Source organism: Planomicrobium soli (genome assembly GCF_003014655.1).
GTDB lineage: Bacteria > Bacillota > Bacilli > Bacillales_A > Planococcaceae > Planococcus > Planococcus soli_B.
In genome coordinates this window covers 1-115343 of the sequence record NZ_PYAT01000004.1, presented here as the reverse complement: position 1 = coordinate 115343, position 115343 = coordinate 1, and the positions used below count along the sequence as shown (strand labels likewise).

115 protein-coding genes and 1 riboswitch (1 of these 116 running past the window's edge) are annotated in these 115343 nt (G+C 45.0%); of the genes, 21 read left to right on the top strand and 94 right to left on the bottom strand.

Annotated features, from left to right (window positions below):
• The 7 genes from B0H99_RS06650 to B0H99_RS06620 all read right to left on the bottom strand — a co-directional run.
• Positions 1–1116, bottom strand: the 5' portion of a protein-coding gene (locus B0H99_RS06650) for an aminotransferase class I/II-fold pyridoxal phosphate-dependent enzyme (protein WP_106532872.1). Its footprint begins 45 nt before the window's first position; 1116 of the gene's 1161 nt are visible here — the first part of the coding sequence; it begins with the start codon at positions 1114–1116; its stop codon lies beyond the left edge, outside the window.
• 92 nt (positions 1117–1208) lie between these two features.
• On the bottom strand, positions 1209–2123 hold the full coding sequence (locus tag B0H99_RS06645; RefSeq protein ID WP_106532871.1) for a DMT family transporter: 915 nt from the start codon (positions 2121–2123) through the stop codon (positions 1209–1211).
• Positions 2124–2399: 276 nt separating this feature from the next.
• A complete protein-coding gene (locus B0H99_RS06640) occupies positions 2400–3680 on the bottom strand; it encodes an efflux RND transporter periplasmic adaptor subunit (RefSeq protein WP_106532870.1) in 1281 nt (426 codons plus the stop codon).
• On the bottom strand, positions 3673–4383 hold the full coding sequence (locus B0H99_RS06635; protein WP_245894423.1) for a hypothetical protein: 711 nt from the start codon (positions 4381–4383) through the stop codon (positions 3673–3675). Before B0H99_RS06635 ends, B0H99_RS06640 begins: the two co-directional genes overlap by 8 nt.
• Before the next feature lie 596 nt (positions 4384–4979).
• On the bottom strand, positions 4980–5207 hold the full coding sequence (locus B0H99_RS06630) for a DUF2187 family protein (protein ID WP_106532869.1): 228 nt from the start codon (positions 5205–5207) through the stop codon (positions 4980–4982).
• 158 nt (positions 5208–5365) lie between these two features.
• Positions 5366–6289, bottom strand: a complete 924-nt coding sequence (locus B0H99_RS06625) for a S66 peptidase family protein (RefSeq protein WP_106532868.1) — start codon at positions 6287–6289, stop codon at positions 5366–5368.
• Positions 6290–6849: 560 nt separating this feature from the next.
• Complete coding sequence (locus tag B0H99_RS06620) at positions 6850–7305, bottom strand: transcriptional regulator (protein ID WP_106532867.1); 456 nt, start codon at positions 7303–7305, stop codon at positions 6850–6852.
• Between the two features lie 518 nt (positions 7306–7823).
• Between B0H99_RS06620 and B0H99_RS06615 the strand changes: the two genes are divergently transcribed.
• Together B0H99_RS06615 and B0H99_RS06610 are read left to right on the top strand one after the other, a co-directional pair.
• Positions 7824–9356, top strand: a complete 1533-nt coding sequence (locus B0H99_RS06615) for a hypothetical protein (protein ID WP_106532866.1) — start codon at positions 7824–7826, stop codon at positions 9354–9356.
• Positions 9353–12076, top strand: a complete 2724-nt coding sequence (locus B0H99_RS06610) for a DEAD/DEAH box helicase (RefSeq protein ID WP_106532865.1) — start codon at positions 9353–9355, stop codon at positions 12074–12076. Before B0H99_RS06615 ends, B0H99_RS06610 begins: the two co-directional genes overlap by 4 nt.
• Positions 12077–12130: 54 nt before the next feature.
• Here the strand turns inward: B0H99_RS06610 and B0H99_RS17800 are convergent, their stop codons facing one another.
• Both B0H99_RS17800 and B0H99_RS06605 read right to left on the bottom strand, forming a co-directional pair.
• The gene (locus B0H99_RS17800) at positions 12131–12274 is read right to left on the bottom strand and encodes a hypothetical protein (protein ID WP_181313590.1); all 144 of its coding nucleotides are present in this window, start codon (positions 12272–12274) and stop codon (positions 12131–12133) included.
• A 25-nt stretch (positions 12275–12299) separates the two neighbouring features.
• Complete coding sequence (locus B0H99_RS06605; RefSeq protein WP_106532864.1) at positions 12300–12710, bottom strand: single-stranded DNA-binding protein; 411 nt, start codon at positions 12708–12710, stop codon at positions 12300–12302.
• A gap of 288 nt (positions 12711–12998) precedes the next feature.
• Here B0H99_RS06605 and B0H99_RS06600 point away from each other — a divergent pair, with 288 nt between their 5' ends.
• Complete coding sequence (locus B0H99_RS06600) at positions 12999–13436, top strand: YwpF family protein (protein ID WP_106532863.1); 438 nt, start codon at positions 12999–13001, stop codon at positions 13434–13436.
• Positions 13437–13936: 500 nt separating this feature from the next.
• On the opposite strand, the gene fabZ is transcribed toward B0H99_RS06600, so the two are convergent.
• The 32 genes from fabZ to B0H99_RS06440 form a co-directional block, all read right to left on the bottom strand.
• Complete coding sequence (fabZ, locus tag B0H99_RS06595; protein ID WP_106532862.1) at positions 13937–14374, bottom strand: 3-hydroxyacyl-ACP dehydratase FabZ; 438 nt, start codon at positions 14372–14374, stop codon at positions 13937–13939.
• 43 nt (positions 14375–14417) lie between these two features.
• A complete protein-coding gene (locus B0H99_RS06590; protein WP_106532861.1) occupies positions 14418–14699 on the bottom strand; it encodes a DNA-directed RNA polymerase subunit beta in 282 nt (93 codons plus the stop codon).
• A 162-nt stretch (positions 14700–14861) separates the two neighbouring features.
• Positions 14862–15869: a rod shape-determining protein MreB gene (gene mreB / locus B0H99_RS06585; protein WP_106532860.1), complete on the bottom strand. Its 1008-nt coding sequence runs from the start codon at positions 15867–15869 to the stop codon at positions 14862–14864.
• Between the two features lie 242 nt (positions 15870–16111).
• Positions 16112–17404 (bottom strand): UDP-N-acetylglucosamine 1-carboxyvinyltransferase, encoded by a 1293-nt coding sequence (gene murA, locus B0H99_RS06580; RefSeq protein WP_106532859.1) that lies wholly within the window; start codon positions 17402–17404, stop codon positions 16112–16114.
• 363 nt (positions 17405–17767) lie between these two features.
• Complete coding sequence (locus tag B0H99_RS06575; RefSeq protein ID WP_106532858.1) at positions 17768–18001, bottom strand: DUF1146 family protein; 234 nt, start codon at positions 17999–18001, stop codon at positions 17768–17770.
• A 137-nt stretch (positions 18002–18138) separates the two neighbouring features.
• Entirely contained in the window at positions 18139–18543 is a 405-nt protein-coding gene (locus B0H99_RS06570) for a F0F1 ATP synthase subunit epsilon (RefSeq protein WP_106532857.1), read from the bottom strand.
• A gap of 24 nt (positions 18544–18567) precedes the next feature.
• Entirely contained in the window at positions 18568–19983 is a 1416-nt protein-coding gene (gene atpD, locus B0H99_RS06565) for a F0F1 ATP synthase subunit beta (protein ID WP_106532856.1), read from the bottom strand.
• A 219-nt stretch (positions 19984–20202) separates the two neighbouring features.
• Positions 20203–21060, bottom strand: a complete 858-nt coding sequence (gene atpG, locus B0H99_RS06560) for an ATP synthase F1 subunit gamma (RefSeq protein ID WP_106532855.1) — start codon at positions 21058–21060, stop codon at positions 20203–20205.
• Between the two features lie 180 nt (positions 21061–21240).
• Positions 21241–22740, bottom strand: coding sequence for a F0F1 ATP synthase subunit alpha (gene atpA, locus B0H99_RS06555; protein WP_106532854.1), 1500 nt, complete (start codon positions 22738–22740; stop codon positions 21241–21243).
• Between the two features lie 28 nt (positions 22741–22768).
• The gene (locus B0H99_RS06550) at positions 22769–23299 is read right to left on the bottom strand and encodes a F0F1 ATP synthase subunit delta (RefSeq protein ID WP_106532853.1); all 531 of its coding nucleotides are present in this window, start codon (positions 23297–23299) and stop codon (positions 22769–22771) included.
• A complete protein-coding gene (gene atpF / locus B0H99_RS06545) occupies positions 23296–23817 on the bottom strand; it encodes a F0F1 ATP synthase subunit B (RefSeq protein ID WP_106532852.1) in 522 nt (173 codons plus the stop codon). The genes B0H99_RS06550 and atpF overlap by 4 nt, the downstream gene beginning before the upstream one ends.
• Before the next feature lie 162 nt (positions 23818–23979).
• A complete protein-coding gene (gene atpE / locus B0H99_RS06540; RefSeq protein WP_006829234.1) occupies positions 23980–24204 on the bottom strand; it encodes a F0F1 ATP synthase subunit C in 225 nt (74 codons plus the stop codon).
• A 59-nt stretch (positions 24205–24263) separates the two neighbouring features.
• Positions 24264–24974 (bottom strand): F0F1 ATP synthase subunit A, encoded by a 711-nt coding sequence (gene atpB / locus B0H99_RS06535; protein ID WP_106532851.1) that lies wholly within the window; start codon positions 24972–24974, stop codon positions 24264–24266.
• Positions 24975–25001: 27 nt separating this feature from the next.
• The gene (locus B0H99_RS06530) at positions 25002–25373 is read right to left on the bottom strand and encodes an ATP synthase subunit I (RefSeq protein WP_106532850.1); all 372 of its coding nucleotides are present in this window, start codon (positions 25371–25373) and stop codon (positions 25002–25004) included.
• A gap of 4 nt (positions 25374–25377) precedes the next feature.
• Positions 25378–25599 carry an AtpZ/AtpI family protein gene (locus B0H99_RS06525; protein WP_106533014.1) on the bottom strand — a complete coding sequence of 74 codons (222 nt, stop codon included), beginning with the start codon at positions 25597–25599 and terminating at the stop codon, positions 25378–25380.
• A 233-nt stretch (positions 25600–25832) separates the two neighbouring features.
• On the bottom strand, positions 25833–26957 hold the full coding sequence (wecB, locus tag B0H99_RS06520) for a non-hydrolyzing UDP-N-acetylglucosamine 2-epimerase (protein ID WP_106533013.1): 1125 nt from the start codon (positions 26955–26957) through the stop codon (positions 25833–25835).
• A gap of 115 nt (positions 26958–27072) precedes the next feature.
• Entirely contained in the window at positions 27073–27702 is a 630-nt protein-coding gene (upp, locus tag B0H99_RS06515) for a uracil phosphoribosyltransferase (protein WP_106532849.1), read from the bottom strand.
• Positions 27703–27857: 155 nt separating this feature from the next.
• A complete protein-coding gene (locus tag B0H99_RS06510; protein ID WP_106532848.1) occupies positions 27858–30032 on the bottom strand; it encodes a bifunctional diguanylate cyclase/phosphodiesterase in 2175 nt (724 codons plus the stop codon).
• Between the two features lie 91 nt (positions 30033–30123).
• Positions 30124–31359: a serine hydroxymethyltransferase gene (gene glyA, locus B0H99_RS06505; protein WP_106532847.1), complete on the bottom strand. Its 1236-nt coding sequence runs from the start codon at positions 31357–31359 to the stop codon at positions 30124–30126.
• A complete protein-coding gene (locus tag B0H99_RS06500) occupies positions 31346–31930 on the bottom strand; it encodes a TIGR01440 family protein (protein WP_106532846.1) in 585 nt (194 codons plus the stop codon). The genes glyA and B0H99_RS06500 overlap by 14 nt, the downstream gene beginning before the upstream one ends.
• 14 nt (positions 31931–31944) lie before the next feature.
• Positions 31945–32382 (bottom strand): ribose 5-phosphate isomerase B, encoded by a 438-nt coding sequence (gene rpiB / locus B0H99_RS06495; RefSeq protein ID WP_106532845.1) that lies wholly within the window; start codon positions 32380–32382, stop codon positions 31945–31947.
• Positions 32383–32575: 193 nt separating this feature from the next.
• Positions 32576–33010 carry a low molecular weight protein arginine phosphatase gene (locus tag B0H99_RS06490; RefSeq protein WP_181313589.1) on the bottom strand — a complete coding sequence of 145 codons (435 nt, stop codon included), beginning with the start codon at positions 33008–33010 and terminating at the stop codon, positions 32576–32578.
• A 23-nt stretch (positions 33011–33033) separates the two neighbouring features.
• Positions 33034–34026: an L-threonylcarbamoyladenylate synthase gene (locus tag B0H99_RS06485; RefSeq protein ID WP_106532844.1), complete on the bottom strand. Its 993-nt coding sequence runs from the start codon at positions 34024–34026 to the stop codon at positions 33034–33036.
• A gap of 87 nt (positions 34027–34113) precedes the next feature.
• Positions 34114–34971, bottom strand: a complete 858-nt coding sequence (gene prmC / locus B0H99_RS06480) for a peptide chain release factor N(5)-glutamine methyltransferase (RefSeq protein ID WP_106532843.1) — start codon at positions 34969–34971, stop codon at positions 34114–34116.
• Positions 34964–36037, bottom strand: coding sequence for a peptide chain release factor 1 (gene prfA / locus B0H99_RS06475; protein WP_106532842.1), 1074 nt, complete (start codon positions 36035–36037; stop codon positions 34964–34966). Before prfA ends, prmC begins: the two co-directional genes overlap by 8 nt.
• 378 nt (positions 36038–36415) lie before the next feature.
• Complete coding sequence (locus tag B0H99_RS06470) at positions 36416–37009, bottom strand: thymidine kinase (protein ID WP_106532841.1); 594 nt, start codon at positions 37007–37009, stop codon at positions 36416–36418.
• A 269-nt stretch (positions 37010–37278) separates the two neighbouring features.
• Positions 37279–37494 carry a 50S ribosomal protein L31 gene (rpmE, locus tag B0H99_RS06465; protein ID WP_106532840.1) on the bottom strand — a complete coding sequence of 72 codons (216 nt, stop codon included), beginning with the start codon at positions 37492–37494 and terminating at the stop codon, positions 37279–37281.
• A 154-nt stretch (positions 37495–37648) separates the two neighbouring features.
• Positions 37649–38932 (bottom strand): transcription termination factor Rho, encoded by a 1284-nt coding sequence (gene rho / locus B0H99_RS06460; protein ID WP_106532839.1) that lies wholly within the window; start codon positions 38930–38932, stop codon positions 37649–37651.
• Positions 38933–39222: 290 nt separating this feature from the next.
• Positions 39223–40521 (bottom strand): UDP-N-acetylglucosamine 1-carboxyvinyltransferase, encoded by a 1299-nt coding sequence (locus tag B0H99_RS06455; protein ID WP_106532838.1) that lies wholly within the window; start codon positions 40519–40521, stop codon positions 39223–39225.
• A 116-nt stretch (positions 40522–40637) separates the two neighbouring features.
• Entirely contained in the window at positions 40638–41288 is a 651-nt protein-coding gene (gene fsa, locus B0H99_RS06450; protein ID WP_106532837.1) for a fructose-6-phosphate aldolase, read from the bottom strand.
• A gap of 106 nt (positions 41289–41394) precedes the next feature.
• On the bottom strand, positions 41395–42252 hold the full coding sequence (locus B0H99_RS06445) for a class II fructose-bisphosphate aldolase (RefSeq protein WP_106532836.1): 858 nt from the start codon (positions 42250–42252) through the stop codon (positions 41395–41397).
• 85 nt (positions 42253–42337) lie between these two features.
• Positions 42338–42697 (bottom strand): response regulator, encoded by a 360-nt coding sequence (locus B0H99_RS06440; protein ID WP_106532835.1) that lies wholly within the window; start codon positions 42695–42697, stop codon positions 42338–42340.
• 116 nt (positions 42698–42813) lie between these two features.
• On the opposite strand from B0H99_RS06440, the gene B0H99_RS06435 reads away from it, so the two are divergent.
• Entirely contained in the window at positions 42814–43299 is a 486-nt protein-coding gene (locus B0H99_RS06435; protein WP_106532834.1) for a DUF2529 family protein, read from the top strand.
• 52 nt (positions 43300–43351) lie between these two features.
• Here the strand turns inward: B0H99_RS06435 and B0H99_RS06430 are convergent, their stop codons facing one another.
• The 31 genes from B0H99_RS06430 to B0H99_RS06285 form a co-directional block, all read right to left on the bottom strand.
• Positions 43352–44950, bottom strand: a complete 1599-nt coding sequence (locus tag B0H99_RS06430) for a CTP synthase (RefSeq protein ID WP_106532833.1) — start codon at positions 44948–44950, stop codon at positions 43352–43354.
• 155 nt (positions 44951–45105) lie between these two features.
• A complete protein-coding gene (gene rpoE / locus B0H99_RS06425) occupies positions 45106–45753 on the bottom strand; it encodes a DNA-directed RNA polymerase subunit delta (protein ID WP_106532832.1) in 648 nt (215 codons plus the stop codon).
• A 61-nt stretch (positions 45754–45814) separates the two neighbouring features.
• The gene (locus B0H99_RS17795) at positions 45815–45976 is read right to left on the bottom strand and encodes a hypothetical protein (protein ID WP_181313588.1); all 162 of its coding nucleotides are present in this window, start codon (positions 45974–45976) and stop codon (positions 45815–45817) included.
• Positions 45977–46554: 578 nt separating this feature from the next.
• Positions 46555–49806 (bottom strand): fused isobutyryl-CoA mutase/GTPase IcmF, encoded by a 3252-nt coding sequence (icmF, locus tag B0H99_RS06415; RefSeq protein WP_106532830.1) that lies wholly within the window; start codon positions 49804–49806, stop codon positions 46555–46557.
• Between the two features lie 3 nt (positions 49807–49809).
• Positions 49810–50454, bottom strand: a complete 645-nt coding sequence (locus tag B0H99_RS06410; protein WP_106532829.1) for a TetR/AcrR family transcriptional regulator — start codon at positions 50452–50454, stop codon at positions 49810–49812.
• Positions 50455–50469: 15 nt separating this feature from the next.
• A complete protein-coding gene (locus B0H99_RS06405) occupies positions 50470–51609 on the bottom strand; it encodes an acyl-CoA dehydrogenase (RefSeq protein ID WP_106532828.1) in 1140 nt (379 codons plus the stop codon).
• Between the two features lie 270 nt (positions 51610–51879).
• Entirely contained in the window at positions 51880–53016 is a 1137-nt protein-coding gene (locus tag B0H99_RS06400) for an acyl-CoA dehydrogenase (RefSeq protein ID WP_106532827.1), read from the bottom strand.
• A gap of 16 nt (positions 53017–53032) precedes the next feature.
• Positions 53033–53884 (bottom strand): 3-hydroxybutyryl-CoA dehydrogenase, encoded by an 852-nt coding sequence (locus tag B0H99_RS06395; RefSeq protein ID WP_106532826.1) that lies wholly within the window; start codon positions 53882–53884, stop codon positions 53033–53035.
• Between the two features lie 2 nt (positions 53885–53886).
• Positions 53887–55083 carry an acetyl-CoA C-acetyltransferase gene (locus tag B0H99_RS06390; protein ID WP_106532825.1) on the bottom strand — a complete coding sequence of 399 codons (1197 nt, stop codon included), beginning with the start codon at positions 55081–55083 and terminating at the stop codon, positions 53887–53889.
• Between the two features lie 207 nt (positions 55084–55290).
• Positions 55291–55443: a hypothetical protein gene (locus B0H99_RS17790; protein ID WP_181313587.1), complete on the bottom strand. Its 153-nt coding sequence runs from the start codon at positions 55441–55443 to the stop codon at positions 55291–55293.
• A gap of 156 nt (positions 55444–55599) precedes the next feature.
• A complete protein-coding gene (locus B0H99_RS06385; RefSeq protein WP_106532824.1) occupies positions 55600–57738 on the bottom strand; it encodes a (Fe-S)-binding protein in 2139 nt (712 codons plus the stop codon).
• Positions 57739–58008: 270 nt separating this feature from the next.
• Complete coding sequence (locus tag B0H99_RS06380) at positions 58009–58680, bottom strand: alpha-ribazole-5-phosphate synthase (RefSeq protein WP_106532823.1); 672 nt, start codon at positions 58678–58680, stop codon at positions 58009–58011.
• A complete protein-coding gene (locus B0H99_RS06375; RefSeq protein ID WP_106532822.1) occupies positions 58680–59156 on the bottom strand; it encodes an ECF transporter S component in 477 nt (158 codons plus the stop codon). Before B0H99_RS06375 ends, B0H99_RS06380 begins: the two co-directional genes overlap by 1 nt.
• Positions 59156–59743 (bottom strand): cob(I)yrinic acid a,c-diamide adenosyltransferase, encoded by a 588-nt coding sequence (locus tag B0H99_RS06370; protein WP_106532821.1) that lies wholly within the window; start codon positions 59741–59743, stop codon positions 59156–59158. The genes B0H99_RS06375 and B0H99_RS06370 overlap by 1 nt, the downstream gene beginning before the upstream one ends.
• The gene (locus B0H99_RS06365) at positions 59718–60143 is read right to left on the bottom strand and encodes a bifunctional adenosylcobinamide kinase/adenosylcobinamide-phosphate guanylyltransferase (RefSeq protein WP_106533012.1); all 426 of its coding nucleotides are present in this window, start codon (positions 60141–60143) and stop codon (positions 59718–59720) included. Before B0H99_RS06365 ends, B0H99_RS06370 begins: the two co-directional genes overlap by 26 nt.
• Positions 60095–60679, bottom strand: a complete 585-nt coding sequence (locus tag B0H99_RS06360; protein WP_106532820.1) for a histidine phosphatase family protein — start codon at positions 60677–60679, stop codon at positions 60095–60097. The genes B0H99_RS06365 and B0H99_RS06360 overlap by 49 nt, the downstream gene beginning before the upstream one ends.
• Positions 60652–61419 carry an adenosylcobinamide-GDP ribazoletransferase gene (cobS, locus tag B0H99_RS06355; RefSeq protein ID WP_106532819.1) on the bottom strand — a complete coding sequence of 256 codons (768 nt, stop codon included), beginning with the start codon at positions 61417–61419 and terminating at the stop codon, positions 60652–60654. Before cobS ends, B0H99_RS06360 begins: the two co-directional genes overlap by 28 nt.
• The gene (locus B0H99_RS06350) at positions 61416–62870 is read right to left on the bottom strand and encodes a cobyric acid synthase (protein ID WP_106532818.1); all 1455 of its coding nucleotides are present in this window, start codon (positions 62868–62870) and stop codon (positions 61416–61418) included. The genes cobS and B0H99_RS06350 overlap by 4 nt, the downstream gene beginning before the upstream one ends.
• Before the next feature lies 1 nt (position 62871).
• The gene (locus B0H99_RS06345) at positions 62872–63423 is read right to left on the bottom strand and encodes a bifunctional adenosylcobinamide kinase/adenosylcobinamide-phosphate guanylyltransferase (RefSeq protein WP_106532817.1); all 552 of its coding nucleotides are present in this window, start codon (positions 63421–63423) and stop codon (positions 62872–62874) included.
• Positions 63405–64484: a threonine-phosphate decarboxylase CobD gene (cobD, locus tag B0H99_RS06340; RefSeq protein ID WP_106532816.1), complete on the bottom strand. Its 1080-nt coding sequence runs from the start codon at positions 64482–64484 to the stop codon at positions 63405–63407. Before cobD ends, B0H99_RS06345 begins: the two co-directional genes overlap by 19 nt.
• Positions 64471–65424: an adenosylcobinamide-phosphate synthase CbiB gene (cbiB, locus tag B0H99_RS06335; protein ID WP_106532815.1), complete on the bottom strand. Its 954-nt coding sequence runs from the start codon at positions 65422–65424 to the stop codon at positions 64471–64473. Before cbiB ends, cobD begins: the two co-directional genes overlap by 14 nt.
• A complete protein-coding gene (locus B0H99_RS06330) occupies positions 65421–66881 on the bottom strand; it encodes an adenosylcobinamide amidohydrolase (RefSeq protein ID WP_106532814.1) in 1461 nt (486 codons plus the stop codon). Before B0H99_RS06330 ends, cbiB begins: the two co-directional genes overlap by 4 nt.
• Before the next feature lies 1 nt (position 66882).
• The gene (locus tag B0H99_RS06325; protein ID WP_106532813.1) at positions 66883–67875 is read right to left on the bottom strand and encodes a FecCD family ABC transporter permease; all 993 of its coding nucleotides are present in this window, start codon (positions 67873–67875) and stop codon (positions 66883–66885) included.
• Entirely contained in the window at positions 67868–68842 is a 975-nt protein-coding gene (locus B0H99_RS06320) for an ABC transporter substrate-binding protein (protein WP_106532812.1), read from the bottom strand. Before B0H99_RS06320 ends, B0H99_RS06325 begins: the two co-directional genes overlap by 8 nt.
• A gap of 103 nt (positions 68843–68945) precedes the next feature.
• Positions 68946–69131: riboswitch (cobalamin riboswitch) on the bottom strand.
• Between the two features lie 45 nt (positions 69132–69176).
• Complete coding sequence (gene argS, locus B0H99_RS06315; protein WP_106532811.1) at positions 69177–70838, bottom strand: arginine--tRNA ligase; 1662 nt, start codon at positions 70836–70838, stop codon at positions 69177–69179.
• A complete protein-coding gene (locus tag B0H99_RS06310; protein WP_106532810.1) occupies positions 70838–71245 on the bottom strand; it encodes a YwiB family protein in 408 nt (135 codons plus the stop codon). The genes argS and B0H99_RS06310 overlap by 1 nt, the downstream gene beginning before the upstream one ends.
• Before the next feature lie 162 nt (positions 71246–71407).
• Positions 71408–71905, bottom strand: a complete 498-nt coding sequence (locus tag B0H99_RS06305) for an antibiotic biosynthesis monooxygenase family protein (protein ID WP_106532809.1) — start codon at positions 71903–71905, stop codon at positions 71408–71410.
• Between the two features lie 105 nt (positions 71906–72010).
• Entirely contained in the window at positions 72011–73234 is a 1224-nt protein-coding gene (locus B0H99_RS06300) for a cation:proton antiporter (protein WP_106532808.1), read from the bottom strand.
• A gap of 136 nt (positions 73235–73370) precedes the next feature.
• On the bottom strand, positions 73371–74243 hold the full coding sequence (speB, locus tag B0H99_RS06295; RefSeq protein ID WP_106532807.1) for an agmatinase: 873 nt from the start codon (positions 74241–74243) through the stop codon (positions 73371–73373).
• A gap of 3 nt (positions 74244–74246) precedes the next feature.
• Positions 74247–75080 (bottom strand): spermidine synthase, encoded by an 834-nt coding sequence (gene speE, locus B0H99_RS06290; protein ID WP_106532806.1) that lies wholly within the window; start codon positions 75078–75080, stop codon positions 74247–74249.
• A gap of 397 nt (positions 75081–75477) precedes the next feature.
• Positions 75478–75993, bottom strand: a complete 516-nt coding sequence (locus B0H99_RS06285; RefSeq protein WP_106532805.1) for a YwhD family protein — start codon at positions 75991–75993, stop codon at positions 75478–75480.
• A gap of 61 nt (positions 75994–76054) precedes the next feature.
• Between B0H99_RS06285 and B0H99_RS06280 the strand changes: the two genes are divergently transcribed.
• The gene (locus B0H99_RS06280) at positions 76055–76240 is read left to right on the top strand and encodes a 2-hydroxymuconate tautomerase (RefSeq protein WP_106532804.1); all 186 of its coding nucleotides are present in this window, start codon (positions 76055–76057) and stop codon (positions 76238–76240) included.
• Between the two features lie 317 nt (positions 76241–76557).
• Here B0H99_RS06280 and B0H99_RS06275 read toward each other — a convergent pair whose 3' ends face one another.
• From B0H99_RS06275 to B0H99_RS06265, 3 genes are read right to left on the bottom strand one after another with little or no spacing between them, the layout of a single operon-like run.
• Positions 76558–77058: a YwgA family protein gene (locus tag B0H99_RS06275; RefSeq protein WP_106532803.1), complete on the bottom strand. Its 501-nt coding sequence runs from the start codon at positions 77056–77058 to the stop codon at positions 76558–76560.
• Positions 77059–78363, bottom strand: a complete 1305-nt coding sequence (locus B0H99_RS06270) for an HD domain-containing protein (protein ID WP_106532802.1) — start codon at positions 78361–78363, stop codon at positions 77059–77061.
• A 53-nt stretch (positions 78364–78416) separates the two neighbouring features.
• Positions 78417–79238, bottom strand: coding sequence for a lipoate--protein ligase family protein (locus B0H99_RS06265; RefSeq protein ID WP_106533011.1), 822 nt, complete (start codon positions 79236–79238; stop codon positions 78417–78419).
• Positions 79239–79411: 173 nt separating this feature from the next.
• On the opposite strand from B0H99_RS06265, the gene hemQ reads away from it, so the two are divergent.
• The gene (gene hemQ, locus B0H99_RS06260; RefSeq protein ID WP_106532801.1) at positions 79412–80161 is read left to right on the top strand and encodes a hydrogen peroxide-dependent heme synthase; all 750 of its coding nucleotides are present in this window, start codon (positions 79412–79414) and stop codon (positions 80159–80161) included.
• A 221-nt stretch (positions 80162–80382) separates the two neighbouring features.
• On the opposite strand, the gene B0H99_RS06255 is transcribed toward hemQ, so the two are convergent.
• The 4 genes from B0H99_RS06255 to B0H99_RS06240 all read right to left on the bottom strand — a co-directional run bounded on the left by B0H99_RS06255 (position 80383) and on the right by B0H99_RS06240 (position 82563).
• Positions 80383–80760 (bottom strand): DUF423 domain-containing protein, encoded by a 378-nt coding sequence (locus B0H99_RS06255; RefSeq protein ID WP_106532800.1) that lies wholly within the window; start codon positions 80758–80760, stop codon positions 80383–80385.
• An 18-nt stretch (positions 80761–80778) separates the two neighbouring features.
• Positions 80779–81048, bottom strand: a complete 270-nt coding sequence (locus B0H99_RS06250) for a YwdI family protein (RefSeq protein ID WP_106532799.1) — start codon at positions 81046–81048, stop codon at positions 80779–80781.
• 109 nt (positions 81049–81157) lie between these two features.
• Positions 81158–81832, bottom strand: a complete 675-nt coding sequence (locus B0H99_RS06245; protein ID WP_106532798.1) for a uracil-DNA glycosylase — start codon at positions 81830–81832, stop codon at positions 81158–81160.
• 11 nt (positions 81833–81843) lie between these two features.
• The gene (locus B0H99_RS06240; protein ID WP_106532797.1) at positions 81844–82563 is read right to left on the bottom strand and encodes a DUF4230 domain-containing protein; all 720 of its coding nucleotides are present in this window, start codon (positions 82561–82563) and stop codon (positions 81844–81846) included.
• A 67-nt stretch (positions 82564–82630) separates the two neighbouring features.
• Between B0H99_RS06240 and B0H99_RS06235 the strand changes: the two genes are divergently transcribed.
• The 5 genes from B0H99_RS06235 (at position 82631) to B0H99_RS06215 (ending at position 86507) form a co-directional block, all read left to right on the top strand.
• Positions 82631–82885 (top strand): hypothetical protein, encoded by a 255-nt coding sequence (locus B0H99_RS06235; protein WP_106532796.1) that lies wholly within the window; start codon positions 82631–82633, stop codon positions 82883–82885.
• A 61-nt stretch (positions 82886–82946) separates the two neighbouring features.
• Positions 82947–83780, top strand: coding sequence for a pyridoxine/pyridoxal/pyridoxamine kinase (pdxK, locus tag B0H99_RS06230; protein WP_106532795.1), 834 nt, complete (start codon positions 82947–82949; stop codon positions 83778–83780).
• A gap of 172 nt (positions 83781–83952) precedes the next feature.
• The gene (locus B0H99_RS06225) at positions 83953–84303 is read left to right on the top strand and encodes a YojF family protein (RefSeq protein WP_106532794.1); all 351 of its coding nucleotides are present in this window, start codon (positions 83953–83955) and stop codon (positions 84301–84303) included.
• Between the two features lie 14 nt (positions 84304–84317).
• Positions 84318–85007, top strand: a complete 690-nt coding sequence (gene bshB2, locus B0H99_RS06220; protein ID WP_106532793.1) for a bacillithiol biosynthesis deacetylase BshB2 — start codon at positions 84318–84320, stop codon at positions 85005–85007.
• A 147-nt stretch (positions 85008–85154) separates the two neighbouring features.
• Positions 85155–86507, top strand: coding sequence for a YjiH family protein (locus B0H99_RS06215; protein WP_106532792.1), 1353 nt, complete (start codon positions 85155–85157; stop codon positions 86505–86507).
• A gap of 114 nt (positions 86508–86621) precedes the next feature.
• Here the strand turns inward: B0H99_RS06215 and B0H99_RS06210 are convergent, their stop codons facing one another.
• Positions 86622–87566, bottom strand: a complete 945-nt coding sequence (locus B0H99_RS06210; RefSeq protein ID WP_106532791.1) for an L-threonine 3-dehydrogenase — start codon at positions 87564–87566, stop codon at positions 86622–86624.
• A gap of 554 nt (positions 87567–88120) precedes the next feature.
• Here B0H99_RS06210 and B0H99_RS06205 point away from each other — a divergent pair.
• From B0H99_RS06205 to B0H99_RS06190, 4 genes are all read left to right on the top strand, one after another.
• Positions 88121–88951 (top strand): amino acid ABC transporter substrate-binding protein, encoded by an 831-nt coding sequence (locus tag B0H99_RS06205; protein WP_106532790.1) that lies wholly within the window; start codon positions 88121–88123, stop codon positions 88949–88951.
• Complete coding sequence (locus B0H99_RS06200) at positions 88938–89639, top strand: amino acid ABC transporter permease (protein ID WP_106532789.1); 702 nt, start codon at positions 88938–88940, stop codon at positions 89637–89639. Before B0H99_RS06205 ends, B0H99_RS06200 begins: the two co-directional genes overlap by 14 nt.
• Before the next feature lie 153 nt (positions 89640–89792).
• Positions 89793–90542, top strand: a complete 750-nt coding sequence (locus B0H99_RS06195) for an amino acid ABC transporter ATP-binding protein (protein ID WP_106532788.1) — start codon at positions 89793–89795, stop codon at positions 90540–90542.
• A gap of 124 nt (positions 90543–90666) precedes the next feature.
• Entirely contained in the window at positions 90667–91839 is a 1173-nt protein-coding gene (locus B0H99_RS06190) for a M20 metallopeptidase family protein (protein WP_106532787.1), read from the top strand.
• 179 nt (positions 91840–92018) lie between these two features.
• On the opposite strand, the gene B0H99_RS06185 is transcribed toward B0H99_RS06190, so the two are convergent.
• The 11 genes from B0H99_RS06185 to B0H99_RS06135 all read right to left on the bottom strand — a co-directional run bounded on the left by B0H99_RS06185 (position 92019) and on the right by B0H99_RS06135 (position 105202).
• The gene (locus tag B0H99_RS06185; protein ID WP_106532786.1) at positions 92019–93209 is read right to left on the bottom strand and encodes a glycine C-acetyltransferase; all 1191 of its coding nucleotides are present in this window, start codon (positions 93207–93209) and stop codon (positions 92019–92021) included.
• A gap of 93 nt (positions 93210–93302) precedes the next feature.
• Entirely contained in the window at positions 93303–95396 is a 2094-nt protein-coding gene (locus B0H99_RS06180; RefSeq protein WP_106532785.1) for an immune inhibitor A domain-containing protein, read from the bottom strand.
• Positions 95397–95604: 208 nt separating this feature from the next.
• Positions 95605–96738 (bottom strand): bifunctional cystathionine gamma-lyase/homocysteine desulfhydrase, encoded by a 1134-nt coding sequence (locus B0H99_RS06175; RefSeq protein WP_106532784.1) that lies wholly within the window; start codon positions 96736–96738, stop codon positions 95605–95607.
• Positions 96722–97669, bottom strand: coding sequence for a PLP-dependent cysteine synthase family protein (locus tag B0H99_RS06170; RefSeq protein WP_106532783.1), 948 nt, complete (start codon positions 97667–97669; stop codon positions 96722–96724). The genes B0H99_RS06175 and B0H99_RS06170 overlap by 17 nt, the downstream gene beginning before the upstream one ends.
• 11 nt (positions 97670–97680) lie before the next feature.
• Positions 97681–98154 carry an S-ribosylhomocysteine lyase gene (locus tag B0H99_RS06165; protein WP_181313586.1) on the bottom strand — a complete coding sequence of 158 codons (474 nt, stop codon included), beginning with the start codon at positions 98152–98154 and terminating at the stop codon, positions 97681–97683.
• 151 nt (positions 98155–98305) lie between these two features.
• Positions 98306–98956 carry a class I SAM-dependent DNA methyltransferase gene (locus B0H99_RS06160; RefSeq protein WP_106532782.1) on the bottom strand — a complete coding sequence of 217 codons (651 nt, stop codon included), beginning with the start codon at positions 98954–98956 and terminating at the stop codon, positions 98306–98308.
• Between the two features lie 102 nt (positions 98957–99058).
• The gene (locus B0H99_RS06155) at positions 99059–99700 is read right to left on the bottom strand and encodes a YczE/YyaS/YitT family protein (RefSeq protein ID WP_106532781.1); all 642 of its coding nucleotides are present in this window, start codon (positions 99698–99700) and stop codon (positions 99059–99061) included.
• A gap of 65 nt (positions 99701–99765) precedes the next feature.
• The gene (gene ybaK / locus B0H99_RS06150) at positions 99766–100257 is read right to left on the bottom strand and encodes a Cys-tRNA(Pro) deacylase (protein WP_106532780.1); all 492 of its coding nucleotides are present in this window, start codon (positions 100255–100257) and stop codon (positions 99766–99768) included.
• A 55-nt stretch (positions 100258–100312) separates the two neighbouring features.
• Entirely contained in the window at positions 100313–102472 is a 2160-nt protein-coding gene (locus B0H99_RS06145; RefSeq protein ID WP_106532779.1) for a DNA topoisomerase III, read from the bottom strand.
• Positions 102473–102681: 209 nt separating this feature from the next.
• Positions 102682–103245, bottom strand: coding sequence for an NADPH-dependent FMN reductase (locus B0H99_RS06140; RefSeq protein WP_106532778.1), 564 nt, complete (start codon positions 103243–103245; stop codon positions 102682–102684).
• Positions 103246–103378: 133 nt separating this feature from the next.
• Positions 103379–105202 (bottom strand): cation:proton antiporter, encoded by a 1824-nt coding sequence (locus B0H99_RS06135; RefSeq protein ID WP_106532777.1) that lies wholly within the window; start codon positions 105200–105202, stop codon positions 103379–103381.
• A gap of 182 nt (positions 105203–105384) precedes the next feature.
• On the opposite strand from B0H99_RS06135, the gene B0H99_RS06130 reads away from it, so the two are divergent.
• Both B0H99_RS06130 and B0H99_RS06125 read left to right on the top strand, forming a co-directional pair.
• Positions 105385–105567 (top strand): SE1832 family protein, encoded by a 183-nt coding sequence (locus tag B0H99_RS06130; RefSeq protein WP_106532776.1) that lies wholly within the window; start codon positions 105385–105387, stop codon positions 105565–105567.
• A 70-nt stretch (positions 105568–105637) separates the two neighbouring features.
• Complete coding sequence (locus B0H99_RS06125; protein ID WP_106532775.1) at positions 105638–107209, top strand: ABC-F family ATP-binding cassette domain-containing protein; 1572 nt, start codon at positions 105638–105640, stop codon at positions 107207–107209.
• Between the two features lie 42 nt (positions 107210–107251).
• Here the strand turns inward: B0H99_RS06125 and B0H99_RS06120 are convergent, their stop codons facing one another.
• The 3 genes from B0H99_RS06120 to B0H99_RS06110 all read right to left on the bottom strand — a co-directional run bounded on the left by B0H99_RS06120 (position 107252) and on the right by B0H99_RS06110 (position 110761).
• Positions 107252–108697, bottom strand: coding sequence for a phospholipase D-like domain-containing protein (locus B0H99_RS06120; RefSeq protein ID WP_106532774.1), 1446 nt, complete (start codon positions 108695–108697; stop codon positions 107252–107254).
• A gap of 155 nt (positions 108698–108852) precedes the next feature.
• Positions 108853–109386, bottom strand: a complete 534-nt coding sequence (locus B0H99_RS06115; RefSeq protein ID WP_106532773.1) for an RNA polymerase sigma factor — start codon at positions 109384–109386, stop codon at positions 108853–108855.
• Between the two features lie 133 nt (positions 109387–109519).
• Positions 109520–110761 carry a CNNM domain-containing protein gene (locus tag B0H99_RS06110; protein WP_106532772.1) on the bottom strand — a complete coding sequence of 414 codons (1242 nt, stop codon included), beginning with the start codon at positions 110759–110761 and terminating at the stop codon, positions 109520–109522.
• A 148-nt stretch (positions 110762–110909) separates the two neighbouring features.
• On the opposite strand from B0H99_RS06110, the gene B0H99_RS06105 reads away from it, so the two are divergent.
• From B0H99_RS06105 to B0H99_RS06090, 4 genes are all read left to right on the top strand, one after another.
• Positions 110910–112283: a dipeptidase gene (locus B0H99_RS06105; protein ID WP_106532771.1), complete on the top strand. Its 1374-nt coding sequence runs from the start codon at positions 110910–110912 to the stop codon at positions 112281–112283.
• Between the two features lie 206 nt (positions 112284–112489).
• Positions 112490–113056, top strand: a complete 567-nt coding sequence (locus B0H99_RS06100) for a glycerol-3-phosphate acyltransferase (protein WP_106532770.1) — start codon at positions 112490–112492, stop codon at positions 113054–113056.
• Positions 113057–113188: 132 nt separating this feature from the next.
• Positions 113189–114043 (top strand): DegV family protein, encoded by an 855-nt coding sequence (locus tag B0H99_RS06095; protein ID WP_106532769.1) that lies wholly within the window; start codon positions 113189–113191, stop codon positions 114041–114043.
• A 172-nt stretch (positions 114044–114215) separates the two neighbouring features.
• On the top strand, positions 114216–115235 hold the full coding sequence (locus B0H99_RS06090; RefSeq protein WP_106532768.1) for a DUF2804 domain-containing protein: 1020 nt from the start codon (positions 114216–114218) through the stop codon (positions 115233–115235).
• Positions 115236–115343 lie beyond the last annotated feature (108 nt).

Below are 115343 nucleotides of genomic sequence, written 5' to 3'. Positions count from 1 at the left end.
CTGCTCGAGCGTCGGCATCGAATACGCATAGGAAATGCGGAGAAAGCCCTCCCCAAATTCAGTGAATGCCGAACCCGGTACAGCTGCAACGCCTCCTTCTTTCAATAAACGCGTTGCAAACTCGAATGAGGTCATGCCGTATTTGGCGACCGAAGGAAAAATGTAGAACGCTCCCTTAGGTTTTACAACATCCAGTCCCATTTCGACCAGCTTGCCATATACAAAATCCCGGCGCTCTTTGTATGCGCGGTTCATTTCTTCAGGGGCGTCACGGTTGTTCTTTAACGCTTCGATGGCCGCATGCTGGCTAGGCAGCGAAGCACATACGGAGTTGTACATATGGACTTTCAAAACTTGCGCCATGTATTGTTCAGGCCCCAGCAAAAAACCCATTCGCCATCCCGTCATCGAGTGGGACTTGGATAAACCTTGCACTAGGAATGTACGGTCTTTGATTTCAGGATAGCTTGCAAACGATTCATGTTTGTTTTCGAAGGAGTTTTCGCTGTAAATTTCATCGGAGATGATGAAAATTTCATGCTGCTTTAATTCTTCAACAAGCGGCTCCATTTGTTCTTTTGAAATGGTGACGCCGGTCGGATTGGATGGAAAGTTCAATAAGATCGCTTTGGTTTTATCCGTAATCAGCGTTTTCAACCGATCAGCGGTCGGTACAAGCCCGGTATCCGATGTATTGAGAAGTACTGGCTTACCTCCATTCAAACCAACAATCGGCACATAACCGGTATAGCAAGGAGCGGGAATGATCACTTCGTCGCCCTCATCCAAGATGGTGCGAAAAACTGAATCTAGCGCTTCGCTGGCGCCGTTTGTTACGATTATTTCCGATTTCGCTTCATATGTAAGCCCATAGCGGTCATTGAAAAAAGCTGCGATTTCTTGCCGCAATTCAATCAATCCCGCATTATGGGAATAACTTGTCAAGTCTGCCGCAATGGCATCCATACCCGCTCTTTTCACTTTTTCCGGAGTCGGGAAATCCGGCTGTCCGATCGTTAAATTGATGGCGTCTGGATAATCGACCAGCTGGTTGAAGAATTGGCGAATCCCCGATACAGCAAGCCCTTCGGCCCGCGGGTTTAATGTCAATGGCATAAATGGTCCCCGTTTCATATTGTGACTTTCTTCTATTATATTCATATTTTTGATAAAAGGAACAACCCTGCATTATATAAATAAAAAACGGCTCATGCGCTGAGCCGTTTTTTTCGTTTTCTGATCAAATCTTCTGCCGCGCCTGAACCAAAAAGCACACCGATGACGATCAATATAAGACCAAAAAGATGGCGCGATGTGATTTCCTCCCCAAGGATGACACTAGCACCCACCAGTGAGAAAAAGGTATTCAGGTTCATGAAAATAGCGGCTTTCGTTGGTCCCGCCTGACCGATCGAATAGTTGTAGAGCATGTGCCCGACCGCTGTTCCAAGCATGGCCGAAAAAAAGAACGCCAGCCAGAATGTTGGCGGCACACCAATAAATGCCCGGATTTCGCCAGGTTCTTGCACGAGCGAAATGGCAAAAAGGATTACCGAGCCGATCAAAAACATATAACCGGTCATCAGGCGAGGGTCAAGCGTCCTTGCCATCTTAGCGATGATTAAATAGCTGAACACCTGAGACAGGATCGAAACGAAGACGAAAATATCTCCAAGGTTCATGCCGCTCGTCCCGCCGTTGCCGACCAGTACCGTTGCCGATACTCCAATTATGCCGACTACTACGCCCATCCATTGCAATTTCGACGGATAATTGCGCAAAATGAGAGACACCAGTACCGCCGTCAGCATCGGACCGGTGCCGAGCACCAATCCGGCATTCGTTCCGCTCGTCAGTGCTAACCCGCTCGACAAGAAATAATGGTGGCCCACCACATTGAGCAACGAAGCAAACACAATAAACTTCCACTCTCTTTTTGTCGGCCAGCGAAGCAGTTTAAACACTGCAAGCAAAATGAACACCGAGATTCCCGCCGCCAAAATGCGGAACGCTGTCAGCGTCACCGGCTCCACAAAACTGACCAAATATTTTACCGAAGGCAAATTAAACCCCCATATAAGCATAACCAACGTTAAAATTCCATATACCTTCATTTGACTCAAAGTGCCAAGCCTTCTTTCGACTTTCGAATTAGTTTCTTATTCTACTCCGTTAAAGTAGAAAAGTAAACGGTAGAAAGGCGGGATTTATGGGTTAAAGGAATCGAACTTCATATAGAGAGCTTGTCTTGTCATGATAGAGCTTAAAGAGTTCATGTAAGGACGCGATTTATTCATGTATAAACACAAAAACTTCATGAAGCAAATTTTTCCAAACGTCTTTTTCCTTCCTCCATATAAAAACCCCCGAAAAGCCGGAGCTTTCGGGGGCAAAGCTTTTTACTGTCTGGCCAGCAAATATTCCACGTATTTGCGCCAATTGGTCGTTTTCGCCAATTCGTAGTTTGGCTGTTCGCTCAGGAACGGGACAAAGGCTTTAGGAGCCGTCCGATAGTGCCTTAAAGATTTTTCATTAGCGACAATGGTGCCGGGTGCAATGCCTTCTGCTAAAACAGCTTTCCCATCCACATCAAAGTTGATGGTGACCGGAATTGTTGCCGCGCGTCCATCCGTTTGCAGCTGGATTACAGAAGCGGTATTGCCTGCTTGATTGAAAACCCAAGGTTCCGGAAGCGCCACTGCATCTATCGCTTCATTTGTAATGATCTCCGCATTCGCTGTTGCACCGAATGGAATGATGCTGTCAACCGTAGAATCCGCCGCAATCTGGACTTCATAGATGGCAATCGGGTTTTTCTGATCGACTGGATCAAGGGCGTTGTATGCTTCTAGCCACTTGGAGTCGGTCGCCGGCAATTTAGAAACGCTCATCACCATTCCGCTTGCTGCTTGTTCCATTCCTTTTACATGGACCATTGCACGGTCTTGGACTGTTACATCCGGCCATTCATCCTCCAAAATATAGGTCACAAAAACTTTATCATTCGAGTAAATCTCAATGCTCATCGGTTCAGAATCACGGTTGATGGAAGCAACAACGCCTTCCTCTGGACTGATAAGCGCCGGACTGGCCAAGCTTTGATTGAGCTGCGCTTCCACTACTGCGAGTTGGGAACCGATTGCAGCAACTCTTTGTTCAGCTGCTGCAATCGCCGCCGCATATGGTGCATCTTGGGGAACATCAATATTGATGTTCACATCCGTGCTGTTGCCATTGGCGTCAGTGATCGAGTCGTTATACGCTCCGGTGTCTGTACTGCCTATCGGACGTTCGAGCACTAAATTGCTCAGCGAGAGCTCAACTTCCGCCAGCTCAGCTTGGAGCGCATCCCGTTCAGCCTCCCAAAGTGCGCGCTGTTCTTCAGTTTCCGCTTCGTTTAGTGAAGCAAGTTCACTTCCCGCTTGGACCTCGTCGCCTTCTTTGACAAGCCACTGGTCAATCGCTTCTCTATCCTGCACATAAATTTGTGTGGATTTGTTCGGCGCTATGACCGCTTCTTTTGGCAGTTTTTCCAGATAGGTATGAGCATAAGCCCGGTCGGTTTCACCGATGTAGACAGTTTTCGGAATGACGCTTTTCTCATCGAACAGCAAGATGAAGTTCGCTGCTATGAAGGCAGTGACAGAGATAGATAATCCGACAAAAAAGAATTTATTCAAGGATAGTTCCTCCTTCCGTAAACCCTCTCAACATATCCGTAAGCGGCAAAAGACTGAACGATGCCACAAAAAGCGCCACCAGGATATGAAGCGTAAGCAGGATGAATAAAATCCATCTCGGTGAAAACTCGGTAAAGCTCCGCACATAACGGTATTGAAACGCAATAATAAGTGCTGTGAAAATGGTCAGCTGATTGAAGAAATAAGTTAAAAAGTGATTAACCGATTGATTTGGTAATTCAATAAACGTAGCAGCCATCGGACCGAACGAAAACATCGATAATGTGGTTGTGAAACCGAAAACCACGAACAGCAAGAAAACCAATGCTTTTTCGATCACCAATACTGCTACCACATAACTTTGCATGACAATGGCCGCGCGCCACGTCATTTTAGTCCACTTGCTAAACAAAAATGCCGTGATATACGAATGAAACGTCAAGTAAAGGCCTGCCCAAAGCAGGGTACCGACAAGCGACGTCCAACGCGCAAGCGTGTATTCATCCCACATTCCTGCCGCAAAAAGCGGCGTTAGTGAAGCAGTATTCATCCCCCAGATTTCGCGCAAGGCAAAAACCAGCACCCCTAAAGCTAAAATCCAGGCGAGCCGACGATTGAAGTTTCGCACTTCGGTGTTTTGCAGATTATGGATTAATTCTCCCTGTCTGCCAAAGTAATGCCAAAATCTAAAGTCAAATATCATACTATGTAGTCCTTTCAATGCTATCGGATGTCCCGCTTTTCTTTACTTTACCAAAAAACAGGAGCCAATGAAACGCAGGGGAAGAAGCAATTGACGATATTTTCACTTTTGAGCCAAATGGCACAGCAGAAGCACCATACTTTATTTGTTTAAGCGGAATTGAAGAAGTGACTAGGAGTTTAGCGCTTTACGGCACGTATTATAAATTTTGTTGAGGCGATCTTGATTCATGGTAGAAATGAAGAAAGCTTGTGTAAGAAAAGCAGTTTTTCATGTTAAAGCTTTATGAGTTCATGTAAAAGTTATGGTACTTCATGTAGAAACCTACAAAGCTCATGAAGAAAATTCTTTTTCACGTATTCCAGTAGTGAACAAAAGAACTCTTACCTTTTGAGACGTTCTTACTTAAAAATAGAGTTTCATGAAGCAGGTTCATTTTTTTTATGTTAAAGCTTTATGAGTTTAGGTAGAAGTTGCCATACTTCACGTAAAACGCCCGATACTTCATGTAAAAACCCAAAAACTTCATGAAGCAAATTTTTCCAGCTCCATTTAAACAAAAAAACGCCCGCTAGTATGACTAGCGGGCGTTTGAATTATGCTTCGACAATTTTGTATTTCTTATGGGAAATCACGGTCATATTAGATGCCGCGCCTATTTCTTTTGCGTCTTCTGGAGATATCTCGACGATTACCGAGTTATCCATGATTTTGAAGATGGTGCCGTTAACTTCCACGCCATTTCGAGTGAAGGAAATCCATTCACCAATTCTGCGTGCTGCAACAAATTCTGATACTTCTTTTTCATGTGGTTGAAATGCCATCGTTAATCAACGCCTCTCTTTTGTTAACCATATCAGCTTATTATAACACATTTTCCACTGGATTTCATTATAAAAGTTTCATCAACTCTACTATCTTACAGTTTTATTCATAGAGTTTTTTTGTATAAAAAGGCAGATTCCAAATAGCTGTTGGTTTGTTATTCCACGCCCGGCAAAATCGTCAAGGTTTTCCCATCTCCATCCAAGCGAGCTTTAGCGCCAAGCGGAACTGAGAAATGCGGTTCGCAATGGCCTATTTTAAAGCCTTTTACAACAGGTACTTTCAGGTCGCTGAAATAATCATCAAAAACTTGGTCGAGCGTCAATGATTTTTCCGGTTTCTTCGGTTCGGGATTTTTGAAATCCCCGATAACAATGCCTGCCACTTCATCAAATTTTCGAGCCATACGCAATTGATTGAGCATTTCGTCGACACGGAACGGCTCTTCGTCAATATCTTCAATTAATAAAATTTTGCCTTTCACGTCGATTTCAAATCTTGTTCCGATACTTGAGCGCAACAATGACAAGTTGCCGCCAACCAGTTCCCCTTCTGCGATACCGCCAGTGATTGACGTAAGCAGTGAAATTTCTTCGCTGTAATGCAATTCGAACGGGCCGAACATTTGGCCGAACATCCGCGCGCTCCGTTCATGGAATTCTTCTTTCCCGACATCGGACGCCAGCATCGGCCCATGAAACGTTACAAGTTCCGCGTATTGGCCAATTGCGGTATGCAAGAACGTGATATCCGAATAGCCCCAGAATACTTTCGGATTTTCTTTGATCATGCTGTAATCGATGCGGTCGGCGTAGCGGGCCGCCCCGTAGCCGCCCCCCGCGCAAATAATGCCTGCTACTTCTGGATCTTCGAACATTGCGTGCAAATCCGCAAGCCGGGCGTCATCATCTCCTGCCAGATAGCCACGTTTTTCTTTTAATGATTTACCCAATTTCACTTTTAGCCCTAGCCCTTCAAGAAAAGGCAACGCTTTTTGGAGATTCTCCAAGTTTGGCGGACTCGAAGGTGCGATGATTCCAACCGTATCCCCTTTTTTCAATCGTTTCGGCAACGTTCTCAAAAAACCACTCCTATTCTTTTTCATTCGTACTTAATCTACTTTTAGCACTGAAATACATTATGGTTGCCAAAAATTTGAATAAAACTTATTGATAACGTAACAAGATTGGGCAAATACTTCAATGAAAACGGCAATTTTAAATTATAGAGGCGTTAAATTATTTAATATATTTATATATTTAGAATTTTTAGTAATTTAGACACATGCTTTTCTTTTATTTACTAATTTATAATAAAGGCAAGTTACAAAAAAGGCCTATTCTGTAACTTGCTAAGATCTTCTTAAATAAGAAACATGTCATGAAGGGATGGATGGAGATGAATTTTGATAAAGTACTTGAATTGGGATGGGAAGATCTTGCATTAGGAGTGGCCGGTTCTACAGCTTTGATGCTGGTCCTTAATTTTTTCACATTAATGTAGAGGTGACTTATGTTGAATTTGATTTTATAAAACCCTTTTCCCATGTCGCGGAAAAGGGTTTTAAGCTGTTTAAGCCCATACAAAAACGCCTGCTCCTTTTTTTAATGGGCAGACGTTTATCCATAGGCTACATTCACTTTACAAACCTCCAGTGTTTTGGCGTTCCAACAAGTCATGAAACATTGCTTCATCTCGTATCGACAAGGCATAGTCAATCATTCTCTCAAAATTTTCATGCTCCAAAAATTCGATGGCATCCATTGCTTCTGTTCTTATTTGATCGTTCACTTCCGTCACTCCAGACTTCTCTTCCTGCAAAATTGTTTGAAGATGCGTGTGAATATCAGAAACGAGCAATAATTGATATAGAGGCAAACGGATAAAGCGATTGCCTTTTTGGAACACAAATACTTCCGATAAGTTTTCCACTTGGAATGTGTTCAAGTTTACGACAATCTCTTTTCCTTCAACTGGGATAAAATGAAACAGCTCATCATCTTTTAGTATCGAAAAGTACTGATAGGCAAAAACGAATTTCACCAGATGCCCTTCTCTTTTCGTATAAAATGGTTTCAGCAACTTTATCTGCAGCATAACTTTTCCCCCTTTCCCCAGTTTTTTGAATATTCTAACTACATAAACTATAACACATTCCTCATAATTTTAACATAAAAAAGCACAACGATTCTTTCAATCTGCATTGCTCTTATCCTTCTAAAAATTCCGGAAAACCTCAATCCGATAAATGCTTGAAAAGCCTTCTAAAGAGCTTATAATCCGCTGTTTTTCATGGGAATCCTTTAGATCTGCGATTCTATTATTAAAGAATTTATCTTAACTTTGGCACCTTCTTTTACCGCTTTTAAGGTCTAGGGGAAAAATTAAAATAAGTACAAAAAGAAAACTTTTCAAGAAATTTTCTCGTAGTTGTTTTCCTTTCTATTACTTTATCGAGCTTATTTGATAAACATTTTATCGAAACGGGCAAGAAAAATTCGGTAAGTTTTTAACGGCGCCTCACGAGAAAGAAAGCGATTAACTTTTCTTCAACGTTTACGGAGCCGCTTAGAAGCCGTATAATAGAAGGAAAGTTTTATTTTGGGGCGATGCATATGGCTACGGTTCAATCCTTGGCACAACGATTCGATGATACTATTCACAATTATATGGCTGCTATCGATAAATCGCTTCATCCGACGCGCGAACTGGACGAAGAAATGGTTCGAAAAGCAGTCTTTTTAGTTCGCCATGATGGCGTACAGATTCAGTCTTTCAATGAAGAAAAGTTGATTTTGGAAGCAATTGTCAAAGACGCCCATACAGTCAAAGTTTTTCTTAATTTCGATAAACTCACCGCAATTTGCGCATGTCCGCAAGAAGAAACTTGCCGGCACAAATTGGCGGTTATTTTTGCTCTTTACCAAAAAATCGGTTCACTGTCCCAGTGGGTTGCCGACTGGCGCTCCCGGCCGAATGATCAATTGGCGATGCTCTCGAACAAGCGCTCTCCGGCCCAGTGGACAGCCATTATCCGGAATGCCTGGCGGGAAGCTATTCCAGATTACACCACCCGCAACTATTTCTATTTTGAGCAAATGTATGAAGGGCGCTTGAAAAACGCATTGTCCTTTGTTCCGCTTGAACGGGAGTGGAAAGTGCTGTACCGAACTTATGCTCATTTCATTTCCTTGACGGAAGTATGGGACTCTTACATCAGTGGAACAAAAGAAGTTCACCATTCATTTTTCAAAACCTGGTTTGAAGATGAACTGCATGAGTTGCATGATTTGCTCGAGCAATTGCGGACGCAGCACCGTACATTTGAATCGGACGCTTTTTTCGAACACCTTAGAGTGATGGTCCACTCTTTTGTAACTGTAAAAGACAGATCATTTTCTCAGCGATTTGCGCTGTACCAGCTTTTTTGGACGAACTTGTTCAGCTCTAACAAAATGAGGATAGAAGAAGCCGCCGCTTTTTCAAGACCGGATGATCGAATCAGTGCATTTTTTGCAATTTTATTGAAAGATGCAGTGAAGGAGTCGAAAATATCGCCGGATGAAGCATCCGATTGGATCGGGCTTGCGACTCTTGCGGAAAGTGAAGGCCATGAGCAGGCCCTTACGGCTATTCTGATGGCCGTCAAACCGCATGTGAAGACATTTTTGTTTGATGGACTTTACTCGCAATACCGCCAGCAATACGTACGGACTCTAAGCCGCCTATTTTCACTCGTTCAGTTGAGCGAGGAAGATTGGGAAGATTTGTTCAAGCAGTTTGGCCATTACGGTTTGCCTGCCTATTCTGTTTACCTGATCGAAAAACAACTCTATAAACAATGGGCGGAGCTGCATCATCTGCATAACTCCCCCCTTTATTTCGCGGAAGAATGCGGATTGAAAGAAGTGCAAAATGCTGCGCCCGATTATGTTTTGCCGCTTTACCACCGCTATGCGTTTATGCATCTTGAAGAACGCAACCGTTCCAGCTATAAACAGGCAGTGCGAATCTGGAAAAAGATGAAAGCGGCTTGTAAAAAAAGCGGCCAGATGGCTTTCTGGACAGCATATATGAATGAAATACAAACCCAAAACAAACGCCTTCGTGCGCTTCAGGAAGAAATTGAGAAAGGAAACCTTTTATGAATCAATTCCAAACAGAAGGAAGCCGCACTTATTATTTGAGAATCAACCGCAGCGAAGAATTTCGTATCCAAGCAGTCAACGAAGCCGGAAATCGCATACCGCCGGAAGTTTGGAAACCTTATTTATACTTTCTTGATAAGGAAAGCTTTTTCGGCTTAATCTCTGTCACTGATGGGCTCGATCTTGTATTGACGCCAGCGGATTTTGTCCGGCTGTTCCAGCGGGAGCCGCACCACTACGTGGCGTTTTCAGGACAGCGTGCGGAAGACGAAGCATGGCTTAGCTTAGCAGGCAAAGTTGCCGACTCTTTAAATGATGCTTCACTTTGGGATCATGTTTCTGTAGACGGAGAAGATATCACCATCAGCAGCGCTTATGGCGACGATGATATCCGAAGTTTCCTAAGCGATACCATCCGCCATCAACTGCGCCAAAAAGGCCTGGCTCCTGCCCAGTTGCCGTACCTCCAACATTTTGTGCAACAAGCCGGATGGGATGGGCTGCCTGCTGCAGACGATTACGTCATAGCTGTCCAACTGAACGAACCGGATAGTACGGATTTTTGGTCGCTGAAAGTGGCGCTTCGCACGAAACGTGGCGCCTCCTATTGGACGCCGTCCAAACGCCGCGCTGACGAACCGATTGATAAGGTGCTGCCGGAAAAATGGCGCATCCATGCCAAAGAGATTGCTGAACAGCAGGCGCTGATATTAAGCCTCTGCCCTTCCGTCGACCGCTTTGACGAAGAACGGTTATTCCATACGGAATGGAACGATGCCGAAGTACTCCAGTTTCTGCGCAGTGATGCTGAAATTCTCCAAGCTTTCGGTATTGAAGTATCCATACCGTCTTGGCTGAAAGCCGTCCAGGACGCTAAAGTACGTGTTAAAGCGAATGTCCATTCTCCAGCCAAAAAGGCATCGGTGGTCGGCCTTGACCAAATCATCCGTTTTGATTGGCAGTTTTCCTTGAACGGTCATGAACTCAGCATGCAGGATTTTCAGCAACTGGTTTCAGAAAACAAGGAATTTATCCGAGTCGGCAACGAATGGGTGCGGATTGACTCCAATTTGCTTTTGCATCTCCGGAAACTTATTGAGGAGGCGGAAGATGCCGATTGGACGATAAAAGATATGCTGTTCCAGAATGTGCCGGAAATCATGCTTGAAGATGCGGGAGACGATGAAGATCCGCTTATCGAATTTCAGCTGAACCGCTCATTAAAAACCTTGCTCGATAAGTTATTGGATAAGCGCGATTTGCCCGAAACGCCAATTCCTGAAGCTTTGCAGACCGAATTGCGTCCTTATCAAAAAATCGGATTCGATTATTTGGTATTCATGCGTGAAGAAGGCTTCGGCCTATGTCTTGCAGACGACATGGGTTTAGGGAAAACCGTGCAATTGATCACATATTTGCTCCACGTCCATGGAAAAAAACCTGGCAAGCCTTCTTTGATTGTCTGCCCTACTTCCGTTCTCGGAAACTGGCAAAAAGAGTTGAGCCGCTTTGCTCCGGATTTGAAAGTTGTCACCCACTATGGCAGTACACGCCCTAAAGGGGAGAACTTCACCCGATTTTTGAATCTGGAAAACCCGGATGTGGTGCTGTCGACTTATGGCATCGCTTCTTCGGACGCCGAGGAAATCCAAGGACTCCACTGGGCAAGCATCACACTTGATGAAGCGCAAAATATAAAAAATATGTATACGAAGCAATCGCGGACCATTCGGAAGTTCAAAGGCGACCACCATATTGCATTGACCGGTACGCCAATTGAAAACCGGTTATCTGAACTCTGGTCGATTTTTGACTTTATTAATAAAGGCTATTTATATCGCATCAAGCAATTCCAAGAAAACTTCATGATTCCGATCGAGCGCGACGACTCAGAAGAAGTGAAAGAAAAGCTGCGCCAGCGCATCCAGCCTTTCCTTCTCCGCCGAACGAAAAAAGATCCGGACTTGCAGCTGAACTTGCCTGAAAAACAAGAGCAATTGGAGTATTGCCCATTGACTCCGGAACAGGCAGCCTTATACGAGGGGCTTGTCCAGGATACGGTGCAGAAAATGGAGACGCTCACAGGATTCGAGAAAAAAGGCCTTGTCCTGAAAATGCTTAGCAAGTTAAAGCAATTATGTAATCATCCAGCACTTTATTTAAAAGAACCTTATTCTTCTGCTGAAGAAATACTGCCTAGATCTCAAAAGCTGGAGCGCATAGTGACTCTCGCCGGGGAAATAGCAGAGCGCGGGGAACAATGTTTGATATTCACCCAATATATCGGGATGGGGCATCTGTTGCAGCAAGCAATCAATGAACTGTATGGCCACGAAGTTCCTTTCCTGACAGGAAGCATGCCAAAACAGCAGCGAGATACGCTGGTGGCAAAATTCCAGGCAGGTGAATTCCCGATTTTCATCTTATCGCTGAAAGCAGGCGGCACAGGTCTGAACTTGACGGCTGCGACGCATGTTCTTCACGCCGATAGATGGTGGAATCCTGCAGTTGAAAACCAAGCGACCGACCGTGCTTACCGCATTGGCCAAACACAGTTTGTCCATGTGCATAAATTTGTTACAATTGGAACTATCGAAGAAAAAATCGATGCTTTGCTTACGCAGAAGCAGACGATGTCGGATCAATTTATCCAATCGAGCCAGTGGATGACAGAACTGTCCGATGCTGAATTGAAAGACCTTTTCACCTATACGTTATAATAATTCGGCCAGGCCCCCACCTGGCCGAATTCTCTTTTTAGACATGAAAACCGGTCAATCTTTTTCGGCGGAACGAAATATGGCTTTTAACTCACTTAGCTCCCGCTCCGCCTCTGCCAATCGTCTATGAAGCAATGCTGTTAAACGAATCAATTGCTCCATATGAACTTCCAACTGCAATTGCACATCTTTTGGCATGGCTAAGTGTCCCCCTTATTGTTTGTTATGCATTAATTTGTTCCGTCCCTGGCGACTGAAAATCAAAGTCTTCTTCTGACTGTGGTTCCAGTTGCTTGTGGGCGGTTTCTTCTATAGTTTTCTTTTTGTCCAAGAAGCGAATTTGGTCACCTAGGACTTCAGTGACATAGACTCGCGTTCCATCGTCTTTGTCGTAATGGCGCGATTGCAGACGGCCCGTCACCGCTACAAGCGAACCTTTGTGGCAAAATTTGGATACGTTATGTGCCGGCCTGCCCCAGGTTGAACAAAGAACAAAATCTGTTTCCACATCTCCTTTCTGGTTTTTGTAATTTCGGGAAATCGCAACGATGAAGGAAGTATGTACGCGCCCTTCGTTCATTACCCGTGTTACCGGATCTTTTGTTAAGCGCCCCACAATTCCGACTTGGTTCATCTTTTCACCTCCTCTCTTGCTTTTCCATCATACTAAGAAGAGTGAATTTTGCGCAAAAAGGGAAAAATGATATATGGGCGCTTTCTGCTTTTGATATTTTAATTTTAGTGGATAGTTGAAAAAGTTCTACCGCCGATTCATTGATATACATAGGGACAAGCGGACAAAAGCCCTGTTTTCAAAAAAGAGATTTAGTAACTCTTTCATTTTATTTGAGCAAAAAAACTGGTGAACTGAAAAATTTTAGCTATGCTATACTTAAAAAAAGTTACGTTTGGAGGGATATACTTGAAGACATTTAAAATGCTGTCATTGGGAATAGTCGAAGATGAGAATGTGACTGATTTCCCCCTTTATGACGGAATCATCATAAACCAAGAAAACAATGACCGCTCATGGCTGCTTGAAATGCTGATGGACTTGAATTACCGTGAAACGTTTGAAAAATTGAAGGAATCCGGGGAAACGTTTGACGTCAAAGTGGTTATTTCTTATTCCGGCAACGAACCCGCCCCTTTCCAAGTAAGCATTTACAGTGTGAAAGTGATTGGCGAACATATTTCCGTGCTGATGAAAGGCACATTGAAGCTTGGTCGCCGGAAATATGCCGAAACCCTATTGTCGGAACTTCTAGAAGATGGTTTGGAAGGCCAAGAGCTGCTTGAACGGTTTGAACACGATATGCGCTCTCGCCCGATTCTTCGAAAAGACGAAGCAAATTCCTGAACATAAAAAACCCAGAGCAGGAACGTTTTTCAACGTTTTCTGCTCTGGGTTTCAGACTATCAAGAGAGTTGCCTAGCTGTTCATTTCGCTTCAGCCGGACGCGTTAGGCGGGCTAGCGAAGCGATGCAGAGACAGGAGGACAAGGTTTTTTTCGCAGGTCTTCCCTCTATTTAAACTAGCGAACCATTTAGCGAATAAAGAAATGAGAGAACACCTGAACAAGTCGGGTCTTGCTCCTTTTTTCTTCTTTACTCATGCACCTTTAGCTATGGAGCCAAACAGCGGAGACGCCATCGGGACAGCGAAGTGCCGAAATCCACTCGGGCGGCCCTGAGTTAGTTCGGCGCAAGCCCGAGGCAAGCGGAGCAGTTTGGCGGAATAGCAAGAGCGATATCCATTTCAATGGAGTAAGAGTGGTTATCAAAAAACTAAAAAAACCAGAGCAGGAACGTTTTTCAACGTTTTCTACTCTGGTTTTTCTTGTTGCAGCGATGCTGTTCTTACCGCTCTACTACAGGTCCCAAGGCGAATAAAATATCGCATTCGCAAGCAATTTCGCCATCGACGGTCGCTATGGCATGCCCTTTGCCCATTGAACCGCGCAATTTCGTCAATTCAACTTCCAAGCGCAATTGATCGCCTGGTACAACCTGGCGCTTGAAACGACAATTATCAATGCCTGTAAAAAAGGCAAGTCGTCCTTTATTTACCTCCAGCTGCAGTACCGCTGCTGCTCCCACCTGAGCTAATGCTTCAACAATCAATACACCGGGCATTACCGGGTAGCCGGGAAAATGTCCATTAAAAAATTCTTCATTTACTGAGACGTTTTTTAAACCGACTGCTCTTTTTCCAGCTTCGATTTCCAAAATCCGGTCCACCATCAAAAACGGTTGGCGGTGAGGTAAAATTGCTTGAATTTGTTCTACAGTTAACATTAGTCCAGCTCCTTTTCCTACTAAAGTATCCTACAGGCAACTCTTATTTCCGGCCACTCATAATATCAATGATATGCTGCCATGTGCGCCATTTTAAGGCGTCCGCCGGTTCTCCGTCTCCAATCACTCCATATCCGATCATTACCCCTAGAACCATCGCTACAGCGAGGATTGCAAGGACAATTAGAATACGCAGCCAGATAGGGAATAAGCGGATCCGGACCCACTTACTGGAATCACTAGTAGCTTCCGTCTTTTTGTTTTCATTTTCTTTCACTTCTTTAACTTCTCTTCTCAGTGGTCTTTTATGTTTCCATTCAGCCATTTGCTTAGTCAACCTTTCTATTGATGGGCGCCGTCTTTTCTGTCTGCTATAGACAAGGCTTCATCGTCCAGAATCTTTGTACAGGCAGTGAAATGTTTTATTCACAGGAAAATCGGCAGTAAGTGCATAGAGTATTGCCCCTTATCCGATCCTTGCCCGCTATCAACCTGTTTTTTTTCTCCTGCCGCTTTTTCTATCCAAACTGTCCAGAATAATGCCAGTTCCTAAAGCCACGCAGTCCAGAGGATTGTCCGCAATCGTAACAGGTACTCTCAACTGCTCTGCAAGCAGTTGGTCTATACCATGAAGCAGAGCGCCTCCGCCAGTCAATATGATGCCTCTGTCGATAATATCGGCAGACAACTCCGGCGGCGTGTTTTCCAGTACGTTTCTAGCAGCGGCCACAATGTGGTTGACCGAATCTTTTATCGCGTGGTGGATTTCCGCCGACTGAATCGTAACCACTGTCGGCAATCCGGTCACTAGATCACGGCCGCGAATTTCCATCTCTTCTTTTCTGCCATCTGGTGAAACTGTGCCTATTTCTATTTTGAGAGCTTCCGCTGTCCGTTCCCCGATCAATAGTTTGTACTGGCGTTTGATATATTGAAGAATGTCTTGATTGAATACATCGCCTGCCACTCTGATTGATTCGCTTGTTACGATATCGCCCATCGACAACACGGCCACATCAGCGGTGCCTCCGCCGATATCAACTACCATGTTTCCACTTGGTTGATAAATGTCCATGCCTGCGCCAATAGCAGCAACTTTGGGCTCTTCTTCCAGAAACACTTTTTTCCCTCCCGATTTTTCCGCCGCTTCACGAATCGCTTTTTGCTCAACACTGGTAATATTGGTTGGACAGCAAATCAGAATGCGCGGTTTTGTCATAAAGCCTTTAACTTTCAATTTATCTAAAAAATATTTAAGCATTATCTCCGTAACATCAAAATCCGCAATAACGCCATCTTTCAACGGACGGATCACCACAATATTTTCCGGGGTTCTGCCAATCATTTCTTTAGCTTGTTTTCCAACTGCTATAACATGTCTCGTCGTACGGTCCATGGCGACTACAGAAGGCTCGTTCAAAATAATTCCTTTGCCCTTGACATGGATGAGAACGTTCGCTGTTCCCAGGTCAATACCAATATCTTTCGAAAACATTTAAGCGCTTCCCCTTCCATCTTTGCCGCCCCTGATATGTATATAAAAAGACTATCCTAAGTGAACATTTTAGCATAGACAAGATGGGAAGTGCATTATTTTTTCGCACCCAATCTAGCTTTTCACGGTGCAAATGACAAGAGGCGAAAAGACTTTTTGCTTCAGGTCCGGTTCGGCCGCCAAATTAAAAAGCCTGCGGGCTAAACAGCTCGCAGGCTCTAATAATTGGGATATAAGAAATATTAGACCAGTTGTTCTACTTTTGCTTCTTCCGTTGTAACGCGTTCGATATCAGCGCCTAAAGCAGCTAATTTCTTGTGGAAGTTTACGTAACCGCGATCTAAATGATAAAGTTTGTTCACTCGAGTGATGCCTTCAGCGGCAAGTCCTGCTAAGATCAATGCTGCTGCTGCACGCAAATCAGTAGCGGAAACTTCTGCTCCTTGCAGCTTCGATGGGCCTTCCATAATAACAGAACGGCCTTCAATTTTCACTGATGCATTCATGCGGCGGAACTCTTCAACATGCATAAAGCGATTTTCAAAAACAGTTTCAGTCAAAATGCCGTTTCCTTGAGCCGTCAGCATCAACGACATCATTTGCGATTGCATATCTGTCGGGAAACCTGGGTGAGGCATTGTTTTAATATCAATTGAGCGAAGCGGACGTGAAGCACGGATGCGCAGGCCTTCTTCTACTTCTTGAATATCGACACCCATTTCTTCTAGTTTAGAGATTAATGCCGCCATATGTTCAGGAACCGCATTTTCAATAATGACATCCCCTTCAGTGATAGCCGCTGCCACCATAAACGTTCCAGCTTCTACGCGGTCAGGAATGATGTAATGTTCTGCTCCGTTAAGTTCCTTGACGCCTTCGATACGCATAGTGTCTGTTCCAGCACCGACTACGCGTCCGCCCATTTCGTTAATGTAGTTTGCCAAGTCAACAATTTCCGGTTCTTTTGCAGCGTTCTCGATAACCGTCACGCCATCAGCCAAAGCAGCTGCTGTCATGATGTTTTCTGTAGCTCCAACACTTGGGAAATCCAAATAAATTTTTGCACCGCGCAGGCGGCCAGTTGTTTTCGCTTCAACAAAACCATTACCGAAAGTAATTTGAGAACCCATCGCTTCAAAACCTTTTAAATGCTGATCAATTGGACGTGAACCAATTGCACATCCGCCTGGAAGAGCAACACGAGCAAATCCGTTGCGTGCAAGGACTGGCCCCATTACCAAAATTGAAGCTCGCATCTTTCTAACATATTCGAATTGCGCTTCACTCGATAATGTTTGGGATGCATCAATCACCATTTCATTTTTTTCTGGGAAATAGTCAATTGACACGTTCAAACTTTTCAGCACTTCCTGAATGGTATAAACATCCGCTAAATTTGGTACTTCTTTAAGGATACTTTTTCCATTAGAAGCTAATAATGCGCCGGCAAGAATAGGTAGTACTGCGTTCTTAGCACCTTCCACTCGAACTTTCCCTTTTAATTTTTGGCCGCCTTTTACAATAATCTGATCCACTGATATGCCCTCCATCTGTTAAGTAATATCTATATGTACAATACGTACGTTATAAAGTCCAATGTCATTAATTAGAAACAAAACCTTACTTATAGTACCTGTTTTCTAATAAAATCACAAGCACCTTATCGCCTATTTGTGGTATTTTTTTGTGATTGCTATAAGATTCGTCCACTGTAACCTCTTTCTGTCGGTAGTTTGTAAAAGATTTTGAGGAATATTACATTCTCATTACATACAACAATTCCCGTGAAACTAGGAAATAAACCTAGTTTCCGTAATTATTTCCCAGGAAATGCGAACTAGTCGAGTTGGTATTTTGCCATGGTTACGATTTTCGAAACCATGGCAAAACAACAATCTTTAAAACAAGTAAGGCAATTGTCGAGACCATAGTGAGATATTTAAGAAGAATGTTGAAACAATGGTTCCAATAACAATACTCAAGAATATATAAAGTATTTGCGCTTGTAGCACATGATTTTTATAAATCCATTTTTCAATCATGAGGGCACGCAGTGCGTAGAAAGCAATGCCTGTGAAAAAAATATGGCTAAATATAGAAATTAAAGCTTGTTGCCCAACTATAGTTTCCAAAAGAATCCTCTCCTTCTTCACTTTTTATATAAACAATTTTAATAAGTAAAAGTATGCTTTCATCAAGAAAATGATGAAAACCTAGAACAAAAGAAAAGCGGACAAAAGTGGAATGCCCTTCTGCCCGCCTGTTTCATTTAAATGTTACCCTCATAAACGTTGATACGATTCATCGCACGCTTTAAAGCCAGTTCTGCACGTTTAAAGTCGACTTCGTCTTTATTCGCCTGAAGTCTCGCTTCTGCACGTCTAGCAGCTTCTTGAGCGCGAGGAAGATCGATATCTGTCGCAAGCTCTGCAGACTGTGCTAGAATCGTTACTTTTTCAGGACGAATTTCAAGAAATCCGCCGTTTACAGCAACCAACTCCGTTGAGTTGTCCTTTTTCAATCGGATTGCACCGATTCCAAGAGGAGCAACTGTCGGGATGTGGCCAGGCAAAACGCCCATTTCACCGGTTGCTGTGACTCCAATTACCATAGAGACTTCTGAATCGTATACCGGGCCGTCGGGAGTGACAATATTGACTGCAATGGTCTTCATTTTTTTCCCTCCTGGTCCCTTATTTTAAACTTCTACGCCCATGCTTTTCGCTTTTGCGATTACTTCTTCGATGCGTCCAACCAAACGGAATGCATCTTCAGGCAAGTGGTCGTATTTGCCTTCAAGAATTTCTCTGAATCCTTTAATCGTTTCCTGAACTGGAACATAAGAACCTTTTTGGCCTGTGAACTGTTCAGCAACGTGGAAGTTTTGAGATAGGAAGTTTTGGACACGGCGTGCACGGTTAACCGTAAGCTTGTCCTCATCACTTAACTCATCCATACCAAGGATTGCAATGATATCTTGAAGTTCTCTGTAACGCTGAAGCGTTTGCTGAACTTGACGGGAAATTCCGTAGTGCTCTTCTCCAACAATTTCAGGCGACAATGCGCGTGAAGTTGAAGCAAGAGGATCCACAGCCGGGTAGATACCCATTTCAGAAAGTTTACGCTCAAGGTTAGTAGTTGCATCCAAGTGAGCGAAAGTTGTAGCTGGAGCCGGATCCGTATAGTCATCGGCAGGTACATAGATCGCTTGAATAGATGTAACAGAACCTGTGCTTGTAGTCGTGATACGTTCCTGCAATTGGCCCATCTCTGTAGCAAGTGTTGGCTGGTAACCAACGGCAGATGGCATACGGCCTAGAAGTGCCGATACCTCAGAACCTGCTTGAGTGAAGCGGAAGATATTATCGATGAACAAAAGAACGTCTGCGCCCTGCTCATCACGGAAATATTCAGCCATAGTCAAACCAGTCAAAGCTACACGCATACGTGCGCCAGGCGGCTCGTTCATTTGTCCGAATACCATTGATGTTTTCTTGATAACGCCAGAATCGCTCATCTCGTGGAACAAGTCATTTCCTTCGCGTGTACGCTCACCAACACCAGCGAATACAGACAAACCGCCGTGTTCTTGAGCAATGTTGTTAATCAATTCTTGAATTAGAACAGTTTTACCTACTCCGGCACCACCGAAGAGACCGATTTTACCACCTTTGATGTAAGGAGCAAGCAAGTCGACAACTTTGATACCTGTTTCAAGAATTTCAACTTGTGTAGAAAGGTTTTCGAAAGTAGGTGCTGAACGGTGGATCGGGTTGCGGCGTTCAGAAGCTGGAATTTCTTCCCCTAAATCGATTACTTCGCCTAGTACGTTGAATACACGGCCTAATGTTACATCCCCAACTGGAACAGTGATTGCACTGCCCAAATCGGTTACTACTGATCCGCGTTGTAAACCATCTGTGGAATCCATCGCGATTGTACGTACTGCATCATCACCAAGGTGCAAAGCCACTTCAAGAGTTAACGTAGTTGGCGCTTGCCCGGGACGATTAATATTTACAGTTAGGGCGTTGTAGATTGCTGGAAGTTGACCTACGGAAAACTGAATGTCTACAACCGGTCCCATAACTTGAAGAACGTGTCCTGTGTTCATGCTGTTCCCTCCTGTCTTACTTTTGTCTTTCGATGGTTCTATTTACAGCAATAGGACTCCCGCTCTAAAAGCGGGAGATCTCCTAGCTGTGTTTTCTTTATGTCTAGCTCCGGCGATCAGACCCTCGGGGTCATAAGGCAGCCCCTGCGGCGGCAGCAGCCTCCTCGCGGTCTTCCTTATGCCTGTCGGGTCTTGCTCAATCGCCTGAGCTTTTCAGTATTATTCTAAAGCCGCTGCTCCGCCGACGATTTCTGTGATTTCCTGAGTAATCGCAGCTTGACGAGCACGGTTGTATACAAGTGTAAGTCCATTGATCAAATCGTTCGCATTGTCGGTAGCGCTCTTCATTGCTGACATGGATGCAGCATGTTCGCTTGCTTTGCCGTCAAGAACAGCACCGAAAATCAGGCTTTCTGCATATTGCGGAAGAAGAACTTCCAAAATCGCTTCTGCTGATGGATCAAACTCATACGAAGCAGTAGACGTTGACGGCTGAATATCCGTCAAAGGCAGAACTTTCTTTTCAGTAACGTCTTGTTGAATAGCTGAGACAAAGTGATTGTAGTACATATAAACTTCGTCATACGTACCATCTGAGAACATACCAACAGCTTTGTGCGTAATTTCTTTGATGTCCGCAAACGTAGGATGATCCGGCAAAGCAATTTTGCTCTCTAAGATCGTCATTCCCTGCTTGGCGAAGAAATCCCGACCTTTACGGCCGATACTAAGGATTACAAACTCATCATTGGAAGTATGGCGCTGGCGAATTTTAGCCATTACTGTGCGCAGAATGTTGCTATTGTATCCGCCTACTAATCCACGGTCCGATGTTATTACGAGATATGCGGTTTTCTTCACCGGACGTGTAGTCATCATTGGGTGACTTGTGTCACTTGATCCTGCAGCAATTGCAGATACGACGTCTTGAATTTTACCCATGTAAGGAACAAAAGCTTTCGCATTCACTTCCGCACGGTTCAATTTTGATGCAGAAACCATTTGCATGGCTCTTGTAATTTGGCTTGTTTTCTTTGTAGACGTAATTCGGTTTTTTATATCGCGTAAAGATGCCACTGGTATTTCACCACCTTATTATTTTTTGTTCTTATCCGTATGGAAATATTGGTCTGATTATCCCGTTTTAACGGTTCGTATGACTCCCACTTATCCAAGTGGGAGGTCGACTAACCGTAAAAACCCGATAAGATCAACTAACATTCATTGGGGAAGAACCCCAATGAATGAAGTTTCTCTTTATGCGAATGTGCGTTTGAATTCGTTGATCGCAGCAGCAAATGCTTCATCAGATGGCAATTTGTTCGTTGTGCGGATATGATCTAAAATTTCTGTGTGGTTTATATCCAACCAGCTAGTTAATGCAGCTTCAAAACGTTGAATATCAGCAACTGGAATATCGTCAAGGAAGCCTCGAGTCAATGCGTAGAAGATAACAACTTGTTTTTCAACTTTAATCGGATTGTGCAAGTCCTGTTTTAATACTTCAACAGTACGTTTCCCACGCTCAAGCTTCGCAGCAGTTGCAGGATCCAAATCAGAACCGAACTGAGAGAATGCTTCAAGTTCACGGTAAGCAGCCAAGTCTAAGCGCAATGTACCCGCAACTTTTTTCATTGCATTGATTTGGGCAGAACCACCAACGCGCGATACTGAAAGACCTGCGTTGATTGCTGGACGTACACCCGAGAAGAATAAATCGGATTGAAGGAAGATTTGTCCATCTGTGATTGAAATTACGTTTGTCGGGATATAAGCAGAGATATCGCCTGCTTGTGTTTCAACGAATGGCAAAGCTGTGATTGAACCTGCTCCAAGAGTTTCGTTCAATTTCGCAGCTCTCTCCAATAAACGGGAGTGCAAGTAGAATACATCCCCTGGATATGCTTCACGGCCTGGAGGACGACGAAGCAATAGAGACAATTCGCGGTAAGCCGAAGCTTGTTTAGTCAAATCATCATAGACGATCAATACGTGTTTGCCATCAAACATGAACTCTTCCGCCATTGTAATACCTGCATAAGGAGCAAGGTACAATAATGGAGCTGGTTGAGATGCTGAAGCAGTAACAACGATTGTATAATCAAGTGCGCCATTTTTGCGCAATGTCTCAACTACGTTACGTACTGTTGATTCTTTTTGTCCGATTGCTACATAGATACAAATCATGTTTTGGTCAGCTTGGTTCAGGATCGTATCGATCGCTACAGAAGTTTTACCTGTCTGGCGGTCACCGATGATCAATTCGCGCTGTCCGCGGCCGATTGGAACCAAAGCGTCAATCGCTTTGATACCAGTTTGAAGCGGTTCGTGAACCGATTTACGGGCCATAACGCCTTGAGCTGGGCTTTCGATTGGACGGGTTTTCGTTGTATTGATCGGGCCAAGGCCGTCAACCGGCTGTCCGATCGGGTTTACAACGCGTCCGATTAGTTCTGGTCCTACAGGCACTTCCATGATACGTCCAGTACGGCGTACTTCGTCGCCTTCTTTGATATCAGTGTATGGCCCAAGGATGATAATACCAACGTTGTTGGCTTCTAAGTTTTGTGCAATACCGACGACGCCATTCGGGAACTCAACAAGTTCTCCAGACATAACGTTATCAATGCCGTAAACGCGAGCGATACCATCACCAACAGTGATTACTGTACCGACTTCGTCGACTTTAATCTCAGATTGATAGTTTTCGATCTGCTGTTTTATTAAACCGCTGATTTCTTCAGCTCTGATACTCATGTATGTCACCCTCTCAAAATTTCTGATATTAACCGATCAATTGACGTTGTAGTCGCTCAAGTTTCGAGCTGATGCTGCTGTCATAAATCTGGTTTCCGATTTGAATGCGCATTCCACCAATAAGAGACGGGTCAATGATATTTTCAATTCGCAATGCTTGTTTTCCGACTTTCTTTGCAAAAACGGAAGAAACTGATGTAACTTCTTCTGCTGACAATGGACGGACGGAATACACTTTTGCATCTGCAATTCCTTGTTCTTCGTTGGCTAGGCGAATGTAAGCATCCACTAATCCGACGACTTCGTTCAAACGTTTGCGTTCTCCCATTAAAAGCAATGTATTTGCTACAAACACATTTGCTTGTCCGAACAATTGAGAAATAATATCTCTTTTATTTTCAGACGTTAAATTTGGAGAATCGATCAAGTCTTGAAGTTCTGGATTTTCGACGAAAGCTTTTTTCACTTCGCGTAAATCTTCTTCCACTAAAGCCATTACTTCGTGTTGTTTTGCTGTTTGGAACAATGCAAGTGCGTAACGTTCTGAGACTTGGCTCATCGTACGTCGCCTGCCTTCGCAATCGTTTCGTTTATCAACTGACGGTTGTCTTCTTCAGAAATTTCTTTACCAAGAACTCGAGATGCAGCAAGCATAGACAATGCAACAACTTCTTCACGGACTTGAGAAAGAGCTTGTTCTCTTTCGTTCGCGATTTCTTGCACTGCAGATTCTTTGATGCGGCCAGCTTCTGCACGAGCATTTGTAATGATATCCTCACGAGAAACTTCGCCTTGTTTCTTAGCGTTTTCAATGATTTGCTGAGCTTGTGTACGCGCTTCTTTCAACAAGTTACGCTGCTCTTCAAGCAATTTCTGTGATTCTTGTCGACTTTTCTCAGCCGTTCCAATTTCCCCAGCAATCAAGTCTTCACGTTCTTGCATAATTCCCATCAACGGGCCCCAAGCGAATTTCTTCAATAGCCACATCAACAAAAGGAAAATAGTGAGTGTTGCCAAGATATCTCCGATGTTTAAAAATTCCCCGGTTGCGCCGAGTACAAGATGATCAAAAAACACGATTGTTTCACTCCCTTCAAGAGCTTAAAGTTCTGTTTCTTCTATAATAAGATCTTTTCATGTAAAAGAATAGTTTTCAAAACCACAAGGTTATACAAACATAAATGGCGAAAACTACGCCGAAGCATGCCCGCCATTTATCTTATATCTATAAATTATTGACTATTGGTTCATTACGATGAACGCGATAACTACTGCGATGATCGGTAATGCTTCAACCAAAGCTACCCCGATGAACATAGTTGTTTGAAGAACGCCACGAGCTTCTGGCTGGCGAGCGATACCTTCAACTGTTTTAGAAACGATAAGACCGTTACCAATACCTGCACCTAGTGCTGCTAAACCTACTGCGATTGCTGCTGCTAATAAACCTAATGAACCTGTCATTTTGAAATGTCCTCCTCAGGATAGTTGTTTTTTGTTTTGCTCAATATGAGCATTTATAATCAATGGTCGTCGGCAACTTTATGCGATAAATAAACCATCGTTAACATAACGAAAATAAACGCTTGGATTGCACCGATAAAAATCGAGAATCCTTGCCATGCCATCATCGGAAGGATGGCTGCTGCAAATCCGAGAACACTTGCTGATGCAAGTCCTGCCAACAAAGTAAGCAAGATTTCACCTGCATAGATGTTCCCGTATAGACGCAGACCGAGTGTCAGCGTATTTGCAAATTCTTCAATAATCTTAAGCGGGAACAAGAACGGCATCGGTTTTAGATAGCCTGCGCCATATTCCCCCAAACCCTTCAACTTGATGCCATAGTAATGGCTCAAAATGATGATTGTGGCGGCCAATGTCATTGTAACCGTCGGGTCAGCAGTTGGGGATTTCCACCAAAGATTCCCGTCAACTACAATTGCAAACGGCAACCCCAGCATATTGGATACGAAGATGAACATAATTAATGTAATTCCAAGAACATGGAATCGTCCGCCTTCTCTCCAGTCCATATTGCTCTTAATCAGGCCTTTAACGAAGTCCATAACCCATTCCATAAAGTTTTGCATACCTGTTGGTTTGAGTTGCAGATTCCGAGTAGCGATGAATGCAATTAGGAAAACAATAAGAGCAGCTACAAGAAGCATCATAACGTTCGACAAGTTGAACCATATGCCGAACACTTGTTTCATAGGAGCGCCATGATCCACGATAGTTTCACCTCTCTTTCCACAATCTTAATAGTGTTTCACGTGATAAACAATTCGTTCTGCAAGCAGCAGAATATACGGAATCATTAAACCGATAACCGTACTGATTAGGTGGATGTGCTCCGCGAACAAAATAGCGATCGCTACAGCTGCAACCCCCGAACCAAACCGTAATGCCGTTCCAAGCGAACGAACTTTCGAGCCTTCTGCCACCGCCCGGTCAAAACGTTCCATACGGCGAACCAGAATCCACATATTATAAATGCCGAACAAAATTCCGATTATAAGACCGGCAAAAATCGTTTGGTATGGAGTGAATCCCCAGCCAATGACGAATGCCGCAAGGATGAAATAAATCATTCTTTTTAGTCTTGTATAAATCTCCTTTAGTCCATCCATTTGTTTACCTGTCTCCTGATTCGAATTTTTGGACGGTTTTGAGCATTGCCCACACGCCGATTGCTAAGCCCGTGAGTAAGCCAATGATTAAGAAAAGCGGGGCGGTTCCGAACTGATCATCAAGCCACATACCTGTGAACAAACCGATGAGCACGGACCCGACAAGTTGTGAGAGAATGGCGCTGTAAAGCACCATCGCTTGTAAGGGACTTTTTGTTGGGCGCATGATAAACCCCTCGAAATTCGTTTTGATTTGACATTTTACCTCTAAAAAAGAGCCGTCGCGTCTGGCTTTCAGAACCACATCTTTATGTATGAAAACCTTCTCATGCATACCCTTTGTAAGCATACAATAGGGGTAAAACCCTGTCAATTAGTAGAAGTGAAAAACTTCACAAGCGAAATTGTGTCGACATATTGTCGACAAATTTAAAGTTGAATGACAAATTTTCCACTATTTTAACTTTCTTCCTTGTTCAGGTAGCCATATAGCGCTTCAACAATTCGGTGCGAGGCCTTTCCATCTCCATAGGGATTGGAGGCTTGGGCCATTCGTTCATATGCTTCCGTGTCGGTTAACAGCTCTTTGGCCAGCCGGTAGATATCCGCTTCCGAAGTGCCAGCAAGCTTTAAAGTTCCTGCCTCGATGCCTTCAGGGCGTTCTGTCGTATCACGCAATACAAGAACCGGTTTACCTAGTGAAGGCGCTTCTTCCTGAACACCGCCGGAATCTGTCAATATAATGAAAGAACGTGCGGCAAAATTATGAAAATCCATTACTTCAAGCGGTTCGATCAAATGAATTCGCGGGTCACGACCGAGCACTTCATCCGCGACTTCTCTGACTGCCGGATTCATATGTACAGGGTATACGACTTGGATGTCATCATGTTCTTCCGTCAGCCGCTTAATGGCCCGAAACATATTCCGCATTGGCTGACCCAAATTTTCCCGCCGGTGCGCAGTCAACAAAATCATGCGGTCTGATCCAACCTTCTCAAGGACCGGATGGCTATATGCTTGTCGAATTGTGGTTTTCAAAGCATCAATCGCCGTATTGCCTGTGATGAAAATTCTCTCTTTCCGCTTGCCTTCTTTCAGCAGATTTTGCGCAGACTGTTCTGTCGGAGCAAAATGAATATCTGCAATCACGCCTGTCAGTTGCCGATTCATCTCTTCCGGATACGGTGAGTACTTATTGTGTGTGCGAAGGCCCGCTTCTACATGGCCGACCGCTATCTGATTGTAAAAAGCGGCAAGGCTTGCTACAAAAGTAGTCGTTGTATCCCCGTGCACCAGTACAATATCGGGCTGGGCTTTTTTCATGATTTCATCTAAGCCGCGCAACCCGCGTACCGTTACATCGCTAAGCGTTTGGCGGTCTTTCATGATATTCAAATCATAATCTGGTTTGATCTGGAACGTCTCAAGAACTTGATCAAGCATTTCCCGGTGTTGAGCCGTTACGGTAACAACCGGTTCGATTGTTTCAGGATGCTTTTGAAGCTCCAAAACAAGCGGCGCCATCTTGACTGCTTCCGGCCTTGTGCCGAAAATCGTCATTACTTTCCACTTTTTCGCCAAAAGGACCAGTCCCTTTACTTTGGTATCAAACTCCGCCAACCGATCCCTCTTGAGAAAATTCTCCGTTCGATAAGAGTATTCTTAAGAGGGAAGATGGACGGCGTCGGTTTTTATTTTATTTTGTTCCGAATAAGCGGTCTCCGGCGTCGCCGAGTCCAGGAACGATATATCCATGGTCATTCAATTTTTCGTCTAAAGCCGCGATGTATACATCGACATCCGGATGCGCTTCTTGAAATGCTTCCACGCCTTCTGGTGCCGCAATGATGCACATAAAGCGGATTTTAGTAGCTCCCCGTTTTTTCAATGAATGCACAGCCTCGATTGCGGAACCGCCTGTTGCAAGCATCGGATCCACAACGATGAACTCGCGTTCTTGAACATCGGAAGGCAATTTCAAGTAATATTCGACCGGCTGCAAAGTTTCCGGATCACGGTATAAACCGATATGCCCGACTTTAGCTGCTGGGATCAATTTTAAAATTCCGTCGACCATGCCGATGCCTGCTCGAAGAATTGGCACTATACCCAACTTCTTTCCTGCCAGCACGCGAGAAGTTGCAACTTGGACCGGCGTTTCCACTTCGATTTCTTTTAGAGGCAAATCACGTGTGATTTCAAAAGCCATCAATGTTGCAATCTCATCTACTAATTCCCGGAATTCTTTGGTTCCTGTTGACTTGTCACGAATGTAAGTCAATTTATGCTGGATCAACGGGTGATCAAAAACATATACTTTACCCACGGCACATCTCTCCTTCTCAAACATTATCTTCAATAGTATATCAGAAAATCAGCTTTCCGAGGGGTTCCAAGAAGCAATGAAATTATTCAGTTTTTTCACGAATGCTTTGATGGAAGATAAAAGAAATAAAAAAACCGGAGCTTATAAGCTCCGGTTTACAACAGGCGTGCTTCATCAAGAGGCATCGGCCGGTAAAACAAATAACCTTGCCCGACCTTGCAGCCGAGTGTCCGTAAAACTTTCCGTTGGCTTTCAGTTTCGATGCCTTCGGCTACTGCCAATAAATTCAGGTTTTCTGCCAACTGGATAATTGTTCGGACAATAGCGAGTGTCGTCGGTTCATCCATATTGGAAATAAACGAGCGATCGATTTTGATTTCGCTGACCGGCAGCTTTTGTAAATAGCTGAGCGATGAATAACCGGTGCCGAAATCATCCACTGAACTGGCGAAACCAAACATTTCCAACTGCTTGAACACTTTATGAGCTGTTTCGATATCGACAAAGCCGATGCGTTCTGTGATTTCCAATTGAATCCAGCGGTGCTCGATGCCGTACTCAGCCATAGTGTCCACTAAGTGGGGAACAAACGAATGATGGAAGAAATGATCGGACGATACATTGATAGCCACTTGATACATCTGCGCGCCTTGATCTCTTCTGCTTTTTAGCCATACAAGCACACGTTTTAGAACAGCTTGTTCCAACAAACGAATTTTGCCATTTTTTTCTGCTGCTGGAATAAAAACATCCGGAGCGATAGTGCCAAGTTCTGGGGAGTTCCAGCGCGCCAATGCTTCAAAGCTTAAGACTTTGCCTGTCTCCAAGTCCACTTTCGGCTGAAGGTGAACCCCGATTTCCTCTCGGCGCAAGGCCGCCGTCAATTCATTGGCAATCCGTAAATCTTTCATCATAAATTCGTCGTGCTCATTTTCGTAGTAACAGAAAGATTCTCCTGCCCGAAGCTTCGCTTTGGATAACGCACTGTCCGCGTAACGGATCAATTCATCAGCGTCCTGCTGTTTTGGCGTAATGATAGCCACACCCATTTTCAGCGTGGCAAATAGCTCCAAGTCCCGGACGATAACAGGTTCTATCGTTGTTTGATTGATCAAATCCAAATAATCAGGAATTTTAGCTAGCGGTGTTTTACTGAATAAAGCAATGGTGGAACCTGAAAACCGTGCAATAAGCGGCTCATGAGGCATGCGGATTCGGGCAAAGCGCTTTCCCAGTTCCGCAATCATCTTATCCCCTGCCCCGTGGCCGTATTGATCCACCACTTTAATGTATTCACCGGCGGAAATGAAAGCGATAAACCCTTCATCTTTTTCTTTAAGAAGTTCCATCAGCTCATTTTTAAAATAGTGGCGATTTGGCAATTCGGTTTCTTTGTCTGTATAAGCCAGCTTTAAAATTTCAACTTGTTGTTGGGAATATTTCACTGTGAGCGCTAAAATAGAGGCAATCTGTTTAAGAAACTCTTTCTCTTTTCCACTCGGTTCCACAGGCAAAGGAAAATAAACGACGAACGTTCCGATAACTTCCTTAGCAGCATCCAAAATCGGGATGGACCAACTTGCCACCAAATCAAACTTTTCTACAACATTTTGGTAATTGCGCCACAAAAAGTCGGTTTTCATATCAGTAACAAAATACGATTCTTTTGAATAAATGGCTGGACCACAAGTTGCCGTTGTCTTTTCTACAGGAGTGCCATTCACTGCTTTATGAAATTCTTTTGGCATTGAATTTCCAGCACCTACATGTAAACGATTATTTTCATCTATCAGCATGATTGTGCATCTTGTGTTTTCTTGAAAAAAAGATTCTGCCGTATCGCAGGCTTTTTGTAAGAGCATGCTTAGCATATGACCTTGTTCAATACCGATATATGTTTCCTGCTGCAACTTTATAAGGGCATCCGACCGCTTTCGATCTGTGATATCGCGCTGCAACATAAGCGTCAGCTGCAGATTTCTTTCAGGAAACAGCAAAGGTTGGATGGTGATTTCGTTCCAAAAAGGAGTGCCGTTCTTTCTATAATTAACGATTTCGAAGACACCCGATTCTCGAGATTCCGCACAATCTCTAATTTCGCGGCTAACTTTCATATCTGTGTTGCTGCCATGCAAAAAGCGGCCGTTCTCTCCAAGAACTTCCTCTTCCGTATAACCGATCATGTTATAAAAAGCTTGATTTGCGAAGACAATGGGATGATCATCTTTTTCTGTATTTACGACCAGAAAACCAGTATGGAACTCGACTCCAATACGGCGCAGCCAATCCATGATTATTTTTTTTTCTTTTTTTAGTTCATGTGTGTGCATGCGCTGCACCTCTTTCGCCTATGTAGTCGTAAAAAAATACAGCTGCGCAATGCGTACAATGGCAGCTGCACTTTTATCTTAGTCTATTACCTTATTTGTACAAAGGAAAACCTGCGGTCAGTTTTGCAGTGCGTGCAGCCGCTTCCTGTTTAACACTATCATCTTCCGGATTTTTTAAAAGCATTGCCATGATGGCTGCAATTTCTTTCATTTCCGGTTCTTTAAAGCCTCGGGATGTAACTGCAGGCGTCCCAAGACGGATACCTGAAGTGACGAATGGACTTTCAGGATCAAATGGAATGGTATTTTTATTTGTCGTAATGCCAACTTCATCTAAAAGATGCTCCGCCACTTTGCCTGTCAGGTTAAGTGAGCGAAGGTCGATCAATAACAAGTGATTGTCTGTCCCGCCCGATACGATCTGAACGCCTTCAGTCATTAGCGCTTCAGCCAATGCTTTTGCATTTTTCACGACTTGATCAATATATGTTTTGAATTCCGGTTCCAGTGCTTCGCCAAATGCCACAGCTTTTGCTGCAATCACATGCATTAATGGCCCACCTTGGATACCTGGAAAAATGGTTTTGTCAATTTTCTTTGCAAATTCTTCTGTGCACAAGATCATACCGCCGCGAGGTCCGCGAAGCGTCTTATGAGTTGTAGAAGTGACAAAATGAGCATACGGCACTGGGCTTGGATGCGCGCCAGTTGCTACAAGGCCTGCAATATGCGCCATATCCACCATCAATAACGCGCCAACTTCATCTGCAATTTCACGGAATCTAGCAAAATCAATTGTGCGTGAATAAGCACTCGCTCCTACTACAATTAACTTCGGCTGATGTTCAATTGCAACTTCACGAACAACTTCATAGTCGATCATTTGCGTTTCTTCGCTAACACCGTACTCCACAAAATTATAAGTCATACCGCTAAAGTTTACGCGGCTGCCATGCGTCAAATGCCCACCATGGTTCAAGTTCATGCCAAGCACTGTATCGCCTTGCTTTAAAACTGCTGTGTAGACGGCCATATTAGCCTGAGATCCCGAATGCGGCTGAACATTTGCATGATCCGCGCCAAAAATTTCTTTCAGGCGGTCTCTAGCAATATTTTCTACAACATCCACAAATTCACAACCACCGTAATAGCGTTTGCCTGGGTAACCTTCTGCATATTTATTGGTTAACACTGAGCCTTGGGCATCCATAACTGCTTGTGACACAAAATTTTCCGAGGCAATCAGTTCAATATTTGCTTCCTGCCGTGCTTTTTCTGCTTCCATTGCTTCAAAAACTGCTTGATCCTGTACCTTAATCAATTCCATCCGTATATCCCTCCTGTGATTGAACAAGCTCACGAGTATATCTTGCACGTTCTCCGCCGATCAACTTCGGCCGTGTAGTAGCAGCGGATATAATCGCATCTCCTATTAGTTTAACAGAAGTTCGCACCGGAACCGCTACTCTTTTTAAATGCATGCCAATCATTGTTTGGCCGATATCGATTCCAGCATGAGCTTGAATTTCTTCTACGACAACCGGATCTTTCATATTCATAAAGGCATAGGCGCTCATGGAGCCACCCGCCTTAGCTACCGGAATAACCGTTACCGGTTCCCAGCCGTATTTTTCTGCAGCTTGCCGCTCGACTATCAGAGCGCGGTTAATGTGTTCACAGCCTTGAAAAGCCAAATAGATCTTATGCCGGGCGGCGAATTTTTCAAACGGTTCGAACAAACTTTCTGCAATATCGAGACCACCGCCAGTACCGATGCGTTTTCCTGCTATTTCCGACGTCGAGCAGCCGATCACAAACACTTGGCCTTTTCTGAATTGAATCTGCTGCTCCAGTTCATTTAAAGTTTCTTCCAGCTGTAATTGCCATAAGGTTTGCATCCTGGCCACTCTCCTTAATTTTCTAGATCAGAAACTTTTTGGACGCGTGTTTGGTGTCTGCCGCCTTCGAATTCTACTGTCAGCCATGTTTTTGCAATTTCGCGTGCAAGCCCTGGACCGATGACCCGTTCACCCATTGCCAAAATATTGGAGTTGTTGTGCCCTCTTGTTGCTTTTGCACTGAATACATCATGGACAAGCGCACAGCGAATCCCTTTAACTTTGTTTGCTGCAATCGACATCCCAATGCCTGTTCCGCAGATGAGAATTCCACGATCAAATTCGCCGCTGGCTACACGGTCCGCCACTGGTTTTGCATAGTCAGGATAGTCGACCGAATCGTCAGTGTGCGGGCCGAAATCCTGGTAATCCATCCCGAGTTCGTTTAATAAGTTAACAATCTCTTTGCGCAATACATTTCCGCCGTGGTCTGATGAAATAGCGATTTTCATGAAAAGCCCTCTTTTCTAATCTGTTTAGCTGACAGCACTCTAGGCGCACATCTACTTTTTTTAATTCTATCATTTTTACGCTTAAAAGCCTAGAATGCAAGGTTATAGCCATTTTCATCTTCATAGACCATTTTATACGCAAAAGAAAAAAGCAGGGCTGCCTGTGATCTCACAATCAGCTTCTGCTTTCCCGTTATTCTTTTTCTATTTTATCGACGAGTTTATCAATCAATTGGTTCAGCTCATCAAAGGTTTGTCGGTACGTTGATAAAGAACCGCCATATGGGTCAGAGACATCTTCTCTTGAGCCGTCAACAAATTCCTTTAACGTATAGATTCTGCTGGCCGCTTCAGGATAGCTTTGCATTAAAATATTTCGATGGCCGGCTGTCATGGTTAAAATCAGATTCGCCCATTGCACATCTTCCGGCTTGACCGGTTTAGCCATATGCGAAAATGCAATGTTCTGTTCAGCCAATACAGCTTGGGCATTTTCGGATAAAGGAGCCGCGCCTGCAAAAATACCTGCAGAACGCACTTCAATCCCTGACGATCCTTTCGCAGCCAAAATAGCTTCAGCCATTGGGCTCCGGCAAGTATTTCCAGTACACACAAAGAAAATCTTCATTTTGCACCCCCTTTTTTAAGAGTTCAACTAAACCATTTATGGTCAGCCGCTTTTTCCAGTCGGTTCAAGACAGCAATATCTTTTTCTTTATCAGAGGAAACGGCAGCCAATATAATATCTACATCAATCATATCGCATTTCCGAAGACTGTTATAAAGTGTTTCTGCAGATAATGGAAAATCAAAATCTGCACTTGGAAAATCATGATGGCTTAAAACTGCCACTTTCTTTCCTTCATTATGGATATGAGCAATTGCCCTTTCAATCAATCGGGCATCTTCTTCTATTAGATAAACCGGGGCTTCCGGTGCATAATGCAAGTATTTCATACCTGGGGATTTTGGTGCATTTCCTTTGATATCCGAAGATGACCGGACCATTCCGATAACTTCCTCAATCTGCTCTTTTGTCACTTGCCCTGGCCGCAAAATGCAGGGCGGTTCACATGTCATATCAAGGACAGTCGATTCAATCCCGATTGCTGTGGCTCCTCCGTCCAATACTAAAGGAATCTTTTCATTCATGTCGTGAAAAACGTGCTCAGCCAGAGTCGGACTCGGCTTGCCGCTTGTATTTGCGCTTGGTGCCGCAACCGGCATTTTCAGTTGTTGCAATAGCTTTAATGCTACAGGATGGTCCGGCACCCGAACTCCTACGGTGTCGAGACCTGCTGTTACATTACTGGCAAATGTGTCCGGTTTTGCATTCATTATCAGCGTCAATGCACCTGGCCAAAAAGCGTCCATGCATTTTTCTGCTTTTTGAGTGACGTTCAATACGTATTCAAGAGCCGTTTCTTTCGAATCGACATGGACAATCAACGGATTGTCGGCAGGCCGGCCTTTTGCTTTAAAAATTTTATCGACCGCTTCTGCATTGGTTGCAACTGCCCCTAATCCATAGACTGTCTCCGTCGGAAAAGCAACTACTTCCCCATTCTTCAACATTTCCACAGCTTGTGAATAACTTCCTTCACTGTCAGCATATTTATCCACAAGAATGGTTTTCGTCTCCATGTGAACATCTCCTATTATTCTTGGTTTCTTCGAAGTTATCCCCGGCCAGGGGATAACTTTCATGAATTATCAACATTTTATCCTCAATTAGATGTTAACGCAAAAAACCATTCGGTCTTTTTTGTTGATATCTTTTTTTACATATACATTCGCTTCAGGAAATGCGGCTTTTAACATGTTCTTAACCGCTTCTCCTTGTGCATAACCAATTTCAAAACCGATAATTCCTGGTTTTTTCAACAATTCCGGCAGCTGTTTTACCATTTTCTCGTATAAAGCCAGCCCGTTATTATCCGCAAACAATGCTAAGTGCGGTTCAAAATCGCGGACACTGTCCGATAATTCCGTGGCTTCCGCATATGCGATATAAGGTGGATTGGATAAGATCATATCCCAAGTTTCACCATTCAGCGGCTCCGTTAAATCGCCTTGTAAAAAAGTAACATCCGCTCTTTGGCCCTCGGCATTTTTCTTAGCCATATGCAGGGCTTGATCCGATATGTCTGTGGCCGTAACAGCCGCTTCGGGAATTTCGCATTTCATTGTTACTGCAATAATGCCGCTTCCTGTGCCGATATCAGCAATTTTAATCTTTTTCTCTGGAAAGTAAAGAGCAATTAGCCGCAAAGCTTCTTCAATGAGTTCTTCTGTTTCCGGTCGCGGAATCAATACATGTTCGTTGACCGCGAAACTTCTGCCATAAAATTCCTCGTAACCTGTTAAATGCTGAACCGGGGTCCCTGCAGCATGATGCTCGATCCTTTGCCAATAACGGTTGAATGCGTCCCTATCCATTTCTTCACGCATTGATGCAAGAAGCCCCGCATGCGACAATCCAAGTTCATGCTGGAGAAGAAGACGGGCTACCGCTTCTTCTCTGCCGTTTTCCTTTAAAAAAGAAGAAGCCCCATTAAGGGCCTCGAAAATTAATATTTTATCAGTCATTGTTCAAACTTTCCATTTTCGCAGATTGCTCTTCTACAACAAGCGCTTCAATGATTTCTTCCATCTTGCCTTGCAGAATTTGATCCAACTTTTGGATAGTCAAGCCAATGCGATGGTCGGTTACGCGATTCTGAGGGAAGTTATAAGTCCGAATCCGTTCAGAACGGTCGCCGGTACCTACCGCGGATTTTCTAACAGCATCGTATTCCGCTTGTGCTTCTTGCTGAAACTTGTCATAGACGCGGGCACGCAGCACTTTCATTGCGCTTGCTTTATTTTTGATCTGGGATTTTTCATCCTGGCACGTTACAACCGTATTGGTCGGAATGTGTGTCAAGCGGACAGCAGACATGGTCGTGTTTACCGATTGGCCGCCTGCTCCAGATGAAGCGTACGTATCCACACGTATATCGTTATCGTGTATTTCCACTTCCACTTCTTCCACTTCCGGTAAACAAGCAACGGTTGCAGTAGATGTATGGATGCGTCCGCCCGATTCGGTTTCAGGTACCCGTTGAACACGGTGAGCACCATTTTCATATTTCAACTTTGAATATGCGCCTTTTCCGGTCACCATGAACACCAATTCTTTGAATCCGCCAAGACCCGTTGGATTGGAATCCATGATCGTCACTTTCCAGCCATTTGATTCAGCATAACGGCTATACATGCGGTAAAGGTCGCCTGCAAATAATGCCGCTTCGTCCCCGCCTGCTGCGCCACGAATTTCCATGATGACGTTTTTATCGTCATTTGGGTCTTTCGGAATTAATAAGATATGGAGACGCGCTTCAACTTGCGCCAACTGCGTTTCAAGCTCATTGACTTCTTCTTTAACCATTTCACGCATCTCTGTATCCAATTTATCGTCAAACATTGCTTTCGCATCGTTCAATTGGGAAGTTAAGTCTTTATATTCGCGATAAGCTTCTACCGTTTCTTGCAAATCAGATTGTTCTTTGGAATATTCACGCAGCTTGTTAGTATCGCTGACAATTGCAGGATCACTTAATAATTCGTTTAAGCGGTCATAGCGATCTTCAACAGCCTGTAATCGGTCAAACATGGTTCCACCTCTATTTCTTTTAAGTTCCTTCTATAATAAGTTGACTAATAATCTTTCACTATCGATATTCCATAAAACAGCTGCGCTTGCCGCGGGCGAGCGCCAAGCCTCCTCAGTCGCTTTGCTCCCTGCGGGGTCTCGGCTGTCTCGCTTTCCCGCAGGCGTCTCCGCTGTTTTGCTCCATATCTTAGATAGCACTGTCAAAACGGATAGAGTTTAATGAGCTTACCTAGCGCCGGCGCGTCCAGGGGCTAGGCGGAGCAATGAGACGAGTGGTTTTCTCGGCTCATGGCGGGAGCCATGCCCAAAGCGCCCGAAGCGGTGTATGAAATGATGATTCTTAAGTTCAACTTATACATATTAATATATCCTCATTTATTATTTGGTTATGGTAACGCCCGCAGGCACTTCGTGATGGTGACGGCAGCGCGGTTCGTAAGCTTCTGAAGCCCCTACTAGAATAGTCGGATCGTCTGACCCTGCAGGCCTTCCATCAATCAAACGCTGCGTACGGCTTGCCGGAGATCCGCACACTGTACAGACCGCCTGCAATTTCGTCACTTGCTCGGCAATTGATAAAAGAATCGGCATCGGTCCGAATGGACGTCCGCGGAAGTCTTGGTCAAGTCCCGCTACAATGACCCGGAATCCATGGTTCGCCAATTTTTGGACATTTTCAACCACTTCCTCGTCAAAAAACTGGGCTTCATCGATGGCAATAACGTCGTAATCATCGTTTACGTATTTCCAAATTTCGTTGCTATGTTCAATAGGCATGGCGATAACAGAAGTGCCGTTATGCGAAACGACCGCTTCTTCGCTGTACCGGTTATCAATTTTCGGTTTAAATACCGCAATTTTTTGTTTGGCAAATTGGGTACGGCGGACACGGCGGATCAACTCTTCCGATTTCCCAGAAAACATGCTTCCGCATATCAATTCAACCCATCCAGATTGTTTCATGACGTACATAAGTAGAGACCCCTTTCAAACACTTTTTCAATTTATTCCACTTTAACGTTAAGCGTGTTTTCCGCTAGCCCAGTGGATCATAGCTTTCCATAAAAGCCCAAATGGCGCGACCTGAAATAAAGATTCCAATGAACGCAGTTTTTCTTTATCATACCTAAAATCTTGTGGAAAAACCGCTTTTTATCTCTATGTAAACCACTTTTTTTGCTGATTAAAACGAAAAAAAATACCCACCTTGCGTTTTCGCGCCAGGCAGGTATATTTTTTGATTACTGGTTGATTTCTTCTTTGAGGCCGTATTTTTTGTTGAAACGGTCTACGCGGCCGTCTGCAGAAGCAAATTTTTGGCGTCCAGTGTAGAATGGGTGGCACTCTGAGCAAAGTTCAACATTGATGTTTTCTTTTACAGAGCCCGTTTGGAACGAGTTGCCGCAAGAGCAAGTTACTGTTGCTAATTTGTAATCTGGGTGAATACCTGTTTTCATAGTGTTTTCTCCTCCTGCCCTGAACCATCTGGAACAGAGTTTATTAGTATCTATTTTACCATTGCCTTACACGGCTCTTTAGGCCGTATATGCAATAGCGCTGATTTAATTCACTTGTATAATCTTATCAAATTCCAAAGCAGATTGCAACTATTTAAATCATCTTTTTGCTGTTTCGGTGGGCTTTCATTTCAGTATTCAACTGATCGAAAAACTCTTCGTTCGTCTTTGTTTGGCCAAGCTTTTTCAAGAAGCGCTCCCCGAAATCAGGCGAATCGGAAAACGTATTGCGGATCGCCCACAGTTTATCCAGCTGGGGGCGCTCTATAAGCAACTCTTCTTTACGTGTACCTGAGCGTCGAATATCAAGAGCCGGGAAAACACGGCGTTCTGCAAGGCTGCGATCCAAGTGCAGCTCCATATTGCCAGTGCCTTTAAATTCTTCATATATCACTTCGTCCATCCGGGAACCGGTTTCTACCAAAGCGGTGGCAAGAATCGTCAGGCTTCCGCCTTCTTCTATATTGCGGGCTGCTCCGAAAAAGCGCTTCGGCCGGTGAAACGCTGCTGGATCTATTCCGCCTGATAGTGTACGCCCACTTGGCGGAATAACCAAATTATATGCTCGAGCAAGACGTGTAATGGAATCCATCAAAATAATGACGTCGCGTTTGTGTTCAACTAGGCGCATAGCACGCTCTAAGACAAGTTCGGCCACTTTAACATGGTTTTCCGGAACTTCGTCAAATGTGGATGATACTACATCTGCATCAACTGACCGTTCAATATCAGTCACTTCTTCCGGACGCTCATCAATCAACAGGACAATCAGTTCCGCTTCCGGATGGTTTGTGGTAATCGAATTGGCGATTTCTTTCAATAGCATCGTTTTACCTGCTTTTGGAGGAGCAACAATCAAACCACGCTGCCCAAAACCGACAGGCGCCACAAGATCCATAATCCGTGTCGACAAATGCTTAGGGGTTGTTTCTAAACGGATGTGGCGGTCTGGATAAAGCGGAGTAAGTCCAGGGAAATGGACGCGTTCTTTTGCAACTTCAGGATCTTCCCCGTTTACCGCTTCTACCTGCAACAAACCGAAATAGCGTTCATTTTCTTTCGGCGGACGCACTTTTCCTGATACTTTATCGCCGTTCCGCAAATCGAACCGCCGGATTTGAGAGGCGGAAATATAAATATCTTGCGAACTTGGGGAATAATTGATCGGCCTTAGGAACCCAAAACCTTCTGATGGAATAATTTCCAGTACACCTTCCATAAAGAAAAAGCCTTCTTGTTCGGCGCGCGTTTTCAAAATGGCAAAAATCAATTCTTTTTTCGTTAATTTGCTGTAATTTGTCAGTTTGTATTCTTTTGCTAAAGTGTAAAGCTCTTTTAGCGTCATGTTTTCCAATGAGGAAATTGTTATTGTAGCCATAAGTCAGACACCACTCTTATTTTATAGGATTTAAAAGATGAGGATAGATAAGTTTTGGAAGTTCTTTAAAGAAGGAGCCCGGCAGAACGCCGGACTCAGGAAGTATTATTGTAAATCGTTTGTGAAATCAGTTGTTTGTTGCTGTCTCGCTATTTTGCACCACACGCAATATCAACTTTTACTCATGTAACCAACAAAGTTGGCTTTTCAAAGAGATTACATCGCAGCTCTTCCATTCCTCTTTGAATCTACCTCCGCAATTGTAGCACAGATTCAAAAGCTAATAGAAGTTAGTTTGCATCTTGCGCCGACTTTGAATTCATGCTTGCCACCGGATCGATTGTCTCTCTCCGAATGTCTGCACCAAGTCCTTGCAGCTTTTCAATAATTGCGGAATAACCACGTTCAATATGGTAGATTTCGCGGATTTCCGTCTCGCCTTGTGCCATTAATCCTGCAATGACAAGTGCAGCTCCGGCCCGCAAATCAGACGCTACTACAGTAGCTGCTGTAAGCGGAGTTGGTCCTGTAATGATAGCCGCTCTTCCTTCTACTCTTCCGCTTGCATTCATACGGCGCAATTCGTCGATATGCTTAAAGCGCGCCGAGTAGATGGTGTCGGTAATCATCGAAGAACCTTCCGCCTGCGTCATCAGTACTGAAAACGGCTGTTGCAAATCTGTCGCAAATCCAGGATAGACAAGAGTTTTTACATCAATCGCCTTTAACCCTTTTGATTTCGGAATGTAAATCGATTCCTCGCCTTCTTGAACGTCAACGCCCATTTCACGCAATTTCGCTGTTAATGCTTCCATATGGAAAGGAATAACATTATCAATTGTAATTCCGTCACCAGCAGCGGCTGCCATAATCATGAATGTGCCCGCTTCAATCCGGTCAGGAATAATTGTATGTTTTGTCCCATGCAATTCTTCTACGCCGTCGATGCGGATAATGTTTGTTCCGGCGCCTTTGATCTTCGCTCCCATATTGGTTAGAAGCGTAGCAACATCAATGATTTCAGGTTCTTTCGCAGCATTTTCAATAACCGTTTGCCCTTTGGCTAAAACAGCCGCAAGCATGATATTGATTGTTGCTCCAACGCTGACAACGTCAAGATAAATCTTTGCACCACGCAATTCATCGGCGCGCAAATAAATCGCTCCGTGTTCATTCGTCACTTTTGCGCCGAGCGCCTCAAAGCCTTTGATGTGCTGATCGATCGGGCGGGGCCCAAGGAAGCAGCCTCCTGGAAGGCCGATCGCCGCATGTTTAAATCGGCCAAGCATCGCTCCCATCATATAATAAGAAGCGCGAAGTTTTTTAACATTGCCATTCGGCAAAGGCATGTCGATCATATTGGTCGGATCAATGCTCATGTTTCCATCTTCAAATGTCACTTCTCCGCCAATTTCTTCTAAGATATTTTTCAGTGTCCAGACATCAGAAATCTCTGGCAACCCTTCAATATTTACTGGTGAATTAGCCAATATTGAGGCAGGAATCAATGCTACTGCGCTGTTTTTAGCCCCATTTACTTTGATTGTGCCTGATAAGCGGTTGCCGCCTTTTATTTTATATACGTCCATCAAATCCACTTTCTCCTTTGGTCCCACTTTTCCGGGCAAACGAATGCCTGTAAAAGTTCGATTAGTTAAACTTCGCCAAACAAAGTTATTTGCTTGTTGAAGTTTTACTGAATCCATTACTCGGCAGAGCGTTTTTCCCAATCAGCCAAGAATGCTTCAATTCCTTTGTCAGTCAACGGGTGGTGGAATAATTGTTTTATTACTTTATACGGCATCGTGCCGATATGTGCCCCATTCAACGCAGCTTCAGTAACATGTTGAGGGTGGCGAATCGAAGCAGCAATGATTTCTGCTTTGATGTCATGGATAGCAAAAATAGTTGAAATGGTGGAGATCAAATCCATTCCGTTATGGCCAATATCATCCAGGCGGCCAAGGAAAGGAGAAACGTAAGCCGCTCCAGCGCGAGCCGCCAATAGCGCTTGGTTGGCGTTGAAAATCAGTGTTACATTGACTTTCTTGCCTTCACCAGCTAAAACAGCACAAGCTTTCAAGCCGTCCGGCGTCATCGGCAATTTAACCGTGATATTTGGCGCTAAAGCTGCCAGTTCCCGGCCTTCTTGGATCATGCCTTCTGCGTCGAGTGAAATTACTTCCCCGCTGATCGAACCGTCTACTAGAGCAGCGATTTCTTTCAAGCGGTCATGGAAAGACACGTTCTTTTCTTTTGCGACTAGCGAAGGGTTGGTCGTAACCCCGGAAAGGATGCCCCAAGAGTGGGCTTCTTTGATTTCATCGAAATTAGCTGTATCAATAAAAAACTTCATTGAATCTCCTCCTATAAAATCAATTTCAACTATTCAACTTTGAAAAAAAGAGAAGAGACCTGTCGGACGCTTCTCTTCTTCATCCCATTCATCATGGTAATTTGGTTTATGCTTTGTTTGAACTGCCGAATTCACGCATCTTGCCGATTACTGTCGCTTTGATTGCGTCACGCGCAGGCGTCAAGTATTTGCGTGGGTCGTACATTTCCGAATCTTTAGCCAATGCTTCGCGCACAGCTTTTGCAGAGGCAATCTGGTTTTCAGTATTGACGTTGATTTTCGCTGTGCCTAGAGAAACAGAACGTTGAATATCTTTCAACGGAATTCCAGTGCCTCCGTGCAAAACAAGCGGCACGTCGCAAAGCTGAGAAATTTCTTCCATTTCTTTGAATCCTAAGTTTGGTTCGCCTTTGTAAGGACCATGAACTGAACCTAAAGCCGGAGCTAGGCAGTCAATGCCTGTTTGCTCAACTAATTGCTTGCATTCCTGAGGATCTGCGTAGATTACGCCGTCAGCGATAATATCGTCTTCTTGTCCGCCGACTGTTCCCAATTCAGCTTCAACAGATACACCGTTTTGGTGCGCATATTCTACAACTTGTTTTGTGATTTCTACGTTTTCTTCGAATGAGTGATGGGATGCATCAATCATGACTGAAGTAAAACCAGCGTCAATTGCTTCCTTGCACTTTTCAAAGCTCGAGCCATGGTCCAAGTGAATTGCCACAGGAACTGTGATCTTATAATCATGCATCAAGCCCTTCACCATATGTACTACAGTGGTGAATCCGCCCATATAACGGGCAGCTCCTTCAGATACCCCTAAAATTACCGGAGAACTTTCTTCTTGTGCTGCTTGGAGAATTGCTTGAGTAAACTCAAGGTTATTTAAGTTAAATTGGCCAATTGCATAGCCTTCCTCTTTACCTTTAATCATCATTTCTTTCATTGAAACTAACGCCACACTAAATTCCTCCTAAGCCTAGATAGAATGTAAATATCCATACTATCATAACAAAAACCCTGTACCTTCGCCACTGCTGAAACTATTAGTCTTTCAATAAGGTCTTTACGGCGTCCCGAACCTCAAAAACATCGAAGGGTTTCGTGAAATATCGGACTGCTCCACACGTAATCGATTCTTCAATCAAATCCAGTTCACCGTATGCAGTCATCATCATGACTTTCAAATCTTGCTGTTGCTGTTTTAGTCTTTTTAATATTTCTATGCCATCCATTCCAGGCATTTTCATATCCAGAAGAACCATATCGGGACGGGCTTCCCCAGCTTTCTGCAGCGCCTCTCTTCCATTTCCGGCTGTAACGGTGTGAAAACCTTCCAGCGAAAATACTTCATCCAATAAAAGCCGGATGCCCGGCTGATCGTCTACAATTAAGATCGTTTTCATGAAGAGTCACCCTTTCATTTTCTCCTGGATCTGCTTCTCTTCTATTCTACCAAATTTTTCCCAACTTTATCACACTTTCTCTCTTCTGTTATACTTTTGTCATGAGGTGAAGAATAATGAAAATGTTGACAACCCAGCTTACTGGCCTGTTTCAGCGCATTGCGCAACAAGAGGAGGCTATTGAAGACACGGCCCGCCTGCTCGCCCAGGCTGCTGTCGGAGAAGGGACGATTTTTTTGGCAGCATTCGGAGAAATGAAAGCCGTGGCCTCCGCAGCGACTCATGGCACTGAACAATTGCCGCGCGTTCTGGAATGGCAGCCTGACAGCATCCTTACAAGTGTTGACCGCGTATGGATCTTAGCAAAAAAAGATGAAGGCGACGAACTTGCCGACAGGTTGGCGGATGCGCACATGCCGGTGGCGATGCTTGTTGCCGAAACAAAAGAAACCGATTTGGCTGATGCTTTTATTTCATTAAAATTGGATAAAGGTTTACTGCCGGCAGAAGATGGCGGCCGCACGCTCGTCCCGCATGCAATGGGCGCCCTTTATGTATATCATGCAGTGAAATTGTTGATCGATGAAATGCTTGCCGAATAAAGTTAGTAAAAGAAAAAGCCTTCCTGAAAAAAAATCAGGAAGGCTTTTCAAATTATTTATTTTCAAGTGATGCGCGCACAAATTCGCGGAATAACGGTTGTGGGCGGTTCGGGCGTGAGATGAATTCCGGGTGGAATTGGCAAGCCAGGAACCAAGGGTGGTCAGCAAGCTCGATAATTTCCACTAATCGGCCATCCGGGCTTGTACCCGAGAATTTAAATCCAGCCGCTTCAAACTGCTCGCGGAATTCATTGTTGAATTCATAACGGTGACGGTGGCGTTCGTAAACGATTTCTTCGCCATACGCTTCATAAGCTTTTGAACCTTTTTCCAATTTTGCTGGGTATAGCCCAAGGCGAAGCGTTCCGCCCAAGTCTTCGATGTCTTTTTGCTCTGGCAATAAATCGATGATTGCGTAAGGTGTTTTTGCGTTCAATTCAGATGAATGCGCACCTTCCATTCCCATGATGTTGCGTGCAAATTCAACTGAAGCCAATTGCATTCCTAGGCAGATTCCAAAGAATGGCACGTTGTTTTCACGCGCATATTGCGACGCCACGATTTTACCTTCAACTCCGCGGTCACCAAAACCGCCTGGCACCAAGATTCCGTCTACACTTTGCAGCGTTTCGGCAACATTCTCAGCATTAACGTGTTCTGCGTTGATCCATTCGACTTGAATTTCAGCATCGTGGGCGAATCCAGCATGCTTCAACGCTTCTACAACTGAAATGTAGGCATCTTGAAGTTCCACATATTTACCGACAAGACCAATGCGTACAGTTTTTGACAATGATTTCACTTTGTCCACTAGTGCAGCCAGTTCCGTAATATCGGCTTCTGGCGCTTCGATGCCGAAGTGATCGAGAACGATTTGATCCATATTCTGTTCTTTTAAACGAAGCGGCATTTCGTAAATTACGTCAACATCGCGTGATTCGATTACTTCTTCCGGTTTGATATCACAGAATAACGCAATTTTATCTTTCATGTCTTGTGGCACTTCATATTCTGTACGCACGACAATCAAGTTTGGCTGAATGCCCAGGCTGCGCAATTCTTTTACGCTGTGTTGTGTCGGTTTTGTTTTCATTTCTTTTGCAGCACCCAAATACGGAATTAACGTACAGTGAATGTACATCACTTGCTCGCGGCCAAGGTCTGAACGCATTTGGCGAATTGCTTCCAAGAATGGCAATGATTCGATGTCGCCGACCGTACCGCCGATTTCTGTAATAACAACATCGGCTTTGGCTGTTTTCGCAGCACGCAGCAAACGTTCTTTGATTTCATTTGTAATGTGTGGAATAACTTGGACTGTTCCGCCCAGGTAATCGCCTCGGCGTTCTTTTTGAATAACTGTCGAATAGACTTTCCCCGTTGTCACATTCGAGTATTTGTTTAAGTTGATGTCGATAAAACGCTCATAGTGCCCAAGGTCCAAATCGGTTTCCGCACCGTCTTCTGTTACAAACACTTCTCCGTGCTGGTAAGGGCTCATCGTCCCTGGATCGATATTGATGTATGGGTCGAACTTCTGAATCGTTACACTCAATCCTCTATTTTTCAATAAACGCCCTAAAGACGCAGCTGTAATCCCTTTGCCAAGTGACGATACAACGCCACCCGTTACAAAAATATACTTTGTCATGCTTGTTTCCTCCTCAAAATAAAAAAATAAAAAGCGCCCCATCTGCTGAATGCAGAGGGAGCGCGTAAACTGTACGAATCCAATCTCCTATTTTAAGGAGCCCAGTAAAATCTTATCTAGTACAGCCTAAGAAGTCAAGGTAAAAAATAATCAGTTTACTTCAGGTCTTCGTCGTCTTCGACAATAAGGTCAGTATCTAAATCCTCATCAAGGTCTTCTTCATCTTCATCAAGGATGTCTTCATCCAAATCGTCCACAAGAACGTCCACGACATCTTCGTCTTCGTCTTCGTCAAAATCAAGGACTTCGTCGACTTCAGCCGGCAGTTTGATCGCTTCGTCTTCTTCATCCTCATCGTCTTCATCAACAATTCCAAGACCTAAGTCGATGCTTGTATCGTCGTCATCTTCGTCATCATCTTCATCGAAGTCGTCGAATTCCAATTCATCTTCCAATTCAAGATCCAAATCATCGAAGTCGTCATCGCCGGCAACTTTTGCTTTCTTCTTGCGCGCTTTGACAGTCGGAGCCGATTCTTCTTCAATTTGTTCTACCGGATACCATTCGCGAAGGCCCCAGCGGTTTTCCCCAAGAATCAAGAAACGCCCATCGATGTTCATGTCGGTATAAAATTGCACTAAACGGGCTTTCATATCTTCTTTGGACAAGCCAAGCAAATTCTCGATTTCAGTTACAAGTTCTGCATAAGTTTTCGTTTCATGTGTTTCTTCTAAAATTGCATATGTTAAGTCAACAAATGACTCTTCTACCAGTTCTTCTCTTGATAATTCACGGATTTTCATTCGTGCACGTCCCTTCTTCTCTCTTAACTTAATCCATTATATACAAAGTAATGCCCGCCGGCTACCGTGTTTTCTTTTTTCTGCTGTATAGCTGAGACCAAGAAAAATAAAACAAGTAGAAAGACAGGATCAAAAAAGGAATCGATCCAAGTGCTCTGCCGTATAGGACAAAAATAAGTATGATGCAGAAGATAAAAATCATGTAATGTGTCAATTTAGCCATGGAGTATCATCCTCCGCATTTTTTACATTGAACTTTCTTTTATTATACAGAAAAGAGTCGGCCGTGACGAACTGCTGGTATGAGAGAATAGAAGTTTTATACATCCCCCAACTTTTCAGGAAGGATTCTTTTTGTATTCTCTTTAAGATTTTTGCTGAACGTGCATAATCTTTGCTGAACGTGCGTATTTTCTGCTGAATGTGCATAAGTTCTTCCATGCGTCCAAATAAACTCTTTTTAAAGAATATAGCTTATAATTCAACTGTTTTTTACAAAGAAACACGCAAAATCGTTTTGCAACGAATTTTGCGTGTTTTTCTTCTACTGCGGTTTCGCTTTTCCCTCTGTCTAGCTGCGGCGATCAGACCCACGGGGGCATAAGCCAGCCTGCTGTGGCGGCAACAGCCTCCTCGCGGTCCGTCTTAAAACCCTTGTGCTCCTGTCTCTGCACCGCTGCGCTAGCTTCGAGACATGAAAAAGCGTTGCAGCACTACGTGCTTCGTCGCAAAGAGATGGCCCAAATTTCCCGGTCCATCTCTTGCCTGTCGGGTCTTTCGTGATCGCCACCGCTTCTCCCTTTACATATTCCGTCTATACTGTCCGCCTACTTCATATAAGGCTGTGGTGATTTGGCCAAGGCTGGCGACTTTTACGGTTTCCATCAGTTCTTCGAAGATATTGCCGCCTGTTTTCGCTACCTGCTTCAAACGGTCAAGCGCTTCTTCCGAATTATTGCGCGCTTGGAACGCACGCAGGTTGTTGATTTGTGTTTCTTTTTCTTCTGTTGTCGCACGGGCGATTTCCATCGAGTTGATGTCGTCGTCGCTTTGCGGGTTCGGGTTCAAATACGTGTTTACACCGATGATCGGCAGTTCACCCGTATGCTTTTTCATTTCATAGAACATAGACTCTTCTTGGATTTTACCGCGCTGGTACTGGGTTTCCATCGCCCCAAGAACACCTCCGCGGTCGTTGATGCGGTCAAATTCAGTAAGTACCGCTTCCTCTACCAGCTGAGTCATTTCTTCAACAATGAATGCGCCTTGCAGCGGGTTTTCGTTTTTCGACAAACCATGTTCTTTGGTAATGATCATTTGGATGGCCATTGCCCGTCGCACCGATTCTTCCGTAGGCGTCGTGATCGCTTCATCGTAAGCATTGGTATGAAGCGAATTGCAGTTATCCTGCAGTGCCATCAAGGCTTGAAGTGTGGTCCGGATATCATTGAAGTCGATCTCCTGTGCATGCAAACTGCGGCCCGATGTTTGGACATGGTATTTCAGTTTCTGGCTGCGTTCGTTCGCACCGTATTTATCGCGCATGACGATTGCCCAAATTCGGCGTGCTACCCGGCCGATCACCGTATATTCCGGATCCAGTCCATTCGAGAAGAAAAACGATAAGTTCGGCGCAAAGTCATCGATATTCATGCCGCGGCTCAAGTAGTATTCCACGTACGTAAAACCGTTCGACAACGTGAATGCAAGCTGTGAAATCGGATTGGCTCCCGCTTCCGCAATGTGATAGCCGGAAATCGACACCGAATAATAATTGCGTACTTTATGATCGATAAAATACTGTTGGATGTCTCCCATGAGGCGAAGCGCGAACTCGGTTGAGAATATGCAGGTGTTCTGGCCTTGGTCTTCTTTTAAGATGTCGGCTTGGACCGTTCCACGCACGACTTGCAGCGTGCCTTCGCGAACTTCGGTGAACTCCTCGACCGTCAACGTGCGGCCCAGCTCTTCTTCACGTTTTTTGACTTGTTGGTCGATCGCTGTATTCATGAACATGGCAAGGATAATCGGCGCCGGGCCGTTGATAGTCATGGAAACTGAAGTCGCAGGTGCACACAAATCAAACCCTGCGTACAATTTTTTCATATCATCAAGCGTACAGATGGAAACGCCTGATTCTCCGACTTTTCCGTAAATGTCCGGGCGGTGGTCTGGGTCTTCGCCATAAAGCGTCACCGAGTCGAACGCCGTCGACAGGCGCTTCGCGTCATCGTCTTTCGATAAATAATGGAATCGTTTGTTTGTCCGTTCGGGTGTACCTTCTCCGGCAAATTGACGTTTCGGGTCTTCCCCTTCGCGTTTGAACGGGAAAACTCCTGCCGTGTAAGGAAAGGATCCAGGAACATTTTCCAGATAAACCCATTTAATAATTTCGCCGTAATCCTCGAATTTTGGCAGGACCACTTTCGGCACTTTTATGCCCGATAAACTTTCCGTGCGCAAAATCGTCCGGATTTCTTTGTCGCGGATTTTTGTTACAAACTCATCGCCTGTGTACGCTTCTTTCAGCGCTTTCCAGTTAGCAAGGATACGTTTTGATTCAGCTGTCAGTTCATCTCGGATGCCATCGGCGAGCGATTGCAGCGATTGGACCAGCACATCATCCGGCGCTTTTTCTTTTACTGCTTCAATTGCGCCTTCCAATTGGAACAAGCGGCGCGCAAAGTGGGATTGCTCCTGTGCTTTCGCGTGATATCCTCTGACCGTATCCGTAATTTCACGAAGATAGTAACGGCGGTCATTTGGAATAATCATATTTTCTTTTTGCGTTTTTGCAAACATCTCGTATTCAGTCTGCCAATCGGTACCGCATTTTGCATTGACTGAAGCCACTAATGCCGCAAACAAAGCGTTGGTCCCTTTGTCGTTAAACTGGCTGGCAATGGTTCCGAATACCGGCATATCGTCCAAGTTTCTATCCCATAGTTCCCGGCTGCGCTGATACTGTTTCTGCACTTGGCGCAGTGCATCTTCTGACCCTTTTCGCTCGAATTTGTTGATGACAATCAAATCAGCGTAATCAATCATGTCAATTTTTTCGAGTTGTGTAGGAGCACCGAATTCACTTGTCATAACATACATAGAAATATCCGAGAAATTCGCAATTTCCGCATCCCCTTGGCCGATCCCGCTCGTTTCAACGACTATCAAATCAAAATCAGCCGCTTTTACTACTTCAAGCACATCCCCAAGCGCAGCAGAAATTTCCGTGCGGGAACCGCGTGTCGCCAAACTTCTCATAAATACGCGTTTATTGAAGATGGCGTTCATGCGAATGCGGTCGCCTAGCAGCGCACCGCCTGTTTTCTGTTTTGTCGGGTCGATTGACAAAACGGCAATCTTTTTATCAGGCAATTCCGCCAAAAAACGGCGGATCAATTCATCAGTCAATGAACTTTTCCCCGCTCCGCCTGTTCCTGTTATACCAAGTATCGGCGTGTTTTTGTTCTGGGAGCGCACAGCTTCGAGCAATGGGCTGGCATCCGTATCCCGGGTATGCGATTCTTCCACTGCCGTTATAACGTTGGCAAGCGCAACCGGATTTTCGGTAGACAAGTTTTCAGGAATCCTATCCTTTTTTACAGTCGAAAAATCGCATTCTTCGACAATCTCCTGAATCATGCCTTGCAGTCCTTTTTTACGGCCGTCCTCCGGAGAGAAAATGCCCGCAATGCCGTAGGCTTCCAGTTCTTCTATTTCACGCGGCAGAATAACGCCGCCACCTCCGCCATAAATGCGGATATGGTTTGCTCCTTTTTCCTTCAGCAGATCGTACATGTATTTGAAGTATTCCATATGGCCGCCTTGATAGGAAGAAATGGCAATACCTTGTACATCTTCCTGGATTGCCGCGTTGACCACTTCTTCTACTGAACGGTTATGGCCAAGATGAATCACTTCCACGCCTATGCTTTGCAAAATCCTTCTCATGATGTTGATGGAGGCGTCGTGGCCGTCAAAAAGGCTGGATGCCGTTACAAAACGAACATGGTTCTTTGGCTTGTAGGTTTTTTGTTCTTGTATAATAGCCATAATCTATTTAGCCCCCTGTGTCGAGATTTTTTCTCCTGCCATCCCCTGCAAAAGAAAATTTGTTTGCGTCTGGATAAATTCGCTGATGGTGAAATCCCGAAGCGCCCAGCGCCGGAATGCCCACATCTGCCCTTGGACGAACAAATGATGGGCTGCGAGTTTGATTTCCTTTGGCGTCATCTTCAATTCGCCGCTTTCTCTGCATTCCGTCAGCAAGCGTTCAAAAAGCGCAACCATTTCCAACTCTTTTTTCAAAACGTATTGCAAGGCGTCTTTCGGAAGCGATTTCGATTCCTGATACATAACGACAAATTCGTCCTGCATATCATCAATCAAGCCATAGTAATGTTCAAGCGCCGTTACGAGCACTTCCAGCGAGCCTTTTTCAATATCCAACGATTCAAGGCGGGCATGCACTTCATCATAAATCGAGTCACAGACAAGATAGAGCACATCTTCTTTCGTGCGGATATATTCGTAGAGCGTGCCGATGCTGAAGCCTGCCGCTTTTGCGATTTCCCTGGTCGTCGTCCGGTGAAAGCCTTTTTGTTTAAAAAGCGTGACAGCACCGCGGATCATCTGCGCACGGCGCTTTTCGATCAGGCTTTCGTCTTTTACGGAGGACTGTATTTCACGCTTTTTATTCATAGCCATTACCTCCGGTTATTTGGTGACCATACGGGAAATAACAAGCCGCTGGATTTCCTGTGTGCCTTCGTAAATTTGAGTGATTTTCGCGTCGCGCATAAAGCGTTCGACCGGATAGTCTTTCGTGTAGCCATATCCGCCGAATACTTGCACAGCCTCGACCGTCACTTTCATCGCCGTGTCCCCAGCCATCAATTTCGCCATTGCGGATTCTTTGCTGTATGGCAATTTGTTGGATTCAAGCCAAGCAGCCTGATACGTCAATAACCTTGAAGCTTCGATGGAAGTCGCCATATCCGCCAGTTTAAACGAAACGCCTTGGTTCGCCGCAATCGGCTTGCCGAATTGTTCGCGCTCTTTCGCATAGTTGACTGAAGCATCCAATGCGCCTTGAGCAATGCCAACCGCTTGCGCTGCAATGCCATTTCGACCGCCGTCAAGCGTCTGCATAGCAATTTTGAAGCCTTGGCCAAGTTCACCGAGAACGTTTTCCTTTGGCACGCGGCAATTGTCAAAAACAATTTCCGTTGTCGGGCTTGAACGAATGCCGAGTTTCTTTTCTTTTTTGCCGACCGAAAAGCCTTCAAAGTCTTTTTCAACGATAAAAGCAGTCGTGCCTTTATGTTTTGATTCTGGATCGGTGACTGCGAATACGATATAGATGTCGGCAATGCCGCCGTTTGTAATAAAGATTTTTGAACCATTCAAGATCCAGTGGTCGCCGTCTTCTTTCGCGTACGTTCTCATGCCGCCAGCGTCAGATCCGGATTGGGGCTCTGTCAATCCGTAAGCGCCGATTTTCGTTCCTTCAGCCATCGGGCGCAAGTATTTTTGTTTCTGTTCTTCCGTGCCGAATGTGTATACCGGCCAACCGGCAAGCGACGTATGCGCTGAAAGGGTTACACCTGTCGATGCACAGACGCGCGATAATTCTTCTACCGCGATGCAATATGCCAAGTAATCGGAACCAATGCCGCCATATTCTTCCGGCCATGGAATTCCGGTAAGGCCAAGTTCTGCCATCTGGTCGAAGATTTCACGGTCGAACCGCTCTTCTTCGTCTCGTTCTTCTGCAGTCGGTCCGACTTCATTTTCCGCAAAATCACGGACCATCTTACGGATCATTTCATGCTCTTCGCTTAGTTGAAAGTTCATTGTGTAATTCCCCCAATTTTTTGATTTTGTTAATGTGATTACTAATATTCCGCAAAACAGCTCTGCTTGTTGCGGGCGAGCGCCAAGCCGCCTCGAGCTGAAGCTCTCCGGGGTCTCGGCTGTCTCGCAGGCAAGTATTGGCCGATTGCATTCGGCCAATACTTTGCGACGAAGCGCATAGCGCTGCAGGAGCAGTAAGTTTTTCTCCGCTGTTTTGCTCCATGTATATAAGATGTAGAATTAAACGGTCATCAAATTATGACAGTATGACTATTTCAATAACTGTTTGCTGATCACAATTCGCTGTATCTCGCTTGTGCCTTCATAGATTTCTGTAATTTTCGCGTCCCGGAATAGGCGCTCCACCGGGTAATCTTCCGTGTAGCCATAGCCGCCAAACACTTGAACCGCTTCGATTGCAACATCCATGGCCGCTTTGGATGCAAATAGTTTTGCGATTGATGCTTCTTTGTTGCAATCTTTGCCTTTGCCATATAGATCCGCCGCATTATAAACAAGCAGTTTTGCCGCTTCCACTTGTGTCGCCATGTCTGCAAGCTTAAAGGCGATGCCTTGCTGGGCTGCAATCGGTTTACCGAATTGCTCGCGTTCTTTCGCGTAAGCCACCGCATAGTCAAAAGCTGCTTCCGCAATTCCAAGTGCTTGTGCCGCAATACCGATGCGTCCTACATTCAAGTTCGCCATAGCAATGCTGAACCCTTTGTTTTCTTCGCCGAGCAAATTCTCAGCCGGCACTTTCATATTATCGAATGTCAATTGAACTGTCCTTGAACCGTGCAGCCCCATTTTCTTTTCGTCTTTCCCGATGATTAAGCCAGGAAAATTCTTCTCGACGATAAACGCTGAAATGCCGCGCGAACCTGCTTCCGGCTTGGTGGATGCGAATACGATGTAAGTATCAGCTTCGCCGCCATTGGTAATAAAAACTTTTGAGCCGTTGATTATATAGTGGTCGCCGTTTCTCACCGCTTTTGTTTTTAAACTTGCGGCATCCGATCCTGCCGCCGGCTCTGTAAGCGCAAAGGCACCAAGATATTCGCCAGAAGCCAATTTTGGAATGTATTTTGCAATTTGCTGTTCAGTTCCGAAATTCAAGATCGGATTGGTCCCTACTGAAGTATGGACTGAAAGAATAACACCGATTACCGCACTCGCTTTTGAAAGTTCATGGATGGCACTGATATAAGAAGTAAAATCCATTTCCGCGCCGCCGTATTTTTCAGGGGCTGTAATCCCCATCAAACCAAGGCCGGCCATTTTCTTAAGGATTTCACGCGGAAACTCCCCTGCTTCCATCCGGTCAATAAACGGCGTAATTTCTTCTCTGGCAAAATCACGAACCATGTTGCGCATCATGATCTGCTCTTCTGTGAACCGCAAATCCATTGTTGGTCCCCCTATTTTAACTGTACTCATAGAATCCACGTCCGCTCTTCTTGCCGAGCCATCCGGCTTTTACGTATTGGCGCAAAAGCGGGCTTGGGCGGTATTTGCTGTCTCCGAAGCCGTCATGCAACACTTCCATAATATAAAGGCACGTATCCAACCCTATAAAATCGGCCAATTGCAGCGGCCCCATCGGATGATTCATGCCAAGGCGCATAATGTCGTCGATGGCCTCTTTTGTCGCAACGCCTTCTTGAAGCGTGAAAATTGCTTCGTTGATCATCGGCATCAATATGCGGTTGGAAACAAATCCCGGGAAGTCGTTGCATTCTACAGGCGTTTTAGATAATTTTAGCGTCATTTCTTCAACGGTTTTATAAACCTCGTCTGTTGTAGCAAGCCCGCGAATAATTTCCACCAGTTTCATGACAGGAACCGGATTCATGAAATGCATGCCGATAACTTGTTCCGGGCGGTTCGTTGCTGCTGCAATTTCGGTAATTGGCAACGAAGACGTATTTGATGCCAGAATTGCGTGTTTTGGCGCTACTTCGTCAAGCGTTTTGAAAATATTGTGTTTAATTTCCATATTCTCAACTGCTGCTTCGATAACAATGTCCGCGTCATGCGCGTCTTTCAAATCGAGAGAAGAAGAAATACGGCCTAAGGTTGCTGTTTTTTCTTCTTCCGTCATGCGCCCCTTTTCAACGTTACGGGATAGATTTTTAGTGATTGTTCCAATTCCTCGTTCGTATGCCTCTTGTTTCATATCGTTCAGTTTTACATTGAAACCTGCTTGCGCACATACTTGTGCGATGCCGGATCCCATCTGGCCGGCTCCAATCACCATTACGTTTAGAATCGCCATTGTCAGTTTGCCCCCTGTTTTGGAACTTCGATCATGATAGCGTCGCCTTGTCCGCCGCCCGAGCAAATCGCTGCAATGCCGACACCGCCGCCACGGCGCTTTAATTCATACGCCAATGTTAAAATAATGCGTGCTCCGCTTGCGCCAATCGGGTGGCCTAGTGCCACCGAACCGCCGTTGACATTAACTTTTTCTGCATCCAATTCTGCAATTTTTGAACTTGCAAGCGCCACTGCAGCGAACGCTTCGTTGATTTCAAATAGATCAACTTCATCTAATGTTTTGCCAGTTTTTTTCAGCAGTTCGTTGATGACGATCCCTGGTGTTTCCGGGAAACGATTGGGTTCAATCGCGATTTCCGTATGAGCCAAAATATGGGCTAGCGGCTCTTTGCCTTCTTTCTCCGCGCGTTCTTCACTCATCAAGACAAGCGCTACCGCTCCGTCATTGACACCTGGCGCGTTGCCGGCCGTAATTGTGCCTTCTGCTCCGAAAGCTGGCTTTAATTTCGCTAAAGCATCTATTGTCGAGTTTCCGCGAGGTGCTTCATCAAAATCAACAGTGATTGGATCGCCTTTTCGCTGAGGGATTTGAATCGGCGCAATTTCTTCAGCAAACAATTCTTTTGCTTTTACTGCTCGTTCATGTGACCGTGCAGCCCACTCATCTTGTGCTTCGCGCGTTAAACCGAATGTTTCGGCTGTTGAATTGCCATATGTTCCCATATGAACGCGCTCTGGATGAAATGAACAAGAAAGCCCATCGTGAACCATTCCATCGACAAGCTGTGCGTCCCCCATTCGAAGGCCCCATCGGCCTTTCGGCAAATAATAAGGCGCGTTGGACATCGATTCCATGCCGCCCGCCACAATTACTTCTTCATCGCCCAAGCGAATGATCTGGTGTGCCAGCGTAACGCTGCGCATGCCTGATGCACATACTTTGTTGATCGTTTCGGATTTAACATTATAAGGAATTCCCGCTTTCTTTGCAGCTTGGCGAGAAGGAATCTGGCCTTGGCCTGCTTGCAGTACATTTCCCATAATGACTTCCTGAACGTCTTCCGGCTGAATACCCGCACGGTTCATTGCTTCTTTGATCGCCTCTGCTCCCAGTTCGCTTGCCGATAATGTGCTTAAGTTACCGCCAAATTTTCCGAATGCTGTTCTTGCTCCACCTAAAATTACAGTTTTAGCCATGATATTTTTTCCTCCTCTTTTTTGTAAACGGTTACAATTTTACTGAAAAAAATATGAAGAAGTGCAGGAGCAGTCGCTCCTGGCGGATGCTTTCCGCGGACAGTCAGCAGACCTCTTCGAAGCTGCGCTTCTCAGGAGTCCATCTGTCCCGCTGAAGTCGCCGCCTTTCGCTCTTTCTCCAGCTAGCTTCCCTTGACACTTTTACTCTTATTTTTGAATTGCTTTGATTTCTTTTTTGCCTGATTGCTCCTGCTTCTCCATCGCTTCGCTGCTTCGAAGCATGGCAGAGCGTTGCAGCGCTTCGCGCTTCGTCGCAAAACATTGCCTCTGCATCGCTTCGCTAGCTTCGAGGCAAACCAATGATGCCGTACTCCATGCGGCATCATTGGTTGACTGAACGCTCGCTCGGTTTTGTTGCAAAGGAAAAGGGAGCGTTATACTCCCTCTCTTTTTTTAGCTTATACCTGAATCTTAACTAATATTCAGGCTTTTTGCAATTTTTTATTGATTGATTTTTTATTGGACAATGGATGCTTCAAGTGCTGGCGTTTGCTTGCCGATAACTGCAAGTTCCAACAGTTCCGCTACATCGTAAGTGCCGACTGTTTCTTCCACTTCTTTTGCTTTTGTCCCATCCGAGAGCATCGTCAAGCAGTATGGGCAGCCCGATGAAATGATCGTCGGGTTAACTAGCAGCGCCTGTTCGGTTCTTGCTACATTGATGCGATGCCCTTTGTCTTCTTCCATCCACATCAAGCCGCCGCCTGCTCCACAGCACATGGCGTCTTGGCGGCTGCGAACCATTTCGACCAGTTCAACGCCCTCAATCGCTTTCAAAATTTCTCTTGGCGCATCATAGACATCGTTGTAGCGGCCAAGGTAACAAGAGTCATGGAATGTAATTTTCTCGTTTACTGCAAATTGCGGTTTGAGCTTTCCTTCTTGCACTAGCTCAAATAGCATTTCCGTGTGGTGATAAACTTCCGCCTTGAATCCGAAGTCTGGATATTCGTTTTTAAAAATATTGTAAGCATGCGGGTCGATCGTGACGATTTTCTTGATACCCGCTTTTTCAAATTCCTGAATGTTCGCTGTCGCCAATTCCTGGAACAAAAACTCGTTTCCAAGGCGGCGCGGCGTATCTCCGGAGTTCTTTTCTTTGTTTCCGAGAATCGCGAATTTGACGCCGGCTTCGTTCATCAACCTGGCAAAAGAAAGGGCGATTTTTTGAGAGCGGCTGTCGAACGATCCCATTGATCCGACCCAGAAAAGGAACTCAAATTCTTCGCCTGCTTTGTTCATTTCTTTTACTGTCGGAATGTGGACGTCTTCGCGCGCCTCTCTCCAGTTTTCTTTTTCTTTACGGTTAAGGCCCCAAGGGTTGCCCTGTTTTTCAATATTAGTCATTGCGCGCTGTGCATCTTTGTCCATTTTCCCTTCAGTCATAACCAGGTAACGGCGAAGGTCTATGATTTTGTCGACATGCTCGTTCATCACCGGACATTGATCTTCACAGTTCCGGCAAGTTGTACAAGCCCAAATTTCTTCTTCTGTAATAACATCGCCGATCAGGCTAGGACTATAAAGTTCGTCGATTGAGATCCCTTCAGCGCCAGCAGCCATTGCCAGCTGGTTGCCTTTGGTGTTATTGAATGCCATAGCCGGTACCCATGGTTTTTGTTTCGTCATAACTGCACCGGTATTTGTTAAGTTATCCCGCAGTTTTGTGATCAAATCCATCGGCGAAAGCATTTTGCCGGTGTTAGTTGCCGGACACATATTCGTACAGCGTCCACATTCCACGCAAGCATAGAAATCGATCATTTGCGCTTGATTGAAATCGGTGACTTTCCCGACGCCAAATGATGGCATGGCATCTTCGTCTTCTTGGTCTTCCAATTCCTCAAAGTTGATCGGCTTCAAGCGGCCAACATGATCTACTCTATGGAACCAAGTATTGACCGGCCCGAAAATCAAATGCGCGTGTTTCGATTGCGGCACGTAAACCAAGAATGTTAGCAGGAACAACAAATGCGCCCACCACATAATATAAAAAATTACAGCGGCAGCTGAAGCCGGGAGTCCTGAGAACAAAGTGGCGAATACCGAAGCGACCGGTTCTGTCCAAGCTGTTGCATGGCCTTGCCAGATCATTCCTGCACCATTTCCGACGAGCACGGTAACCATCAATCCGCCGATGAAAATCAAAACCAATCCCGATTTCCAGCCGCGTTTCAGGCGCACAAGCTTTTCAATATACCTTCTGTAGAATGCCCAAACCACAGCAACCAAAATCATCAATGTCACAAGTTCCTGGAAAAAAGTGAAAGCCGGATAAAGCGGCCCTAGCGGCAAATGCGCTCCCGGAACCAATCCTTTGATAATAAAGTCGATGGCACTTGCCTGCACCAATAAGAAGCCATAGAAGAACATGACATGGATCGTTCCACTTTTTTTATCTTTCATCAATTTCTTCTGGCCAAACACGTTGACCATCACTTTCCGTAAACGTTCCTTGAAATTTTCCTCAAACTCCACTTTTTTTCCGAGCTTGATAAAGTCATACCTGGTCTTCAGCAGGTAAAGGAACAAGTAAACGGCGTAGGCTGTTACGCCCAAAAACAAGACCCAGTTTGCTATAAGCAAAGGCTCCATGAGAATATCCCCCTTGTGTGTATATTCAAATAATTTTAAATCCAGCTTCTCCTTGGATTCCACCCAATTATAGATGATATAATCCCATCATAAATATGAATGAGCATTCAGTCAATAGGAAAATTGAAAGGGTTTTCATTTATTCAAAAGCAATTCTTTTCATTCGTCAAGTGCTACTATAAAAACAAAAATTAAGTTGAATTTCTTATCGCAGTTAAGAGATATTTCTGTCCAAAATAAAAACACCGCACACTTGCGATGTTTTTTGTTTTATTTCTGGATGGGGTAGATGTAAGCTTCAAAATGTTCGACCAACTGATCCCGCATTTCCTTCAAGGCGCCAATCAGAACGCATGTCGACGGGCCTGCCGATGCTTCAAGATTGATGCCGGCAATAGGAGCTATTTCTTCTCCGAGCAATCGCTTTGCTTCATATCCGATTCCTTTTGAGCCGACCGGCCACAGCTGTTTGACCAACCCGCTCGCTCTAGCCTCGCTCAGTTTTTTCAAATCGGCCAGCTGCTCTTTTTTCAAAAGCACATCCTCGCCGACTAACGGCATTCCATAGACAAACCATTCTAACGTTTCTGCAGCAATCTCGTATTTCCGCTTGCCGATCATCGTTACAGCTATTCCGGATTGCATCGTGGCGATGTTTGTTTCGGAACTGCCGCTAAACTGAACATTTTTGGTGCCGGTTTCGGCTAATAGTTCTTTAATGCCTTCAATGTAGCGGTGCCACTGCTCCTCCCCGCTGAAGTTATGGAGCAGCACGGCTTTCGGTTCGCTGCCTGCGGCCCATTGTTCAAGGAGGGCGACGCGCGCGGCAAACTTCGCTGTCAACCCATCCGGCGCTTTTACAAAATCCATCGGCTTCTCACCAATCCCGCCGGAATTATCTGATGTCACCACCCAATCACCAAGCAGCAATTCATGGCGCATTACTTTACCCTCCCCCTTATTCGATTCATCGTTAGCGGCATAATGAATGCCGCTCCTAAAGCATTAACGGCAGAAGCAAAAAGCAGCCCAGGTACAGATGCATAAAAAAATGCTGGCGACAGTAAAAAGTAGAAGGGGAACGCCGCCACAATACCATTGCCTAAAAGAAAAGCAATCCATTTTACCAAATGGCGGCCGCTCTGATGCAGCGTTGCGAACAGCCAGACAATTCCTCCCATCTCAAAAGCGATAATAATGTGGAACGGCCCAAGAGGAAATCCGCCATACAATGCGGAAGCCAAATGCCCAAGCATAGCGACCGTTCCGGCAAGCGGCGCTGCAAGAAACAGAGCTGCGACCAGTGCCGGCATTGCATCCAACGCAATCGAAGCAATGCCAAGCGGAATTTTCAGCATGCCGCCGATGGCCGACAAACTTACAAAAAGCGCGGCCAAAGCTAAATTTCTTGTTGTCATTATTCTGTTGTCTTGGCGCGTCCGCCGTTTTTAAAAACTTTTGCGCTGCGGACATATTCGTTATCCGGGACACCCGCCCGGAAATTGACAACGCGTGAAGCGGCGAACAAATAATCAGACAAGCGGTTTAAATACCGTTGGACCACGAGCGGAAATTCTTCGCCTGATTTCATCAATGTGACGGTTTGGCGTTCAGCCCGGCGTGTAATCGTCCTGGCGATATGAAGCGTTGCAGCAGCAGGCGAACCTCCTGGCAAGATAAAGCGCTCCAACAGCGGCGGTTCTTCCATTAATTCATCGATCCGTTTTTCCAGGACTGCGACTGGCTCTTCCGTCATTTTGAATTGCGGCTCTTTCCGTACATCCGCCAGATCACCGCCGCAGTCGAACAATTCGTTTTGAATAGTTTCCAAATCCGCAAGCAGATCCGCGTATTTCTCCGGATCCAGTTCCGTCATCGCTTTGCCGATAAAAGAATTTACTTCGTCGATTGTTCCGTACGCTTCTATGCGCGGAGCATCTTTATCCGCCCGTGCACCAATCAAACTCGTCTGCCCTTTGTCACCGGTTCTTGTGTAAATTCTCATATTCATCCGCTCCTTTTATAATTTCTGGTATGCCATACCAAATCCGAGTTACACTTTCTGCTTCTTTGAATAAAAATTGATAAAGCCGGCCGACAATGTCCCTTTGCTGCCTTTCGATAGGATCAATCGGTACAATACCGCGATTGATATCTGTTAAAATCCATATTTGCCGGCTAGTTCCATTCAGCTTGAGCGCCTTCTTGGCGCTTTCCACAACTTCCTCTTCACTTTTCCCCGCTTCAAGCTGAAGCTTCACCCAGATCTCCACTCCTGCTATAACCATCGTAAGCGAACCCGTTTCAGGCATCTCCGCTTCACACCACAAGGCTTCCTGATCGTTCAGCCATGTTTTCACGTATTCGCGTTTGCCATTAAAGGCGCCGCCGAAAATAATGTGCATCGTGTTCCCTCCTCGAATGCCTGCCGGTTTTTCCACGCGAGTGTATAGCGATAACCATGAAGCGCAGTCTGATCCCAGAATGCTTCCTGTTTTCCGCGTGCCTGCAAATAGCGGATCGGTCCGCCGTGTGTAACAATCGTAAACTCTTTTTTTACAGGCAAAGAGCGAACGGCCCGTTCCACACGCCGGGCTACTGAATCCAGATTTTCGCCGCTTGGAGGCGTGATGCGAAATGGATCATCAAGCCAATTGCGATATGCTTCCACCTTTTCAAGTTCAGCGTACGTTTTTTGCTCCCATTCACCAAAGTTGCACTCACGCCAATCAGCATCAGGATGATACAAAGCGGCTGGAAACAACACTTCTGCCGTTTGCCGGCAGCGCTGTAAATCGCTCCCCCATACTTCTTCCACTTCCGGAAACGGTGTTGCTTTAAATGCCACCACCGGTTCATCCGTCCATCCAATATACCTTTTTTCCTGGTTTCCTAACGTCGGGGCATGCCGGATCAAATGAAGAATAAAAAGGCTGTCCATAACAAAAATTCCGTCCCTTCTACGTAAGCTCCCAACAAATCCCCCGTCACTCCACCAAAATTCTTCAAGCACCACTTTCTGTAAACGTAAAGCAAAACTAAGAGAAGGGCAACTAGCCCAAAAGCCGCCCCCCAGCTTTGCCAGTACCCGAATAAGCCGAAAATAACAGCCAGATAGATGAATGCACCCATGGCTATCCATTTACCGTCTGTTTGTTGGTGAAAAAAAGCTGAGAGCCCCATTTCTTTTGCGCTTCCGGTGGTGGTGAAAAAGAGCAGCAAACCGATTCTTGAAAATACAGGAACCAGCACTATTGCCATTAAAGAAATTTCATCGATCACTTCTGCCACAACTATAATTTTTCCAACAATAATCAAAATCAACGCCATTGCACCAAATGCGCCTATACGCGGATCCTCCATTATTTCCAAGCGCTTTTTTCGGTCCTGATAGGAAAAATAGGCATCTCCGACATCCGCAACGCCGTCCATATGCAAGCCGCCTGTCAGAAGAATACCGAAAATAACGACGGTAAAAGCCAGAAACAACGGACTGAGCTCTGTAAATTCTAGTAGCCCCCATATTGCGGCCGCTGTAATACTGCCCAAAAATCCGCCCAATAACGGCAACATCAAATACATAGACGTTACGTTTGTCTTTTCCATCGGCAACTCTTTCTTTACAGGTATGACGGAGAAAAACTGCAGTGCGAGCAACCACCCGGTCCCTAAACGCTTCATCCCTTGTCCTCCATGATCTGCTCAACTCGTGCCCAGTCGATATGCGCTTTTACATGGGCAGCGAAGCGGCTATAGCGGTCCGGGCGTTCTTGCAAAATGGGTTCCGCCAATTTTTTTTCTTGGCGAAGAGGCGCTAAAAAGGCTCGGCGGCACTCTGACGCATCAAAAAATCCGTGAAGATGAGTGCCAATCAACCGCTCTGTTTGAATTCCTTCAGTTTCATTCTTAAATGAGACAAGCGGCTTTCCTCCATAACTCGATCTGCCAGTATGAATTTCATAACCATCAACTTTAAACGTTTGTTCATGCAGCTCTACAGTCCCAGTGCGCCTTCTAACAAACTTTTCTTTTATAAAGTGCGTAGACATTCCAGAAATCAATCCGAGCCCCCTCTCGAATTCCGTTTTCGTGCCGTCAAAGCCATGTGGATCGGCTAAACTGTCGCCGAGCATTTGAAAGCCGCCGCACAGCCCGATAATTCGAGTGCCCTTGCCTAAGGATAACAGTAAGCCTTCCAGTCCCTGCCTTTTCCAATAACGCAAATCCGCAATGGTGTTTTTCGTGCCAGGAAAGACCAGAATATCCGGCTGACCGATGTCTTCTGCATAGTCCACCCAGCGGATTGCCACATCCGGTTCATTTAGAAAAGGTTCGATATCCGTGAAATTTGATAAGTAAGGATGCTTTAATACGGCCATATCGATTGACCTTTTGAGACCACCTCTAGTTAATTCGCGGACGCCCAATGAATCCTCCTGCTCAATTTCATGATTGCCGAAATACGGAATGACCCCAAGGACCGGCAATTTTGTATAGGCTTCTAAAAACGCAACGCCGTCTTCGAACAACCGGAGGTCGCCGCGAAATTTATTGATTATCAACCCTTTTACCCGTTCGGGATTCGGCATAAGGGCAAGAGTGCCGACTATTGAAGCAAAAACGCCGCCGCGTTCAATGTCAGCGACCAAGATCACTGGAACGTCCGCGCGTTCGGCTACCGCCATGTTAACAATTTCCCGGTCATTTAAATTTACTTCAGCAGGGCTTCCCGCTCCTTCGATGACCAAATGCGTATAGGATTTTGAAAGATTCTCCAGTGCTCGGTCAATTGCCGCCAGCCCTTGTTCATAAAAGTTTGTCCGGTAATCCATGCCGTCCATCGTTTGGATCTTTTTGCCGAATAAAATAACTTGCGATTTCATATCACTTTCGGGCTTCATTAAAATCGGATTCATGTCAACTGTTGCGACTGTCCTTGCAGCTTCTGCCTGGACACCCTGGGCTCTGCCGATCTCCTCGCCAAGCACAGTGACATATGAATTATTCGACATATTTTGGGATTTGAATGGCGCTACGCAGATTCCTTGATCGGATAAAATCCGGCAGAACGCTGTACAAATCAAGCTTTTTCCGACATCAGACGCCGTGCCTTGAATCATTATTCCACGCATTTTATCCCTTCCTTCTGTAAGCGGCTCCATTTTCCAGTTCAAACGCTTGATCGGCCCTGGCTACTAACCAGAGATGAATTTTCCCAAGCCATCTTTGATACATCTCGTCGCGCACAAAATCATCCAGCACTTCATTTGAAACAATAACTAAAAGCTGCGCTTGATGCTGCAGTTCAATCACTGCCTCCTGCAATTCCAGCCATTTTTGTTCCATACATCCCGGCTTTTTCGCACATGGAGTCCCTTGTTCCCAGCCTTCGTAAAGTTCGTTTGCCAGCCAAGCTGTTACACAATCCCAAAGAACCGCGTCGCCACTGCAAAGTTTTGGAAGCACTTTTTTTAAATCCGTCGGCTGCTCAACAGTCGTCCATCCTTGGCCGGAGCGGTCGTCCTGATGCCGCCGGATTCGCGCTCTCATTTCCGCATCGTGGGCCTGTCCGCTTGCAAGGTAGACGTTTCGGACTGCGCCGGAAGCCACCACAAGCTGTTCAGCATATGCACTTTTCCCGCTCCTGACGCCCCCACTGATAAAAATCAGCCTTCCGTTAGCCATTTCGCTATCTCCCCCTTCAGTCTCTTCATATGATCAGCGGATTTCATGCCGATCCGGAACCACTGGCCATCCATTCCTTGAAACGATTTAGTGTGGCGAAGCACAATACCAATTTTCAGCATATCGTCGAAAAACCGGTCGGATTGTTCCGGATCAGGCAATTGAAAAGATAGGAAATTCACAGCGGAATCAGTTACCGTGCAACCATTGCCCCTTAGAAATCCGGTCATTTCTAAGCGTTCTTCCTTTGCGGACCGGATGATCTGTTTTCGGTATTGAACTTCCCTAAAACAACGCGCCCCAATTTGAGCGGACAGCCCATTTACATTCCAATGGGCTGCTCCATTTTTTAACGCTGCTATGATAGCAGGACTTCCCAAAACATAGCCGAGCCGGAGCCCTGGAATTGCATACATTTTAGTCATCGAGCGGACCACAATAAGATTCTGAAACTCTTTCAAGCAAGAGACAACCGAATGCTCCTCACCGATAAAATCAATGAACGCTTCATCGACAACCAGTTCGCATCCAGCTTTACGGCATGCTTCCGCTATTTGCATTATTTCTTCTTTAGAAACAAGCAAACCTGTCGGATTGTGCGGATTGCAGATGTATAATGCCGTACATCCTTCAACCGTTTTTATAATTTCCGCTATCGGCAGTTTCCAATTGGTTTCCGCTTTCAGCTGGATAGCGACAACTTCTGCATTCTCTGCTTCTAACGTTATCCGATACTCGGAAAACGCCGGTTCTATTAACGCTACCCGCTTTTCCCGGTACCGCCGGGCAAGCCAAGTAAATACTTCTGCCGCGCCGTTTCCTGCTGCAATCTGTTGAGGGGCAACTTCATGGAATACAGCAGCTGCGCTGCGAAATGGTTCTGCATCAGGATCGGGATAATGGCTGACAAGTTCTCGCAAATCCCACCAAAGTTCATCCAAAAACGCAGGAGGACCAAACGGATGGACGTTTTCACTAAAATCCAGGAGCCGTTTCGGAGGTTCCATTTTTAATTGTTTGTACAACCGCGTTGGATTTGCCCCGTGATTAGGTAAGTTCAAGCAATAGACCTCCTACTGCAAATAAGATAAAAAACCAGAAAGTCACCAAGTGCATATGTTTAGTCGTTTCATGGATGTGGCGTGCTTCGAGCGGGAAAACAGGTGTGCCCATCCGCGCCCGAATCGATACAACCCCTTTGTATGTATTGATGCCGCCAAGTTCAACGCCAAGCTGTATCGCTGTTGCAGCCTCCAACCATCCGCTGTTCGGGCTTGGGTGCTTTTTAGCGTCGCGCTTCCACTCCACAAAACGTTGACGTATAGTAAGAGATCGTGCGTTTTTAGTCATCGTCAAAATCAAGAGTCCGGTGATACGGCTTGGAATCCAGTTCAGCAAATCATCCAAACGGGCAGATGCATAGCCGAACCGCTGGAATTCTTCATTTTTATACCCGACCATCGAATCGCACGTATTCACGGCTTTATACAGCCATAGTCCTGGCGCACCCAGCAAAAACGCCCAAAACAGCGGTGCAGTTATGCCGTCGCTCGTATTTTCGGATACCGTCTCAACCACACCACGGGTAATTTCGCTTTCATTCAGCCTATCGGTATCCCGGCCGACAATCCATCCTAATTTTTCTCGTGCTTTGACTAAGTCATTCTTGATGAGCGGCCGATACACTTCTTCTGCAGCATCCCCCAAACTTTTTTGTGCAAGGCCGGCAGCTATCAGCAAAGCTTCGACCGCTGCACCAATCGTCCAATGAATCGAGTGGCCGATCAAAACCAAGAAAAGGGCACCGGAAAAGGCGCATATTGCTACAATACCCGTCATCCAGAAGCCGTTGCGGTATGCCTTCGGTCCATGGTTCCACTTCTTGGTCAGTTTCGAAATCAAAGATCCGATCCATCGGACTGGATGCGGCCATGCTGGCGGATCACCTATGATGCGGTCCAGCAACAAGCCGATCGCTATAACAGTGAGGTGGATCATCATCTTTTTTTGGCCTCGCGATACAGCCGGATTGCCCTAACCGTACATTCGAAAACTCCGGCACCAATCATTTTGCCTAGTTCCGTAACCGGTCCAGCATAAGGCAGGCGCTCGCCTTGCTGAGAAGCAGCCACTAAGCAGCTGTCTGTTGATGTACCCGTCGCAATCGTGTTCGTCAGCGGATCCATCACCTCTTCATGATGCAGTGCTTTTGATTTCGCTTCTGTCGCAGTGATCATCGCTTGAATAAACGCTTCATCCGACAGCTCGCCATTGACGAAAATCCATGTATTGATTGTTCCGACTTTGACAGCTCGATCAAGTGCCTGTGAAACGTCAACCGCATTTCCGACTCCAGCGGTGACCACGATGACGACCGAACCAAATGGTCCCATGTATTCTTTGACAATTGCATCTTCCGTCCTGACAGCCGTCATCATACCTACTGTATCCGTTGGCTTGAATCCTTCCTGCTCAATAAAATCCGCCATTTCCTGTGTACTATCATCGCATTCATAAGTGTCGCTGACATGCCGGTTCATAAATGTCCGGTACCATCCTGCACCCGCATTGATAACTGCAGATGAAACAGTTTTTAATGGAACGGGGCTTTGGTAGAGAACATAATCAGAAGAAACGGCAAAATCTTCTGCAGTGATAAGGGATTGTAAAACGGGTCGCTTGATTCCGGGAAGCAGCGTAATTTGCGGCTTCGGCAACTCAGGATGCGGATGGTTGCTGACCCGGGTTTTATATACAGCTTCAATATCTTGTTCGCGAACCACTTCATGAGGTTCACCTATGCGTTGGATTTGGCCGCCGTCCAGCAGCAGCAGCTGATCGCAATACATTGAGGCCAAGTTGATGTCGTGAAAAATGGACACTACCGTCAACTCTTTTTCGATCGCCTGTTTTTTGATGGTATCAAGCAATTCTTTTTGGTGATTAATATCCAAATGATTAGTAGGTTCATCCAGCAACAGAATAGAAGCATTTTGCGCCAGCGCCTGAGCAACGAATACCCGCTGCTGCTCTCCTCCAGACATTCGGTCGATTAATGTATGTTCGTATTGCCGGATGTTCATCAAACGCATAGCTTCCGATACAGCGGATTCGTCTTCTTCCGACCAAGATGAAAACCATCCGCTTTGATGCGGGTAGCGGCCGAGTGACACTGTTTCCCGAACCGTATGTTCGAAAGCATGTGCGTGAAGCTGCGGCAAGACTGCCATTTTCCTTGCCAGTTCTTTTGCAGAAAAAGTCGAGATAGGCTGGCCATCCACTTCAATGGTTCCACTTTCAGCCGGCAAGACGCCGCTGATCAGCTTCATCAATGTCGATTTTCCGCTGCCATTGGGACCTAATATTCCAAGCATATTGCCTTTTTTCACATGGAAAGAAACGTCCCTAACCACTTTTTTCTCGCCATAACCGCCAGTTACTCCAGTTATTCGCAGCATATTAACTTCCTCCTTTCCGCTGCCGGAAAAAGATAAACGCAAAAACCGGCGCTCCAATAAATGATGTGATTACTCCAATCGGCAACTCTGTCGGTGAAATAATTGTCCGCGCCACTAAATCGCAAAGAATGAGCAACGCCGCTCCGTTGATGAAAGACAATGGCAAAACATGGCGATGATCCGCTCCCCAAAGAAGACGGACCATATGTGGAACAACCAACCCGACAAAACCGATGGTGCCTGAAACAGAAACTGCTGCTCCTGTTAAAACAGAGCCGCCGATCAAAATCATCATTTTCCTTTTTCGTACATCAACTCCTAGATGCCGGGCCCGCTCTTCCCCAAAAAGCATCGCATTCAGTTCACGGCGATTCAGCCATAAAACAAAAGAACCGACGAGAAAAAATGGCAAAGCCATTTGAACATAAGGCCACCCGCGCATCGATACGCTTCCCAGCAGCCATCCGATAATCTGGCGCAGTTCTTCCCCCGTCAAGGCAATCATAAGTGAAATGACCGAACCAAGAAAAGAACTAAAAATGATGCCGGTCAGAATCACTGTTTCCATTTTCATTGACCGGTCCACCAATTTCGCAAACCCCATGACAGCAAGCATGGTTGCGAGCGCCCCGATCATGCTCATGACCGGCAGCGTGAACATCCCTAAAAAAGGCACTGAAATACTGAAAAAGAGCGTCATCACAGCGCCTACTGAGGCACCGGACGACACTCCTAAAGTGTAGGGGTCGGCTAACGGATTTTTAAGAAGTCCTTGGAACGCTGCTCCCGCAATGGCGAGAGAAGCTCCAACTAGACCCGCCAGCACAACACGCGGCATCCGGATATTCCATAAAATATTGGCTGCCGAAGGATCGGCACTCCGGTTCCATAGCACTTCCGGAGAAATGGAAACCGTTCCGACCAATACACCCAGCAATACAGCTCCTCCCAGAATAACAAGAGAAACGATATAGGCTGCCGTGCTTTTATTCACTGAAAACCTCTGGGTAAACAGCTTTTGCCAGTTCTTCCAATCCGTCCGTCAAGCGTGGGCCTGAGCGGCTGACCATATCGGAATCCACCTCGTAAACAGCTTTTTCTTTTACAGCAGCTACCTCAGCAAATCCACCGCGGCCCATGATTTGATCCACAGCTTCAGGATTGTACGTCCCTTCTGTTGTAACGATTACATCCGGGTTTCTGTCTACAATCGCTTCCGGATCAATAGTTGCCCATCCTTCCAGATCACCAGCTGCGTTTTCAGCATTGATCAGGGAAAGCATTTCGTCCATGAACGTACCGCTTCCTGTCGTGTAAATTTCAGGAACACTGCTTACTTCAATAAATACTTTTTTCTGTTCTTTGATTGCTGCGGCTTTTTCTTCAATGTCGGCCACTTCTTGTTTCATTTCGGCAATTTCAGCTTCCGCTTCTTCCTGCGCTCCGGTCGCCTTGCCGATAACATCGATTGTTTCATACACTTGCTCGAAGTTCTCCGCATTGTTTACGACGAAAACTTTAATTCCGGCATCACGCAATTGTTGAAGTCCGGCATCGCCCATTCCTAAACCTGATTCATGGGCAAGCACGATGTCCGGCTGCAAAGAAATGATTTTTTCTACGTTAAATTCCTGTCCGCCGATTTTTTCCACTTCTGCCGCTTCTTCTGGATAATTGTCAAAGTCAGATACACCAACAATCTTATCGTCCAATCCAAGTTCATAGGCAATTTCTGTATTTGAAGGAATCATTGAAACGATTGCTTTTGGCTCTTCTTCGATGGTAATTTCGTCTCCTACCGCATCAGTCAACGTTACTGGAAATGCCGCCTCTGTTTCCGCTGGCGCTGCCGGCGTTTCAGTAGCCGTCTCCTGCTCAGCAGGCGCTGCTTCCTGCCCGCATCCTGCAAGCAAAGCTGCTGCCAATCCTGCACTTACACCAAACTTCCAAATTCTTTTCATCAATAATATCCTCCGTTTCAAATTAAAAAATCCCCCACATAAATGCGGGAGATTGGAAGGACGACATAAAAAAGGATATGCATCCAGCCTGTCCTCGCAAGCATGTGGGCGTTTCATAAAGGCAGGTCTCCTGGCTTGTGAGCATTGCTTGCTGCGCCTTCCCGAAGTTTTCTTCAGTGGCATTCTGCAGATAGCGCTCACTTACAGTGGCGGGACCGCGCCGGATTTGAACCGGCTTCCCTTTTAACTCATGTTCTTAGACATAAGCACCTTTATGATAGATTATGGAATTGTCATTTCGGTTTTATTATACACCAAAGTTTCTTGCTGTCTCTTACATTTTTTCCGGAGCAGCCACGCCTACTGTTTTCAATGCGTTGGCAAGTGTTACTTTAACAGCCGTAATCAGTGCGATACGGGCACATGTCAGCTCTTTATTCGAGGCATCCAATACTTTATTGGCATTATAGAAGCTATGGAAGTTTCCTGCAAGATCCTGAATATAAGTTGTTACACGATGAGGCGAGCGCAGCTTTGCAGCATCTGCGATAACTTGCGGGAAGTCGCCAATTTTCTTCAAGACATCGATTTCTTTTTCAGACTTCAACAAATCTAAGTTTTCAATTGAAGCCGAAAATCCTTGGCTGTCCGCTTGGCGTAAGATGGAGCAAATGCGCGCATGAGCGTATTGCGAATAGTAAACCGGATTTTCGTTTGACTGGGATACTGCTAAGTCCAGATCGAAATCCATATGCGAATCGCCTGAACGCATCGCGAAGAAATAACGGACTGCGTCAAGTCCAACAAGTTCCACTAGTTCACGCATCGTTACAGCTTTCCCCGTACGTTTGCTCATCTTCATTTTTCCGCCGTCTTTGTATAGCTGCACCATTTGGATGATGCTCACTTCAAGCGTATCGCGATCATAGCCAAGCGCTTCGATTGCCGCTTTCATACGTGGTATATAACCGTGGTGGTCCGCCCCCCATATGTTGATCAGCTTATCGAATCCTCGAGTCAATTTATCATCGTGATAAGCGATATCCGGCAACAGGTATGTGAACGAACCGTCGTTTTTGATCAGCACACGGTCTTTGTCATCGCCAAATGTCGTCGAACGGAACCATGTCGCACCTTCTTCTTCGAAAATATGGCCATTGTCGCGCAGCTTGTTTAATGCAATGTCAATCTCGCCTTTTTCATACAGGGATGTCTCGGAGAACCACTCATCGAATTCAACCCGGAAATCCGCCAAGTCTTTCTGCAGTTTCGCCAGTTCCACTTTCAAGCCATGTTCACGGAAAACTTTATAACGCTCTTCATGAGTCATGCTGACAAACTTGTCGCCGTGTTCTTTCACCAAATCTTCAGCGATGTCTTTGATATCCTGGCCCCGGTAGCCATCTTCTGGCATGCTGTCCCCTTGGCCAAGCGCTTCAAAATACCGCGCTTCAATCGAAAGCGCCAAATTATTGATTTGATTTCCTGCATCGTTGATATAATATTCACGGGATACGTTGTAGCCTGCTAAATCAAGCACGTTGCACAATGAATCACCCACTGAAGCTCCGCGGGCATGGCCAAGATGAAGATCACCTGTCGGGTTTGCTGAAACAAACTCGACTTGAACGCGTTCTCCACCGCCTGAATTCGAGCGGCCGTATTCCCCTTGTTGTTCAAGAACCGTTTTTACAACATCCAGTAAATAATCCTTTTTGATCGTAATGTTGATGAAACCAGGTCCAGCGATTTCCACTGTTTCGATATTCGCCGCATCTTTATCAAGGTTGGCAACAATCGCTTCTGCAATTGCGCGCGGCGGCTTTTTAGCAAGCTTTGTCAACTGCATGGCAATATTCGTCGCGTAATCTCCATTTGTTTTATCTTTCGGCGATTCCAGATGAACCGATACCGGTTCTGCTGTCAATTCCGCTTTCTGAATCGCCTCACTGATAACTTGCTTGATCGTATGTTGAACTTTCTCTACTGCATTCATCATTTTCCCTCCATAAACTGTATTTCCATTTCGTATTCTCCAACATGTTCGGTTCCCATAGCCAAATCATATCGGACTTTAAAACGGTTATCGCTAACCGACAACTCATGAGCTTTAGTAGTTAACATGAACGAACCTTGCGTGCTAGTTAAGCTGCCCGTCTGCTCTTTATGTAATAGAAATGGGAGCCGCATTTGCAAACCGCCACTTCTTAAAATAAGTGCTTCGTCTTCGCTAAGTTTCACAACTGTCCGAATTTCGAGATCTTCCTGCTTTTCTGCATACTGCAGATAGCGCAAGTTGTTTTTCTCTGTCAACGTGCCTTTCGACCGCATTTCCATCACTTGATCAGCCACATTCGGCTGGCGGATTGTCGTCGTGAGCTTGATCGTTACGGATTTCTGCATACTATCCGCCTCCCCGTTCATTGATAACCTTATCATTATAGCCTGAGTCTGCAGTGTTTTTCAATTAAGTTTCCGGACGCAACTCAAAAAGGAGCATGCGTATCCTTATGTCAAATACGCGCGCTCCTTTTAATTTAGATTTGGTTAAAGCTCAGCCTTAGCTTATCTCGTATAAGTTTTCACAAAAGATGAACGAGGAAATATGTTCGGGCGCTTGTCGATGCCTTCTTCAGTGCCACGCTTCGCATGCGCATGGCCATATGCCTGTGATTGCTGCCAATCTTTGAACGACTGTTCATCTTTCCATAGCGTCAAGATGATATATGTGTCTGAATTGAATGGCCGCAAAATGCGAATGGCCGCGAATCCTGGCTCTTTTTCAACCATGCCTGCTCTATTCTTAAAGCGCGATTCGAACAGTTCCCGTCCTTCCTCTGTTACGGGAATATTGTTGAACACTGCAAAATAGCCATCATTGATATCCCCGACAGCATCCAATACTTGGTAGCCTTCAAACCCTTGAACTGGAGTGCTTCCGTCTGATTCGAAAAGAACTACCGATTCCTCGCCGTTCATCAAGTAAATCAGCCTTGAATTTGGAAAGGCTGCGAGAATCGCCACACCTTGATCCCGGTTGCCCGCCCATTTATACAATTCCATAGTCAGCACCTCTTCCAATCATGTATTCTTCATTATCTTATCGCTTTGAGTGCAAAGAATCTAATGAACGCCCATGCCGATAGACCTTTCGGGTTGCCGGGTAATTCATTTCTCATTAAGTCCCAATTTACGGATTAACGGTTTGATCGTTAAACCTTGGACAATCAAAGAAAACAAGACGACAGCAAATGTCAGGAGCAGCACAGTCTCTCTTCCTTCAAAATCTGCAGGCAGGCTCAATGCCAACGCAATTGACAAACTTCCTTTCAATCCGCCCCAATTCAGTAAAATCCGTTCTTTTCGGTTTAAGCTTTTTGCTGGCATTGTACTGAAAAAAAGCGCCAGGATTCTTGCGCCTATCACAATAAGGACGGCATATATTATAATATTCCATCGGCCGGAAAAATCGATATTCCGGATTTCCAAGCCGACAATCAAGAAAATCAATGAATTGGCAATGAGTGTAATAGCATCCCAAAAGACATTGATATTCCTTTTTGTATTTTCGGACATACCGATTTTCCCGCCATAATCGCCGAACACAAAGCCGGCTGCTACGACCGCAATAACTCCGGAAACATGTAAATGCTCGGCAATAAAGTAACTGCCGAAAAACAAGAGGGCTGAAATCGCAATTTCAAATGGATAATCATCGTAGAATCGAATGATTTGGGAAAAAATAAATCCAAGAACAAGACCCACTAAAACTCCACCTATCGCAAAACGAAGAAACAGCCAAACGCCACTGCCCACTCCTGCCCAGCCCATTTCGATGTACGTCAGCAAATAAAGAGAGGAAATCTGAAAGAGCACAATTGCGATACCGTCATTAAATAAGGATTCGCCTTCCATGATTGTCGATAACTTTTCTGAAACCTTCGCGGACTTGAATATTGAAAGCACGCTGATAGGATCAGTTGCACTCATTAAAGCTGCAAAAGTGAAAGCCACAGCAATCGGCAAACCGATCAGGTAATGTGCAGAAAAGCCGATAATAATAAACGATAAAAATGTTCCGCCTAAAGCCATCCACAAAACCGTCTTTTTCCATTTATATAAATGGCGAAACGGCAGTTTCAACGTGGCATCTCCAAGCAAAATTGGCAAGAACAAGGAAATGATGACCGCTTGAAAAACGTTTGATTGGGTGATAAATTCTTCAGCCTGGTCTATCAGAGGAATAGGAAGGGTAACGATTCCCAAAAAGAGCCCAACCAGCACAAGTGCGATAGTGTCCGGTTGCCTAAGTTTTTTAGCTACCCCTACAACTGCAATGGCGATGGCCAACAAAAGCAGAACTTGGATAAAACTATCATTAAATTCATGCATGATACACCTCTCCTAACCTTACAATTAGTTATACTTTTCTCTAAATCAAACAAATTAAACCTGATTGCTCCAGAAGAAAGGTGCGTATGATAAAACAACATAAAAAAGCCCCTATTTCTAGGAGCTTTCCACTTTCTTATTTTACCCAGCCAAGAATCATTTCGCGGATCAATTTGCTGGCTGTGTTCGCTGTTTGATCGGAATGATCGTAAACCGGCGCCACTTCCACTAGATCAAAGCCGACGACGTTGATGTCGGAAGCTGCGATGGCATGGATCGAAGCCAAAAGTTCGCGTGATGTAATGCCGCCTGCATCAACAGTTCCGGTTCCAGGCGCATGCGCCGGATCCAGGACATCGATATCAATTGTCACGTAGACCGGGCGGCCTGCAAGTGTCGGCAAGACCTCTTTCAGCGGCTCAAGCACCTCAAACATGGAAATGTGCATGCCGTTTTCTTTTGCCCATTGGAATTCTTCTTTCATACCGGAACGAATGCCGAATGAATAAACGTTCGACGGCCCGATATGGTCGGCAATCTTGCGGATTGGCGTTGAATGGGAATATTCTTCGCCTTCGTAATGTTCGCGAAGGTCGGTATGCGCATCAAAATGAATGATCGCCAAATCTTCGTATTTGCTGGCGACAGCTTTCATAACCGGCAAGGAAACAAGGTGCTCGCCCCCCATGCCCATTGGAATTTTGCCGTCGTTCAGCAACGTGTGAATATATGTTTCAATTTCCAGCAAGCTTTTTTCCGGATTGCCGAAAGGCAGCGGAATATCGCCAGCATCGAAAAATTTCACATCTTCAAGTTCGCGGTCCAAATACGCGCTGTATTCTTCCAGACCGATCGATACTTCACGGATTTTGTTTGGGCCGAAACGGGAACCCGGACGGTAGCTTACTGTCCAGTCCATCGGCATGCCATAAAGAACCGCTTTGGATTCTTCGTAGTTCGGATGGCTTTTGATAAATACTTTACCGGAATACGTTTCGTCGAATCTCATCGCTTACTCGCCTGCCAAATCTTTTACGAATTTAGGCAATACGAATGCAGCATTGTGCAATTCTTTCGTGTAGTATTTCGTTTCGATTTCGTGGAAACGCTCAGCCGGCACAGCCAACGGATCGTATTTTTTCGAACCGATCGTGAATGCCCATAGGCCTGATGGGTATGTCGGGATGTTCGCCAAGTACAGTTTTGTAATCGGGAAGATTTCCTTCACGTCTTTTTGCACTTGTTCGATCAAGTCCGCTTTGAACCACGGGTTGTCCGATTGCGCGACAAAGATGCCGTCTTCTTTTAACGCTCGTGAAATTCCTGCATAGAAGCCTTTTGTGAACAAGTTCACTGCAGGGCCAACCGGTTCAGTTGAATCGACCATAATTACATCGTATTTATTCTCTGATTCCGCGATGTGCATAAAACCGTCCCCGACGATTACTTCAACACGTGCATCTTCCAGCCCCGATGCAATCGATGGCAAGAATTTTTTTGAGTACTCGATCACTTTGCCGTCAATGTCGACAAGCGTCGCTTTTTTCACAGACGGGTGCTTTAACACTTCACGGATTACACCGCCGTCGCCGCCGCCTACTACCAATACATTTTCCGGGTTCGGGTGTGTAAAGAGCGGCACATGTGCCACCATCTCATGATAGACGAATTCATCTTTTTCAGATGTCATGACCATGCCATCCAAGAACAGCATATTGCCCCATTCGGCTGTTTCAGCCATTTCAAGATATTGGAAATCCGTTTGTTCTGTATGAAGCGTTTTGTTGATCTTCATCGTAATCCCGAAATTTTCCGTCTGCTTTTCTGTGTACCAAAATCCTGCCATCTATAATCAAACTCCTTTATCATCCAGAATATGTTTTACTCAAGTAAAGTGCTTTTTTTGCATACTTTTAAAAGTATAAGTGTTTTCAAGGAAAGTGCAATATTTTTTTCTACATGCTTCTTTACCCACTGTGCCGGACTATATTCCCCAAACAAAAAGGTTTCCTGTACAGGGAACCTTTTCCCTTCACAGAAAACCTTTTTGATCCTGATGATGCGGAGCAAGAAACATGAGGCATTGGCTTGGGTTGACGCAATGGCTCACATCACCCGCTCGCATTACAGGTGTCCTAGCTTTATATTTAAAGCTGTATCTAGTGTACTTCCTTTTCAACCCAACTTCAACTGCTAAAAAGCGCATTTTCAACTGTCACAATTCGTTCATTTTCAGGCACAATTCATACGTTTAAATCCGCATGAAGCTGTTCTGAACTGCGGTTCCACATTTCTTCATTGTGGCCCTTCAAATAGTCATGCAATACTTTCTTTGAAGGGGCGTCCATGTGATCGACAAGGATTTTGCGTTTCATCGATTTGTCCATGCGGTTAACATGGTCCGCTAAAATCTTATAGCCCCGCCGTTTCTCACGGTTGACAACCATTTCGCATGCAGCGACGCCAGCATAATAAGGGCCTTGCGGATTAAAATCAATGGTGACCCATACCAGCCAGTAATTTTTGCCGCCTGCTGAGTCTTCCGGGTCAGTGGTGAACTTGATGCCGCGTTCGACTTCGCTTCTCGCGTGCATCGCGCCGATATCTACCACCGCTGTTCCTTCTTCTACATCAATGATGACAGGAGAAACGTTTTCCAGGGAAAGCGATCCGATGCCGTAACCTTTATGGCCATCAGTGGGATCGTCTTTTATAATGGTAAAGCCCAATTTTTGTTTTGGTTTTTCTTCATTTGCCATGTGTACAATCCTCCGTTCTGCTATGATGGTGTTAATCTCAAGAAAAGGAGCTGTATCCATTATGCCATATGTGACTGTTAAAATGCTCGAAGGCCGCACAGAAGACCAAAAACGCGCACTTGTTGAAAAAGTAACGGAAGCTGTTTCTGAAACAACCGGTGCACCGGTCGAAAATGTCGTCGTCTTTATCGAGGACATGAAAAAAAGCGATTACGGTACAAAAGGGAAACTTTTCTCTGATCAATAAAAAATTAGAAAACAAAACTCATGCTAGCGGGAGTTTTGCAGGCTGTCGAGAAACTCTCGGCAGCTTTTTTCATTGCGCTCCAGCCGGACGCGTAATGGCCGAAAGGATTTCGGACAGTACGTTTGCGATGAAGCTAGCGCAGCGACGCAGGAGCAGTCGGTTTTCAGCCGGCTTCCGCTCCATTTTACTTGATAAGTCCACTCGATGTGTTCGTACTTGCAGAATGGAAGAAGGGCTTGAACCAGCTGTGCATGGTGCTGGTTTCTTCTAGCTGACTTCACCTTTTGCTTTGAAGCCAACATGCAACAGTTTTTCTTTTACATCAAAACAGCAAGCTCTTCAATAAACTCAAACGCTTGGCCAATTTCTTCATCCGTGAAATTGAGTTTGCCTTTGACGATATGCAGCTTATCGATTTGTTCCGTCCGCTCCAAATGGTCGAAATACAAAAGCGTCGCAGTCAGCTCTAAAAAGCGGCTGCTTTTTTCATTTAGCTTGAGGGCTTGAAGTGGATCGGCAAGCACCGATTTTCCTAGCGCATCACGGAATTCCAGCCCTTCTGCTGTCACACTGTAATTGTATTGAACGTAAGAACCTTTGTCTTCAAGCGCTTCTGAAACAAACCCCATATCGCATAATTCCTCGACGCGGGCCGTCAGTTCTTCCGAATATGGACCGTATATATGAAATTCATATTTTTCCTGAAATGGCACACCCATTTTTTTCAGTATGTAAATCATCTTTTGCAATTTTTTACGGCCGGTAACGCCTTCGGCCATTGAAATAAAATCCACTATTTTTGCGTGTTCCTGGAGCAATTATACTCCTCCTTCTCGAAGCATTTGCAGAATTTGCTGTTTGACGGCTTTCTTCTTGCCGTCGATCAGCAGTTCTGCAGGAAAATACAATTTGTAATCAGTTCGCCGCTTGCCCGAAATGGCATCGACGATTTGTGAGGACCGTGACAGTTCCTTGATTTCACCAGCAGGCATGAGCAGATGGATCGGCAAGCGTTCTTCCTCCTCACCCGGCCGGTAAAAATCGTAAGGCAAATCGGACGTGGAATCATCTATCAAATAATAATCCGGGTCAATCCCTGCTTTTCTGAACAACTGGGAAAGCTCCCCAAGCTTGCGGTAGTCTTTGCCCGGATCGAAATCGACATACTGGAACAACCGGCGGTTGACAAAACGGTCGCTTAAATCAGATAGGATCGGATCGCGTTCTTGCATCCACAGTTGGAAGTACGTCATCAAAACTCCTTCATCAAGCGCTAAATAATCTTTCAAGTGGAATGTTCGATTGAAAAACGCCATGAAATGGGTCGGCGGCTGCTCAAATTTATAGCCGGATTCGCTTAACTCCTTGGCCCGCTGCAAAATCTTCCGCAAAATCACTTCTGCGCTGCGGGCAACAGGGTGGAAATACACTTGCCAGTACATTTGGTATCGGCTCATAATATAGTCTTCGACGGCATGCATGCCGCTTGATTTGATGACTACCTGGTCTTCTACCGGGCGCATGACGCGCAAAATCCGTTCCATATCAAAATGCCCGTAGGAAACACCCGTATAGTAGGCGTCCCGCTGTAGATAATCCATGCGGTCCGCATCGATTTGGCTGGAAATCAAGGAGACGACTTGTTTGTTCGGGTAAGTTTTCGCTATTACCTCAGCCACCTTTTTCGGGAAGTCAGGCGCAACCTTCAATAGAATTCCGTTGACTTCCGTGTCGCCAAGCAAGATTTCCCGCGTAAAAACTTCATGGTCGACATGAAACACTTTTTCAAATGAATGCGAGAAAGGACCGTGGCCAAGGTCATGAAGAAGCGCCGCGCACAAGACGACAAGGCGCTCGCTTTCGTCCCAGGCCGGGCGCTCATGGAAAATATCATCGACGATTCTCCGTACAATTTCATATACACCGAGTGAATGGTTGAAGCGGCTATGTTCCGCACCATGGAATACTAAATAAGAAGTCCCCAATTGTTTGATTCGGCGAAGTCGCTGCACTTCTCGCGAGTTGATCAAATCCCAGATCACCTGGTCACGTACATGGATGTACCGATGAACCGGATCTTTAAACACTTTTTCTTCTGCTAACTTTTGCGTAGCATAGCTCATGGCACACCTCCAATATTTTCTACTAACTCCTATTTTACTTTAGCCTCATTTTGTCATTCAAGAGGCGTTGGCAACATTTTCTTATTCCGTTCCACTACCCGGTCCAAATAAAACCTGTACAGCTCCATTTCTTCCGGAAGAAGCGGCTGCGGAGCCGGCATGCCGAGCATGCCATACAAATCAAGCACCACTTCCGGTACCGTGATGGTCCTCTCTAGAAGCTCGCTGAGCGACGCCATCACTTCCGGCTGAATCACCGGGTATGCGAATTTGGTTTCTTCTCCCGCAAGGCCCGCTTCGTAAAAGTTACGGATCAATTCCGCACGCTCAGCCCCGCTGCCTTCAACGCACAAGTAGATTTGAACCGCAACGCCTCGGCGGATGCGGCGCTGGGAAATACCTGCGAACTTTTTGCCCCCGATACTCAGATCGTAGGAACCAGGGCAGTATGAGCCGACAATTTCGTAGGCTTCGATCGGCGCCTCGGGAAATAAGTTCTGAATCAATTCGAGCATCATATCATATCCCGACGAAATATCAATGGCGCTTTCTTTTTCCGACATGATAAGCGAAATATTTAAGACGCCAGCATCCAGCACGACGGCCAACCCGCCGGAATTGCGGACTATCGGCGTAAAGCCGCGCGACTCCAACAATGCCATACCTGCTCCGATGTAAGGCAGCCGATGGTCCTGGATGCCGAGCACGACTGTATTATCATGGACCCACGTGCGAATGGTCGGCAGACTTTTGCCTGAACCGACCAATTCGCACAATAGATCATCTGCGGCGAACGACTCTAGTGCAGATCGGTCTTTTGCGCTCAAGGACTGGTCCCAAAAACGCCATTTGGTTTGTTCTGTAAATAACGGCATCATAATTTCTCCTCTTCACAAATAGCTTCCTCTTAGTTTAACCGACTCATGCCCCGCTGAAAAGACGTCCAGGCCATGACGAATTAGTGACAGCTATTTCTTATGCAGGAAGTTAAATGGGTGTTGTGATAAACTATTTTTGTGAGAGCAAGATTAAAAGGAGTGTTTAATAAATGAATGAAGCAGCTATTACATTAGACGGCTGGTACGTCCTGCATGATTTCCGCTCGATGGACTGGGTAGCATGGAAAATGCTGACTGACGAAGAGCGCCAGTTTGCTATCGACGAATACCAAGCGTTTATTGAAAAAGTAAACCAGGCAGATGAAAACAAAACTGGAGCGCACGCTTTGTACTCCATTGTTGGCCAAAAAGCCGATTTGATGTTGATGTTGTTGCGCGAAACAATGGATGAACTTCGCGAGCTTGAAACGGAATACAACAAATTAACATTGATTGCGTATACCGTTCCAACGTATTCTTATGTATCTGTTGTCGAATTATCCAACTACCTGGCTGGTAAATCAGACGAAGATCCATACCAGAACCCGCATGTCCGCGCACGATTGTATCCGGAACTTCAACGTTCTCAATACATCTGCTTCTATCCGATGGACAAACGCCGCGATGGCGATGACAACTGGTACATGCTGCCGATGGACGCACGCAAAGAATTGATGCTTAGCCACGGCAAAATCGGCCGCAGCTATGCAGGCAAAGTAAAGCAGATCATCTCCGGTTCTGTTGGCTTTGACGATTACGAATGGGGCGTTACCTTGTTTGCTGATGACGTTCTTCAATTCAAAAAACTGGTCTACGAAATGCGTTTTGACGAAGTCAGCGCTCGCTATGCCGAATTTGGCTCGTTCTATGTCGGCACACGCCTGGACGCAGAGCGTTTAACGAAATTCTTAGAAGTATAAAGAGTTAAAGCCGCCTGTGGGCGGCTTTTACTTTTCGGACAAATTCCAGTATTTTCTTCATGAAGTTCTTCATTTCTTACATGAACTATTAATGTTTTAACATGAACTTCTGCATTGCCTACATAACAAAAGAAACTTTCTTCATGTACTCTCCGCTTTTCTACAAGAAATGCCACAAAAAAAGCAGCCCGCCCAAGGCGAACCGCTTTTCCAATAAGTTCTTATAACGTTTTTGCAGCAGCAACAATCAGCATGATCCAGCCAGCGATGAAAGCGACGCCGCCAATTGGCGTAATCGCACCGAGAACGCTGATGCCCGATAAACTCAATACGTACAAGCTGCCGGAAAAAAAGACAATGCCCGCAAGCATCAAATAACCCGCCCAACTTAGCGAGCTGAGTGGCCCAATAAATGCTGAACTCATTAATATTGCTATAATCATCAAACCGATCGAATGGAACATTTGATATTGTACTGCTGTTTGCCAAGTGGCAATATATTTATCCGCGACGCGCCCTTCTAACATGTGCGCACCAAATGCACCGAGAGCAACGGACAACAATGCGTTAACCGCTCCGGCAATCAAGAAAAATTTCATACGTTCTCCTCTTTCCGCTTAAAAATCAAATAATGAATCTCCGTTGGCGTCTTCTTCTTTCAACTTGTTTTCAGCTAAAGAAATTTGGGGCTTTGGAGATGAAGATGTGAGTGGCATGGCACGCGGCTTCAAGTCCTGGTCCTGCTCATGTCCGTCTTCATCCAGTAGCAGGTTGCACAACGCCCGAATGGCAGCAACAGATTCGCGCATTTTCGCCGGATCTTCCGTTTGCGCTTTGCTGGCGTATTTCTCAATTTCACCCAAAATCCGGGAAGGTGCGATAGCCATCGGAATCCCCCTTTCGTTTCTAATCTTTTTTATTCCGCTTTAACAGTCAGTGGATGAAGCCCACTGATTGAAGTTTCTCTTCATTTTAACACGCTTGATCCAAACCGCATTAAGCGAGGCAGAAATCGATTGGCTGCTGTCCGCGCTTTTGTAACATTTCGTTCACTTTTGAATAAGGCCGACTGCCAAAAAATCCCCGGCTTGCACTGAGCGGACTAGGATGCGGCGCTTCGATAACATCATGCCGTTCAAGATTGATAAGGGGTTTCTTCTTTTGGGCCGGTTTGCCCCATAATACAAAAATGACCGGTTCTTTGCGCTCAGAGAGTTTGCGGATAACTTCATCCGTGAACGTTTCCCATCCTTGATCGCGGTGGGAATTCGCCTGTCCTGCACGGACCGTCAGTACCGTGTTAAGCATCATTACACCTTGGTCAGACCATTTTGTCAGTGTGCCGTCCTTTGGCTTTTTGCAGCCAAGGTCTTCTTCCAATTCTTTCAGCATATTGCGCAAGCTTGGCGGATGCGGGACACCGGGCTGAACCGAAAAACTCAATCCGTGCGCCTGGTTCGGGCCATGATACGGATCTTGTCCAAGAATGACGACTTTCACGTCTTTATAAGCGGTATGCTCAAATGCCGTCCAAATGTTTTCTTTTGCCGGATAAACGGTCTCATTTGCATATTCATCTTTCAAAAACTCACGCAGCTTCAAATAATACGGCTTACTAAACTCCTCTCCTACGACTTCCTGCCAATCGTTTTGAAAAATTTGTTTTCCCATAACCCCACTCCTCAATCTTCAAATTGGACTTTCACGTCATAATCAACCAAGTTGAACATCTCTTTGACTGATTGGGCAGCATTGTCTTCAGCTGTCTGCAGAATTCCCTGGCCAGTCGTTTCTTCTATCATTAATTTTTTCGCCTCTTCTGCAAGTTCATATGCTTCTGAAATATCGGTTTCATCCCGGAACAGCCCTTCATACGAATATACCTCGACTTGGTCCATGAACAATTCCGGCCCCCCTAAAATTTTTGCAGGCGGCAAAGTCAACGTCGCAGTTTTAGCGTTTTCATCGAGTACAATATCACCTTCGGTAACTTCGGAAAAATCGATTCCCGCACGGACTGATCCAGGAATAACGACGAGCAATTGGCGCTTTGTCCCTGGCAAATCCAATCCGATTTCCTTGCCGAACAGTGCATTATCCTGACGCTCAATAATTACTTTTGAAAAAGCTTCTGCTGTCGACAGTTCATTTAAATCCTGGATTCGTTCCAGAAAAGCGCCTTTGCTTTCAGTTGCGGTAGAGCCTTGGATCATCCACCAAGTGCCAAGGGGCAGCGCTACCAGCAGCAAAAGCAGAGCGGCGATGAGGACTAAGAACGAGTTGCGGAACACACCCATCATCACTTTGGCTGCACGCCAAAATCCGGATTCTTTTGTTTCTCCTTTTCCTTTTACTTCGTTCAACAAACGTTCGATTTCAGTCAATTTCGGATCTTTTGCCATATAACATCCCTCTTTCTATTCATTTCATCAGTGCCCCGTGATAGGATAGGCAAAAGGGGCGATGAAGGTGGCTGATTGGCGAGAAAAAATAAAAACAATTGCTGCGGCGAATGGTTCCAGTGCTCCAGAAGGGGCGAAAAAGGCCGGCATCGGTTGCCTGGTTTTATTTATGGCCGCTGTATCCATTCTAACATTTATCATCTCAATTGGTCTTTATAGAAGCGGCAACTGGGTGGTCGCATTATTTGCCCTAACATTTTTTGTGCTTAGCACTATAACTGCTGCGATTCTGCTGATTCCCCACAAGACCGATTCATTGTAAAAAGGCCGATTTTTGGTAAAATAAAACTAAGTAAGCAAATCACTTTAAAGGAGTTTGACCGATGACACTTAAGAAGACATTAACGATCGCAGGTTCAGATACATCCGGCGGAGCCGGTATCCAAGCAGACTTGAAAACGTTCCAGGAACACGGCACATACGGCATGAATGCCTTGACTGTTATCGTGACGATGGATCCGAACAACGGCTGGAGCCATGGCATCCATCCAATTCCAGTAGAAACACTTCATGCACAGCTTGAAACCGCTTTTTCTACAGGCGTTGATGCATTGAAAACAGGTATGCTGCCGACAGTTGATATTATTGAAATGGCCGGGAAAGCGATTCGGAAATCAGGTTTGGAAGATGTTGTCATCGACCCTGTAATGGCTTGCAAAGGCGAAGACGAAGTGTTATTCCCTGAAAATGTTGATGCAATGATCGCCCATTTGCTGCCTGTTGCTAAAGTAGTGACGCCGAACTTGGTGGAAGCCGGACAACTTTCTGGTATAGGTACTCTACAGACAGTTGAAGATTTAAAAGCCGCAGCAGAAAAAATTCATGCACACGGCGCTCAATATGTCGTCATCAAAGGGGGAAAGCAGCTAAAGCACGAAAAGGCAGCTGATTTGCTGTTTGACGGCACAACGCATTATTTGCTGACTTCTGAAAAAACAGATACAACTTATAACCACGGAGCAGGCTGCACCTTTGCTGCGGCAATTACTGCAAACTTAGCGAATGGCAAATCCGTTAAAGATGCGGTGCTCGATGCAAAAACGTTTGTATCGGCCGCTATCCAGCATGGCTGGAAATTGAACGAATACGTTGGCCCGGTAATGCACGGTGCTGCTAACAAATTCGAGAAACCTGAGATTGAAATTACAGAAGTTTAATCTATATTAAAAGGAGGCCGCAGTTGCGGCCTCCTTTTTTAAGTTAAGCTAATGAGAAATTCCTAATAACCTTCTTCATTAATAAGAGTGCTTCCCTTACAAAGCATCGTTATCGCTTTCTTATTAACTTTTGCCTATACTAAAAAAAGAAGGAATGTTGAGGAGGAGCGTTATGGAATTAGTCGAAGTAAAAAAACTGCAGGTCCAATTGGATGCTTTTGCGGGAAAAGACGTATATTTGCATCTTGAAACAACGAATGGGTCGTATGCTACCCATTTTAACGAAGGTTTTTTTAATGCCGGAGCTTTTATCCGCAATGTCGTCATCAATTATGAACTTGGCAAAGTGGTTGGTGAAAGCCCGCATCGTGTTGGCTTAAAGCTGCCGCATGGCTGGGTTTATGCACAAGGCATTACGCATTATGAAATGGACGAGCATGGCAGATTGCTGCTTGCCGGGCACGACGGAACAGGAAAATTGGCGGTAGCGCTGCAAATCAGCGAAACACCATTCAGTTATTAAGGAGGAAAGAAAATATGGCACTACCACAAGAACGGCACGTATTGGTCGTTTTCCCTCATCCCGACGATGAAGCATTCGGCGTGTCGGGAACGATTTCAACATACATCAAACAAGGAACTCCGGTTACATATGCTTGTCTAACCCTTGGCGAAATGGGACGTAATCTTGGCAACCCTCCTTTTGCAACACGGGAATCTTTACCGGAAATCCGAAAAAAAGAACTGCAAGCTTCGGCAGACGCTATGGGGCTGACCGATCTGCGCATGATGGGCCTTCGGGATAAGACAGTCGAATTTGAAGATGATGAAAAAATGGTTGGCATGATGACCGATTTGATTACCGAATTGAATCCATCATTGATCATTACGTTTTATCCGAATTTATCTGTTCACCCGGATCATGAAGCGACCGCACGAGCCATGGTAAGAGCGGTTCGCCGCATGAAAGACCGTCCGAAGCTTCACTGCGTCGCTTTTGCGAATAATACACTGGACGTGCTAGGTGCGCCTGACATTATCCATGACATGAGTGCGGTCCGCGACCAGAAGATGGCGGCAATGAAAGCTCATATCTCACAAACCGCCTGGATGCTTGAAGAAATGGAACATAAGTTAGCACAAGGTGATATGGATACCGAAAACTGGCTGACACGCGAACGCTTTTATACGTATCGGTGGGATCAAGATTTCGAAGAATCGTTTTAATGGGAAAGCCTGGATTTCCTTTTGGAAATCCAGGCTTTTTATTTCATTATTATATTAATATTTCAAAAAAGTATGCGCTTTCAACACTAAAATCATGTATACTCTGAAGAGTTACATTTTTATTTCATTGGAAAAGGGGAATCGTTTGTGAAAAAGTATCCATTATCAACCTGGCTATTATTTTTAATTCCTTCATTATTGGGAGTTCTGCTGTTTATTGTACCTGTGCCGACTGCAGATGGCTGGGCAGTACCTGTTGCCTTGCTGGCGAATTTACTGGCAGGTGAAATTGAAGCCTATGCCCCTTGGATCATGATGGGCATATTGATTATTGCAGCAGTAGGTTCAATCATATTCATTAACAGAAAAGTTAACGAAAAACATCATGTTTCATTCCTCGATAAATTATTCAATGTTAATTTATTCTGGACCATTGTTCGTATTCTTGGTGCTGTTTTTGCCGTTATGGTCATGTTCCAATTTGGACCAGAAGCCATTTGGAGCGAAAACACTGGTGGACTTCTCTTATCAGCTGGCGGGCTTCTTGCCTTCCTTTTCACTATATTCCTTTTTGCCGGCTTGTTATTGCCGCTATTGATGAATTTCGGATTACTGGAGTTTTTCGGAACAATGATGGTGAAAGTTATGCGCCCGCTTTTCCGTTTGCCTGGCCGTTCTTCCGTTGATGCTCTTGCTTCTTGGGTTGGCGACGGCACAATCGGTGTCTTGTTAACAAACACGCAATATACTCAAAATAAATACACTCAGCGCGAAGCTGCCATTATCGGAACGACTTTTTCTGTTGTTTCAATTACCTTCGCAATCGTTGTTATTCAGGAAGTTGGCCTTGGCCAATACTTCTTGCCATATTACGGCACAGTCATTTTATCCGGTATCGTCCTTGCTTTGATCATGCCTCGCATTTATCCATTGGCAAACAAGCCGACGACATTTATGAATGGAAAACAACAAGATACACAATCAGAAGCTATACCTGAAGGATACAGCGTTGCATCTCACGGTCTTGAAAATGCTTTAGAGACAGCAGGGAAAAACCGCTCAATCGGTGAGTTTTTCAAAGACGGATTCAAAAACGTGCTTGATATGTGGATTGGAGTAGCCCCAGTTGTTATGGCATTCGGTACGATTGCTTTGATTTTAGCTGAATATACTTCTGTGTTTGCGATTCTAGGAGCTCCTTTTGTACCTTACTTGAACTTATTGGGTATTCCTGAAGCCGCGCAAGCCGCGCAGCTTATGGTAGTCGGCTTTGCCGATATGTTCTTGCCAGCAATCTTAGGAGCAAGCATTGAATCTGAATTGACTCGTTTTGTTGTAGCCACCATGTCGGTTACACAGCTTATTTATATGTCTGAGGTTGGCGGATTATTGCTCGGCTCGAAAATTCCGGTCAACATTCTTGATCTGATCGTTATTTTCCTGCTTCGGACAATTATCGCTTTGCCGATTATTGCCGGCATTGGCCATTTGTTGTTTTAATAATCAAAACCGGGCACATCTCGTGCCCGGTTTTTTTCTGCAGAACCGTATTTTTTTCTGCGGGACGCATTTAAATCAAGAAGCCCTTCACGAAAATTCGTGAAGGGCTCTTTTTTATACATTCTGTAATTTTATTTTCAATTTCTCAAGCATATCTGCTGTCATCGCATCCAAGTCATATTGAGCTTGAAAGCCCCATTCTTTTTTGGCAGCTGATGCATCGATGCTGTCTGGCCAGCTATCTGCAATTGCTTGGCGTATTGGATCAACATCATATGACAATTTAAAATCTGGGATATGCTTGCGGATCGAGGCTGCGATTTCTTCCGGTTCAAAACTCATTGCCGTCACGTTGAAAGAGTTGCGATGCTCCAAACGGGACGCATCTGCTTCCATCAACTCAACGATCGACTGCAGCGCATCCGGCATATACATCATATCCATGTAAGTGCCGCTTTTAATATATGACGTATACTGCTGTTGTTCAATTGCTTTGTAGTAGATGTCAACGGCATAGTCGGTGGTACCGCCCCCTGGCTGAGCTACGTATGAAACTAATCCTGGAAAGCGCACCCCACGTGTATCTACACCGAATTTCTGGAAATAATAATCGCATAATAATTCTCCGGCAACTTTATTGACTCCATACATCGTAGTTGGGCGCTGCAATGTATCTTGTGGCGTATTCTTTTTTGGCGTTGAAGGTCCAAAAGCGCCGATGGAACTTGGCGTAAAAAATTGCATGCCGAGTTCGCGTGATGCTTCAAGTGCATTCACCAGCCCACCCATATTCAAGTTCCATGCAAGCAAAGGCTTTTCTTCTGCCGTCGCCGACAGCAATGCCGCCATGTGCATCATCGTATCCGCCTTAAAATCTTTTGCCAAATTGTACATCCGCTGCCCATCTGTTACATCCAGCAATTGAAACGGTCCATTTTCTTGTGCCGCTGGACGAATATCTGTCGCTAATACATTGTCCACTCCGTATATACCTTGTAATTTCCCAACAAGCTCTGAGCCTATCTGCCCTAATGCACCGGTGATTATTATACGCTTCATTATTTAAACCCCTTTCAACTAAAAAAACATTTGTCCTCTCTAAAAACACATTAACAACGTTATATTCGTTGATTCTACGCAATTCTCTATGATGTCATTATAAGTTGTTCGTTTTAAAAACACAATTATTTTTTAGCAGAGCTACTGGTCTGCCCACCTATTAATTAGCTAGACGAAATTTGGAATAACTCTTCTTTATAAGCACAACCGTTTTGCAGCATACTTATAGAGCATTAGTCGAAAAAAGGGTTTAATAAGAAAATCAGTGAAGAACTCATAACATTTTTTATTATTATCCTGATTTCGAACTATTTTATTGAGCTCCTGAATTAGTGGTGCTATAATAAGACAGCTCAGAAAACCCTGCTTTAACGAGCTGTGTTGTATTATTGATGGCGTTCTCCGTCCTTTAAACCGACTATTCCGCTAGGCTTAGTTTTATCGTTTCTTTTAGAGAAAAGAAGGGTATAAAAAATAGGAGTATGGAGTTGGAACAAAGGAATACGGGAAAGCGGTCTATTAATAAAATTTTATAGGAAACAGAGGAGATCAAAATGAAGAAATTTATCTTATTGTTATTATTGCTAGTCACTTCTGTAGTCGTTCTGGCTGCATGCGGCGGAGGCTCGCCTCAGGAAGATCCTACAACAGACGGCGCTACAGGTTCTGGCAGCACAGAACAAGATCTGTTAGCGAAAGTCCAGGAAGAAGGAAAATTGGTTGTCGGTACTGAAGGGACATACCCTCCTTTCACGTTCCACGATGAAGCTGGAAAATTGACTGGTTTTGACGTGGAAATTGCTCAAGAAGTCGGAAAGCGCCTTGGTGTTGAAGTGGAATTTTTAGAAACACAGTGGGATGCTATATTCGCTGGTCTTGACGCTGGCCGCTTTGATATGGTCGCTAACCAAGTAGGAATCAACCCGGAACGCCAGGAAAGCTATGCATTTTCAGATCCGTACATCACTTCAAAAGCGGTACTGGTTGTAGGGAAAGACAATACGGAAGTCAAAAGCTTTGAAGATTTAGAAGGCAAGTTGTCTGCACAGTCTTTAACAAGTAATTACGCGGAAACAGCTCGTTCATTTGGAGCTGAAATCGAAGGCGTTGAAGGTTTTAACCAAGCGATTGAATTGCTTAATTCTCGCCGTGTTGATGCAACAGTCAACGATAGCTTAACTGTTCTAGACTTTTTAAATCAACGTCCAGACGCAAACATCCAGGTTGTAGATGAGGCTGACGATGCAGCACAAAGTGGTTTGTTATTCAGAAAAGACAGCGGCGCAATTGTAGATGAAGTTAACAAAGCTCTTGCTGAAATGATCGAAGACGGTACGTACGAAGAAATATCCAATAAGTGGTTTGGTGAAAATGTACTTGAATAGTATTTTTTCAGATCCAGTCAGAATAGAGCGGCTTATGGGAATTGCTCAATCAGCCTGGGGTCCATTATTAGAAGGGTTGATTCAGTTAACAATACCGTTAACATTGATCTCTTTTGTATTAGGCTTAATTTTAGCCGTACTTACGGCTTTGGCCCGTATTTCCACTATTAAAATTCTGCAGGTGATTGCTCGGATTTACGTTTCTGTAATCCGCGGCACACCGTTATTAGTTCAACTCTTTATTTTGTTTTATGGATTGCCAACTGTCGGAATAGTTATCGATCCGTTTCCGGCAGCGGTCTTTGGATTTTCTTTAAATGTTGGAGCTTATGCTTCAGAAGTGATCCGGGCATCTATTCTTTCTATACCAAAAGGGCAATGGGAAGCTGCCGATACCATTGGCATGAATTACGTTCAATCGCTTCGCCGCATTATCTTGCCGCAAGCAACACGCGTATCCATCCCTCCCCTGTCAAATACGTTCATTAGTTTAGTAAAAGATACTTCCTTGGCATCACTTATTCTTGTTACAGAAATGTTCCGCGTAGCTCAGCAAATTGCCGCAACAAACTATGAATTCTTATTACTTTACGGACAAGCGGCTCTTATCTACTGGGTTGTCTGTTTCTTGTTGTCAATCGGACAGGGCAGGCTGGAACATCGATTTGACCGCTATGTATCTAGGTGATAAAGAGAAACCTCACTCAGCGGGTTTTATCCCCGCTGAGCGTTAGTTGATCCAACTGGACTTTTACGGTCAGTTGACTTCCCACATAGTGAGAGTCTACTGACCCGTTAAAGCGTGATAAAGGCATTCAACAACAGCAGTAAGGAGCGAGCCATGATTTCCATTAGAAATTTACACAAAAAGTTTGGTGACCTTGAGGTGCTGAAAGGCATTGACCTCGACGTCCAAAAAGGGCAAGCCGTAGTTGTTATCGGCCCTTCCGGATCAGGCAAGACGACGTTCCTCAGATGTTTGAATATCTTAGAGACACCGACTGCCGGCACGGTAACAATTGACGAGCTCACAGCTGACTTTTCAAAACCATTTTCCAAGAAACAAGTGACAACTTTTCGCCAACAATCCGCCATGGTTTTTCAGCATTATAATTTATTTCCGCATATGACAGCTATTGAAAACGTTATGGAAGGACCGGTCATTGTCCAGAAGCAAAACAAAGCTGATGCACGAAAAAAAGCTGAGCAATTGCTGGTAAAAGTTGGCCTTGGCGACAAGATGGATTATTATCCATTCCAATTGTCAGGCGGACAGCAGCAGCGCGTCGGTATTGCACGGGCCTTGGCACTGGAACCGAAAGTGATGCTTTTTGATGAGCCGACATCAGCACTCGACCCAGAACTTGTCGGCGAAGTGCTTCAGGTAATGAAAGACTTGGCTTCTGAAGGAATGACAATGGTGGTCGTAACGCACGAAATGCGTTTCGCCAAAGGAGTCGCTGATGAAGTTTTGTTTATGGACGGCGGCAAAATTGTTGAACGCGGCCGCCCTGAAGACGTCTTCAATAATCCAAAGGAAGCACGCACACGCCAATTTTTGAATATGATCGAAAAAACAGATGTAATCTAATCTCCTCGTTGCCAGATGTGGCAACGAGTTTTTTTATGGATTGATTTCCTCATAGATTTTCTTGGTGTATAATTATTCCGAAATTACTTTATATATTCTTTTCGCTTAAAGGAGCATCCTAATTATGCAAACGATGGTTTTAGATAAACTCGAATCCCTCTTTGAAGAAATGATTGAAACGCGCCGCTACTTGCATATGCACCCTGAATTATCCCATCAAGAAAGAGAAACGCCGGAATTTATCGCTAATAAGCTTGAGGCCATGGGTGTGGAAGTTCGCCGCGGCGTTGGCGGCAATGGAGTAGTCGGCTATATTCGCGGCGGCAAACCCGGCAAAACGATTGCTTTTCGGGCAGACTTTGATGCACTGCCTATCGATGATAAGAAAAACGTGCCTTATAAATCGACGGTTCCAGGCGTTATGCATGCATGCGGGCATGATGGACATACAGCCGGGTTGCTCGGCTTTGCTAAGGCAATGACGGCTATTAAAGAGGAGCTTCCCGGAACCATTGTATTAATTCATCAATTTGGCGAAGAAGCACCTCCTGGCGGCTCACGGGCCATGATTGCGGACGGCTGTTTGGATGGTGTAGATTTGGTCTACGGAGCGCATGTGCAAAGCAATTTGGAGCATGGCAAGGTGTGTGTTCGCGATGGATTTTTGCAGGCTTCGGAAGACACCATCAAAATCGTTGTCCGGGGATCGGGCACACACGGTGCTGAACCCCATCTCGGTGTAGATCCCATTTTGGCTGCAAGCCATATTATGATTGCGCTGCAATCAATCGTCAGCCGCAACACTGATCCATTGCAGGAACTGGTCGTCACTATCGGCAAATTCCATGCTGGCGACGCAGACAACGTTATTCCGAGCGAAGCTGTTTTGGAAGGGACGATTCGGGTCTTTAATCCTAAACTCCGCAAGCTTGCAAGCGAACGTGTAACGGCAATTGCCGAAAACGTGGCGCGTGCGATGGGTGCCACTGCTGAAGTCAGTATTGAAGCAGGCTATGATTCATTGTGGAACTATCCGGAAGCAATGGACATTGTCCGTTTAGCCGCTCGCGAAGCGATCGGTGAAGATGCCGTGGTTGAAATTCAGCCTGTTATGCCTGTTGAGGATTTCGCTTATTATACACAAGTTGTTCCTGGGGCATTCTTCTTTATCGGAGCAAAAATGGCAGACGATTCGCTTGCCTTTCCGCATCATCATGAAAACTTTGATTTCAACGAAGAAGCGATGCTTATAGCAGCGAAAGTTTTTGCCGCAACTTTCTTTGAAGCACAGAAGTAACACTAATGCGGCTGCAAGTCTGCTATAGAATCGTTTTCTCTGTTTTATGAAACGTACTCGAGGATTGCTGGAGCATATTTTGCTATAGCGGTGCAGGTTTTAACCATAATGGAACGCATACCTCTATCTACAAAAGAAACCCCGCCCAGCTTTAAGCAGCTGGGCGGGGTTTCTATAAATTAACTAATAACGCCAAGTTCTTTTCCGACTCTAGCGTAGACTTCAATCGCTTCGTCGAGCATTTCTTTAGTATGCGCCGCAGTTGGCATATTGCGCACGCGCCCTGTTCCTTTAGCAACTGTAGGGAAGACGATGGATTTCGCATACACGCCTTCTTCGAACAATCGCTTCGAAAATTCCTGCGTCAGCTTCTCATCTCCGATAATACAAGGTGTGATCGGCGTCTCGGAATCCCCAATGTTAAAGCCCAGCTCTTTCAAGCCTTTTTTCAAGTAATCGCCGTTGTCCCATAACTTATCGTGCAGTTCAGTCGAATCAATGATCATTTGCAAAGCGGAAATGATTGCTGCAACGTCACCAGGTGTGACAGCCGTAGAGAACAGGAACGGACGTGAACGAACACGCAGCCAGTCGATCAAGTTTTTCTTGCCTGCTACATAACCGCCGACAACGCCAACCGCTTTAGATAACGTCCCCATCTGCATATCGATTTCTTTTTCAAGACCGAAATGCTTTACAGTTCCCTTCCCTTTGCCGGTAACACCTGAACCATGAGCATCATCCACATATGTGATCAAATCAAATTCTTTTGCAATTTCCACGATTTCAGGAAGTTTGGCAATATCGCCATCCATTGAAAAGACGCCATCGGTAATGACCATAACTTTATTGTACAAACCGGATTCGGTCGCTTCTTTTGCTTTTGCACGCAAGTCTTCCATATCCGAGTGTTTGAACGCAATGATTTTTGCTTTCGACAAGCGGCAACCGTCGATGATGGACGCGTGATTCAGCTGATCTGAAAGAATCGCATCGTTTTTGTCCATAACTGCAGAAATAGCTGCCATGTTGCAATTAAAACCGGACTGGTAAGAAATTGCCGCTTCTGTCCCTTTGAACTCTGCCAATTTTTCTTCAAGCTGCACATGCAAATCAAGTGTTCCGTTGATGGAACGAACTGCTCCAGCACCAACTCCGTATTTATCGATGGCCGCTTTCGCCACTTTTTTCAAATCTTCATTTGTTGCCAGCCCCAAATAATTGTTTGAGGATAAATTGATCAAGTCTTTGCCGCGGACCTTGATGATCGGTCCATTCGGTCCTTCTACCGGATCTACTTCATTATATAAGCCTTGCTCTTTTAATTCGCTTAAGTTGGCATCTAAAAACGCATCTAATTTTTTCGACAATGTTCTCTTCCTTTCGAAACCAAATTCTATACATATCTTATCATACCGCAAAATTCACCCAAAAGAAAAAGCGGACCGCAGTCCGCCTCTATCTTAATTTTGCTTTTTTCCTTTGTTTGGCTTTTCTCCTTTGAACAGCACTTCATATGTGAAGTCTTGGGCTTCTTTTTGCCCTGGCTCAGCTGCATAAGACGTAATCATCTTCACGTTGCCTTCACGGAATACTTGCTGCAAATCAAGAGCTTCCTTGTTTGTCACGTTAAACGGATTTACATGGAAAACACGCTCTTTGCCATTTTTCTTTGTTTGGATGAACGTAGTTGTGAAATTCACATAGTCACCTTTTAATTGGCCGAGTGATTGGAATGGCTCTGCGGAAGATCCATCAGCAAAGAAATCGCCCAATTGAATATCTTTAATGAACCAACCTTTGTCGTTATAGCCCCAATCCGTCAAGTTACGGAAAGAAACCAATACTTCTTGTCCAGCATAGGCTGAAAGGTCGAACGTTTCTGTAGACCAGTTTAATTTATGGCCTGTAAAGCCTGGCACGTTTTCTTTGATTGTCGGGTAGCCGTCTGCAACTACGTCGCTTCGTGTGTTTTCATTTTCAAGCGACTTCCAAGTTTCACCGTTGTCCGTCGAAACTTGTACCATAGCGAAATCCCATTGTTCTTCAATATCGTAATAATGGTCAAATGTTAAAACTGCATTTTCTGCAGGCACCGTCGCTCCAAAGATCAAGGCTTGGTCTGCTTCGTCGCCGTTTTTAGCATGCAGCACTTGTTCACTGGCATCTAGTGGATTTGCAACAGTTTCCCACTGCAATGGAAGAAAGTCAGCTCCGTCAAATTTCAGGCCTCTTACATCTCTGCCGAAGTTAAATTCTTTAAAGTCACCGCCCCATGCTGGAACGCCTTCTTTTTCAAAAACTTTTGCACTTTCATAATCCACAGTTTTGCCTCGTACTTTGCCATCTGTGCCAACCGGCAAAGCGCGAAGGTCGATGCTGTCAAAATTATAAGCGCTATCGACATTTGAGTGGTCCAACGTTAAAGCTGTCATGAAATCTTGATAGATTTCTGTAAAGGTCATGTCAGAACCATATTTCTTAAGAACTTTATCGACACTTTTTATACCTTGGCTTTCCCCATCGACCGCTAATTCACGGATAAACTCTTGCCCAAATTTGTCATACATATATAGAGTGAACAAATAGACCTGGCCGTAATCTGCAATGGTTTCGGGGCCAGTGGCAGCTTTTCCATGCTCATCCCAGTTGACTAAAGAGTTTTCCGGGTGATCCAAGTAAAAGTTGATAGATCCCTCCGAATGGCCATAACCACCTAAGAATTCGGAGAATGTGGACATCCCTTCGTTCAGCCAAGTTTCTTCCGAAGGGTCATTGTCAGCATGGATCAAATGCTGTAATTCATGAATCGTTGTTGCAAAAAAAGTCGATTCAAGACGTGTTGCCCATGAATTTGTATCAATCGTAATGATATTACGGTTTGTATAGTTTTCTAATGTTTGCCAGAAGAATCCAGCTACGAAGAAGGGATAAGACGGATTATTCCATCCTTCATCTTTTACGTTATCAACAAGCATAATAACTTTATCTGAGCCCTCGTAATAGCCTTCAGGCAATCCAACCATTTTTGGCAATGGCGACTTCGAACCGTCCAGCTGATCCGGCGTTCCAAAGAAGTCAGTCGCTTTCGGGTAAATATTGCTGTCAAATTCCGTACGCAATTTATCGACTTGCGCTTGAGTTACCACATCAGCGGGTCTCGGGTTTTTCGGGCCATAAGCTAAGTCTTTCGCTACCCAAATTTCAACGTTTTTGCCGACGCTGCGAAGTGTAAATTCCTTAAATTCCAGATCGCGATCAAGGAAGAATTTAGTTCCGCCATCGTAAGTAAATGGCGATGTTTCATCTGCTGTTGCTTCAGCATCTGCCACTTCATCCGCCTGTGCTTTGATTTTCTTTTCTGCTTCTTTGATAAAGCTTGCGTCTTGAGATTGCCGATTCAGTGTTTGGTCAATATCGACTCGGTCCCCATAACGTTCGCTATCCCAATTTTTTGTTGACGTTACAGCTTCAGACGGCGCTGCGGCCGCCGGTGAGTATAAAGATAACGCTAAAGCACTCGCGGATAGAATAGAAATCCACTTACTCTTCTTCATATTCCTTCCCCTCTCATTACTATCAGAATTTTCCTTCTAATAAGTATATTATCAGCTCTAAATTTTGTTAAAAATAGGGCAAATGTAATATTTCGCCTCCCAAAGTAAAAAAAGAGATAGATAGTTATTTTTTTATTATTTTTATGACAAACACTTTTTTCCATAGAAAAAGAGCCGCAGCGTCGTGCTGCGGCTCTTTCCTCTTATTTTATTGCAATGCATTATCCAAATCTTCTATCAAGTCTTCTACATCTTCAATGCCAACGGAAATACGGACAAGGCCATCGACAATTCCAAGTTCGCCGCGGCGCTCTACAGGAATCGATGCATGTGTCATTTGAGCTGGAACAGAGATCAAGCTTTCCACTGCTCCTAAACTTTCTGCAAGAGTAAAGTATTTAAGTTTTGCAATCAGTTCGCCAGCTTTTTCTCTGCTGCCTACATCGAATGAAATCATCCCGCCAAAACCGGTCGCTTGTTTTTGCATCAATTCACGGCCAACGTGAGATTCGAGCCCTGGGTAAATGACCAAGCCGACTTTCTCGTGCTGATCCAGAAATTGCGCAATTTTCAAAGTATTACTGTTTGTTTCTTCCATGCGAATACCCAGAGTTTTTAAACCACGCATCAACAACCAGGAATCCTGCGGTCCAAGCACTGCACCAACTGAATTTTGGACAAAGTGCAGCTCTTCAGCAAGCTGAGGCGTATTCACAACGACTAAACCGGCAACTACATCGCTATGGCCGCCGATGTATTTTGTTGCACTGTGAAGAACAATATCTGCGCCGAGTTTGATCGGATTTTGCAAATACGGGGTCATGAACGTGTTGTCGACAATCGTAAGCAGCCCTTTCGATTTCGCGAACTTCGCTACCGCTTCAATATCCGTCACTTTCAATAATGGGTTTGTCGGTGTTTCGATGAAAATCGCTTTTGTATTTTCTTGGACTGCCGCTTCAACCGCTGCCAGATCACCAGTGTCCACAAATGTAAACTCAAGGCCGAAACGGTTTAAGACTTTGTTCATTACGCGGTAAGTTCCACCGTAAACGTCATCGGTCAAAACAATATGATCACCTGATGAAAACATCATCATAACAGATGAAATCGCTGCCATTCCTGATGAAAAGGCAAATCCTGCATGTCCGTATTCGACATCTGCAATCAGTTCCTCAAGTGCATGACGTGTTGGATTGCCTGTACGCGAATATTCATAGCCTCTGAACTTGCCCACTGCATCTTGTTTATACGTGCTGACTTGGTAAATTGGCGTTGAAACAGCTCCAGTCGTTTCATCCCCAAAAATTCCGCCGTGAATCAGTCTAGTTTTTGCTCTCATTTTTATCCTCCTCGAACGTTCTTCCGTAGATATCCTGGCTCATATAGCGTTCGCTCGAGTCGGCAAATACGGTGACGATATGGCTGCCGGGTTCCGCTTTTTCAGCTTCTCTCAATGCTGCAACATATGCTGCGCCAGATGAACTGCCTACCAGCAAGCCTTCTTTTTTCGCTAATTCTTTTAATGCCGCAAATGCTTCTTTATCCATAACCGTGTGAATGGAATCAAAATAAGATTCATCCATATAACCAGGCAAAAATTCCATGCCAATGCCTTCTGTCAAATGAGGGCCGCTTTCGCCGCCGTTCAGGATTGACCCTTCCGGCTCAACGATAACCGTTTTGATATCTTTGTTCTTCGATTTCAAATAGCGGGATGTTCCCATAAACGTTCCGCCAGATCCTGCCCCAGCAACGAAGACATTAATTTTGCCGTCCAGCGCCTCCCAAAGTTCAGGACCAAGCGTCCGGACGTAAGTATCCGGGTTGGCTGGGTTCGAGAACTGGGATGGCGAAAACGCGTTTTCTTGCTCTGCGAGTTCTTTTGCTTTTGCAATGGCGCCTTTCATGCCAGCTTCAGTCGGTGTGTTGATAACCTCCGCTCCAAGCGCGCGCATCAAGGATTGTTTTTCCTGGCTGAATTTTTCAGGAACAATAAATTTCACCTTATAGCCTTTGCCGATTGCAGCAAGCGCTAGTCCGATTCCGGTATTGCCTGCAGTCGGTTCAATCATCGTTCCGCCCGGCTTCAACACGCCGCGGCGTTCCGCATCTTCAATCAATGAAACACCGAGACGGTCTTTGACGCTGCCACCCGGGTTCAGATACTCCAGTTTAGCAAAGATGCGACATCCGTTCGGAATGTCCATATGTGTCAATTCCAGCAGCGGCGTATTGCCAATCAACTGCTGGATGCCTGTTGCAAATTTCATGTTCATTCTCCTTAAGCCGTCTCTTCCGCAAACACTTGGCGCCACTCATCTTTTTTCGCCAGCATTTCGCGCGCTAATTCTTGTGCCCCTTCAAGGCTGTGGCTTGCAGCCCAGCCGCATTGCACTTCGTTGCAAGCTGGAACTTCATCAGCCGCAATCACATCTTTTAATGTGTTCTCTAAAATTCTTAAAATATCTTCAAAGTCATCATGATTAATAACAGACAAGTAAAAGCCAGTTTGGCAGCCCATAGGCCCAATGTCAATAATTTGGTCGGAGTGGTTGCGGCTATGTTCAGCCATCATGTGTTCAAGTGAATGAAGGCCAGGCATATCCATATGCTCTTTATTCGGTTGTTTGAAACGTATGTCGTACTTGCGGATCGTATCTCCGTTTGCGCCTGTTTTTTCTCCAGCTAAACGCACATATGGTGCAACTACCTTAGTGTGATCCAGGTTAAAGCTTTCTACGTTCATTTTTTTCATTGTGCCCATCTCCTTTTGGTTTGTTGGCCGAGCCTTAACGGCCGTTTTCGCTTTTCTTTGTCCAGTCTTCAACGGCCAGCTCCTCGGGTCATAAGCCATCCCGCTATGGCGGCAACAGCCTCCTCGCGGTCCGACTTATGCTTGTCGGAACTTAACGGCCGTTTTCGCTTTTCTTTGTCGCGTCGATCAACCAAACGTAATTGTTGAGCTGCGTGAATTCTACTCTGAAGCCTGCTGCTTCGATCAAGTTTTGCATTACTGGCAGAGTTGTATAGTATTCGCGGTTCAAGTCTTCCACCAGGTTTACATGTCCACGCGTTTTTTCGAATTCGATCGTTTCCTGTTGTACTTCTACTGATTTGAACACCGTATCAGCAAAGACCACTTTCCCGCCTGCCGGAAGTTTTTCTGCATAGAGTTTAAATGCATCCGCTTTCTCCCCATCCGTCAAGTGATGGAACGCGTATGTGCTGACAAATGTTTTGGGTTCAATATCTATTGTAAAGTTTAAAAAGTCGCCGTCAAGAATAGCGACGTCCGGCATCTTTTCCGCTGTGACTTCGCGCATCGCTTTGTTTGGCTCAATACCGATTACATCCAGTCCACGGCTCCGCAATTTTTCAGTTAAGTTGCCAGTGCCCACTCCAAATTCCACGACCGGACCGACGGCTGCATCTGCAACTGCTTGTAAAATTTCATTATAATTCAAGAAAACATCTATATACTCTTTATCTTTTCCGCTAACAGAATCATCATATGTGTGAACCCATTTATCAAAAATCTCCACAAATTCCAAACCCATCAAAATAACCCCTTTTCAAGTCCATTTCTATAAACCCAATAGTTTTACTCGGTTTTATTTATATCATATGTAGGGGCAGGTTTCAACTATCCAAATCGGCAGTCATACTTTAAGGATAGGCGGTACATCGTTCTTTTTTTCAATGATTTTTTTCAAAGCTTTTTCAAACCAGGGCAAGGAAAACTGGACGATTCTTCCGGTGATTAATGCAACCGCAATAGTTCCAATTCCGACCGGCCCACCAAGCAGCCAGCCGCCAAACGCCACGCCTACCTCGATACTTGCCCGTACCACGCTAATGCTCCATCCGGTCTTTTCCACTAAGAATAACATCAGACTATCTCTTGGACCTGCTCCGATTTTCGGCGCTACGTAAAATCCGATTCCGATACCAGCCAAAACAATGCCGAGGGCGAAAACGACCATCTGGACCCATAAAGTTTCTATGTCCGGGATAACGAAATTAAAGATATCAATAAAAATGCCGACAAGCAGCATGTTCAAAAATGTGCCGATTTGCGGAGCACGGCGGGTTAGTAATGCAGTGAACACGATGACTGCAAGTCCCGCAACAATTGCCCATGTTCCAATAGTCAAACCGAAATTCAAGAATAACCCTACATGCAAAACATCCCATGGACCAATTCCAAGTTTGTTCCCCTTAATCGTAAGCGTAAATCCAAGCGCCATGACAACCAAACCGCAAAGGAAAAACAGCCAGCGATAATACAATGAACGTCTCATCAAACTCCTTCTTTCTCTACTCATAATAAGAAAAAACCACCCATTCATCAAAATGGGTGGCATTTTTATTCGTCTCCCACTGCTAAATCCGCCAGTTGTCCGTTTGTTGCTTTCAACAATTCTTCAGGAGAAAGTTTAAGCTGCATGCCGATTTTTCCAGCCGATACAATGATGATCTCCAAATCCCGCGCTTTTTCGGATATGAATGTAGGGAAAGGCTTTTTCATGCCGATAGGCGAACAGCCGCCGCGGATATAGCCGGTCAGTGCCAGTATATCCTTTACCGGCACCATGTCGATTTTCTTTTCACCTGCCGCTTTTGCGGCTTTTTTCAAGTCCAGCTCCTCTGAAACGGGAATGACGAACACGTAATGCTGTTTTGAATGGCCAACCGCCACAAGCGTTTTATGGACGGTTTTATCTGAATAGCCGATCTTCGCCGCAACGGAGACCCCGTCGACAAGACCGTCTCCCGGTTCGTATTGCAAAATTTCGTAAGGGACTTTTTCTTTATCGAGAATTCGTGCTGCGTTGGTTTTAGCAATTTTTTTAGCCATGGCGTTCCCTAGCCTTTCAACGTTCTTTTACCAACATACCATCATTTATGCTCTCTTAATCATTTTGGCCGAGCAATTTTTTTAATGCGTCTGCCATCGCTGTATTGACTGGCGGTTCGTCCTGCTGCTTCAGGAATTTATTGACGTCTTTTTTATTCGCCTTTGATTGCGATGATTTTTTGCGTTTTTCAAACGCCGATAATTTTTCACGATGCCCGCATTTGCAAATGAAAATCTTGCCATCGCCTTCACCTTGCATTTCCAATTTCTTATGGCAATTCGGGCAGCGGGCATTTGTCTGCATGGCTACTTGTTTTTTATAGCCGCATTCGCGGTCCTGGCAGACATTCATCTTGCCGCGTTTGCCATTGACTTCAAGAAGCGGCTTGCCGCAGTCCGGACACATTTTGCCGGTAACGTTGTCGTGCTTGAATTTTTGATCGCTTTTTTTGATATCGGATACCGATTTCTGGGCGAACGCGATCATTTCTTTCATAAATTGCTCTTTTTTCAGCTGTCCCTTGGCAATCTTGGTTAATTGCTGCTCCCAGTTTGCAGTCAGTTTCGGCGATTTCAAATCTTCCGGAGCAAGTTCCAGCAGCTGCCGCCCTTTCGACGTCGTCATGATATCGCTGCCTTTTTTCTCGATCAAGAACGTGTTGAATAGCTTGTCGATGACATCTGCGCGCGTCGCCACAGTGCCGAGACCGCCTGTTTCACCCAATGTCTGGATCAATTCTTTTGATTCGCCGGCCATAAACTGCGCCGGATTTTCCATAGCACCAAGAAGCGTTCCCTCATTAAAGAAGGCAGGCGGCTTTGTTTTTCCGTCTGTCAGCGCGATGCCTTTGATTTGGAGCTTCTGCCCTTTTTCAAACGGCGGCAATGTCGTTTCACGGTCATCCCCTTCGTCGTTGTAGATACGTTTCCAGCCTTCATTGCGGATCGTATTTCCTTTTGTTTGGAACGTTTCACCGCCGACGGCCAGCTTTACTGTCGTCTGGTCGTACTCGTGCATCGGATAAAATACCGCCAGGAAGCGTTTAACGATCAGGTCATACAGTTTCCGTTCCTTGTCGCCTAAATCGTGGAGCGGCGGCGTTTCCTCGGTCGGAATGATCGCATGGTGATCGGAAACTTTCCCATCATCAATAACGCCTTTTTGTGCGGTGACATTTCCTTTCAAAATCGTATTGGCAAGCGCCCGGTATGGTCCCATTTCAACCGCTTTGATTCGGTCTTTTAAGGTATCTTTCATATCGGAAGTCAAATGTTTCGAATCCGTCCGTGGATACGTAACGATTTTATAGCGCTCATAAAGGCCCTGCAGCGTATTGAGTGTTTCTTTTGCCGACCAGCCGAAACGTTTGTATGCTTCTTTCTGAAGTTCCGTCAAATCGAATAAAGGCGGTGCCGGTTGCCGTTTCGGCGTAATCTTGATGTCGGTTACTGTGCCTTCGTGCGTGTTGTCGAGTTTTTGGAACAGCTTATCGATTTTTTCTTTGTCAAACGACTGCGTTGAGTTGCCATCTGTCCATGTGAATGCGGCTTTGTCCGTAATTGCCTGCAAGCCGTAATATGGTTTCGGCTGGAAGTTGCGGATCTGCTTTTCACGTTCCGCGATCATCGCCAGCGTCGGTGTCTGCACACGCCCTGTTGACAGTTGCGCATTGTGTTTAACCGTCAGCGCGCGCGTTGCGTTGATGCCGACCACCCAGTCCGCTTCCGCCCGCGCGACTGCCGCCTGGAATAAATTCTCGTAAGCTTTGCCGTCTTTTAGGTTGTTGAAGCCGTCTTTGATCGCTTTATCGGTAACAGATGAAATCCACAAACGCTTGATCCGTTTGCGCGTATTCGTTTTCTCCAATATCCAGCGCGCCACCAGTTCCCCTTCGCGCCCGGCGTCGGTCGCGATGATTACTTCATTGACATCACCACGCTGTAGTAACGCTTTTACCGCGTTATACTGCTTCATCGATTGCTTGATTGGTACAAGTTTGAACGGATCCGGAAGTATCGGCAGATTCTCCATTTTCCACTCTTTATATTCAGCGTTGTATTGCTCAGGCTGCGCCTGCGTCACCAAATGGCCGAGCGCCCATGTCACAATATACTGCTTGCCTTCCAAATAACCATTGCCTTTTTGGGAACACCCTAAGACACGTGCTATGTCGCGTGCTACAGATGGTTTTTCTGCTAGTACTACTGATTTCATTTTGTTTCACCCTCATTTCTACAGAAATTATTATAGCATCTTCGGCTTTCCAGAGGAAAAGATGCGGCAGAATCATATTGGAGACTCAATAGAGCGTATTTTAATCTGAAAGGTGCATACTTTGAAATTTCCTGCATACAAAACTTTTACATTAACCGAGCAGATCTATCCAAAACAAAAAACCTCCCGCGGGAGGTTTTTCTCTTATCTCAATGATTGTCCAGTGTAACCTTAGACAAATGCTGGCTCATTTCGGCATATTGGACAAAGACGCGTGCCAGTTCGCGAAGGCGATTGTGGACATCGTCATTGATGATCGTATTGCTTGCATCGAAATGGCTCGAATGCGTATAAACGTAATTAGGCGTCACCAGGCAACGGAAATAGTCGAGTATCGGTTTCAATTGGTTTTCAATAACCAAGTGATGTTGATAAGTTCCGCCGTTTGCCACAATCGATACCGGCTTATAGCGCATTGTATGTGGATGCAGCATATCGAATGTGTTTTTTAATACGCCAGGAATCGAGCCCTGGAAAATCGGCGATGCGATGATATAGCCATCTGCATCTTCAAAACGGCGCACAATTTCCCGCATGTCGTCGTTATACTCGGCAAGCGGCCGGCCATCGACGAATTGATGGTCGAATTCAGACAGACGCAGTACTTTCAATTCCATATTTGGATTGAATTCTTGTATATACGTGTTGATTTGCTCAAGAATGGCACCGGTTTTGCTGCCAATAATTGTTCCGTCCACTAACAAAATTTTCATTTTTAAATCCTCCCTGAATACTCCATTGGTTCCTCATTCTGCATGAAATTCCGCAAAGCGGATCACCTGTTGCCTTTATCATAGCAAAGAAGGATTCCGAACACGTATAAAAAAACCTTGCGAACTGGAGATTTCATTCTTTTGACTGAGGCAGAGCTTTCAAGCGGTTCGTATCAATCTTTTCTTGCAGGCGCCCTTGCTGATACGCCGGCGGTGAAAAACTAACGATTATGTCCCCATTTTTAGGTTCCACTCCCTGATCGGACGTGAAGAAATCAATGCGCCCGAGCGTGCGTTTTACAAACAGAGGAATGGTGCCGGCCGCCCCGTTTCTCTTGAAATCGTCGTAGGTGAACTGGTCAGTCAGCGGAGTTTTCCGAAAGCTATAGCCTTCCCCTAATTTTTTATCCAGTTCGAGTATGTTCCATTCATCGCCGAACAAATTCCTGCCGCTAAGTGATGAATGGAAAACAGTCGGATCGCCGACTTGCAATGCAGTCTGGTAAAGGTTTCCGCGGCCCAGTTCCGGCACAAAATTACTGACAACGAGTGAATTGTACGCATCGGTCTCGGTCGCCACCACCATTGTTTCATATGGCATCAAATCCACTTCATACTCGGTATGCTCTGATAATATCTCACCTGCATGAACCGGAATTCCAGTCAGCCGGGCTTCTTGCAACCTTCCCCAAGCCGAATCGATGATCAAAACATTTTTATTTAAATCCAATAAAGTTTTTGCAAGCAGGGTAGCGAATTTACTGGCTCCTACGATAATGATTCCTGGTTCAGCGGAAGATGCCAAGCCTAGTTTCCGGCCGAGCCACCCAATTGTAAAACCGTGCGCTACTACGGTCGCCAACACGAGCGCAAAGGTCAAGGCCGTCAACAGCTCCGCATCTTGAAAGCCCGCATCCAACAAAGTACTGGCAAAATAGCCGGAAACCGTAAGCGCTACAATGCCCCTCGGAGCAATCCATCCGACAAGTATTTTTTCCTGTACCGTCATATCTGTGCCAATTGTGGACATCCAAATCGATAATGGCCGGACAATAAAAAGCATTGCCAAAACAAAAACAATAATTCGCCAATTAAAGATGCCGATTAAAATATCCAACGGAATCGACGCCGTCAGCATGACAAAAATGCTTGAAATGAGCAGCACCGAAATGTTTTCTTTGAAATGGCGCATGTCATTGATTGAGGAGATGTGCATATTGGCCATCGCCATTCCCATCGCGGTCACTGCAAGCAAGCCGGTTTCATGCATCACTATATCCGACAGTGTAAAGGTCAGCAAGACCACTGCAAATACCATAGGAGATTTTAAATATTCCGGAACCATGCCTTTTTCGAATAGCCAACCCATCGCACGCCCCGCTACTATGCCAAGCAAAATTGCAAAAAGCGAAGCTAAAAAGAACAAACCGAACGCTGCCGCCGTTTCATCCCCTTTCGCAAAAAGCACAAATTGAAACGCAAATAGCGCAAGCAGCGCACCAAACGGATCAACGATAATGCCTTCCCACTTTAAAATGGCTGCTGGCCGCGATGCCAGTTTAGATTGCCGCAGCATAGGCAGGATTACAGTCGGTCCTGTGACGATAAACAAACCGCCGATCACAAATGCAACCGCCCATGATAATCCTGCCATATAGTGAGCTGCAAGCGACCCTGCGATCCAGGCAATAAACGCCCCTACGGTAACTATTCGCCAAACCGGTTTATTGAAGCCTTTTATTTCCTTGAAATCCAAATTCAAACTTCCTTCAAATAAAATAATCGCCACTGCTAAAGAAATGATCGGATTGAACATTTCTCCAAAACTTTCGGCAGGATGAATGATATTGAGCAATGGTCCAGCAAGAAGACCTGCTATGGACATAAGAACAATAGCCGGCAGTTGCAAACGCCAAGCAATCCATTGAGATAGAATCCCTAAAAAGATGATTAGCATTAAATCGAATAATAATGTATCGATGGTTTTTTGCCTCCTTAACCTGTGCCTTTTCTAAGGTGTATTTTCTTAATTCGAACATTATAAAGGTTTTATCGCTCCAAGGGAAAGAACTTGCAAGTCGTGAGGGATTTAAAAAAGTTTTTTCTATGCTATAATGATAGAAAAATAAGGGTGATTTTGTGAGCAGACAGGAAATTGAGTTTGAAATTGCTGAACTGAAATCCGATTATGTACGCCATCAAGGCGATATTGAAAAGTTGGAAACAACCGGACATGCCCGCATGGTGGAACAAGCAGAAGAGCGTTTAGAAAAAATGGAACAACGATTAGCCGAATTAAATCGAAAACTCGCGGAATTGTAGCCGCGATTTTTTTTTGATATGAGATGCCTTGCCACTTGCATATTCTTAACATTTTGGAGGAATTTATTAAATGAGTTTATTGACAGTAGAAAACTTGAGCCACACGTTTGGAGACCGCACACTTTTTAACAATGTGTCATTTCGGTTGGTTGAAGGCGAACATGTAGGGCTTGTCGGCGCGAATGGCGTCGGAAAATCAACATTGATGAACATCCTGACGGGCAACTTGATCCACGATGACGGCCGCGTGGAGTGGCAGCCAAAGACCCATTACGGGTATTTGGACCAGCATACACAGTTGACACCGGGACGGACAATCCGCGAAACGTTGCAAGATGCGTTCTTGCCTCTATATAAGAAAGAACAGGAATTGAACGATATCGCCATGCAGATGGGCGATGCAAGCCCGGAACGCCTTGAAGAGTTATTGGAAGAAATGGCTGAAGCGCAAGACGCCCTTGATGCCGGCGACTTCTATACGCTGGATGTAAAAATCGAGGAAATTTCGCGCGGGCTTGGCTTAGATGCAATCGGTCTGGAGCGCAACGTCGAGGCGCTTTCCGGTGGCCAGCGAACAAAATTATTGCTGGCGAAACTGCTTCTTGAAAAACCGAAAGTTTTACTGCTCGATGAGCCGACCAACTATTTGGATGAAGAGCATATCCAATGGCTCGTCAATTACTTGAAAAACTATCCGCATGCTTTCTTGTTGATTTCGCATGATACGGAATTCATGAGCAGCGTCACAGGCGTCATCTTCCATTTGGAGTTCTCACGTTTGAGCCGCTATACAGCGACCTACGAGAAATTTATCGAACTTGCAGAATTGGCGAAACAGCAGCATTTGGATGCTTATGAAAAACAAGCTGATATGATCAAGAAAACAGAAACGTTCATTGCGAAAAACAAAGCCCGCGCTTCAACGACCGGCCGCGCAAAATCCCGCCAGAAATTGCTTGATCGCATGGACCGGATCGAAAAACCGGAAATCGCAGCAAAACCGCAGTTTGCATTTAAAGAAACGCGCAGCCCTAGCCGCTATGTTGTTGAAGCGGAAGAATTGGTCATCGGCTATAACAAACCGCTTATGCCCCCGTTGTCGTTCATGATTGAACGCGGCGAAAAAATTGCCCTTGTCGGCATGAATGGTGTTGGTAAATCTACGCTCCTTAAAACGATGCTTGGCAAAATCAAACCATTGGACGGCGAAGTGATCCGCGGCGAATACTTGACGCCAAGTTACTTTGAACAAGAAGTAAAAGCACCAACACACACACCGCTTGACGAGATTTGGTCCGCTTATCCGAGTATGGAACAGGGCCAAGTGCGCGGAGCCCTAGCCCGTACTGGATTGAAAAGCGAACACATCTCGCGTTCAATGGCTCAGCTCAGCGGTGGCGAACAGGCGAAAGTGCGTTTATGCAAATTGATGCTTGAAGAAAGCAACTGGCTCCTATTCGATGAGCCGACAAACCACTTGGATGTCGACGCGAAGGCAGAATTGAAACGCGCCATGCAAGCTTACAAGGGCACAATCGTCCTTGTCAGCCACGAACCGGAATTTTACGAAGGCCTCGTAACTAAAGTTTGGAACGTCGAAGAATGGATCAATGCAGGCAAACAGCCGCAAGAACAAAAATAAGATAAGCAAAGCCCCAGCTGAAATTATAGCTGGGGCTTTTTGTTAATAAGTCGTTAGCTTAAAGAGCTTTTGGAAACCATATACACTGCGCTGGAAAAAGGAAAAGCTGCTTTGGTACTCGCCTGTATCCAGAGTATAAAGAGCATCTTCATTGTTCCAAAGGCGAGTAAAGTAAGTATCCATTTCCTCTGCCAAATCACTGTCATTCGGTGCAATGATGCGTATGTTGCTTTCCAGGTTGTAATCATCAAGCGCGCGTTCTGTGTAATTTGCTGCTCCTGCAGAAATAATCGTTTCTTTGTCCGTTTGAATCATGATTGTTTTTGTATGGAACTGTCCGATGAATGCATTGTACCAGCGCACCTTTAAATTATCCCCTGCTTCTCTCAACATTCCGTTGACAGCCGGCCGATTCGGCAGCCCTGTTTTTTTATTGCCGAAAGAATTTTCGTTTGGATCAAGAATCATTTGGACAGCAACACCGCGATCAGCTGCATCCGTTAATGCGTTCAAGACTTCCGTTTCAGAAATGAAAAACATCCCCAGCCAGATTAAATCACCTTTTTGCGTGGCGGAAATATCTTTGAGCAAGGCATCGTGAATTTTCTTTTCTGTAATATACTGCGCTTGATAAGGCCCGTCTTGTTCCTGCGCTTTTATTCTCGGTAAATCAGGACCGCCTGACAATTTTGAGACCGCTTCTTCTGATTCAAGCATATCGTTGAGGACAGGGCCGCTCACTTTAAAAGCCATATTCCCGTGAAAACCACTAGCATCATGCGGATTGGCTGAACTGACAATCGCTTCTTTTTCTGTAATGACTGCCTTGCGGTGATTGGCCTTAACATTCATTAGGTTAGCGTAAGATGACATTTTCATTTTCGGCGCTTCGCTTGACATGCCATTGGCAATCCACCCCTCTTCACCGAAATCGAACCATTGGAAGAAAATCCGGTACAACCCCGAGTAGATAGGAACTGAATCACGAAGTACGGTTAAGTCCGTGTAAACCACTTCCACTCCTGCCTCTTTCAGACTATCGATCAGCTTGCTTTCGTATGAGCCATAGCCATTATTGACTGGATCTGTAATAAAGAAGATTGGTAAATCTGGATCTTTTTCTTTTTTCACCAACAAATGCTCGGTCAAAGATCCCGCTACTTTCGGAAAGTCGATTTTTTGATCGTTGTAATTATCAAATAAAAAAAAGTCCAATACAATAAAATCTTCAGCCTGGTCAATTACTTGGTTGATCTCTTCAAAGATCTGCAATTCATGTTCAGCATTTGTCCCTTTCTTATCTTGGGCGAATGACAAATCATAGAACATGTCCACAGTTTCCACATTATGCAATTCACCTTCATATGAAACACCTTCAGGCAATGGCTTATAGGTATGCCATAGCATTACACCCACATATAGTAATATAAAAACAGCCGTTAAACCCACTAGCGCCTGTTTTTTCCTGCTCCATTTCTTTCTGTTCATATTCTTCCCCCTCGCCTACATTATAGCAGTAAGGATTGGAAAGATTTTTTATTTTTCAATGCAAAAAGAACCGACCTAACCGGTCGGCTCTTTTTAGTGATCATACCCTCGGGGTCATATGCCACTCTGGTTGTTTCATTTCTCGGGAAGATCGATTAAGCTGTAACGTATTCGCGGGTGCGCGCATCTTCGATCAGCATGTCCTTCAAACGCTGCTTTCCACGGAACAAGCGGGATTTCACTGTGCCGATCGACACTTTCATTGTTTCCGCAATTTCAATCAACGATAATTGATGAACATAAAAATAAAGAATTGTGGTCCGATAAATGCCATCCAACTCTGCAATCTTGGTACGGATCATCGTAGAGACATCCTGTTGCTCCAATAGTTCGGCTGCTCCTGCTTCTTCAGAAGCGATCAAGTCAAGAAGCGATACGTCCAAACCTTCCGGCTGATGCATCATGTGTTTGCTGCGACGCACGTTTTTGCGGTAACGGTCGCGGAAGGTATTCATGCAAATCGTCGTCAGCCAAGCTTTCGCATGTTCTACTTTGTCTATAGAAGCTTCGTAGCGGACTACTTTCAGCCAAACCTCCTGCATCAAATCTTCTGCCTCCGCTTTATTGCGCGTTAGCTTCAAGCATAAATGATAAATATAGCGGCTATATTCTGTGTATAATTGTTCCATCTTTCTTGCCCCCGTCCGTTTTTCTTATTAACTTCATTTTGCCGGAAACATTTCTTTCACTCTATCGCATCTACTTTCATTTTTCTTACAAAGATGTAATAAAGAAAAAACTCCCTGCCCGTAGGCAGAGAGTTTATGCAAAGATTTCTTCATTGGTTTTGGTAATGGTCAACCTGACAATCCGGTTTCGGTCCATTTCGTTGATCTCGACATGAAGATTCTCGTAATCGAATTGTTCCCCTTCGTCGGGTACATGGCCCAATTGCTGCATAACAAAACCGGCGATCGTATCATGATCATTTGGTACATTCACACGGAACAGCGTATTGACGTCATCAATTTCTAAGCGGCCATGGCAAGACAGCTTATCCTCAGTCATTTCAAAAATCAGTTCTTCTTCTTCGATATCGGTTTCATCTTCAATGTCCTGGCCGATCATTTCTTCGATAATGTCTTCGTGCGTTACGATTCCCAAGGTTCCGCCGTATTCATCCAAAATGACAGCCATATGCTTTTTCTTGGACAACATCAACTTGAATACTTTTTCCACGCTTACGGATTGGACAACGAACAGCGGATTATCATCCATCAGTTCTTCTAAGGTCAGATTGGGGTTCATCGACCACTCAATCAGCTTTTTCGAATAAAACAGCCCAACCACATTATCCATGCTCTCTTCATACACCGGGTAACGCGTATAAGAAGATTCCAAGATTAGGTCCCGCACTTCCTCATATGTAGCGCCAATCGAAATTCCAACGATGTCTGTCCGGTGAGCTGACATGACGTCCGAGACATCTTTATTCGGAAAGTCCAAAATCCCTTTTATCCGTTCCGATTCTTCTTCTTCAAATGTGCCTTCCGTCGATGCAATATCGACCATGGTCCGCAATTCCTCTTTTGAAATCGTCGCTTCTTTTACTGCACCTTTGGAGATGATGCGAATAAAAATACTGGTGAACTGCGATAATAGCCAAGTGATCGGCTTGAGTACGATAACAAGAAACGCAATAACAGGAAACACAAGATAAGCAACGCGGTCTGAAAAAGTTGCCGCGATTGTTTTCGGAAGCACTTCACCAAAAATGATAAGAACAAGGGTCAATACGGCTGTTGCTACCCCTACTTCCCATCCTCTCGTTAATGCAATTGTTGTCACAAGCGTCGGAAGCATGATGTTAGCAATATTGTTTGCAATCAACATTGTAGTAATCATCTGGTCCGGCTTCGCAATCAGCTTTTGCAGCCGCTGCGATTTCGCGTCGCCCTGCTCTGCGCGAAGCTGGACCTTCATCCTGTTAACCGCTGTTAAAGCCGTTTCGCTTCCGGAAAAGAAAAACGACATACATAAAAAAAATCCCAATGCTATAAACAAATCAGTTCCCCCATTTTATTGAAGCCAAAATTTTACGAAACTTTCTATAGTAAGAATTATAGCATATGAATTTTCAGCGTGTCGAAAACTGAACTGCATATGCTATAATTTTTTCATAATTAAAAATAAAAGAAGCGAGGTACAGCAAATGAATCCACAAGCAATAGATACATATTTTAAGGAATATCGCGAAACGCACCTGGAAGAACTAAAAGCATTTTTGCGCATTCCTTCTGTCAGCTCTCTTTCAGAGCATAAAGAAGATGTCCGCAGCGCAGCTGAATGGCTGAAGGCATCCATGGAAAAAGCAGGATTGGAAAATGTGAAAGTCGACGAAACTGCTGGCCACCCGGTCGTCTACGCAGACTGGCTCCATGCTGAAGGAAAACCGACCGTTCTTGTATATGGCCATTACGACGTCCAGCCGGTCGACCCGCTTCATTTATGGGAAACCGGCCCTTTTGATCCGCAAGTACGCGACAATAAACTTTATGCACGCGGCGCAAGCGATGATAAAGGCCAAACCTTCATGCACGTGAAAGCAGTAGAAGCTTTGCTTCAATTGAACGGGGAACTTCCGGTAAACATGAAGTTCATCATCGAAGGCGAAGAAGAAATCGGCAGCCCGAACCTTCCAGTCTATGTGCAAGAAAATCAGGAATTATTGAAAGCCGATCTGATCGTCATTTCTGATACAGGAATGCAGGGCCCTGGGCGTCCTGCTGTTTGCTACGGCCTTCGTGGTTTAGCTGGTATCCAGATTGATTTGACAGGCCCTAAAGGCGATTTGCACTCTGGCCTATATGGCGGAGCGGTGCAAAACCCGCTGCATGCCATCTCAGAAATTCTGGCTTCTTTCCATGATGAAGACGGCGTCATTACTGTCGATGGCTTTTACGACAACCTTGTGCCGGTCTCTGATGAAGAACGCGCTGAATTTGCGGCTTTGCCCTTCGATCTTGATGAAGAGAAAAAAGCGCTTGGCATTACCGAAGACTTCGGCGAAAAAGGCTATTCGTTCATCGAACGGACTTGGATTCGTCCAACATTGGAAATCAACGGGATTACAGGGGGCTTCTCAGGAGAAGGCATCAAGACTGTCTTGCCATCAGAAGCCAGCGCGAAGATCACGTGCCGTCTAGTGCCAGGCCAAGACCCGGATGATATCGTCGCAAAATTGAAAGCGCATGTTGAAAGCCACAAACCGGCTGGAGTGACTGTTTCGATTTCCGAATTCGATAAAGGAAAGCCGTTCCTTACCCCGTATGATCACCCGGCAATTCAAGCAGCCGGCCGCTCATACGAAAAAGTATATAAAGTTCCTACCGCATTCACACGCATGGGCGGATCTGTTCCGATTGTTGCAGCATTCGATGAAATTTTAGGATTGCCAGTAGTATTAATGGGCTTTGGCCTGTCTTCTGAAAACTTCCATGCACCAAACGAACACTTTCATCTTGAAAACTTTGATCAAGGGCTTCGCGTTATCAGCGATTACTTGTTCGAAGCCGCTAATTTATAAAAAAAGCACAGGCCATTCCGAATCTTGGAATGGCCTTTTTGATTTTCAAAAAAGACACCGAGCATTTTTCATCCTAATTCCAACATTCACTTCTATTTAACCGACTCCTTTTTCCACCTTATCCCCACTTCTTTCCCTCTTTAGACCTTCCTTTCTCTCGCATGAACTGCTTTAATTATTGTAACAACCTTATTAGGAGGCCTTTAATGATTGCTTACTGGATTATATCCTATGTCATCGGAAATTTATTGACGGCTTGGTGGATAGGCAAATGGAAAGGCGTCGATTTGCGAAATGAGTTGAGCGGCAACCTTGGAGCCCGGAATGCCGGTGCAGTCATCGGAAAATCCGCTTTTTTTCTTACGTTTCTTGGGGATGCCGGGAAATCAGTCTTTGTCATCTGGCTTGGTTGGCATTTTCAATTCGACTTGCTGATCATTGCTATTGGAGGTCTTTTAGTCATTTGCGGCCACTTGTTTCCTATTTGGCTTAAAGGGCGCGGTGGGAAAGGCATTGCTTCGTTTATCGGTGTGACTCTCTTTTTGACACCTAAGCTTTTTCTTGTCATGTTCATCGTTTTCGCGCTGTTTTTGCCATTTGTCAGAAGCGCAACATTAACCATGCTTTTTAGTTACGCCGCCTTTATTGCGGCCGCCATTTTCTGGCATCAATTAGACTGGATATGGCCGCTGATCATCGCCATCATCCTAATCTTGATCAGGCATCAAAAAGATTTAAAAGAATCCTTCGATAACCGTTTTTCAAAAGTTTAATATTATTCATAGATTAGTAATTTCCTTATGCTATTTAACCTAGTTCTTTTAATTGCAGGATTAAGCTGACGAGGCATTATTATTAATGGTATAGTTTTATTATTCAAATTTTATAAAGGTGGGATGTTTTAGATGAAAAAACCATTTGCTTGGATATTAGACAGCACGGCATATGTAACCGACGAATTTAAAGCTCATCCAGATGTCTACATAGTTCCCTTGAATCTTCATTTTGGTTTAGAAGAATTTGTAGATGGGGTGGATCTGTCAAATGAACAGTTGTATCAACGCATCAAAGCCGCTCCCGAATTCCCCAAAACATCGCAGCCTTCTGCCGGAAAATTTGCAGAGCTCTACGAAAAACTTAAAGAAGAATACGAGTGTGGGATTGCCATTCACGCTTCCGCGAAATTAAGCGGAACAATCGCTTCTTCTGTATCCGGTGCCCAGATGAGCGATTTCAAATTATACGCTGTCGATTCACTGGCTCTGTCCTATGGATTATCCGGCTTGCTTGAAAGAGGGATGGAATTGGCCGCCCAAGGGCTTGAAGCAGAAAAAATCGCGCTTCAGTTGAAAGCTGAAACCAAAAATTTCCGCAACTATATCTTAATCGGCAACTTGACCCAGCTTTACAAAGGTGGCCGAATGAGCGGAGCGCAGTATTATATTGGCAGTTTGCTGCAAGTAAAGCCGATTGTCCAGCTGACTCCTGAAGGGGAATTGGCGCCAATCGACAAAGTCCGCTCCCATAAAAAAGCGGTTCAATATTTGTTGAACCACGCTAAAAAAGATTACGAAGAATACGGAGTGAATTATTTCCAAGTGATTCATGCCAACATTCCAGCTGAAGCTGAGAGCCTTAAGCAGGAAGTGCTGAAGTTTGCTCCGGAAGCAAATGTATTAACCGGCAATATCAGCTCTTCCCTGGCAGTCCATGCCGGAGAAGGAACACTCGCCCTTATGTGGAGAAAGCCACCTCAGTAAAAGTTTATACAAAGTTTCTTAAAATAAGCACAATGAACCAAAAATACAGCTCTAGCTACCGGTATTACAATAATCTCTAGCTTGGCCAGTTCTATTGCAACCCCTTCTGTACTCACTTTCTTTCCTTAGTCTGCTACAATAAAGAAAGAGAATAAGGTGCGAGGTGGATTTAATGCAGCATGTAGAACGGGAACTTACAGAACACGTAATGCTTTGTGATGCAAAAGGCCAATTAAATCCTAACGCCATCGGCTTTGCTAGAGAGCCGCTTATCGAATGCAATTTGCGGGGGAATTTTCTGCGGAAGAAAAAATGGAACTATTGGTGTGTTTTCGGGGAAGATTTAATGTTTTCCGCTACTATCAGCCATTTGGATTATGCCACGATCTGCAACGTATACTTTTTAAATTATGAAACACTGCGTTTTCAAGAGAAAACCGTTATTCTTCCCTTTACCCGCCAATTAAAACTTCCGGGCCAAGTATTGGAAAGCAGTTTTTTCCGCCATGATGAAATGGCCATCCAGTTCGATTACAGCCAAAACAAAACGCATATTTCAGTAACGATAGATGATTTTGAAGGTGAATCCCTGCAAGCTGATTTGGAAGTGCTTCATCCAGAGACGCACGATTCGTTGAATGTCGTCATTCCATGGAACCGACAAACCTTCCAGTTTACCGGGAAACACCTCTCTCTTCCGACTTCTGGTTCTGTTAAAATTGGCAGCCAGCGATTCGAATTTGATGTTGATGACAGTTACTCCATTCTGGATTATGGTAGAGGCGTTTGGCCTCGTGAAACTTCATGGAACTGGGCCATGGCTTCGCAACGCTTTCATGGCAAAGTTATCGGATTGAACTTTGGAGGCAAATGGACGGACGGCACAGGAATGACTGAAAATGCTTTTTTCATTAATGGCAAAATGACGAAAATTCATGAAGATGTCTTGTTCCGATATAATCGGGAAAATTACAAAGAACCGTGGCTCATTCACACAAAATTTTCAGATGATGTAAGATTGACGTTTATTCCATTTTTTGAACGCATTTCCAAAACGGATGTGCGGCTCGTTAAATCAGAAATCCATCAGCTTTTTGGCTATTATACCGGCTATGTCCGCGAGCCTGATGGCAAAAAAGTGAAGATTCTCCAAATGCTTGGAGCAATTGAGGAACATCATGCTAAATGGTAAAAGAGGCGCCTAAGGTAGTGACCCCTTAAAGTTAGAGTTTCAGTTATGCAGCTAATTGGCTGGCATGAATTCGGTAGTTCACCGGGCTCATGCCGGCCAATTTTTGTT

Excerpts from the sequence above, each read along its gene's own strand:
- B0H99_RS06630 (WP_106532869.1), bottom strand. The coding sequence starts at position 5,207 with ATGGCATTTCAACCACATGAAAAAGAAGTATCAGAATTTGTTGCAGCA.
- B0H99_RS17800 (WP_181313590.1), bottom strand. The coding sequence starts at position 12,274 with ATGCCAAAAGATGTGCAATTGCAGTTGGAAGTTCATATGGAGCAATTG.
- rpoE (WP_106532832.1), bottom strand. The coding sequence starts at position 45,753 with ATGAAAATCCGTGAATTATCAAGAGAAGAACTGGTAGAAGAGTCATTT.
- B0H99_RS06525 (WP_106533014.1), bottom strand. The coding sequence starts at position 25,599 with ATGCGCCCAACAAAAAGTCCCTTACAAGCGATGGTGCTTTACAGCGCC.
- B0H99_RS06270 (WP_106532802.1), bottom strand. The coding sequence starts at position 78,363 with ATGAGCTATGCTACGCAAAAGTTAGCAGAAGAAAAAGTGTTTAAAGAT.
- prfA (WP_106532842.1), bottom strand. The coding sequence starts at position 36,037 with ATGTTTGACCGATTACAGGCTGTTGAAGATCGCTATGACCGCTTAAAC.
- B0H99_RS06590 (WP_106532861.1), bottom strand. The coding sequence starts at position 14,699 with ATGGCTGAATGGAAACATAAAAGACCACTGAGAAGAGAAGTTAAAGAA.
- B0H99_RS06345 (WP_106532817.1), bottom strand. The coding sequence starts at position 63,423 with ATGGCTAACGGAAGGCTGATTTTTATCAGTGGGGGCGTCAGGAGCGGG.
- B0H99_RS06135 (WP_106532777.1), bottom strand. The coding sequence starts at position 105,202 with ATGCTAATCATCTTTTTAGGGATTCTATCTCAATGGATTGCTTGGCGT.
- B0H99_RS06105 (WP_106532771.1), top strand. The coding sequence starts at position 110,910 with ATGAATCCACAAGCAATAGATACATATTTTAAGGAATATCGCGAAACG.
- B0H99_RS06455 (WP_106532838.1), bottom strand. The coding sequence starts at position 40,521 with ATGGACGTATATAAAATAAAAGGCGGCAACCGCTTATCAGGCACAATC.
- B0H99_RS06125 (WP_106532775.1), top strand. The coding sequence starts at position 105,638 with ATGAGTTTATTGACAGTAGAAAACTTGAGCCACACGTTTGGAGACCGC.
- B0H99_RS06490 (WP_181313589.1), bottom strand. The coding sequence starts at position 33,010 with ATGAAGATTTTCTTTGTGTGTACTGGAAATACTTGCCGGAGCCCAATG.
- B0H99_RS06410 (WP_106532829.1), bottom strand. The coding sequence starts at position 50,454 with ATGAATAAAAAGCGTGAAATACAGTCCTCCGTAAAAGACGAAAGCCTG.
- argS (WP_106532811.1), bottom strand. The coding sequence starts at position 70,838 with ATGAATGCAGTAGAGAAAGTTCAACATACGATCAAGCAAGTTATCAGT.
- B0H99_RS06285 (WP_106532805.1), bottom strand. The coding sequence starts at position 75,993 with ATGGCAAATGAAGAAAAACCAAAACAAAAATTGGGCTTTACCATTATA.
- B0H99_RS06255 (WP_106532800.1), bottom strand. The coding sequence starts at position 80,760 with ATGAAATTTTTCTTGATTGCCGGAGCGGTTAACGCATTGTTGTCCGTT.
- speB (WP_106532807.1), bottom strand. The coding sequence starts at position 74,243 with ATGAGATTCGACGAAACGTATTCCGGTAAAGTATTTATCAAAAGCCAT.
- atpD (WP_106532856.1), bottom strand. The coding sequence starts at position 19,983 with ATGAACACAGGACACGTTCTTCAAGTTATGGGACCGGTTGTAGACATT.
- B0H99_RS06365 (WP_106533012.1), bottom strand. The coding sequence starts at position 60,143 with ATGCACATTATTTTCGGCGGCGCCTTTAATGGCAAACGCGAATACGTG.
- B0H99_RS06620 (WP_106532867.1), bottom strand. The coding sequence starts at position 7,305 with ATGCTGCAGATAAAGTTGCTGAAACCATTTTATACGAAAAGAGAAGGG.
- B0H99_RS06370 (WP_106532821.1), bottom strand. The coding sequence starts at position 59,743 with ATGAGAATTTACACAAGAACCGGTGACAAAGGGCAGACGAGTTTGATT.
- prmC (WP_106532843.1), bottom strand. The coding sequence starts at position 34,971 with ATGACTGATAAAATATTAATTTTCGAGGCCCTTAATGGGGCTTCTTCT.
- speE (WP_106532806.1), bottom strand. The coding sequence starts at position 75,080 with ATGGCAGGATTTTGGTACACAGAAAAGCAGACGGAAAATTTCGGGATT.
- B0H99_RS06385 (WP_106532824.1), bottom strand. The coding sequence starts at position 57,738 with ATGGAGCCTTTGCTTATAGCAAACTGGGTCTTGTTTTTGGGCGTAACA.
- B0H99_RS06470 (WP_106532841.1), bottom strand. The coding sequence starts at position 37,009 with ATGTACGTCATGAAACAATCTGGATGGGTTGAATTGATATGCGGAAGC.
- rho (WP_106532839.1), bottom strand. The coding sequence starts at position 38,932 with ATGGCTACAATAACAATTTCCTCATTGGAAAACATGACGCTAAAAGAG.
- B0H99_RS06605 (WP_106532864.1), bottom strand. The coding sequence starts at position 12,710 with ATGAACCAAGTCGGAATTGTGGGGCGCTTAACAAAAGATCCGGTAACA.
- bshB2 (WP_106532793.1), top strand. The coding sequence starts at position 84,318 with ATGGCACTACCACAAGAACGGCACGTATTGGTCGTTTTCCCTCATCCC.
- B0H99_RS06550 (WP_106532853.1), bottom strand. The coding sequence starts at position 23,299 with ATGAGCCAAGTCTCAGAACGTTACGCACTTGCATTGTTCCAAACAGCA.
- B0H99_RS06245 (WP_106532798.1), bottom strand. The coding sequence starts at position 81,832 with ATGGGAAAACAAATTTTTCAAAACGATTGGCAGGAAGTCGTAGGAGAG.
- atpA (WP_106532854.1), bottom strand. The coding sequence starts at position 22,740 with ATGAGTATCAGAGCTGAAGAAATCAGCGGTTTAATAAAACAGCAGATC.
- glyA (WP_106532847.1), bottom strand. The coding sequence starts at position 31,359 with ATGGAATTGATTAAGGTACAGGATCAAGCAGTTTTTGAAGCAATGGAA.
- B0H99_RS06430 (WP_106532833.1), bottom strand. The coding sequence starts at position 44,950 with ATGACAAAGTATATTTTTGTAACGGGTGGCGTTGTATCGTCACTTGGC.
- B0H99_RS06330 (WP_106532814.1), bottom strand. The coding sequence starts at position 66,881 with ATGCTGCGAATAACTGGAGTAACTGGCGGTTATGGCGAGAAAAAAGTG.
- B0H99_RS06210 (WP_106532791.1), bottom strand. The coding sequence starts at position 87,566 with ATGAAGCGTATAATAATCACCGGTGCATTAGGGCAGATAGGCTCAGAG.
- B0H99_RS06115 (WP_106532773.1), bottom strand. The coding sequence starts at position 109,386 with ATGGAACAATTATACACAGAATATAGCCGCTATATTTATCATTTATGC.
- B0H99_RS06280 (WP_106532804.1), top strand. The coding sequence starts at position 76,055 with ATGCCATATGTGACTGTTAAAATGCTCGAAGGCCGCACAGAAGACCAA.
- B0H99_RS06165 (WP_181313586.1), bottom strand. The coding sequence starts at position 98,154 with ATGAAAAAAATGAACGTAGAAAGCTTTAACCTGGATCACACTAAGGTA.
- B0H99_RS06485 (WP_106532844.1), bottom strand. The coding sequence starts at position 34,026 with ATGGAGACGAAAACCATTCTTGTGGATAAATATGCTGACAGTGAAGGA.
- B0H99_RS06120 (WP_106532774.1), bottom strand. The coding sequence starts at position 108,697 with ATGAACAGAAAGAAATGGAGCAGGAAAAAACAGGCGCTAGTGGGTTTA.
- B0H99_RS06350 (WP_106532818.1), bottom strand. The coding sequence starts at position 62,870 with ATGCGTGGAATAATGATTCAAGGCACGGCGTCTGATGTCGGAAAAAGC.
- rpmE (WP_106532840.1), bottom strand. The coding sequence starts at position 37,494 with ATGAAAACAGGTATTCACCCAGATTACAAATTAGCAACAGTAACTTGC.
- B0H99_RS06440 (WP_106532835.1), bottom strand. The coding sequence starts at position 42,697 with ATGAAAACGATCTTAATTGTAGACGATCAGCCGGGCATCCGGCTTTTA.
- B0H99_RS06100 (WP_106532770.1), top strand. The coding sequence starts at position 112,490 with ATGATTGCTTACTGGATTATATCCTATGTCATCGGAAATTTATTGACG.
- B0H99_RS06305 (WP_106532809.1), bottom strand. The coding sequence starts at position 71,905 with ATGGAATTGTATAAATGGGCGGGCAACCGGGATCAAGGTGTGGCGATT.
- fabZ (WP_106532862.1), bottom strand. The coding sequence starts at position 14,374 with ATGTTAACTGTAGAACAAATTCAAGCAATTTTACCTCACCGCCAACCG.
- ybaK (WP_106532780.1), bottom strand. The coding sequence starts at position 100,257 with ATGGCTAAAAAAATTGCTAAAACCAACGCAGCACGAATTCTCGATAAA.
- B0H99_RS06175 (WP_106532784.1), bottom strand. The coding sequence starts at position 96,738 with ATGAGAGCAAAAACTAGACTGATTCACGGCGGAATTTTTGGGGATGAA.
- B0H99_RS06155 (WP_106532781.1), bottom strand. The coding sequence starts at position 99,700 with ATGAGACGTTCATTGTATTATCGCTGGCTGTTTTTCCTTTGCGGTTTG.
- mreB (WP_106532860.1), bottom strand. The coding sequence starts at position 15,869 with ATGTTTTCGAAAGATATTGGTATTGACCTGGGAACAGCGAACGTTCTC.
- B0H99_RS06380 (WP_106532823.1), bottom strand. The coding sequence starts at position 58,680 with ATGCGCCATGAATTGCTGCTTGGTGATTGGGTGGTGACATCAGATAAT.
- rpiB (WP_106532845.1), bottom strand. The coding sequence starts at position 32,382 with ATGAAAATCGCTATTTCATCAGACCACGGCGGAAATGTATTGCGCAAA.
- B0H99_RS06375 (WP_106532822.1), bottom strand. The coding sequence starts at position 59,156 with ATGACAACAAGAAATTTAGCTTTGGCCGCGCTTTTTGTAAGTTTGTCG.
- B0H99_RS06195 (WP_106532788.1), top strand. The coding sequence starts at position 89,793 with ATGATTTCCATTAGAAATTTACACAAAAAGTTTGGTGACCTTGAGGTG.
- B0H99_RS06530 (WP_106532850.1), bottom strand. The coding sequence starts at position 25,373 with ATGGATGGACTAAAGGAGATTTATACAAGACTAAAAAGAATGATTTAT.
- B0H99_RS06360 (WP_106532820.1), bottom strand. The coding sequence starts at position 60,679 with ATGGACAGCCTTTTTATTCTTCATTTGATCCGGCATGCCCCGACGTTA.
- B0H99_RS06300 (WP_106532808.1), bottom strand. The coding sequence starts at position 73,234 with ATGCATGAATTTAATGATAGTTTTATCCAAGTTCTGCTTTTGTTGGCC.
- B0H99_RS06265 (WP_106533011.1), bottom strand. The coding sequence starts at position 79,238 with ATGCCGTTATTTACAGAACAAACCAAATGGCGTTTTTGGGACCAGTCC.
- B0H99_RS06400 (WP_106532827.1), bottom strand. The coding sequence starts at position 53,016 with ATGGATTTGCGGTTCACAGAAGAGCAGATCATGATGCGCAACATGGTT.
- B0H99_RS06610 (WP_106532865.1), top strand. The coding sequence starts at position 9,353 with ATGAATCAATTCCAAACAGAAGGAAGCCGCACTTATTATTTGAGAATC.
- B0H99_RS06390 (WP_106532825.1), bottom strand. The coding sequence starts at position 55,083 with ATGGCTAAAACTGTAATTTTAGGTGGAGCAAGAACAGCATTCGGAAAA.
- cbiB (WP_106532815.1), bottom strand. The coding sequence starts at position 65,424 with ATGATGATCCACCTCACTGTTATAGCGATCGGCTTGTTGCTGGACCGC.
- B0H99_RS06435 (WP_106532834.1), top strand. The coding sequence starts at position 42,814 with ATGAAAATGTTGACAACCCAGCTTACTGGCCTGTTTCAGCGCATTGCG.
- B0H99_RS06405 (WP_106532828.1), bottom strand. The coding sequence starts at position 51,609 with ATGAACTTTCAACTAAGCGAAGAGCATGAAATGATCCGTAAGATGGTC.
- B0H99_RS06310 (WP_106532810.1), bottom strand. The coding sequence starts at position 71,245 with ATGCAGAAATCCGTAACGATCAAGCTCACGACGACAATCCGCCAGCCG.
- cobS (WP_106532819.1), bottom strand. The coding sequence starts at position 61,419 with ATGAAGCGTTTAGGGACCGGGTGGTTGCTCGCACTGCAGTTTTTCTCC.
- B0H99_RS06320 (WP_106532812.1), bottom strand. The coding sequence starts at position 68,842 with ATGAAAAGAATTTGGAAGTTTGGTGTAAGTGCAGGATTGGCAGCAGCT.
- icmF (WP_106532830.1), bottom strand. The coding sequence starts at position 49,806 with ATGGCTATTATACAAGAACAAAAAACCTACAAGCCAAAGAACCATGTT.
- B0H99_RS06240 (WP_106532797.1), bottom strand. The coding sequence starts at position 82,563 with ATGGCAAAAGATCCGAAATTGACTGAAATCGAACGTTTGTTGAACGAA.
- B0H99_RS06510 (WP_106532848.1), bottom strand. The coding sequence starts at position 30,032 with ATGCACACACATGAACTAAAAAAAGAAAAAAAAATAATCATGGATTGG.
- pdxK (WP_106532795.1), top strand. The coding sequence starts at position 82,947 with ATGACACTTAAGAAGACATTAACGATCGCAGGTTCAGATACATCCGGC.
- B0H99_RS06225 (WP_106532794.1), top strand. The coding sequence starts at position 83,953 with ATGGAATTAGTCGAAGTAAAAAAACTGCAGGTCCAATTGGATGCTTTT.
- B0H99_RS06170 (WP_106532783.1), bottom strand. The coding sequence starts at position 97,669 with ATGAAATTTGCAACAGGCATCCAGCAGTTGATTGGCAATACGCCGCTG.
- B0H99_RS06635 (WP_245894423.1), bottom strand. The coding sequence starts at position 4,383 with ATGATATTTGACTTTAGATTTTGGCATTACTTTGGCAGACAGGGAGAA.
- B0H99_RS06180 (WP_106532785.1), bottom strand. The coding sequence starts at position 95,396 with ATGAAGAAGAGTAAGTGGATTTCTATTCTATCCGCGAGTGCTTTAGCG.
- hemQ (WP_106532801.1), top strand. The coding sequence starts at position 79,412 with ATGAATGAAGCAGCTATTACATTAGACGGCTGGTACGTCCTGCATGAT.
- B0H99_RS06190 (WP_106532787.1), top strand. The coding sequence starts at position 90,667 with ATGCAAACGATGGTTTTAGATAAACTCGAATCCCTCTTTGAAGAAATG.
- B0H99_RS06395 (WP_106532826.1), bottom strand. The coding sequence starts at position 53,884 with ATGGCGATTCTAAACGTAATGGTGATTGGAGCCGGCCAGATGGGATCC.
- B0H99_RS06570 (WP_106532857.1), bottom strand. The coding sequence starts at position 18,543 with ATGAAGACCATTGCAGTCAATATTGTCACTCCCGACGGCCCGGTATAC.
- B0H99_RS06140 (WP_106532778.1), bottom strand. The coding sequence starts at position 103,245 with ATGAAAATTTTGTTAGTGGACGGAACAATTATTGGCAGCAAAACCGGT.
- B0H99_RS06090 (WP_106532768.1), top strand. The coding sequence starts at position 114,216 with ATGCAGCATGTAGAACGGGAACTTACAGAACACGTAATGCTTTGTGAT.
- B0H99_RS06095 (WP_106532769.1), top strand. The coding sequence starts at position 113,189 with ATGAAAAAACCATTTGCTTGGATATTAGACAGCACGGCATATGTAACC.
- B0H99_RS06250 (WP_106532799.1), bottom strand. The coding sequence starts at position 81,048 with ATGGCTATCGCACCTTCCCGGATTTTGGGTGAAATTGAGAAATACGCC.
- B0H99_RS06205 (WP_106532790.1), top strand. The coding sequence starts at position 88,121 with ATGAAGAAATTTATCTTATTGTTATTATTGCTAGTCACTTCTGTAGTC.
- B0H99_RS06145 (WP_106532779.1), bottom strand. The coding sequence starts at position 102,472 with ATGAAATCAGTAGTACTAGCAGAAAAACCATCTGTAGCACGCGACATA.
- B0H99_RS06615 (WP_106532866.1), top strand. The coding sequence starts at position 7,824 with ATGGCTACGGTTCAATCCTTGGCACAACGATTCGATGATACTATTCAC.
- B0H99_RS17795 (WP_181313588.1), bottom strand. The coding sequence starts at position 45,976 with ATGGCTAAATTGACACATTACATGATTTTTATCTTCTGCATCATACTT.
- B0H99_RS06200 (WP_106532789.1), top strand. The coding sequence starts at position 88,938 with ATGTACTTGAATAGTATTTTTTCAGATCCAGTCAGAATAGAGCGGCTT.
- B0H99_RS06500 (WP_106532846.1), bottom strand. The coding sequence starts at position 31,930 with ATGCAAACCTTATGGCAATTACAGCTGGAAGAAACTTTAAATGAACTG.
- atpE (WP_006829234.1), bottom strand. The coding sequence starts at position 24,204 with ATGACAGGTTCATTAGGTTTATTAGCAGCAGCAATCGCAGTAGGTTTA.
- fsa (WP_106532837.1), bottom strand. The coding sequence starts at position 41,288 with ATGAAGTTTTTTATTGATACAGCTAATTTCGATGAAATCAAAGAAGCC.
- B0H99_RS06160 (WP_106532782.1), bottom strand. The coding sequence starts at position 98,956 with ATGGGTTTGGAATTTGTGGAGATTTTTGATAAATGGGTTCACACATAT.